Here is a 115343-nt window from a genome sequence, read left to right on the forward strand (position 1 = left end):
GCACCGCGAATAACTAAAAACTCAATACTTCCTGAGCTGTCATTATTGTTAGTTCCGCCATACACAAGACCACCCACTTCTGCAATGGCATCAACCCCTTCCGTGGTAATGCCTTCGCCACAAAGTAAAAGTCCGCCCCAATCTCCAGGGTTGCCTCCAGCAGATTTCATTACCACCGGATTTTCATTTGTACCATTTATTTCAATTTCTCCACCTTGTTCTACAGCTATGTACTTATCAGTACCGGTTTCAGAAATTATGATTGTTCCCGCAGGTATAATCAATTTTCCGCCAGACTTTACAAGTGTAGTACCTTGAAGAAGGTACACAAGGCTAGCGTTCAATTCAGTAGTTCCGGTAATTGTGCTTGGTAATACCGAGGTGTCAGAATTATTTTCCGTAGCCCAAGCAAACATAGACAGTGGTACAGTTGCAGGAGCATTGTAACCGTTAGATGGATCAGCAATTTCACCATCAATAATAACGTTTGATAGGGGTCCGTTATCTTTCATATCAATTCTGGTACTGTAACCTAAAAGCGATAAACCGGTAATGGTCGCACCAGATTGTTTCTTAAACTGTAAGGCGGTTCCACCCACAGCAGAAACTGCCGTAAAGTTTACCAATTTTGGATTTGCATTATCCCCATCTGCCTCTACAGCTGTAGAAAATGTTTTGGAGTGGCTCACGTAAGTATTGGTAATTGTACCATTCCATCCTTCCGTCCAGTCTACAGCATCATCTTCATTGTTTTCGAAATAAAGGTTGGAAGCAGAAACCGTTCCGCCGAAAAACTCGACACCATCGTCCGCACCGTCTATTACAGCTACATTTGAAATCTGTGTCCCGGAACCTACTGCATAAAGTGTAAGGCCGTTGTACTGCGATTCTGAATTAATTTGTGCTCCAGCTCCACGTATTATCAAATATTCAATCTTACCAGAGTTATCGGCATTGTCATTTCCGCCGTAAATAAGGCCACCTACTTCGGCTGTAACGCCCACACCTTCCGTTGTGGCAGCTTTTCCGCATAGCAATAATCCGCCCCAATCTCCAGCGCTGTTGTTTTCAGATCGCATTACAACTGGATTTGACGAAGTACCTTGAATATCAATTTTACCGCCTTGTTCTACGGCAATGTATTTGTCCGTACCAACTTGGGAAACGATTACCGTTCCTGCTGGAATGGTTAATTTAGCGCCTGATTTTACAAGGTAGGGGCCAGTAACGGTGTACTGTACAGTAGGATCTAAAATTCTATCAGATTCCAGAGAACCTGTAAGTTGTGTGTTTTCTACTGGCTCATCATCACCCGATGTAAAACCGTCATCACTGCTACAACCTATAAGGAATAGCGTGCTTATTGCTGCAATTGAAATTGCAAATTTTTTAAAGTTTTTCATTTTCATTTTTAATTGAAGTTAGACATTCTTTGTTTAAAAGGTATAGTTAAGATTTAAGCCAAAACGGGCCCCACGCGTGTATGAAAGAACTGTTTCTTCCGTTTCAATATTCGTGGTGCTGGGTTTTATTAATTGTGTTCTTTTTATTTTGGGGTTCAGTATGTTTTTTCCTGAAAGCCCTATTTTGAAATTCTTTGTTATTTCTTTACTAAGAATCAAATCCAGGGAAACGAACCCTTTTTCGACAATCGCATCGTTGTAGTTAACATCTCCAGATGATTGGAATTCTGGTGCTCCCAAAGCGTAAATCCGGTCAGAGGCATAATTTCCAGAAAGGGTGGCTTCAAAAGGATGTTCGGTATTGGTATTGAAGTTTAGCGATCCGTTTACAATCCAGTCTGATGCGCCTTGAAGGTCTGTCTCTGTCAAACCTTTATATCTAAAGGTTCTTACAAAATTTCCTTCAGCGTCGAATACTTCTTTCAAATCTTGCTTGTGCCACATTTTTGAAGCATTCATATTTAGCTTTAAGTTAGGTCTCTCATCACCCGAAATTAAATTTACACGGCCTTCTAATTCCAATCCATAGACTTCGGCCTCGTTACCAGCATTGAAGTAAGAGAACACACCGGCAGAACCTCTGTCTTGAACTTTATTGATCGGGTCTTCAATAAGCTTGTAAAATCCTGTAAGCGATAAAAGTTGATCTCTTGACGGAAAGAATTCCCACTTCAAATCAAAATTTCTATTTAAGGAAGCTTCAACATCTGGGTTACCGCGGGTAACCTGGCCCACTGGTGAAACATACTCAAAGGGAGCGATTTCCTTAAATTCTGGAAGGGTAGTGGTGTAACTATTTGCAAAACGGATGCTGTGCTTTTCGTTCAAGGCATATTTTATGTTGAAGGAAGGAAATACCCTGCGGTAGTCTTTGTTGGTACTTCCCTTTCTGCCGGGAAAATTGTTTACATCCCAGTTCACATCAATATTATCTCTTTGAAATCTTAAGCCCGCCTGTACGGTTATTTTTCCTTTCACTCCCGTCACGTTTGTATATCCTGCAGTAGACTGCATATCACCAGTATAGAAATCGGGCGAAAGTGTGTTTCGTTTTAAAAGCCCGTTGTTGAAATTTTGCTGTGTGAAAATAGTAGAGATTTCATCAATGGAGGAAGGATTTACGGCATTCGTTACCGTTTCTTCAACACCAAAAAACTGTGAGCCGAAGTCTCTTGTTTTGTTTCTATACGTACCGCCAATATTTATGTGGAAAAGATTTTCTTCCTCGTCAATAATTTTAATCAAATCGTTTAAGCGGCCATTGTATTCGGTATCTTCAATTTTTTGGATACTCTTTCTTTGTTGAAAACCACCTGTACGTCCTAATTGCACAAGGTTTTCATTAAAGTTTACTTCGTTGCGGATACGGTTGGGCTCATCGGCACTTAAAAAGTTATAGCCTCCTGCCCAATCCAGTTCGTTTTTTTCACCTATTTTATGTTCGCCGCTAAGCTGGGTAACCGAAAGCAAAGTCTTTTTAAGATTCTGATCGCGGATAAATTGCGACAGGCCTTCAGTGGGGTCGGTTTCTTCAAAAATTACCCCTTCACCCGAACGGCCACCTTCAAAAACTTCGTCTTCAATTTTGTTGATTAAAAGGGTGTTGAATTTAATGTCATTGTTATCATCCGCCCGGAACCTGATATTGAAAAGACCGGAGGTGGCTACTTCTTTGTTCCACGTGATGGCATCAGGAATTACATCATCCAAAAAGTTGGAGCGGTATTGTTTAAATGAGCCTTCTCTGTATTCAAATTCTTCAGACTGGCCTGCTGTAAAAAGAAGGCTGAGCTTATCGCCAATTTTTGTTCCGGCACTTAAGGAATAAGATCTGTTGATTGGAAAATCAACTACTTCGGGACTCCAGCTTTGGTCTGTAATGGCTTGGTTTGTAGGAACGCTTTTTTGATAAAAACCGAAGGACACATCATTATAATTAGGCGAAACCTTAAAATTGTTAAAAACACCATCATTTATTACATTCGTGTTTACAGATGCACTTGCACTTATTGACAATAGATTGCTGCCCGTAAGTTGTTTCGTATTGATATCAATATTTCCCGAAGCTTGATCTGCAGATAGATTGGGCGATGTGGTTTTGCTAACATCTACACTCTCGATCATCCTTGTGGGGAAAAGGTTCAGGTTTATATTTTTTCTTTCAATGTTATCAGAAGGAATAGGAAGGCCGTTCAAAGTTGTGTATAAATATCTGTCGCCCAGACCGCGCACAAAAACATCGCCGCTGCCGTCAGTTTTTGATACTCCCGAAATTTTTGTGGTTGCTCCTGCGGCATCAGAAACACCAAGCTTTGATAATTGTTCAGCGCCGATACTTTCTTTAATCGCAATCGCCTTTTTCTGCTCCAGCAATAGGGCCACTTCACTTTCCCTGCGGGTGGTTGTTTTGATTACTACCTCGTCCAGTGCTGCCGCACTGGCGCCCATGGGCACATCTACATTTGTAACTTTATTTGCGGTAACGGTTACATTTTCAATCTCAACGGTTTCATATCCCACATAGCTGAAAACCACTGTGTAAGTGCCAGGCTTTACATTTTCAATAGCATACAGGCCATCCATATCTGAGGTTACCCCTATTGTTGTGCCTTTTATAAAAACATTGGCAAAAGGCAATGGTTCATTATTGTAATCCGTATCAGTCAATTTACCTACTATAGAACCATTTTGCTGTGCAAAGGTCATTGCAGTAAAAAAGAATAAAAAAAGTTTTAAAAAAGTTTTCATTTTTGTCGTTTGATTTATTTGTGCAAAGAAACCGGACTTATGTAAAGGCGATGTTAATTGGCTATTACCAATTCGTCATTTTAGGGTTACCTAAAGGTTAAGCGCTAAGACGAAAAAAATTCCTTGGATTGCTTTCTGAAAATAGTATCTTGCCCATAAATTTTGAATACTCATGATGCATTGGGAACAATTGCTCTCGTTGCGCAAGCAAGGAGATAAAAACAAAAGGTTGCGTATTGAAGAAAACGAAACCCGCTTAGGTTTTGAGGTGGACTATGATCGTGTAATTTTTTCTTCAGCTTTCCGAAGTTTGCAGGATAAAACACAGGTTATTCCACTTTCAAAAACCTCTTTTGTACATACCCGATTGACACATAGTTTGGAAGTGTCGGTCGTGGGCCGTTCGTTGGGACGAATAGTAGGAAAGGAAATACTGAAAAAACATCCACAATTGCAGAATACCCACGGCTATCAATTCAACGATTTTGGAGCTATAGTAGCTGCGGCTTCCTTGGCGCACGATATTGGCAACCCACCTTTTGGGCACAGTGGCGAAAAGGCAATTGGCGATTATTTTTTGAACGGCATAGGCAAGCGTTTTAAAGAGCAACTCACCGAAAAGGAATATCAGGACTTCGTCGCATTTGAAGGGAATGCAAACGGTTTTAAAATCCTGACGGAATCCAAAAACGGCGTGGAAGGCGGCCTGCGATTAACGTTTGCCACCTTGGGAGCTTTTATGAAATACCCCAAACAATCGCTTCCCCATAAACCTACCGCGCATGTTGCTGATAAAAAATTTGGCGTTTTTCAAAGCGAAACAAGTTTTTTTAATGAAGTGGTTACAGAACTTGGCCTTTTAGAGAGGGGTAATAATGGATATTCCCGCCATCCGCTAACATTTCTGGTGGAGGCTGCCGACGATATTTGCTACACTATTATTGACTTTGAGGACGGTATAAATTTAGGATTGATTGAAGAAGATATCGCGCTGGAATATTTAATCAATCTGGTTCGGGACAGTTTAAAAAAGGACATCTATTCACGATTAAAAACCGTGCAGGACAGATTGGCTTATTTGCGTTCCCTTGCTATAAATACGTTGATTGCAGAGGCGGCAGCTATATTTATTGAAAACGAGGAAGAAATTTTAAAAGGAACCTTCTCTGAAGCACTTTTGGCCAGGAGCCAATACAAAGCCCAGATTGCCGATATCATAAAAATAAGTGTAGAAAAAGTATACCAAAGCACAGAGGTAATGGAAAAGGAGATAGCCGGCTATGCTATATTATCAACCTTACTGGATGTTTTTACAACAGCATTTGAAAACCATCAAAAGGGTAGGCCCCGTCATTATGACAAGCTTTTATTGGCGCTTGTGGATTGTGACCCCACTAAAAGTGAGTCAACATATGGATATTTAATGGAGTGTTGCAATTATATCTCTAGCATGACAGATGGGAATGCACTTCAGATATTTCAGAAAGTTAAAGGGAGTTTATAGCTAAATTCATTTTGTAAATGTTAAAAATTGAATTTTAAGAGGTTATATCCTCAATTTTATGATATTTTTATAAATTCTATTTTTGGAAATTTTAAATCAACATTTTTGATCAATTTTTCTGATCATAATTCACTTTTTTAAATATTTAATTTTAACCCTATGAAAAAAATTCTTTACTTAATTATCATTTTGGCTGTAAACTTATCTTTTGGGCAGGATTATAGTAATGTGGTAAAAACGTATCTTCAGCAGAACCGAACGCAGTATTCTTTGCAGCAGCAAGATGTTTCTGATATTTCGGTTGCTTCCCAAAGCTTTTCAAAAAGCATGCAAGCCTATAATGTTTATGTTCAGCAGCAGCATCAGGGCATAAAATTGTACAATTCAAACTCACCTTTTTTAATTAAGGATGGTGTGGTAGTAAGTGCAAAGTTATCTTTTACACCAAATGCAGCGGCGAAAGTTAATAGCGTTAGCCCCTCTCTTTCGGCTGTAAATGCTATATCAAAAGCAGCCAGTTGGCTTGGGCTCCCAAACCCTTCAAATTTAAGTTTGTTGGAAACTTTGGGTGACCGCAGCTATGTATTTTCTAATGGAAATATTTCACAATACAATATTCCGGTTGAGCTTGTTTATCAAAAAATGGACGACACAGACTCTTTAAAACTGGCTTGGGATTTAAGTATTTATTTGATGGACTCCACACATTATTATAGTGTGCGTATTGATGCTCTTACAGGAGATTTATTGGATACAGATGATTGGGTGGTAAGTTGTAACTTTGGTGAAGGTTCACATTCACATAATTCTACGGAAAGTATCCTTTTCGGAAATAAAACAAACAATTCTGCCCGTACCATTGCAGGGGGAGCAGCCTATAGAGTATTCCCATTGCCTTTAATAGGGCCAAATGATGGGGAAGATCAATTGCTTACCGATCCAGCAGATCCCATGGCCTCTCCTTTTGGGTGGCATGATATTGATGGTGTTATAGGTAGCGAGTTTACTACAACCCGTGGGAATAACGTTCTTGCCCAAGAAGATGCTAATGGTAACAATGGTAATGGTATGCTAGCTGATGGTGGTTCCGGACTCTTGTTTGATTTTGATTATGATCTTCCCAGAGCTCCTTTTGCATTCCGCGAAGCGGCGATAACCAATCTTTTTTATATGAATAACATGATGCATGACATTATGTTTCATTATGGATTTGATGAGGAGTCTGGAAATTTTCAATTGAAAAATTATACCAACCTGGGAGCCCAAGGTGATTTTGTATTTGCTGATGCCCAAGATGGAAGTGGATTAAACAACGCAAATTTTGCAACACCGCCTGATGGAGGTGCCCCTAGAATGCAAATGTATCTTTGGACGGCTCCTGGAGATGTGTTAGGAACTTTTATGAACGTAAACTCAGGGCCGTTAGCAGGAGAATATTTGGCAATGGATTCTAATTTTATTAACGGAACTCCACTTCCCACTACAGCTATTACAGAAGATCTAGTTCTTGTAGAAGATGATAATGGCGGTTCATCTACAGACCCACACGATGGTTGTGATACTATTTTGAATAGTGCTGAAATTAATGGTAAAATAGCTGTGGCCAGATGGGGCGGTTGTAATGGTCCTTTTAAAATGACACAAATTGAGGCAGCAGGAGCAATAGCAGTAGTGGTAGTAAATAACACTCCTGCAGACCCAATTGCGATGCTTGGAGGTGGCTCCAACTTAAGTATTCCATGTATAATGATATATCAGTCAGACGGTGAAGCAATTATATCTGCACTGCAGAACGGCGATACAGTTAATGCTACATTGCGTGACGATGGCTCAGGAACCGACCCATTTCAAAGAGATGGCGATCTTGACAACGTAATTATTGCCCACGAATATGGTCACGGTATTTCTAACCGTTTAACCGGCGGCCCGTCTGCAGCTGGTTGTCTTCAAAATCAAGAACAAATGGGAGAAGGATGGAGTGATTATTTTGGTATGATTCTTACTATGAAAGATGGTGATTTAAGCACTAATGTAAGAGGAACAGGAACCTATGCACTTGGTGAAGGAATTGCCGGAAGAGGACTTAGAGCAAAGCCTTATACTACAGATTTTGCACTTAATGATTTTACCTATGATTCTATAAAAACACAAGTGGCTCCTCACGGAGTAGGTTCAGTATGGACTACCATGCTTTGGGATTTAACGTGGGATCTTATTGATGAATACGGATTTGATCCAGATATTTACAATGGAACTGGAGGTAACAATATTGCTCTTCAACTTGTTATGGATGGTATGAAATTACAACCATGTAGTCCAGGGTTTGTGGACGGTCGTGATGCCATCCTTGAAGCAGACGATATTGCCAATGGTGGTGCAAACAGATGTTTAATTTGGAGAGCATTTGCTAAGCGTGGTCTTGGTGTGAGTGCAACACAAGGCAGTACTGACAGTAAAGCAGATGGTACAGAAGCTTTTGACGTGCCCCCAGGGTGTGAACTTGGAATCTCTGACAATGGTGCTGACCAAATCAATTTTGTTGTGTTCCCAAATCCTTCTAACGGAGAGATTAACATCAAATCTAGATTTGATGTGGGAGCGGCTACCATCTCAATTTTTGATATGAACGGAAGAAAAGTCTTTGGTCAAGAAATAGAACTTCATCAGAACGCAAGAGTAGATGCCAATGGTCTTCATGCTGGTATTTACTTGATTCAGATTGAAGGAGGTAATCGTTCTCAGACTTCTAAACTGATAATTAATTAAGAATAAAAAATAAATAAAGATTGAAAAGAGGCTCGTTCGAGCCTCTTTTTTTTACAGATATATTTTAATTGTTTTATAGATTGCTTCAGAAGAAATTCCAAACTTTGACTGCAATTCTTCCACAGTTCCATGTTCTGGAAAAACATCGGGGATGCCTAACATCTTAATAGTTGTCTTATAATGAGGGCTGGCAAATGAAACAATAGCAGAGCCCATTCCGCCTACAGCAGTTCCATCCTCCACGGTAATTACAGTTTCATATTTCTGAAAAAGCTCATGCAATAAAGTTTCGTCTAGCGGTTTTAAAAAACGAAGATCAACGCAGCCCACTCGCTTCCTTTGGGAAGGGGAGAGTAAATTTATGGCTTTCAGTGCATTATGGCATACAGGGCCAAGGGTTAATAAGAGAATTTTATTGCCTTCTTTTAAAATTTCGGCCGTTCCAATATTAATTAAATTGAAAGGCTTCTTCCAATCCAAAATACTGCCTCTACCTCGTGGATAACGGATGAAAATGGGCAAATCCAGTCCAAGTTGAGCCGTAAACATTATATTTCGCAATTCAGTCTCATTACGGGGAACAAAAATAATCAGGTTCGGAATACAATTTAAATACGCCAAATCGAAGATTCCATGGTGTGTTGCGCCATCTTCACCTACAATCCCGGCACGGTCCAAACAAAAAATCACAGGTATTTTTTGAAGGCAAACATCGTGGATTACCTGATCGTAAGCCCGTTGCAAAAAAGTAGAGTAAATATTACAGAAAACGGTAAAACCTTGTGTAGCCATTCCCGCTGAAAAAGTTACTGCGTGTTGCTCTGCAATCCCAACGTCAAAAGCACGTTGGGGGAAAATATCCATCATAAATTTTAAGGAACTTCCCGTTGGCATTGCGGGGGTGATGCCAATAATTTTTTCATTTTCTGAAGCTAACTCAACCAATGTTTTTCCAAATACATCTTGAAATTTGGGAGGTTGCAATTGGTTATTTTTCGGCGGAAGATTTCCCGTAAGGGCATCAAATTTTCCTGGGGCATGATATACTACTTGGTTTTCTTCGGCTTGCCGAAGCCCTTTTCCTTTGGTTGTTATTATGTGAAGTACTTTTGGTCCCGAAACATTTTTAAGTCTTTCCAATTCTGCAATTACCAAATCTATATTATGCCCATCGATTGGTCCGGAATAATTAAAGTTTAATGCTTCAAAAATAGTATCTGCCTCTTTTGCGCCATTCAATTTTACTTTGGTGAAATAATTTTTCAGCGCCCCTACGCTTGGATCAATGCCAATAGCATTATCATTCAGAATAATCAATAAGTTAGTGTCAGTAACTCCTGCGTGGTTCAAGGCTTCAAACGCCATCCCGCTGGCAATGGAGGCGTCGCCTACAACGGCTATGTGCTGCCTATCCTTTTCGCCTTTTAATTTTGATGCAATTGCCATTCCCAGAGCTGCTGAAATTGCGGTACTGCTATGCCCAACCCCAAAAGTATCATAAATACTCTCGGCCCGTTTAGGAAAACCACTGATGCCCCCCAACTGTCGATTGGTATGAAAAATTTCCTTCCTACCCGTTAATATTTTATGACCGTATGCTTGGTGGCCAACATCCCACACCAAAATATCATCGGGGGTATTAAAAACGTAATGTAAGGCGATGGTAAGCTCAACTACGCCCAGGCTCGCCCCCAAGTGACCTTCTTTGGTCGCCACTATATTTATAATAAATTCACGGAGCTCTTTTGCCAGTTGCGGCAATTTTTTCTGTGGAATTTTCCGGAGGTCATCAGGAAATGTGATGGTATCTAATATATTGTTTGGCACGGTGTAAAGATACAGTTATTGCGAATTTGTTAATTGTTGAATTCGTTAATTTGTTAATTCGTAATTTCGTTTTTCAATTTCACTATAAAATCTAAGAAAATTGAGCATAATAAAGCCTTACGACGATACCTATTTTATGAAAAGAGCACTGCAGGAAGCAGAAGCAGCTTATAAAAATGGAGAAATGCCCATTGGGGCCGTTATTGTTATAAACAATCAGATTATTGCCCGTTCGCACAACCTTACAGAAACCTTGAACGATGTTACTGCTCATGCGGAAATGCAGGCTATTACTGCTGCAGCTAATTATTTGGGAGGAAAATATTTAATTGATTGTACGCTGTATGTAACGATAGAGCCCTGCCAAATGTGTGCAGGGGCTTTGTATTGGAGCCAAATCTCCAGGATTGTGTATGGGGCAAGAGACGAACAGCGCGGATGTATTAACTTAAGTACAAAGCTGCATCCAAAGACAAAAATGTTTGGTGGAGTTATGGCCGAAGATGCTTCACAGCTGCTAAAACGGTTCTTTATCGAGAAAAGAAATTTAAACTGAAATAAAAAAAGCCTTTCAATTTTGAAAGGCTTTAGGAGTTAACGTATATTTTTTTAGTCGTGGATTACGCGAACCTGAGCCGCAACACGTCCTTTTCTTCCTTCTTCTTCAACATATTCTACTTTGTCACCTTCGTTAAGGGCTTCACCGTTTAAGCCCGTTACGTGTACAAAAATGTCTTTTCCGGTATCGTCGTTTGTGATAAAACCGTAACCTTTAGATTCATTAAAAAATTTTACTGTTCCTTCCATTTTAAATAAAAAAATAAATTAATAATAAGTTACAAATGTAAAATAATTATGATTTCATTTGTTAACAAATTGAAAATTTTTTGGTAAATGCCAATTTTTCATATTTTTTTATCCTTCTGGTAATCCCTCATCTTATTAATGTTTTCTTTGGTAAGCATATATTCCTTAACGTTTCTGTTTCTCCATCTATGGTAAATAAAAAGGGGCATCAATATAAAAAACCCGACCATTAAGGTAAGGCCAATGATTAAATTTCCAGTTGCTTCATCTTCTGTCTTTAGATAGAAGCCTGCTGCCAAACCTATAAGTACGGTTATGAATAATATGCTAATAATGTATTTCATCTAATACGTTTTAAATTTGATTATCTGTTGCCTTACTTCCCTGAAAAGTCAATCAACTTTCGGCGATAGGCAGTAAGGAGTTTTGATTTTGAAACGAAACCATAGTATTTTCCGTTGCTTATTACAGGAAGGTTCCACGCCCCGGTGTCTTGGAATTTTTTCATGACATCGGTCATTTTATCTTCATCCATATTAATGATATCTGGAGGATGGTGCATAAGTTCCTTCGCTTTTAACTCTTCGTATAAATTTTGATCAAACATAACCGGGCGCAAATCATCCAATAATATAATACCCTCCAGTGAATCCGTCTCTTTGTTAAGTACCGGGAAAAGATTTCTTTTGGATTTAACAATAGCCTGATGTACAATTTCACCCAGGTTCATTTCTGGGTTTATGCTAATAAAGTCCCGTTCTATCACGGTTTGTATATCCATTAAAGTGAGTACCGCATGGTCCTTGTTGTGCGTTATTAAATCTCCTTTTCGTCCCAGCTCCATAGCATAAACAGAGTGTGGAATAAAATATTTAGTGATAGAAAAAGAAATAGCAGCGGTAATCATCAATGGAATAAAAAGTTCATAGCCGCCAGTAACTTCGGCAATAAGGAATATGGCTGTAAGGGGGGCGTAGAGCACGCCGGCCATTAAACCGGTCATTCCCACAAGAGTGAAATTGCTTTCAGAAACTCCATTTGGGAAGAGCCCACAATTGTTCAGGATTTTTGCGGCAACGTTGCCCATAATACTTCCCATAAAAAGTACTGGAGCGAAAATACCACCCACGCCTCCTGCACCAAAAGTGAGGGCGCTAGCTATAATCTTAAAGAAGACCAGTCCTGCCAATAGGGCAATTACCACCCAAATACTACTTAGTTCTAGGTTAAATATATTGTTCTGTAATGCTATTTCGGGGTTTCCTTTTACTAGGTTGTTGATTACATCAAAACCTTCACCGTAAAGCGGGGGGATGAAATACACCAATATTCCCAAACCCACACCCCCAACAAGTAGGCGCTTGCCGGGAGAATTTATTTTTTCAAAAACCGATTGTATATAGGCGTATACTTTCGTAAAGTACACTGAGGTAAACCCCGCCGCAATTCCCAAGATCATATAAAATGGCACATCGCTCAAATAAAATGCATCGGTATTTTTAAAGGGAAGCAAAATATCATTTCCGAAGAAAAAATAAGAAGTAAGTATCCCAGAAATTGATGCCAACAAAAGTGGAAGCATGGATGCTAGTGTAAGATCCAAACTAAATACCTCAATCGCAAAAATCAACGCCGCTATGGGCGCCTTAAAAATAGAAGCCATTGCTCCGGCCGCAGCACAACCAATCAATAAAGTTCTATTGGCTTGGTTTAAATGAAGTACCCTAGAGAGATTTGAACTTAAAGCCGCGCCAGTTGCAACCGTGGGGCCTTCAAGACCCACAGATCCTCCAAAACCAACGGTTATGGGGGCCGTTAAAATACTGCCAAACATTTGGTAGCGCTTTATAAACCCTTTCTTTTTTGAAATTGCAAATAATGTGGAAGGAATACCATGGCTTACTTTTTTCCGTATTACATACTTAATGATAAAATAGACAAGGGTGAGCCCAAGTATGGGGAACACGAAATAAAAAGCGGTATGGTAATATTGAATCAGGTTTCCTTCTAGCAAATGCTGGATAAAGTGCGTAAGGTTTTTAAGGATAACCGCGCCAACACCCGACAAAAAGCCCACAATAATCGCTATTAAATACACAAACTGCGTTTGCGAGATGTATTTAATACGCCAAATAAGAAAGCGGGTTAATAAATTTCGTTTTTGTTTTGGCATCCTTAAAGCTATCAAAAAATCCCGCGTTAGCAGGATTTTTTTCTTAAGATTTTATTTCAACTTTTAAATGAAGTTCTTCCAATTGCTTTTCATCGATTGGCGCAGGTGCATCAATCATTACGTCGCGACCTGCATTGTTTTTAGGGAAAGCAATAAAATCGCGGATGGTTTCCTGTCCGCCCAAAATGGCAACCAGTCTGTCCAACCCAAAAGCAATACCGCCGTGTGGAGGAGCGCCATATTGGAAAGCGTCCATTAAAAAGCCGAACTGTGCTTTTGCTTCTTCGGGTGTGAAGCCCAAATAATCAAACATCAGCGCCTGTGTTTTTTTATCGTGAATTCTTATTGAACCACCGCCAATTTCATTTCCATTTAAAACCAAATCGTAGGCATTTGCTTTTACATCACCTGGGTTGGTGGCCAAAAGCTCCAACTGCCCGGGTTTTGGGGAAGTAAAGGGGTGGTGCATGGCGTGGTAACGCTCGGTTTCCTCATCCCATTCCAAAAGCGGGAAATCCACAACCCAAAGTGGGGCGAATTCATTGTTTTTGCGTAATCCAAGTTGTTCTGCCAAGTGCATTCGCAGCGCACTCAACTGGGTTCTCGCTTTGTTTTTTGCGCCTGAAAGCACGCAGATTAAGTCGCCGGATTTTGCCCCGGTTGCTTCTGCCCATTTTGCCAAATCTTCTTCAGAATAAAATTTATCTACGGAAGATTTATAGGTTCCGTCTTCGTTGCAGCGAACATAAACCATTCCCATAGCACCGATTTGTGGACGCTTCAGCCAATCTATTAAATTGTCTATTTCTTTTCTTGTGAAATTATTTCCGCCGGGAACTGCTATTCCCACAACCAATTCTGCTTGATTGAAAACGTTGAAATCTTTGTGCTGTGCAACAGCATTCAACTCGCCAAACTCCATCCCGAAACGAATATCCGGTTTGTCGTTTCCGTATTTTGCCATCGCTTCGTCGTAAGTCATTCTTGGAAATTCGGAAATTTCTACTCCATTAATTTCCTTCAGCAAATGTTTGGTCAATCCTTCAAAAGCGTTTAAGATATCTTCTTGCTCCACAAAGGCCATTTCGCAGTCTATTTGTGTGAATTCCGGCTGGCGGTCTGCACGCAAATCCTCATCGCGGAAGCATTTTACTATTTGGAAATACTTATCCAAACCGCCCACCATAAGCAGTTGCTTAAAGGTTTGGGGTGATTGCGGAAGGGCGTAAAACTGTCCTTCATTCATACGGGAAGGCACTACAAAATCGCGCGCCCCTTCAGGAGTTGATTTTATTAAATAAGGCGTTTCTACTTCAACGAAACCTTCATTTGATAAATAATTGCGAACGGCAATGGCCACTTTGTGGCGGAAAATAAGATTCTCACGAACGGGTTTTCTGCGGATGTCGAGGTAACGGTATTTCATCCGTAAATCCTCCCCACCGTCGGTTTCATCTTCTATGGTGAAGGGAGGGGTGAGGGATTCATTCAGTATAGTCAGTTCAGAAACCAAAATCTCAACATCGCCGGTTGGCATGTTTGGATTTTTGCTTTCACGCTCAATTACGGTACCCGTTACTTGTATGACAAACTCGCGCCCCAGTTTTGTGGCTTTTTCCATTACTTCTTTTGAAGTTCTTTCCTCATCAAAAATAAGTTGGGTAATGCCGTAGCGATCCCGAAGGTCTACCCAGACCATAAAGCCTTTGTCACGGGTTTTATGTACCCAGCCTGCCAGAGTTACCGTTTTATTTATGTCTGCCGCGCGAAGCTGGCCGTTGTTGTGCGTTCTGTACATTTTATTCTAAAAAAAATTGAGACGGCAAATTTAATAAGTATTAAATGAATTGTTATGGTTTTGAAGGGATTATTATTTAGGACAAGCGGGTTTACAAATACACAAATTTTTAAAATAAGAAAAGACCTGCCTATTTTTTAAAATCCGACAGGTCTTTGTGCAATACAACTTTAACTTTTGCCATATTTTTATGGCATTTTATATGTCATATGATGTGACAGAATCTCTATTGATTCTCGCTTATCAATAGTTCTTTCGCCTTCTGTTTTTTCAGCTCCTTCATCCTACGTTTTTTTCTGAATTTAATTTTGGCACGGTTTACCAAATAGAACATTACCGGTACCACAATCAGAGTCAAGAAAGTTGCGAATATCAATCCGAAGATTACCGTCCACGCCAGAGGTCCCCAGAATATTACGTTATCACCACCTATGTAGATATTTGGGCTGTAATCTGTAAAAAAGCCAAAGAAATCTATGTTAAGACCAATGGCTAACGGAACAAGCCCAAGCACAGTGGTAATTGCGGTAAGCAATACGGGACGCAAACGTGATTTTCCCCCTGCCACGATCAAGTCAAAATACTGGCGCTTGGTAAGCATATCGTCATCGTCCATTTCCAGTTCTTGCATCTTTCGGTCTATAAGAATCTGGGTGTAGTCTATCAATACAATGGCGTTGTTAACCACAATTCCCGCCAGCGATATAATACCCATCATGGTCATAATAATTACGAAATCCATCTGGAAAACCACCAGACCAATAAACACGCCCGCCAAACTTAATACAATGGCGGTCAAAATAATGATAGGCTTGCTTATGGAGTTAAACTGGGCTACAAGAATGAGCATAATACCGCCCATAGCATAAAACAGCGCCAAGAGCAGGAAGCCCATATTGTCTGCTTGTTCTTCTTGCTCGCCCGTAAAGGCCAGGTTAATGTCTTTTGGCAGCTCGTAGTTTTGCAGTTCAACCTTTAGGTCGTTTACAATTTCTGTTGCGTTATACCCTCCAAGCACGTTGGAATATACGGTTATGGTCCGCTTTAAATCTTTCCTTTTAATAGAACTAAAGGAAGCGGTGTTATTTTTTGAGACCATAGCCGAAATAGGCACCTGCACAATTTTTCCTTGGTTATTACGGAAAGTAATGGGCTGGTTGAACAAGGCGCTTTCGTCATAACGGGATTTTTCGGAAAGACGGACGTTTATTTCATAATCGTCATCGCCTTCTTTATAGGTGGAAGCTTCCTCTCCAAAAATAGCACGGCGCAAGGTTTGCCCAATCTGTCCTGTAGAGATTCCCAATTGGCCCGCCTTTTCACGATCCACGGTCACGTCCATTTCGGGTTTACTTTTGTTAACGTCTATTTTCAATTCCTCAATACCGCTAATGCCTAAACCTTCAATATAGGAACGTAGCGCTTCTGCCTCGCGTAGCATTTCCTCATAATCCTCACCACTCAACTCCATGTTGATTGGATATCCTACTGGTGGGCCGGCGGCATCTTTTTCAACAATAATGGAAGCTCCTGGAAATCCTTTTACCGATTCGCGCACTTCTTCCAAAACCTTACTACTCTTAACGCCGCGACGCAATTGGAAGTCGCGCATGGAAAGGGTTATTTTTCCTTTTTGTGGCATCTCGTTGCTCTGGCCCCCATCTGTCTGAGGATTTCCTGCTCCTTGCCCCACCTGCGAAATGGCAGATTCTACCATATAATTATAGCCGTTGTCATTGTATTTTTCAATGGCATCAAACACGCGTTGCTCTACTTTTTTTGTAAGCTCATTGGTTTTTTCAATGTCGGTGCCTTGCGGATATTCTATGTAGGTAATAATTTGGTTTGGCTCATTCTCTGGGAAGAAAAGCACGTTGGGTTGCGCAACTCTTACCAAAATAAACGACATAATTAAAAGCGCAATCGTTCCGAAGAAAAATACGTAGGCCTTTTTTCCGCGCAAGGCATATTTTAAGGTCTTTTCGTAAAAATTCTCTAATTTCTTTAACGATTTATACTGAAAATAATCTACTGCACCTGCCAATACATATTTATACAGCCAAAGTAAAAGCGCAGCCAGTATTGCCAAATTTCCGAAACCTCGGAAAGCGGCTACATCCATTGCAAAACCAGCAATAAGGAGTAGGGCGCCAACACCTAATAAAATAAGACTCCAGCGAAAAATTTTCTTCTTTGAAAGGGGTTCTTCTTCAGTTTTCATAAATTCTGAAGTAAGCATTGAGTTTATTATCAAGGCCACAAATAGTGATGATGAGAGTACCACCGAAAGCGTTATAGGGAAATAAATCATAAACTTACCAATCATTCCCGGCCATAGGCCAAGCGGGAAAAATGCCGCAAGTGTGGTTGCCGTAGAGGCAATAATGGGCCAGGCAATCTCGCCCATCCCCTGTTTTGCAGCTTTTCGGGGCGGCATTCCCTCACTCATTAAAGTATATACGTTCTCAACTACCACGATACCATTGTCCACGAGCATCCCCAGTCCCATAACGAGGCCGAAAAGCACCATAGTATTTAATGTAAAGCCAAGTGATGAAAGGATAAACAGGGACATTAACATGGACAGCGGAATGGCGAAACCTACAAAAAGTGCGTTTCTAAAACCAAGGAAAAACATCAATACGATTACCACCAACAAAACCCCGAAAATGATATTGTTTACCAAATCGTTCACTTGGTTTTCGGTCTTGATGGATTGGTCGTTGGAGAGGCTTATGTGAAGACTTTTTGGCAAGTAGTTTTCCTGTTCCTCGGCAACTATTTTTTTAATCTGCTCAACTGCTTCGATCATATTTTTACCAGCACGTTTTTTTACATCGAGCATCACCACAGGTTCGCCGTATTCGCGGGCATAGGTTGTTGGGTCTTTTTCCTTAAATTTTATATCGGCAATGTCTTTTAAGAAGATAATACCATCGTCCTTTTTTACTACTACATTTTCAAGTTCTTTAGGGTCTTCAATCTCACCAGTAATACGAATGTTTTTCTGGACACCATTTGTGATAATATTTCCACCGGAAATGGTACTGTTCTCACCTTTTACTGCATTAATTATATTATCGAAACTTACCTGTGAAGCGGTCATTTTATAAATGTCAACCGCTATTTCAACTTCTTTTTCCTCGGCTCCGCGAATGGTTGCTTCCTTTATTTGCGGAAGCAGTTCTATTTTATCCTGAAGATATTCGCCGTATTCCTTCAACTTCTGGACGGGATAATCGCCCGTTAAGTTGATATTGAGGATGGGCATTTCTTCAGAAAAATTAAGATCAAAAACATTGGGTTCCACCTTGGCCCCATTTGTGAGCGTGGGCCAAGTGGTTTCAGACTTTACTTGATCTACTTTGTCCTTTACTAATTGTTTGGCTACAGGAATTTCTACATTTTCCTCAAATTCAACAATGATGATGGAATAATCCTGAAGTGTGGTAGAAGTAATTTCCTTTACGCCTCCCACGTCTTTAAATTCCTCCTCCAAAGGTTCGGTGATGAATTTTTCCACATCTTCTGCAGAGTTACCGGGGTTTACGGAACTTACATAAATTTTAGTTTCAATAATTTCGGGGAAAGCCTCACGGGGCATACTATAGTATGCAAAAGCACCCAAAAACAAAATGATGGCCATTACTACATAGACCGTCATTTTATTTTCAATGGCCCAAGACGAAATACTAAATTCTTTATACGGGTTCTTGCTCATAACGCAATTGGTTTCTTAGTTTTTGATTGTTACTTTTTGGCCGTCGCGAAGCGTTTTCGCACCTTCCTTAATAATGGTGTCCCCTTTTTTAAGACCCGATTTTACTTCGGTGTGGTTTTCATAGGATAGTCCAGTTTCAAGAAGCACACGTTTGGCAACTCCCACAGAATCGTTAACTGGTTGGTAGAGGTAAGCGATTGTTTCGCCTGCCGCATTTTCCTGCAAAATATTTTCAGGAACGGTAATTACATTTTCTGCGCTGTAATCATTCACTTTTACTGTTGCAATTAAATTAGGTTTCACCAAGCCATCTTTATTAGGAATTTCTATTTGGATATCAAAACTTCGGTTATTTGGATTAATATAGTTGCTCACTTGGCGCACCGTTCCGGTGAATTCCTCATTGATGGAAGCTAGGTTTACCTTTACCTGTGTCCCTTTTTTGATGTTTGTAAGATAAGTTTCAGGGATGGAGGCCTTTACGTACATATTACTTAAATTCACCAAACGGATGATAGGTGTTTGCCCCGGAACAACTACTTGTCCTGGGTCTGAAATAATCTCATCCACCACACCGCTAAATGGAGCGGTAATAACGGTTTTTGATAATTGCGATCGCAATTGCTGGGTAACGTTTTTAGCTGATTCATAATTTGTTTTGGCTTGTAAAAACTGAATTTCAGAACCTATTTTTTGTTCCCAAAGTCTTTGTTGGCGTTCGAAAGTGGTTTGTGCCAAAGCCATTTGGGCTTCTTGTTGCGCCACCTGGCTTGAAAGGCCGCCATCGTCAATTTTTGCAAGGCGTTGTCCTTTGGAGACGCGTTGGCCTTCCTTTACATAAACATTGGTTAGCACACCTGAGTATTCGGCATTCAGCACAACATTTTGGTCGGTTTCTACATTTCCCTGTACTTCTACGTAATGTTTAAATAGTGTGTCTTTTATAACCTCTGCGGTTACCAATGCTGGGCGCTCCTTTTTTTCATGTGTATCAATATATTGATTGAGCTTGTCGATTTCGGCTTTTAATTCGCGTTGTTGTTTGTTCATTTCTGCGCGTTTCGCTTTTATGGCAGTCATATCGCCAGAATCAATTACGGCATCGACAGATTGGTTGTCGCCCCCGCAGGAAACCAAGGTAATTAGGGTTATGAGGAATAGGATTGCTTTTTTCATTTGTTGATTTTTTTAAGTCGATTAGTTTATGAGTTGATGAGGTTTTAATATTTTCCCTTAATTTCTTCTGAAGTGATTCGCAGTTGCGGAATATTCAAAACAGTTTCAAGGTTTGCTTTTTCGTTAATGACTTCCACCATCGCTTGAAAATATTGTTGTTGGGCAGTATATAACTGCGTTTGTGCCTGCCGAAGATCAAAACTGGTAGATAGTCCTTCCATAAACTTTATCTGGTTTTTGTTTTCAATACGTTCAGACAACGCAAGGTTTTTCTTTGAATTTTCATAATTTTCTATGGCAAATTGATAATTGCTTTGCGCCGTAGTCAGGTCTAATTTTATCTGTTGCTGTGTCTGTTCAAATTCCGTCTTTGCTTGATCCAGTGCTATTTTGGTTCGCTGGTTGGCGGCACTTCGCATCCCGCTGCTGAATATGGGAATGTTAAGGCTTACACCCAGCACCGAAGACTGAAACCACCTTTGGTCACCGTTGAAAAATGTAAAATCATCACTGTTTGCCGAAGTTCCGTAATTAACAAAAGCAGATAGACTGGGCAAAAACTTGCTTTTTTCCAAACGGTTTTCGAAGTAACGTTGTTCAATTAGGTTTTGAGCAATTTTATAATCTACGTTATCTTCTATATTTAGGGAAGCATCCAAAAGCGCCAGACTTATGTTTTGGTTAGCAAGCTCATCAAGGTCATCTGTTAAGGTTACGGGTGCTTCCACAGCTATTCCCAAGGCTAGGTTGAACATTTGTTTGGCAATAGCCTGACTTCTTCGAGCGTTGTTTAGTTGTGTTTCTATATCCAAAAGGGTTAATTCCAATTGCTCAACGCTTTCTTCCTCTGCCAGCCCATTCTCAAAGATTTTACGGGTTTCATTGAGGTTGTCCTCAAGATTGGTTTTATTCTTTTCAAAAATATCCACGAGTTCCTGCGCCAGTAAAACACTTCCGTAGGCATTTATAACTCCTTTGCGAACTTCCAATCTCGTTTTTTCATTGATGTTCTCGGAATATCTCAAAAAAGATTTGGCAGCTTTAAGCCCTACCAGGTAACTTCCGTCAAAAATGAGTTGGTTCAATGTGGCTACAGCGTTTGCGTTTTGTTTGGTTCCAAAGGTTACCGGAACGAAAGTACCTGGTTCACCTCCGGTAATTTCCGCCGGTAAAAGCGTAACAGGCTGTTTTAGATTGTTGTTATAAGATACTTTTGTATCAACTTGCGGCAATCCGCTTGCGGTGGTTTCCCACTTTTGTTTGATGGCCTTCGCAATATCACGGCGTGCGTTAATGGACGTGTAATTGCTATCCAGCGCAAAGGTAACGGCTTCTTGTAGGCTAAAACTGTATTCCTTTTGTTGTTGCGAAAAACCTAAGGTTACAGACAGTAATAAACTGAAAATTAAAAGTTTTTTAGTCATTGGTTTGGTGCTCTTTGATGAATTTTTTTAGTGTTAGAAAACCTTCCGGGGTTACAATTCCACGAATATGATATTCAAGATATTCCTCGGTTAGGAATTGGGTTGAAAATTTTTCAATCGGGAACAGGTTTTGGTCTTTTATTCCGTGGATGCCCAAAAAATAAAGCCTTGCGATAAAATCTATGTTCAGGTTGCTTCGGTATAAGCCTTGCTCAATGCCCCTGCGAAGATTTTTTCGGGTACACTCCATCATTTTTTCAAAATGGCTTTCCTTTATGCCCTCAAAAATTTCGGGATAGTATTTTTGAAGCTGATATTGCGGTGATGACTGTTCTGCTTCAATAGTTCCCATTACAAATTTTTTAATTTCGAAAAGTTCTTCAATGGGGTTTTGTTCCAGAGAACAAATCTCGTCAATACCTGTTGTAATATTATGCAGAACATTACACGTACATTCCTTGACAAGAGCTGTCTTGTTCTTAAAGTGCGTATAAATGGTTTTTTTCGAAATGGCCATTTCATTGGCAATATCGTCCATAGTTACACTCTTAAAGCCAAGCTTAAGGAATAAATCTGTCGATTTTTGAATTATTTTATCTTTCATAGCGAGCGCAAAGATATGTCGGGAAACTTTTAAAACAAAAATAGTTTCCAAAGTTTTATTTTATTTAACAGAAGCTTAACACTAGGGTATTTTGCAGCTATAAATTGTGTGCTTTGAAATGCTTGTTTTACTTTAGCCGAAATTTTCTTCAACCATGGAAATTCTGAAAAAATACAACGACGACCTTCAAGAATATCTTGCCAAAGCTGTTTCACATAAAAAGCCACGACAGCTCTATGATCCCATAAAATACATACTCTCGTTAGGAGGCAAGCGTATTCGTCCCGCATTGACATTAATGGTGTGCGATTTTTTTGGAACCGATTATAAAAAAGCGATGAGCGCGGCGCTTGCAGTGGAGCTGTTTCATAATTTTTCGCTAATTCACGATGATATTATGGATAATGCCCCACTACGAAGGGGGAAAAGGACAGTCCATGAAAAATGGGACGTGAATACGGCGATTCTTTCTGGAGACGCTATGTTGATTTTGGCCTACCGTTTTTTTGAAAATTATGAGCCACAAATGTTCCAAGAGCTTGCAAGACTATTTAGTGAAACGGCTTTGCAGGTCTGCGAAGGCCAACAACACGACATGGATTTTGAAACCCGAGACGATGTGACCCTCGTGGAATATATCCAGATGATAGACCACAAAACTGCAGTATTATTGGGATCAGCGATGAAAATGGGCGCAATCGTAGCTGCGGCTTTTGAAACTGATAAAGATAAAATCTATCAATTTGGAAGAAATTTAGGCATCGCCTTTCAGTTGCAGGATGATTATTTGGATGTTTTCGGCAATCCGGAAACCTTTGGAAAACAAGTGGGCGGTGATATTATTTCAAATAAAAAAACCTTTCTTTATATTATGGCCGTTGGCCAGGGAACTTCGACACAAGCGGAAGAACTTGACCATCTTTTTAGCATAAACCCCAAAGATCCAACTGATAAAATTCTGACTGTAAGGGAAATCTTTTTAAACTCCGGTGCGGCAGAAGCCACGCAAAAGGAAATTGAAAAATACAGTAATTATGCATACTCATTGCTGGATGACATTAACATTTCGGATGAAAAGAAAGCAATGCTTCGTAGTTTTGGAAACGATTTGATGAAAAGGAATGTCTAAAAAAATTACGGGTAAAAATCTATTTTATCGAGAAATCCATTTGGGAATATTTTAAGATTTTAAACCGTATAAATCTGAATAATACAGTCAACTAGTTGCTATAATTATTGTATTTTTGTACCGTTTTATCAAAAAGACCCATTTGTATATTTATCATGGATAAATTTTCCTTCTTAAACGCGGTTCACCCATCCCATATCGCGGAACTTTACGAAAAATATTTACAATACCCAGACAGCGTGGAACCTAGTTGGAGAGCCTTTTTTCAAGGCTTTGATTTTGGTTCTGAAAACACTGCACACGAGTTTTTCGGCATAAGCGAAGGGGCACAAGCACCCCAACTTGCCGAGGGAGATAATTGCGAGGATGTTGTAAAGGAGTTTCAAGTTGTAAAGCTTATTGATGGTTACAGAACCCGAGGGCATCTTTTTACCAAGACAAACCCCGTTCGTGAACGCAGAAAATATACACCCACGCTTGCTTTGGAAAATTTCGGGCTTTCCCAACACGATCTAAAAGCTACTTTTAAGGCGGGAGAAATTTTGGGCATAGGTGAAACTACGCTGGAGGAAATTATAAAGCACCTTGAAAGCATTTATTGCGATTCTATCGGGATTGAATATATGTACATTCGTAAGCCTGATGAAATTCAATGGATTCAGCAGAAGTTGAATATAAACGATAATCAGCCCAATTTTTCTAAAGAACATAAAAAGCACATTTTAAAGAAACTTAACGAGGCTGTAGCTTTTGAGAGTTTTCTTCACACAAAATACGTAGGGCAGAAAAGGTTTTCTTTGGAAGGAGGCGAAAGCTTGATTCCTGCTTTGGACACCTTGATAGAAAACGCCGCAGAAAAAGGCGTTGAAGAATTTGTAATGGGTATGGCCCACCGTGGTCGTTTGAGTACACTTACGAATATCTTCGGCAAAAGCGCAAAAGATATTTTTAGCGAATTTGACGGAAAAGACTACGCACAGGATATTTTTGACGGCGACGTAAAATATCACTTAGGTTGGACTTCCAAAAGAAAAACAGAATCCGGAAAAGAAATTAATCTAAACATTGCCCCAAACCCTTCACATTTGGAAACAGTGGGTGCAGTGGTTGAAGGAATAACTAGGGCCAAGCAAGATGACCATCACAAAGACAATCCAAACAAGGTCCTGCCAATAATCGTTCACGGCGATGCGGCAATTGCAGGACAAGGTATTGTTTATGAAATTGTACAAATGGCGCAGTTGGATGGCTACAAAACCCAAGGAACAATTCATATTGTAGTTAATAATCAGATTGGTTTCACCACAAATTATTTGGATGCCCGCTCTTCCATATACTGTACCGATGTGGGAAAGGTGACCCTTTCACCTATACTTCACGTAAATGCTGATGATGTAGAAGCAGTGGTACATGCCATGAACTTTGCATTGGATTTCAGAATGGAATTTTCTCGCGATGTTTTCATCGATTTGTTAGGTTACAGAAAATATGGCCACAACGAGGGAGATGAGCCTAGATTTACGCAGCCAAAACTTTATAAAGCTATTGCAAAGCACAATAACCCACGCGATATTTATGCTGAAAAACTCATTGCAGAAGGTGTTATTGAGAAAGGTTATACGGACAAACTAGAGCAAGAATACAAAGATAAGCTGGAAGAAAACCTTGAGGATTCCAGAAAAGAAGATAAAACCACCATCACCCCCTTTATGCAAGATGAATGGGACGGTTATGATTATGCCGAGGAAGATAAAATGATGGAAGCTGTTGACACCACTTTTGATTTAAAAAAGCTGGATGAAATTGCAGAAGTGATTACCAAATTGCCCGAGGATAAAAAATTCCTGAGAAAAATAGCCAAACTTGTTGAAGCAAGGCACCAAATGTATTTTGAAGATAACAAACTGGATTGGGCGATGGGAGAATTGCTTGCGTACGGTACTCTTTTAAAAGAAGGCCACGATGTACGTATGAGCGGACAGGATGTGGAACGCGGAACATTTTCGCACCGCCATGCCGTTATAAAAGTTGAAGACAGTGAAGAAGAAGTAGTGCTTTTAAACCATCTGAAAGGCGACCAAGGGGATTTTTATATATACAATTCCCTGCTTTCGGAATACGGCGTAGTGGGATTTGATTATGGTTATGCAATGGCTAGCCCGAAAACCTTAACGCTTTGGGAGGCACAGTTTGGAGATTTCAGTAATGGAGCTCAGATAATGATAGATCAATATATATCTGCGGCCGAAGACAAATGGAAACTACAGAACGGTTTGGTAATGCTTTTGCCACACGGCTATGAAGGTCAAGGTGCAGAGCACTCTTCGGCACGAATGGAGCGCTACCTTCAACTATGTGCCACCGACAATATGTTTGTGGCAGACGTAACAACACCTGCGAACCTTTTTCATCTATTCAGAAGACAGATGAAAGTGAATTATCGCAAGCCTTTGATTGTATTTACTCCAAAAAGTTTATTGCGTCATCCAAAAGTGGTTTCAACTAAGGAAGAAATGGCAAATGGAAGTTTCCAAATGGTAATTGATGATGCAGAGGCTAAAATATCAAAAGTGAAAACTTTAGTTTTTGTTACAGGAAAATTTTATTACGATCTGCTTGAAAAGCGAGAGGAATTGAATAGAGACGATGTTGCGTTGGTTCGTGTGGAGCAATTATTCCCATTGCCAACAGATGAAATGAAGAAAATTCTCAAAAAGTACAAAAATGCAGATGATGTAGTTTGGGCTCAGGAAGAACCTAAAAACATGGGCGCCTATTCACACATTTTAATGCATTTTGAAGAAGCGAGAAATTTTAGGGTTTGCAGCAGAAAAATGTATGCTGCTCCTGCAGCTGGTAGTACTGTGAGATCAAAAGCGCGTCACGCCAAAGTGATTGAAAACGTGTTTGATAAAAATATGGATTAGTTTTTCTGAAAATTTTTACAGAAAGAAAAAAGAAATTAAATTTAAAGAATTGTAAACCTAGGGTTTATATAAATTAAAGAACGTATGGCATTAGAAATGAAAGTCCCCTCACCGGGAGAATCCATCACCGAAGTTGAAATAGCATCTTGGCTAGTAGCAGATGGCGATTATGTGGAAAAAGACCAAGCAATCGCTGAAGTGGATAGCGACAAAGCAACACTTGAACTTCCTGCCGAGGCAAGCGGTATTATCACATTAAAAGCGGAAGAGGGCGACACAGTTGCTGTCGGCGATGTAGTTTGCTTAATCGATACCGATGCTAAAAAGCCCGGTGGTGATGCTGAAAAGAAATCTGATAAAAAAGAGGAGGCCCCAAAAAAGGCAGAAGTCAAAAAAGAGACTCCTTCAAAACCATCAACTCCTAATCAAGAGCAGGATAATAAAACTTATGCTACGGGGTCACCTTCCCCTGCAGCCAAGAAAATCCTTGATGAGAAAGGAGTCGCTTCAAAAGATGTAAAGGGTACAGGGCGTGATGGGCGCATAACTAAAGACGATGCAACAAACGCTACACCTTCTATGGGAACTCCCGGCACAGGTAGTCGTGGCAGTGAGCGTAAAAAACTCTCTATGCTACGTAGAAAAGTTGCCGAGCGTTTGGTTTCAGCAAAAAATGAAACTGCAATGCTTACTACTTTTAACGAAGTAGACATGACTGCTATTTTTGAATTGCGAAACCAATACAAAGAGCAGTTTAAAGAAAAACATGGAGTAGGTCTTGGTTTTATGTCCTTTTTCACACTGGCAGTAGTTCGCGCGTTGGAACTTTATCCAGACGTAAACTCCATGATTGATGGCGATTATATGATAACATACGATTTCAAAGACATATCTATTGCTGTTTCTGGGCCAAAAGGATTAATGGTTCCGGTGATTAGAAATGCTGAAAATCTAAGCTTCAGAGGTGTGGAAGATGAAGTGAAAAGACTTGCGATTAGAGCTCGCGATGGACAAATTACCGTGGATGAAATGACTGGCGGAACGTTTACCATCTCAAATGGTGGGGTTTTTGGAAGCATGCTTTCCACCCCAATTATAAACCCACCGCAGTCTGCAATTTTGGGTATGCACAATATCGTGGAACGTCCTATAGTTCGTGACGGCGGTATTGTTGTTGCACCTGTAATGTATGTGGCACTTTCTTATGATCACAGAATTATTGATGGCCGTGAGTCTGTAGGATTTTTGGTAGCTGTAAAAGAAGCTTTGGAAAGCCCCGAAGAACTTTTGATGAACAATGATGTTAAGCGCGCCCTAGAATTATAAATTACAAAAATGATAGAAAATAAAAATCCGGCCTGTAGAGCCGGATTTTTTTGGTTAGTTAGGAAACATCTTCTAGTAAAAAATAATTGTACTGATCAGGTTTAATAAAAGAATCAGTACTATCGAAATAGTTAGTACCAACACTAAGGGTTTTTTGGTAGTTTCAGAACGATGGATGTCCTTCTCTTTTTCTTCTATATAAACCGTATCTTTCATAGTGTAAATATCAGATATTATCCAGAAAAATAAAATACGTGGAAACACGTAAATTTTCAAAATTCTTGTCTAAGGGTTTCTATAACAATTTGTCATGGTGCTCTTTTGCCCAAATCAGGAGGCTGTTTGTTTTGGGTTCAATGTTTAGCTTTGTAATAATGTTGCTGCGGTGTTTTTCTACAGTTCTGTAAGAAATAAATAACTGTGATGCAATTTCTTTATTGGTTTTGTCCTGAGCTATTAATTTCAAAATTTTTTTTTCAGAAGGGGTGAGGGTAGCAAGCTCACTATCTTCCACTAGCACCACACCAATAAGTTCTTTTATCTTTTCGCTAAAAAAAGGAACCCCTTCCTTAACGGTCTTAATACAATTTTCAATTTCTTCAAGTGCGAATTCTTTTAATATATATCCAAAGATGTTAAGCTCTTGAGCCTTTTGGTATAGGTCCTTTTCTTTATGAAGCGTAATCAGTACAATTTTGGTCTGAATATCGGTTCTTTTACATTGTTGGGCAATTTCCAATCCAGACATATACGGCATCTGAATATCCAAGATGGCAATGTCTGGCTTTTTCTGGGTGATTAAATTGTAGGCTTCTCTTCCATCTTTTCCGCTTCCCAATAAATTATAGCCTTTTTCAATCAAAAAGTCGCTTAGCCCTTTTAATAAAAGGGGATGATCGTCTGCAATAATGATGGATGGTGTAGTTTCGCTCATAATGGAAATTGAAATTCCAGCACAGTGCCGGTGTCCTTTTTGGAAGTTACCTTCATTTGACCTTTCAAGAATTTTGTACGTTCCAAAAGTGTTTTTAAGCCCAACGATTTTACATCTTGATATTTTTCGGCAAAATCAAAACCTACGCCATTGTCACGAATGGATATCAAGATATTGTTGGCAAACTTTTTTATGGAAACCTTTCCGGCCTCTGCGTCTGCATGTTTTAAAATATTGCTCAGGCTTTCTTGAATGATTCTATAAATATTTACTTCGTCTTCTTTTGAGAAGATATCATCGATATTATCAATCTCTGCAGAAATGAAAAGCGTTGTGTTTTCATCTATTTGATTTATGGTATATTCAATTGCCTTTGTGATACCGAGTTCCTGTAACTGAAATGGGTGCAGGTCGCGTGAGATAGCACGAACTTCCTCAATGGTATGGTCCACCATTTTTTTGGCGTCTGTATCACCGCTACTCATTAACTTGTTTTTTATCACCAATAATTGCTGGCCAATGCCATCATGGAGGTCCTTTGAAATTCTCCTTCTTTCGCCCTCCTGTGAAATTAGAAGCTCTTGGCTAAATTTTTCCTGAAGAACTTTATTGCTTTTTAAATGTCTTTGATTTCTGTACAAAAGGATGAGTCCAAAACCTAGGAGAATGGCGATACCTCCAAAAAGCATCGCTTTTTTGAAACTTTCATTATCTTTTTCCAAAAGGCTTATGCTGGTGGTTTTTTCTACCAGTTCTTTTTCTTTTTTTTCGGTTTCGTAGAGCGTTTGGTAGTATGCGAGTGCATTTGCGGTACTTCGGTTGTAAATGGAATCTTTTATGGCAGTGGAGGCTTGACTGTTCTCAATGCTTTTTTTGTATTCTCCCATATCATAATAGATTTCAGATAAAAAGGAATACGTCCCCATAATTTCATCTTCAACTCCCAAACTTTTGGCAATTTCTAGCTTTTTCTTTGCAAGTTCTAGTGCCTCTTCATAGTTGCCGATGGTCTGTAGATATTTGGCTTTTCCGCCCAAAAAGTTCAGTTCGGCGGCGGGATTTCCTGAAAGGTCAAAATCTAACGCTTCCAATAAATCCAAATGTTTTTTGGCTTCAATAATTTTATTTTGCTCGCAATAATATTCTATAAGCCGGGAGTGAATTCCTATATAGGTAGATTTGTTTGAATTGTCATGGTCAAAACTCTTTTCGGCCATCAGCAATGCCTTATATTCCAAATCACGATTGCCCATTTTTTTATAGTCTAGGGCTTGGTTGTAATATTCATAAGATAAAAATTGATTGAGCCCCAAGCTCTTCATTTTCTCAATTAAAGCATCGCGCTCAACCTTGGCCTTTTGATGAAAACCATTCATGCTGAACATGCTTATAATGCCCTGTTGGGCATACACCATATAATCATATTCCTCTGAATCTTCATACATGGTATAGGCGCGGGTGAAGTCCTCACCGGCCAGTACAAATTTCCCCATTTGTGAATATGCTTGCCCTCTAAAAAGATAGGTGTCTGCAATATTCATAGTGTCTTTTGAAGAAAAATTTTCTAATGCAACGTTATAGTCTTCAATGGCTCTTTTAAGGTCTACCTTAGTATTGGCGCTACCGCGTTTCATATATAATCCACCTAATAAAAGGCTGTCCTCTATTTTATATTTTCGGGCCAAAACGCTGTTTATAACGGTAATTGCGTTTAGTGGATCATTCGCATAATTGGTAAGCGGATACTGAAGGTTCATTGCTTTTTTTGCCGCCAGTTCTATGCTGTCCAATTCTTGGGCAAGATCTATATATTGCAGACTGTATTTAATGAAGGCTCCTGGGTCTTTTGAATAAGTCCGCTTTAATAGACTGTCGAGTGCCGTTAGTTTCTCCAGTTTGTTAGGGGTCGTGTTTACAATCTTTTCATAATATGAAATATTCTGTCCATATCCTGAAATGGAGTAAAGCGTAAGAATGAAAAGGAATGCAAATATTTTTTTCAGCACAAAAAAGATTATTTCAGAAGAAAGATAAAAGTACTTAAATTATTGGAAATAAACATATCAGCAACCCATTCTATTTCACGTAAAAACAATTTCTTCCATAATCAATAACTGCCCTGTGCTGTTTTAAAAAATCTGCGCCTATTATTCCGTGTATGGCCTCTTCATTGGCCTGTAAAAGTGCTTCATTTACATGTGAAAGATCAAAAAGCACAAAATCCATGTTTTTTATTTCCCAATCCGCTATACTAAATTTATTTTTCCTAGAAAGCATGGTTTCCATATTTACAGCGCCGGCGCCAGCAGCTTTAATGATACTTTCTTCACTAATCAATAAAAAATGGGCGCTGTCCGTAAAGCCAACGCAGCTTGTGGAAGCACCCGTGTCTAAAATAAAATTGCCTGAAACACCATTGATTTTGGCCGAAAATAGATAATGGCCTGTGGCAAGCTTTTTTAATGGAATACGGTAAAAACCCTCGGCTTCAATAAATTTGCGTAACTGCATCAATTTTTTTGTGTAAAGATAGCAAACAAAATAAGTAGCTTTGCAACTATGCTTACAGATACCCATACCCATTTATACAGCGAGGCGTTTGCCGAGGATCGTGCTGAAATGATGCAACGTGCCTTTGATAAAAATATAAAACGCTTTTTCGTCCCGGCAATTGATTCTGGTTATACGGAAGCCATGTATGCCCTGGAAAAACAATATCCGGCAAATGTCTTTTTAATGATGGGGCTGCATCCAACGTCGGTGAAAGAGAATTTTGAGGAAGAGTTAGCGCACGTTGAGGAACAATTCAATAAAAGAAATTTTTACGCAGTGGGCGAAATAGGAATTGATCTATATTGGGACAAATCTACTTTGGAAATTCAAAAGATTGCTTTTAAAAGACAAATTCAATTGGCAAAAAAACACAAATTGCCCATCGTGATCCACTGCCGTGATGCTTTTGATGAAATATTTGAAGTTTTGGAAACAGAGAAAAGTGATGGTCTCTTCGGAATATTTCACTGCTTCACAGGTACTTTTGAACAGGCCGCAAGAGCAATTTCCTTCAATATGAAATTGGGCATTGGGGGAGTGGTTACTTTCAAAAATGGAAAGATTGATACATTTTTGGACCAAATTCCGTTAAAACACGTCGTTTTGGAAACCGATTCGCCCTATCTTGCCCCAGCGCCTTTCCGAGGAAAAAGAAACGAAAGTAGTTACGTGGCTGTGGTCTGTAAAAAACTTTCGGAGATTTATAATGTTTCGGAGGAAGAAATAGCGAGGATTACTACTGAAAATTCAAAAGATATTTTTGGAATATAAATAATATGACAAAAAAACCAAACATACTCCTTATATATACCGGCGGAACCATCGGGATGATCAAGGATTTCGAAACTGGTGCGTTGCGCAATTTCAATTTTGATGAACTGCTGAACCACATTCCCGAACTAAAACTTTTGGACTGTAGCATTACAACTACATCTTTTAAAAAACCAATAGACAGTTCCAATATGAACCCGCAATATTGGGTTGCTATTGCAACCATAATTGAAGAGAACTATGACAAAATGGATGGGTTTGTGGTGCTACATGGTAGTGATACCATGAGCTACACAGCTTCAGCTTTAAGTTTTATGTTGGAAAACCTTGGCAAACCTGTAATCTTTACCGGTTCCCAACTCCCCATCGGCGATTTGCGTACCGATGCAAAAGAAAACCTTATTACTTCCATTCAGATTGCCGCACTTCAGGAAAAAGGAGTGTCAAAAATTGCTGAGGTCTGTCTTTATTTTGAATACAAATTGTACCGGGCAAACAGGACCACAAAAATTAATGCGGAACATTTTGAGGCATTCGCCTCACTAAATTATCCCGAACTCGTGCAGAGTGGCGTACATTTGGTTGTAAACAATGAAGCCCTTTACAGACCCAATAGAAGAAAAAAACTGAAGGTCCATAAAACATTGGAGAGTAATATTCTTTTAGTAAAAATGTTCCCCGGAATTAATGAGGCCACAATAAAATATCTTTTTGATTATCCAGATATGAAAGGATTGGTGCTGGAAACTTATGGTGCTGGCAACGTTACCAATGCCGATTGGTTTTTAAAATCGTTAAAAGCTGTTATAAAAAAAGGAATTCCGGTAATCAATGTAACGCAATGTTCTGGCGGAAGCGTTAATATGGGGCTTTATGAAACCAGCACAGAGTTAAAAAAAATGGGTGTAATAAGTGCAAAAGATTGCACTACAGAAGCATCCTTGGCAAAATTGATGTATTTGCTGGGTCAGAAAATTTCGGCTAACAGCTTCAAAACCATATTCGAAACCTCTTTACGCGGAGAAATGCAATAAATAAACCGCCCAAATTATTTTATAGCGTTATTTTTTTTGTGATATTTGGCACTCCATTTTAAAAATGGCTTAAATTTATAGAGAGGTGGCCGAGTGGTCGAAGGCGCACGCCTGGAAAGTGTGTATACGCCACAAGCGTATCGAGGGTTCGAATCCCTTCCTCTCTGCAACAAACTTATGGTCTATTAAAAAACTCATGTAGAGTGTACATTAATATTCTTGCAGATTAACTAAATTATTTTATATCTTTAAACCTTTAACTAAAAACAAACTTTAAGTCGATAGCAATGAAAAAATTATTTTCTATTATGGCGGTGGCCGCAATGGTATTTGTAGGCACATTAAACGCGAACGCTGCAACAGCGCAAACAATGCCAACTAGTTCTCAAGCTTTGGTTACAGCAGCCACGGTTTCTTTTATTCAAGATGAAACTGCTCCTGCAGTAGAGGAAGAAAAAGGCTTCCACCAAGAATTAAAAGAACGTTTTGTGGAAGGTGGTCCTGGATTTATGGGAATCGTACTACTGTGTTTAATTCTTGGATTGGCAATTGCTATTGAGAGAATTATCTACCTTAACCTTTCTACCACCAATACCCAAAAATTGGCTCAGGATGTGGAAGATGCACTTAACAGTGGCGGAATTGAAGCTGCAAAAGAAGTGTGCAGAAACACAAAAGGTCCTGTTGCATCCATTTATTACCAAGGTCTAGACCGCGCCCACGAAGGTATTGACATTGCGGAAAAAGCTGTGGTTGCCTACGGAGGTGTTCAAATGGGTCAGCTTGAAAAGAACGTATCTTGGATTTCTCTTTTCATCGCGTTGGCGCCGATGCTTGGTTTCATGGGTACGGTAATCGGGATGATTATAGCATTCGATAAAATTCAGGCAGCGGGCGATATGAACCCTTCATTGGTTGCAGGAGGTATTAAAGTAGCGCTTTTAACAACCGTATTTGGTTTGATCGTTGCTATTATACTTCAAATTTTCTACAATTATATTATCGCTAAAATTGATAGTATCGTTAACAGTATGGAAGATGCTTCTATCACTTTGATCGATATGTTGTTCGACTACAAAACAAAAAACAAAATCTAAACAAACCACAAGATGGCATTACATAAAATATTAAAAATAGTAGCGTTGCTTCTAGGCGTTGCGGGAGTTATTTTTCTTGCAATGATCATCGCCAAAGGTGATGAGGCTGTATCGGCAACCGGTGAAGGGGTTGATGGTTTCTTGTATGTTGCTTATATTACATTTGCTATTACAATTGTTTTTGTTTTATTCTTTGTGTTAAAAGGAATATTTGCAGGGAATCTTAAAAACACACTAATATCTGTTGGAGCTTTTCTACTTATCGTAGTTATCGCTTACGTTTTGGCCGATGGAAACCCAATGCCAATGCAAGAAGGCGAAATGCTTTCTGCTAGTGGATCTAAATGGGTTGGAACTGGGCTATATGCTTTTTATATATTAGCAATACTAGCTGTAGGCTCAATGGTTTTCAGCGGAATTAAAAAAGTAACAAAATAATGGCAAGAAGAGCAACACCCGAAGTAAACGCAGGGTCGATGGCTGACATCGCTTTCCTATTGCTTATCTTTTTCTTGGTAACTACCACCATTGAAAAGGATAAAGGAATTGCGCGGCAGCTACCACCCAAGGAAGATGTTGTAGACCCGCCAAAAATTAAAGAAAAGAACCTTTTTATTGTAAACGTAAACAGGAGCGATCAATTATTAGTTGAAGAAAAATTGATGGAGCTAAAAGACCTTCGCCAGGCCGCAATCGCTTTTCTTGATAACGGTGGAGCACCTTCCGGAAGCCCAGAATATTGCAGTTATTGCAAAGGAAAACGTGACCCAGAATCTTCAGATAACCCAGACAAGGCAGTAATATCTGTTCAAAATGACAGGCTTACTTCCTATAAAATGTACATTGCTGTTCAAAATGAATTAGTAGCAGCATACAACTTTTTAAGAGACAGGGAATCAGAAAGATTGTACGGATGGAAATTTACCGAAAAGAGTAAAGATCTTGATGAAGGAAAGATAAAGGGTGAAGCTGCCAAGGATGCATTGCAGGAAAAACTGGAGACTATTCAGCAATTATTTCCTCTAAAACTTTCTGAAGCGGAACCAAAAAAATCTGGACAATAACACAAATAGTATGTCAAAATTTAAAAAGAAAAAAGACGGCGGATTGCCAGCCATTTCTACAGCATCCCTTCCGGATATTGTATTTATGTTACTGTTCTTCTTTATGGTTGTAACGGTACTGCGGGATGACAATTTGCTTGTTCAGAATAAGTTGCCAAAGGCAGATCAGGTTGAGAAATTGAAAAAAGACCGATCGGTTTATATTTATGCCGGAAAACCAAGCTCTAGATATCAAGACAAATATGGTTCAGAGGCTAAGATACAAATAGGCGATAAGTACACAGATATATCCAATATTAAGTTTGCATTGACAGAGGCCCGTCAAAAGCTGCTTCCTGAACTTCAGGATAAAGTTATGGTTGCCCTTAAAGTTGATGAGAAAACTAATACTGGAATGGTAACTGACATAAAACAGGAATTGCGTGATCTTAATATGCTAAAGATTATTTACATCACCACTCCTGGGAATGAAGTAAGCCAATAGAAATAATTAATTTATTTTAAAAAAGCCTTGGGTCTAAATTTTTGCCCCAAGGCTTTTTTTATTCACCATATTCTCAAAATACATTTATCTTTGAGGTGGTATGCAAAAACGTTTTAATTTTTTTCTAACTTTCCTCTTCGCCCTAGTTTCAATACAAGCTATTGCACAGGACACCATCTCTCCTATTGCCGTAGATTCCTTATATCGAGAAGATCAATTTTATATAGGGATTACTTATAACTTACCTTTGAACCTTCCATCCGGTGGAAATATTCGTGGACTTTCCGGTGGTATACAGTTTGGTTTCCTGAGAGATATGCCAATCAATAAACAACGAAACCTCGCAGTTGCACTTGGCGTTGGACTAACCATTGATCAATTGGGACAAAATATTTTTATAGGTGAAACAGCAAATGATGAAACTATTTTTAGGGTTCTTGACGGTAATGTAGACTATACCCGAAATCGCTTTAACATGGCGATAATTGAAGCCCCTTTGGAGTTTAGGTGGAGAACTTCTACCCCATCCACGTATCGATTCTGGAGGTTATATACCGGTTTTAGGGTTGGATATACATATTGGTACAAAGCTACTTTCAAGCAACCTGGAAACACGGTAAATCAAACAAAAATCTCTGAATTTGAACCCTTGCGGCTTTCGGCAACGCTTAGTTTCGGGTACAATACATTTAATTTCTTTGCTTCCTATAGTATAAATCCTTTTTTTAAAGATGCTGTAACTGTAGAGGGTAAAAGTGTAGACATAAGAACCTTAAAGGTTGGACTTATGTTTTACATATTATAACCAAAGATTGAATAGAATTAATTGAGGAATAGCCCCCAATAATAGTCCAATGCCCAGTTCTGTATAAGTATGTGAATCGCTATTTAATCGTGATGAAGCTACCCAGCCATTTACAAATAAGAAAAAGCTAATAGTTACCAGAAGGTTAATCTTGAAATGGGCACTCAGCCCCACAAGAAACATTAAAATGCCCGCTACGCCTATTTGGTGTAAACTAACCTTAAATTTAAAAAGCACCATCACAAGCGCGCTAAATGCTGAAAACAGTATTCCTACAAAGAAGTAGTACAACTCTGGGTCTTCATAAGGATCAAATATCATCTTGATGATAAGTAATAATAATATACACTGTATCATCAATGGAAACTTGCGTTCCTTTACATCCTTTAGATAAATAGTTTCTACCACTGCTAAGTTTTTCAGAAGAAAGAAAACAACAATTGGTATAAAAATAGTAATAATGGCTATTGCAAAAAGATTGGCACGCATTAGCTCAGGTTCAAGGTATCTGGGGGTAACACTGAAATAAAGAACAGTACCCAGCGCCGGCATCAACAGGGGGTGAAAAATATATGAAGCTGCCTTAAGAAATATCTTCATTAAATTTCTTTTCTAAGCCGGGCAACGGGCAAATCCAATTGTTCTCTGTATTTAGCGATAGTACGTCTTGCAATGGGGTACCCTTTTTCCAATAAAATCTTTGCAAGTTTATCATCCGTAAGCGGCTTTCTTTTATTCTCCTCCGAAATGGTAATTTCAAGAATTTTCTTTATTTCTTTTGTAGAAACATCTTCCCCTTGATCATTTTTCATAGACTCACTGAAAAATTCTTTTATGAGTTTTGTTCCATAAGGGGTATCAACATATTTGCTGTTTGCCACCCTTGAAACCGTGGAAACGTCCATATTAATTTTATCGGCAATGTCTTTCAAAATCATCGGTTTCAGCTTGCGCTCGTCTCCAGTCAAAAAATATTCCTCTTGATGGTGCATAATGGCATTCATAGTTACAAAAAGCGTTTGTTGCCTTTGTTTTATGGCATCAATAAACCATTTGGCTGCATCCAGCTTTTGTTTTATGAACATTACGGCATCTTTCTGCGCCTTTGACTTTTCTTTGGACTCTTTATACCCCTTCAACATATTTGTGTAGTCATGGCTCACGTGAAGTTCTGGGGCGTTTCTTCCATTTAATGTTAAATCAAGCTCTCCATCAACAATCTTTATTGCAAAATCAGGTACCACGTGCTCTATAATTCTATTGTTCCCAGAATAGGTTCCGCCTGGTTTGGGATTTAAAGTTTCAATTTCGTGAATTGCTTCCCGAAGTTGATCTTCGGTAATATCAAACTTCTGAATAAGTTTTTTATAATGCTTTTTACTGAAATGATCGAAAGTCTCATCTAAAATATCAATCGCCAAGGCTACCGAAGGCGTCTGTTCTTTTCGTTCCAACTGAAGCAATAAACATTCCTGAAGATCGCGTGCCGCAACCCCAGCTGGGTCTAGCTCTTGAACCACCTTTAAAACTTTTTCAACCTTATCTGCCGTGGTATAAACATTCTGAGTAAAAGCCAAATCATCAACAATATCTTGAATTTCTCTACGTATGTAACCGCTTTCGTCCACACTGCCTACCAAAAATCGAGCAATTTCTTCTTCTTCTTCGTCCAAACGATAGGTGTTTAACTGCTGCATTAAATGCTGTGTAAAGGATGTTCCAGCCGCATAGGGCATTTGCCGTTCCTCGTCATCTGCGCTGTAATTGTTTGCGGAAAGTTTATAACTTGGTACCTCGTCATCGCTTAGGTAATCATCGACGTTTATATCGGTTTCAATTACTTCGTTGCCTTCGTCATAATTGTCGTCAAATTCATCATTGCTAAATTCGTCATCAAATTCGTTACTTTCCTCTTTTCCGCCTTCCAAAGCAGGATTTTCTTCAAGCTCTTGGGCAATACGTTGCTCAAAAGCTTGCGTGGGCAGTTGGATCATCTTCATCAACTGTATCTGTTGAGGCGATAATTTTTGGGAAAGTTTAAAATTTAATTGCTGCTTTAACATACGTCTATTACTACTTCATAAAGTTAAAAAAAACCAGCTACTAAAATAATTAAGTAGCCAGTTTTAATACAATCTTATGCTTTTATTGCTTAGAACTCTGCGTTGCCCGGAGTTCGTGGGTAAGGAATTACATCCCGAATGTTACCCATGCCGGTGGTAAACTGTACCAAACGCTCAAAGCCAAGACCAAAACCACTGTGAACGGCAGTTCCAAACTTACGTAGGTCCAGATACCAGTACAATTCTTTTTCATCAATATTCATGGCCTTCATTTTTTCCAGTAAAACATCGTAACGCTCCTCACGTTGCGATCCGCCCACAATTTCGCCAATGCCGGGGAAAAGCACGTCCATTGCACGAACGGTTTTTCCATCATCATTTAATCGCATGTAGAACGACTTAATATTTGCTGGATAATCAAACAATATTACAGGGCTTTTAAAATGTTTTTCAACCAAAAAGCGCTCGTGCTCGCTTTGCAGATCGGCACCCCATTCGTCAATTATATATTTGAATTTTTTCTTCTGGTTGGGTTTGGAACGTTTTAGAATATCTATCGCTTCTGTATAGCTTACTCTTTTGAAATTATTTTCCAAAATAAAACGAAGCTTCTCGCGAAGTTTCATCTCACTGCGCTCGTCCTGTGGTTTGTTCTTTTCTTCCTCCAGCAGACGATTTTCAAGAAACTCAAGATCATCGGCACAGTTTTCCAAAGCATAATTTATTACATACTTTATAAAATCTTCTGCCAAATCCATATTAGCGTCAAGGTCATTAAATGCTACCTCTGGCTCAATCATCCAAAACTCAGCCAAGTGGCGGCTGGTGTTTGAGTTTTCAGCTCTAAACGTTGGGCCGAAGGTATAAACCTTTCCGAGCGCCATTGCGTAGGTTTCAGCTTCCAACTGGCCACTTACGGTTAGGTTGGCTTCTTTTTCAAAGAAATCTTCTTTATAATTTACGTTGCCGTTTTCATCAAGGGGCGGATTTTTGGCATCCAAAGTAGAAACACGGAACATTTCACCCGCACCTTCGGCATCGCTTCCAGTGATTACTGGAGAGTGCATATAATAAAAACTGTTTTTCTGAAAATATTCGTGCACTGCAAATGCTAGTTTGGAGCGCATACGCATCACTGCGCCAAATGTGTTGGTCCTAATTCGCAAATGGGCCTGTTCACGCAAAGTCTCCAGGGAGTGTCGTTTTGGTGAAAGTATGGTCAGTTTTACATCTTCAGGATTGGCCTCACCCAAAACCGTCAATTTTGAAACTTGGATTTCCACAGTTTGCCCTTGCCCTTGGCTTTCTACTAGCGCACCCTTTACTTCAATGGCGGCGCCCACGGTTACTTTTTTGAGAAGTTCTTCGTCAAAATTTTCAAAATCCACCACACATTGCAGTGTTTTTATGGTAGAACCATCGTTTAGTGCGATGAACCGGTTACTTCGGAAAGAGCGCACCCATCCGCGTACCATAACTTCGTGGTGGGTCGGGTCGCTGTTCAATAACTCAACTATTGTTTTGTATTGCATAGTCTTATTTTAAGAGGAGCAAATATACTTCAAAAAAAACGCAAATAAGAAAATACCAAATTCCAAAATGTAGCTTTTTAGATAGCTTAGGTACGCTTTGCTATTTAAAATAGTTTATTCTTCTTCGTCTGTTAAAATCTCGATGGCTGGTTTTTTCATCGTTTCTTTGTTTGCAATGCTTCTTTCCAAAGAAAGTAGGAGCGTGGGCAATAACAAAAGATTGGAAAGCATTGCGAAAAGTAAGGTTATGGAAACCAAGGCGCCCAAGGCCACTGTTCCTCCAAAACTGGATATGGTAAACACCGAAAACCCAAAGAAAAGCACGATGGAAGTATAAAACATGCTTACCGCTGTTTCCCGCAAGGCTGCAAACACAGATTTTTTGATCTTCCAATTGTTTGCTATTAGTTCTTGCCTGTACTTGGCGAGAAAGTGAATGGTATCGTCCACCGATATTCCAAACGCAATGCTGAACACCAAAATAGTGGAGGGTTTAATGGGTACGCCCACAAAGCCCATAACCCCAGCCGTTATTATTAACGGGAGCAGGTTTGGGATCAAGGAGATTAAAATCATTTTAAAGCTGCGGAACATCCAGGCCATGAAAATCGCAATCAGCAAAATTGCCAAGGAAAGTGAAAGAATCAAATTGTTAACCAAATAGCGTGTTCCTTTTTGGAATACCAACGCTTTTCCGGTAACCGAAACATTATAACGTTCAGATGGAAATACCTTGTCTATTTCTTTATGTAGGTCTTCCTCTATACGCCCAAACCTATCTGGCTCGGTATCTTTCATAAATGTGGTAATACGGGCAAATTGGCCTGTGCTATCCACGTAGCTGTTCAGCAAATTGGTATCTGTATTGCTACTTTTGGCATAGCTGAGTATAAAAGTCTTCTCTTGGCTATTGGGCAATTGGTAGTATTCAGGATTGCCATTGTAATAGGCTTGTTTGGAGTATTTTACCAATTCAACTACCGAAAGCGGTTTCGCAAACTCAGGAATCTCCTTAATATGCTCCTGTAGCTCGTCAATTCGCTTTAAGGTAGAAAGACTCATAACGCCTTTTTTCTTCTTTGTATCCACCATTATTTCCAAAGGCATGATACCTTCGTATTCTTTTTCAAAAAAGCGGATGTCATCAAAAAAGCCCGTATTTTTAGGCATATCCTCAATAAGGCTACCCGAAATTTTAATATTGTAAATTCCAATGATACTTCCGCAGAGTAACAATACCGCCAATATATAAATAGTGATTCGGCGTTCCTTCACCATTCGCTCAATCCAGTTCACAAAACCATTTATCCACGTTTTGTTCAAATGTTTCAAGTGCTTGTCTTTTGGCACAGACATATAGCTGTAGATAATGGGTATAATTAGCAGGCTCAGTAAAAAGATGGCCACAATATTGATGGAGGCCACAATACCAAACTCACTCAACAATTCGCTCTTCACTAATATAAAAGTAGCAAATCCCGAAGCCGTTGTAAGGTTGGTCATGAGGGTTGCGTTCCCCACTTTTGCAATTACCCGTTGTAATGATTTTGCTTGGTTTCCATGTAATTTTATCTCCTGCTGGTATTTGTTTATAAGAAAAATACAGTTCGGTATCCCAATTACAATAATCAAAGGAGGTATAAGTGCCGTAAGTACTGTAATTTCATAATGCATCAGCCCTAAGAAGCCAAAAGCCCACATCACCCCAATAATTACCGTACACATAGATATAAACGTAGCACGCCAAGAACGGAAAAAGAAGAAAAAGATAAGCGAAGTAACAAAAAGCGCTGCGCCAATAAACAGCCCAATCTCGTCAATAATGCTTTGTGAGTTCAGCGTGCGTATATAGGGCATCCCCGAAGTATAAACGGTTACCCCAGTTTCCTTTTCAAACTTTTTAATGAGCGGTATTAAATCATGAATCACAAAATCCTTCCGCGCAGGCGTATTTACAATGTCTTTCTTCATGTAAATAGCAGAACGGATGCTTTGTTTATCGGGGCTATAAATTAGGCCGTCGTAAAATGGAAGTTTATTAAACAGTTCATCTTTATATTCCGCAAGATTTTCATCGGTAAATATCGAATCCTTTATAAACGGAACCAATTCAAAGCCCGTGGTGTCGGTTTTCTTTTCAAGTTTTTGAAGATTGCCTATAGATAGGGTAAGCTCCACCTCATTGTACTTGCCAATATCCTTTGAAAGTTGGTTCCACGCCTTAAACTTTTTAGGCGTAAAGATGGTAGAATCCTTCACACCCATAACAATCAAGTTGCCTTCCTCGCCAAAATGCGAAAGAAACTGATCGTATTCAAGGTTAATGGGGTGGTCATCCGGAAGTAAATTTGCCTCCGTATAGGTAAAGCGCATGTTCTTCCACTGTAGTGCCAGTAGCACTGTAATTCCTGCAATAACAATTAATATCCCGGTACGGTTTCTTAAAATAAAGCGGGCCACCCAGCTCCAAAAACCAATGCTAAAAAGTTTGTTCAAAGCAATTTTTTATAGACCTGGCAAAGGTACGTATTTGCAATAAGTAAGAAATTTATTTTCAGGGTATTTTAGGAAGATGAGGGAGTTCCATTTTTTTACTAACTTCTGCCACGAATGAAAACAACTGTGGACCTCCTACGGCACGGTGTACAATATAAAAGGAAACAAAGGCCTCGCCATTCAGCTTTTGGATGGAAAGAAATTTCTTATAGGTACCCAAAAACCCGAAGAACTTATAGAGGTGCTTCAGAATATTAAAAAATAAAATATACATTGTATGACATTTACCTATTCCATCTGCCACCCTCAAAGGGAAGAATTAGAATATAAAAACGAACCCTTAATGAGACATCAAGTTCTTGAGATAGCCAAAAACTATCCATGGCAATCACAAATGAAAATCGTAGAAGCTTTGCCACCGGAAAAACTTTGCTATAATCCCTCTTTAGATTTTACCTGTACTGATAATAAAAAGAGTTTCTGCCTTACAGCCAATTATGATAAGGATAAAAATATAGAGTTCTCACTGTGGTATAATAGACCTAAGAAAGTCAAAATCCTTTTTGGTTTACTGGGAGAAAAAGAAAAAATGAGCGTGGATGATGTTTGGTCTGTAAGTTTTAATAAATCAATGGAATATTTGGAGCATTTTGTAAACGGAAATTATAAGCTGATTGAGTCTTTGTACACAAAGTAAGTTTGCCATTCAGTATTATTGTATGTGATAGGGAAAGATTCTCAATCTTTTTTCGTTGCCATACCCTAACCATTTCCCATTCCCCTTGCAATAGCTTGTTTTTCTTATGATGCTCCTGTCCGTATCGGAGAAAACTGCGTCCGTATCGGAGAAAACTATCATAACTTTAAAATGATTTCGTACCCTGAGCGGAGTCGAAGGGTAGGACAATCAAAAGAAATTGATGTTTCCACATAAAATCCGCACCGTATCGGTTAGAACACCTGTCGTATAGGTTAGAGTTGGCGTCGTATAGGTTAGAGTTGGTGTCGTATCGGTTAGAACTAGCGTCGTATAGGTTAGAGTAAGCGTCGTATCGGTTAGAACTGCCGTCGTATCGGTTAGAATAAGCGTCGTATAGGACAGGGTGAATAATTTTACGAATAGAGTATTCATCTGCACGCATAGACTTGGCGTCTCCACGGATGGAGTTAGCGTCTGCACAGATAGAATTGCCGTCTGCACTCATAGAGTTAGCGTCTGCGCATATAGAATTGCCGTCTGCACGCATAGAACTGCCGTCTGCACGCATAGAGTTAGCGTCTGCACGCATAGAACTGCCGTCTGCACGCATAGAATTGCCGTCTGCACGCATAGAACTGCCGTCTGCACTCATAGAGTTAGCGTCTGCACGCATAGAATTGCCGTCTGCACGCATAGGGTGAATAAATAAATTTAGGGTAAAACGAAGCGAACGGCCAAAGGCCAAGGGCTAAAAGCAAAAACCGCCCTACACCTTAAGGTAGAAGGTAAACTTGAACGAAATATTATCTGAGAATTTTGGAAGGTTGTAGTAACCGTAGCGGTAAGCCGCACTAAGCCCAAACCCAAAGAGAATTTTATTTATTTCAAAACCAGTTTCGTTATAAAGCTGGTCCAGCGTATCAAAAGGGATTCCAAAATGTTGGTCCCTATTGCTCATATCGCCCAGGGCATGGCGCGTAATCAGCACCAGCTCCGGCTTCCATTTTTCCGTAAGCTTGAATCTGCGCAAACTGTGCTTTACCTGTAGCGTAGTAAGCCTATCCGAAAAGAATTCACCAAAATACATCGTCTCAAAGCTCTGCACACCCGCCACCGAAAAACGCTGCAACACCTCATCTTTAGTAGGTTGGTTAGGGTAGGAGTGAAACAAATGCGTAAGTGGAACATCGCCCGTTGCCAAAGACCCTTCCAAAAGTATGTTGGTAGAAGAGAGGTCTGTGCGTTTTATATAATAATCCAACTTTAGCCCAAATTTTGTATAGTTAAAATCGCTTTCCACCACACCTTTAACCCCTTGGGTAATCTGCGCACTTATCTTTGGAAAACCATCAAAATATTCCTTGGTGCCATCTTCATTAGTAAAGAAATTTGTTTTCGGACTTATCCTGACAGAAACCGTAGCTTCGGCTAACTGGTAATCTCTATAGGGCACGCCGTCGTTTATGTAGTAATAATTTTCAATATTTTCCACATTGCTGAGTTCCAAGCGAACTTCTGCCAAAATTTTCGGCGAAAGCTCACTTGCAATGCTCGTAAACCATTTTCGGTATTTATAAAATTGGGTGATATTGACTAGTCGCGGTTCAAAAATGGAATAGACACGGGCATCGGTCAAATAATCAAAAGTTCCAATTTCTTTTACATCATCGGCATAATATACACTCACCCAAGCTTTCTTTTCTTTATTTACACGCGCACTTACGCCTACCCCGTATTTTGAGGTTTTATCCTTAAAGCCATACGCATAATAACCGCCAAGTTTGTAGTTTTTAAAAAGCTTATCATTGGTAAGTCCCCCAATACCCAAACGCAATCCTTCGTAATTGTTCAGTTTAATTAAGGTTTTCAGGTCAATGTCAAAAAACCCCACGGGATAATACCCTGAAGAAAGTGGATGGTCTTTTTTGTCTTCAACCCCTGCGATGGTATCCTTGTCTGTTTTTATAGCCGGTTCCTGCGCAAAGGCAAAGATGGCAATACTGAAAAAGACAGGAAAAAGAAGTTTTCGCATTCGGAAGGGTTAGTTTTTAACCATTTAAAAGTAAAGAGAAAGCGGCTATTATGCCGCTTTATTATATTTAGTTTAACGAAAATGTGGGTTACACCGTCATTATTTCCTTTTCTTTCTTGGCCAGGATTTCATCAATCTTTTTAATGTGCGCATCAGTCATTTCTTGTATGTCGTCTTCAAGGCTTTTTTTCAAATCTTCTGAAATATCCAACCCTTTTATGTCTTGGTTAGCAACCTTTCTATCGTTACGTACACCAATTTTTGCTTCTTCTGCAGCAGCTTTGGCTTGTTTTGCCAACTCCCTTCTGCGTTCTTCGGTTAGGGGCGGCACGTTAATAATTACACTTTCACCATTGTTCATAGGGTTAAAACCAATATTGGCAAGATGGATTCCACGCTCTATTTCAGGGATCATTTGCTTTTCCCAAGGCTGTATGCTAATGGTCATTCCGTCAGGAGTGCTCACGTTTGCCACTTGGCTCAATGGCGTAGGGCTGCCATAATAATCTACCATTACGCTACCCACCATAGATGGTGAAGCCTTTCCGGCACGAATGTTTACCAATTCCTTTTCAAGATGCTTTAGCGCCTTGCCCATAGCTTCTTTGGTGCCTTCAATTATAATATCTATTTCGTCTTCCATAACATGCCCGCGAAAACGGGTATCTTTTGATTAAACTTAAATTATTTTTCTACAAATTCACTTTAGTGCCAATCTTTTCACCGGAAACAACTTTTAAAAGATTCCCTTTTGTATTCATATCAAAAACAATGATTGGCAATTCATTTTCTTGGCTTAAAGTGAAAGCCGTTGTATCCATTACTTTTAACCCTTTTTGCAGCACATCCTCAAAACTGATAAAATCAAATTTTGTTGCCTGCTTGTCCTTTTCAGGGTCGCTGGTGTAAATACCATCCACGCGGGTCCCCTTCAAAATCACATCTGCGCCAATCTCAATAGCTCTTAAAACCGCTGCGGAATCTGTTGTAAAATAAGGATTCCCTGTACCGCCCCCAAAAATAACTACGCGGCCTTTCTCCAAATGTCTAATTGCTTTTCTGCGAATAAATGGCTCTGCAACCTCATTAATGTTAATCGCGCTCTGTAAGCGTGTGGGCACATCTTCATTTTCCAAAGCACTCTGCAGCGCAAGCCCGTTGATTACGGTAGCGAGCATCCCCATATGGTCACCCTGCACGCGATCCATACCGCTGCTGGCTCCCGCCAAACCTCTAAAGATATTTCCGCCGCCAATAACAATGGCCACTTCCACGCCTTTATCGGTTATTTGTTTTATTTCGTGGGCGTATTCCTTAAGTCGAACGGCATCTATTCCGTATTGCTGTTCGCCCATCAAGGCCTCGCCGGAAAGTTTTAAAAGAATTCTTTTGTACTGCATAGTTTGGGTTTGCTGTGGCAAAAATAAAGAAAATTATTGATGCTATGGAAGGAATTAAAAAAGTAGTTTTTCTATTTATAAGTACGCAACTGCAAAAAAAGTTTGGGTTTATTGATGACATTCGGCTTCGGTATACGATGTAAGCATGTTCAGAAAGATATAATCCTTAAAATTTCAAAATTATGAAAGCAATCTTACTTTATTTTTTTCTTGGGGCTACTACATTGATGATTTCCCAAAATACAGGAAAACTATTACCTCCATCAAGCCCTTCATTTCATCCTGCAAATATTCAAAAAACAGAGTGTATTACCGATTCGCAACGGCAAGAGTTGCGGGAGAAAATAGCGATGAATAAGCAATTAATACTTCAGAAAAACCCAAACGCATTTCATCGTAGCAGTGCATCACCTTTGTTTATTTTGCCAATTCGTCCCAAAGCGGGCTTTGATGATTACGGGTATCACATTGTAAACAATCAAGTGGACCACGACCCAACTCCCAACGGAAACCTTTTGGATTATGAATGTGGTGAACGAACTTATGATTGGAGCAATGGCAACCATGAAGGTACAGATTATGTACTTTGGCCTTACCCCTGGAAACGCATGCAGGAAGAAATCATGGAAGTTATTGCCGCAGCGCCAGGAATTATTATCGATAAACGCGATGGCAACTTTGACTTAAATTGTGAAAACAACGGAAATCCAAATTGGAACGGTATCATCATAGAGCATTCAGACGGTTCGCAGGCATGGTATTGGCATTTTAAGGATGGAGCCATCACTTCAAAAAACATTGGCGATACCGTTGCAGAAGGCGAATATTTGGGCGCTGCGGGCAGCTCTGGTAGTAGCACAATTCCTCATTTGCATTTTGAAATCTATGATGCAAACAATAACTTGATAGATCCATATGAAGGGCCTTGCAATAACATGAATGCGGAGAGTTGGTTTGTGAATCAGCCAGATTATTACGTTCCCGAGATTAATCGACTTTCTACCCACAATTCAAACAATTTTGATGATGAATGTGGCGTGGTGGAGAATACCTATGAAGAACTTAATTTTGAACCTGGAGAATCGGTTTATTTTAGAATCTTTTATAGAGATATTCAAACTGACAGTGATACCCATATAGTCGTTAAAAAACCCGATAATTCTGTGTTGTATGATTATGTGTTTACATCGCCTTGGCCTTTTTACACAGGTGCCTATGCCCAATGGGAATACCCAGTGGATGGCAGCTGGCCAGATGGAGTCTATACAATTACTGCTGAATTTGGAGGAAAAACCTATGAAACTATCTTTGGCGTAAATACAAATTTAGGTGTTGAAGAATTGGAACCTTCAAATATTTCAATTTATCCAAACCCTACAACTAATAAGTTGAATATTAAAGCCGATTCAAAAATTGAAAGTATTATTCTTTATGATCTCTTGGGAAGAAAAGTAGTGGAAAGCATTCCTTTAGCTGAAAATACCGAACTGAATATAACTTCTTTAAAAACCGGAATGTACGTAGCCGTAATTACTACTGAAGGGAAAAGAACTATAAGAAAAATTGTAAAGGAATAATTTTTTAATAAAATGACAAAAATATTCATATAGCTTGAAAGCAAAAAAGAGGCTGATTGATTTCAGCCTCTTTTCATTTAAAATATGCGTATAGCTTACGCCAAAGAAACTCTCTTAAAGCCTACAATTTCTACATCGCCATACGTTTTTACGTACTCTGCAACGCTCTTTTTGTCGTCTTTAATAAAGTTTTGGTCAAGCAACGCTTTTTCGTGGTCAAGCGTAGTATTGTCGCTAATAAAACGCTCAATTTTACCCGGAAGGATTTTGTCCCAGATTTGCTCTGGCTTGCCTTCGGCTTTCAATTCAGCTTTTGCATCAGCTTCAGCTTGCGCCAAAACCTCTGGCGTCAATTGTGCTCTTGAAATATACTTAGGTACGTTTTTAAGGGTTTTTCCCAAACGGCCCAATTCAATATTTTCTTTTTCGATTACTGCAATTCTTGCCTCGGTTTCAGAAGCCACAAATTCCGGATCAAAATCTTTGTAAGAAAGGGTAGTGGCGCCCATAGATGCAACTTGCATAGAAACGTCCTTTGCCAATTCATCAGCATTATCAACTTTCTTGGAAAGACCTGTTAAAGCAGCAATCTTGTTGCCGTGAACGTAAGAACCTACGAATGGAGCTTCCAAAATTTCGTAACCACCAATCTCGATTTTTTCACCGATCACACCAGTTTGCTCAGTAAGTTTTTCAGCAACGGTCATTCCCCCAAAATCTGCAGCCAAAAACTCATCTTTTGAAGAAGTGTTTAAAGCAATTTCTGCCATTTTGTTTGCCATTTCAACGTAAGAATCGTTTTTCGCAACAAAATCAGTTTCACAGTTCAATGAAATAGCCACACCTTTTGTGTTGTCGCTGTTTACTTTTGCGGTTGCAACACCTTCACTGGAATCGCGATCTGCTCTTTTTTCAGCAATTTTCTGTCCTTTTTTTCTAAGGATAGCAATTGCTTCTTCCATATTTCCATCTGCCTCAACCAATGCCTTTTTACAGTCCATCATTCCGGCGCCGGTGGCTTGTCTTAGTTTATTTACTTCTGCGGCTGTTATGTTTGCCATTTTTATAAATTTTTAAAAGTTTTTAATTAAAAAAGTCGTCCAATTAATTTTCAACACAGAAAAGAACCAAACGACTTTTAGATTTTAAGATATCGTTATTATTCTTCTTCGTTAAGAATTTGCTTTTTCGATTTTTGACGTACAGGCTGTTTTGCCTCTTTCATATCTTCTACGTCCTCTTCGTCAGTTGAAGGAACTTCAGCCTTTACTTTTTTGGCTGGTTTGGCTTCCTTGTCCTTTTTAGGCGCTTTTGCCTTTTTTGCCATTCCTTCTTCATCGTCGTTATCGTCATCACTGCCAGCTTTTCTTTCAGAAAGCCCTTCAATAATAGCTTCCGAAACAAAATTCATAATGCTTTCGATAGATTTTGAAGCATCATCGTTAGATGGGATTACGTAATCAATAACGCGTGGGTCACTGTTGGTATCGACCATTGCGAAGATTGGAATGTTCAATTTCATAGCCTCTGCAACTGCAATGTGCTCGCGGGTTGTGTCAACTACAAAAAGTGCTGCGGGAAGACGGCTCATATCAGAAATGGAACCTAAGTTCTTTTCCAATTTAGCACGAAGACGGTCAACTGCCAAACGCTCTTTCTTAGAAAGGGTGTTGAAGGTTCCATCTTGCTTCATTCTATCAATAGAAGCCATTTTCTTAACGGCTTTACGGATAGTTACAAAGTTGGTAAGCATACCACCGGGCCATCTTTCAGTGATGTAGGGCATGTTTGCATTCTTTGCTTTTTCAGCAACAATGTCTTTTGCTTGTTTTTTGGTAGCTACAAAAAGAATTTTGCGCCCACTGGCTGCAATTTTTTTAAGGGCTTCATTGGCCTCTTGGATTTTTGCAGCGGTCTTGTAAAGGTTGATAATGTGGATCCCGTTGCGCTCCATATAGATATACGGCGCCATGTTTGGGTTCCATTTGCGGGTTAGGTGGCCAAAGTGCACACCAGCTTCAAGTAAGTCTTTTACTTCTACTTTTTTTGCCATTTTGTTTTAGTTTACGTTCTGTGAAAGGATAGCAACCGCTTCTATAAGAATTTGGTTTAGATGCTAAACTAACTCCGCCAAAGACGGATAACAGCTTTTTTTAATTAATAATGAATATGAACTTAAAATTGTGCGGTGCCTCACTTCGACTTCGCTCAGTGAACGACACCACACAAGTATTTTTATAAATCGGTTGCTGAGCGCAGCCGAAGCATTAACGTTTAGAGAACTGGAATTTCTTACGCGCTTTCTTCTGTCCGAATTTCTTGCGCTCTACCATTCTTGGGTCTCTTGTCAGCAAACCTTCTGGTTTAAGGATGCCACGATTTTCATCGTTAAGCTCGCACATAGCGCGGGAAATTGCAAGACGAATGGCTTCTGCCTGCCCTGTGATTCCACCTCCAAATACATTTACTGAAATATCGAAAGACTTTTCGTTATCGGTAAGTGTTAAAGGTTGTTTTACTTTATACTGAAGTGTTCCCGTTGGAAAGTAGTTTTCCAACTCACGCTTGTTGATGGTAATGTTTCCTTTGCCTTCTTTAAGGTACACACGTGCAACAGCGGTCTTTCTTCTGCCTATTTTGTGAATTGTCTCCATTACTTGTTGTCGTTAAGGTTAATAGTTCTAGGTTTCTGTGCTTCCTGTCCGTGGTTTGCGTCTGCATACACTTTTAGGTTTCTGAACATTTCTGCGCCCAATTTGTTTTTTGGAAGCATACCTTTCACAGCTTTTTCAACAAGCCTTGCAGGGTCTTTCTTGTACATTTCTGTAGCGGTAAGGCTACGTTGCCCACCAGGATAACCTGTGTGGCGAATGTACGTTTTGTCATTCCATTTGTTGCCTGTAAGTTTTACGTTACTGGCGTTAATAATAATTACGTTATCACCACAATCTACGTGAGGGGTGAAACTTGGCTTGTGCTTTCCACGAAGCAATTTTGCAACTTCGCTGGCAAGACGACCCAATGCCTGGCCGTCCGCATCTACTACCAACCATTCTTTTACAACGGTATTCTTGTTAGCAGATACTGTTTTGTAACTTAATGTATCCATTAGTTTTTTGTCAATAGGTTAATAAATCATTGTTTCTCACCCTTTAAACAAAAAAGATTTTGTCTAAGAGGGGTGCAAATGTAGTGTTATTTATTTGAAAAGCAAGGGGTGTGGAAAATATTTTGTTGTGAAAAAGACATAAGACCGCTACGCTAAAAGAAGTAAGACAAAAGACCAGAATAATTTTGAATTCTGAATTCTGAATTAAATTTATTCTTTCACAAACTTTTTCAAGGCCACATTTTTACCGGAATACAACTGCACATAATAAACGCCCGTAGCCAAGCTGGAAACATCTATGGTTGGGGAAACGGTGCCAACCTCCAATTGCAAGACTTTGCTGCCCGTCATGGTGTAAATGTTTATTTGGTCTATGGTTTGGTCTTGGGTGTTTATTTGTAATGTGTTTTTTGTTGGGTTGGGGTAGAGAGTTATATCCTTTGAAAACGAGGTTTCTTCGAGGCCTAATATTTGGGCGTGTTTTACAATCCAGAAATCATAACTGCCTCTTGAGTTTTCAGTTTTGTCGCCTGAGATATTAGATTCAGACTGCCCACCAACAATGTAACTGCCATCATTTAATTGAGTTCCAAAAGGAATTCTCTCAGAATCTGCACCTCCAATAGTATTCTGCCATTCAATAATTCCCTGTTCATTTAATTTAATAATCCAGTAATCTGACTCGCCAATTGGGTCTTCTGTTTTGTCTCCTGAAGCAGGGGAGTCTGAATAGCCTGTAACAAAATAACCTCCTTCAGAAGAAGGTAATGTGGTATAGCAGCCATCTCCAAAAGCTCCGCCAATAGTGTTTTCCCATTCTACTTCCCCATCTTGGTCAACTTTTATTATCCAATAATCAAAACTTTGCGAATCTTCAGATTTAATACCTCCAGCATCCGAATCAGAAAATCCTGTCAATATATAGCCAGAATCATTTGTTTGTTTAACATTCGTCATGAATGTTATTGATCCACATCCGTAAATTTTTTCCCACAATTGAGTTCCATTAGAAGATATCTTTATAGTGCCATATAGGTCTTGAGTGCTTGGAAAATATCCAATTATATATCCTCCGTCAGCTGTGAAATCTAATCCCGCGCAATATGTGTTGTCAATAAATGAATATGCTTTTTGCCATTCAATGTTTCCATTCAAGTCCAGTTTAAGAATCCATATATCCTGTATGCCCGGATTAAATATAGTTCTGTCGCCCGATATGCTGGAGGTTGAATTTCCTGTAACAATATATCCTCCGTCGACTGTTTGCAAAATATTGGTAACACTATCGTTGTTGTTTCCTCCCAAAGTTTTTTGCCATTCGATATTTCCTGTAGGACTTAGCTTTATTATCCAATAGTCACTTCCTCCTTTTGATGCCTCAGTCTTATCGCCTGAAATTCCTGAAGCAGATGTTCCAGCTAAAACATATCCTCCATCGGATGTTTGAAAAATGGAATTCAATCTATCATCAATATCGCCTCCCAAGGTTCTTTGCCACTCTATAATTCCACTATTATTTACTTTTAAAATCCAATAATCCTCGCCTCCTCTAGAGTTTTCAAGCTTTTCTCCAGAAATATTTGAGTCTGAGCGTCCGCCAACTATAAACCCGCCATCAGTTGTATTTATAATTGAACTCAAAAATTCCTCCCCACTCCCCCCAATAGTCCGCTGCCAAAGAATGTTTGGGTCTTGGGCTTGGATGGTAAATACAAAAAAGAAAAGTGATAAAAGTGTAAAGGAGTTTTTCATAGTAAGTGCTTCAATATTTTGGCAGCAAAATACTGATTTCCCATAATCCATAACATTAAAAAGTTAAGAAATTCTTAATACGCAATCTACTTTACGGCATAAAGCCTTGAAAACTGTAGCAAAATTAATGCGCCTCCAACCAATTTTCACCCACACCCAAATCAACATCCAATGGAACGCTCAGCGTATAGGCATTTTCCATTTCGTGTTTAACCATGGTTTTTAGCTTTTCGAGCTCAGGCTTATAGGCATCAAAGACCAATTCATCATGGACTTGAAGCAGCATCTTACTTTTATAGTTTTCTTTCTCTAATTTTTTGTGGATGTTGATCATAGCAATTTTAATAATGTCTGCGGCACTTCCCTGTATTGGAGCATTTACGGCATTTCGCTCCGCCGCGCCACGAACCACTTGGTTGCTTCCGTTAATGTCTTTTAAATAGCGTCTTCTTCCCAAAACCGTTTGTACATACCCATGTTCACGTGCAAATTGAATTTGTTCGCTTATGTAATTTCGAAGTTTTGGATAGGTTTTGTAATAAGTGTCTATCAAATCTTTAGCCTCAGAACGGGAAAGGTCAGTCTGATTGCTGAGACCAAAAGCGGAAACCCCATAAATAATCCCAAAATTCACGGTTTTGGCGTTGCTTCGTTGTTCGCGGGTCACTTCACTTAAAGGAATATTGAAGACCCTTGCTGCGGTAGAAGCGTGGATATCTTCGCCATTTTTGAAAGCTTCAATCATATTGTCTTCTTCGCTCAATGCGGCAATAATACGAAGTTCTATTTGCGAATAATCCGCAGCCATCAAAACATAATCGTCATTTCTTGGAATAAATGCTTTTCGAACTTCGCGCCCACGCTCAGTTCTAATTGGGATATTTTGCAAGTTTGGATTGTTACTGCTCAAACGGCCCGTGGCTGCAACGGTTTGCATATAATCTGTGTGCACGCGACCTGTAGTTTTTTCAACTTGGTCTGGAAGCGCGTCCACATAAGTGCTTTTCAATTTTGTAAGCCCGCGATATTCCAAAACATCACGGATTATTTTATGGTCTTTCGCCAAATAGGAAAGCACATCTTCTGAGGTTGAATACTGTCCCGTTTTGGTTTTTTTCGGTTTTTCAATCAACTTCATTTTTCCGAAAAGAATATCGCCCAATTGCTTTGGTGATGCAATGTTAAATTCTTCTCCAGCTTCTTCATAAATACTTTTTTCAAGTTGAAGAATGTCTTTGTCCAATTCGTTGGAAAGTTTTTTCAGAAATTCCTCGTCCAGATTGATGCCTTCCAATTCCATGGCTGCCAAAACCCGCAGAAGCGGGACTTCAATCTCATCAAAAAGTTTTTGGGTGTTGGCTTCACCCAGTTCTTTTTCGAAATGTTCCTTTAGTTGAAATGTTACATCGGCATCCTCAACGGCATATTCAGTCTGTTTTTCAATGGCAACGTCCCGCATATTCAATTGGTTTTTGCCTTTTTTGCCAATCAATTCCGTAATGGAAACGGGTGTATAATTCAAATACGTTTCGCTCAAAACATCCATATTGTGCCGCATATCTGGGTTTATAAGATAATGCGCGAGCATGGTATCAAACAATTTTCCTTTTACCGAAATATTATATTTCGCCAAAACTTTGATGTCATACTTCAGATTTTGTCCAATTTTCTCAATGGTTTCGTTTTCAAAAAAAGGTTGAAGCTCCTCCAAAATTTGCTGTGTTTCCTCTTTGTTTTCAGGAAAAGGAACGTAAAATCCTTTTCCCTTTTCCCAAGAAAAAGCAATTCCAACCAGTTCTGCCTCCAACGGATTCAAACTTGTGGTTTCGGTATCAAAACATACACTTTGCTGCTTCATCAAATTCTGAAGAAACAATTTAGTTCCCATTCCCGGCTGAACGGTTTGGTAAAAATGTTCTGTGTTTTCAATGGTGGCACGTGAGTTGTAATTTTTTATTTCTTCGGAAGTGTCTCCATCACTGCCAAAAAGGGAAAATTGCCCACTTCCTGCGGAAGCAGAAGTTGCTTTTTTTGCACTTTCGGAATTTGAAATCTGTGTCACTTTTTCCGAAGCGCCTTCTTCTGAAAACAGTTTTAAAAACTGCTCTTTTAGTCTTCGGAATTCCAGTTCTTCAAAAATCTGCTGCACTTTTTCGCCATCGGGCATCGACAGCTCGTAATCTTTTTCATTAAACGTTACATCACATGTAGTACAGATTGTAGCGAGCTTTTTTGAAAGCAGACCGAGTTCGGCATTCTCTTCAACTTTTTCTTTCATTTTACCTTTTAGCTTATCGGTATTTGCCAAAAGATTTTCCATAGAGCCAAATTCCGCAATAAACTTCTTTGCTGTTTTTTCACCCACACCAGGCAGTCCGGGAATGTTATCGCTGGCATCGCCCATCATTCCTAAATAATCAATCACCTGTTCGGGACGCTCTACACCAAAACGTTTCTGCACTTCGGGGATTCCCCAAATCTCGATGGCATTACCCATACGCGCAGGGCGGTACATAAAAATATTTTCGGTTACCAATTGGCCGAAATCCTTATCGGGCGTAACCATAAAAACCTGATAACCTTGTTTTTCTGCCTGTTGCGCAAGCGTTCCAATAATATCATCAGCCTCCAAACCTGAAAGCTCCACACAAGGAATGTGCATAGCTTTGATTATTTCTTGAATTATCGGGATAGATTGACGGATAACATCGGGCGTTTCGTCACGATTTGCTTTATAATCTGCAAACATTTCGGTGCGTTCGGCACTTCCATCCTTATCAAAACAAACGGCCAAATGATCGGGACGCTCGCGGCGGATAACATCAAAAAGGGAATTCAGAAAACCCATAATGGCAGAGGTGTCTTGCCCTTTGCTATTAATGGTTGGATTTTTTATAAGTGCGTAATACCCGCGAAAAATAAGGGCGTATGCATCAAGAAGGAAAAGGCGTTTTTGGGTGGACATTTTGGATTTTTTAGACGAATTCCAAAACTACAAAACTTCTTCAATGGTGCGAAATTAATTGAATTGCAATTCGTATTTTTCGCCCATAAATTATTTCAGATGAAAAAATATTCATTGGTAATCCATGGCGGAGCAGGAACATTGGTAAAAGGTTTGATGACGCAAGAAAAGGAGGAACAATATAAATCAGCTTTAAACGAAGCTTTGGAAAAAGGATATGCAATACTTGAAAATAGCGGAAGCGCTATGGACGCGGTGGAAGTTGCGGTAAACCATTTAGAGGATTCGCCACTTTTCAACGCAGGAAAAGGTAGTGTTTTTACCAACGATGGCACCCACGAAATGGATGCTGCCATTATGGATGGTAAAACGCTTGATGCAGGGGCGGTCTCCCTTATTACTGGTATTAAAAACCCAATATCCTTGGCTCGGGATGTTATGGAAAAAACGGAACATGTTTTTTTGGCAGGTGAAGGAGCGATGCGTTTTGCGAAAAGTCTGGACTACACTTTGGAAGCTCCCGAATATTTCTATGATGAACATCGTTACCAGCAATGGCAAAACATAAAAGATAGCGACAAATTTCAGTTGGATCACAGTATGAAAAAGGAAGGTAAGTTTGGAACTGTTGGCGCTGTGGCCTGCGACCAAAATGGAAACGTTGCCGCTGCCACATCCACTGGGGGAATGACCAACAAGCGGTGGGGCCGAGTGGGCGACAGTCCGATGATTGGGTCTGGAACATATGCCAATAACAAAACCTGCGCGGTAAGTTGCACGGGCAGTGGCGAATATTTTATTCGTGGCGTGGTGGCTTATGATGTTTCCTGCTTAATGGAATACAAAGGAATGGCTTTAGCTGAAGCTGCTTCCGAAGTAATCAACAAAAGAGTTTTGGAAATTGGTGGCGATGGCGGCTTGATTGCCGTTGATGCCGAAGGGAATATAGCAATGCCTTTCAATACTGAAGGGATGTACCGCGCTTTTAAAACTTCCAAAGGGGAAAAAGAGATTGGTATATATAGGAAATGATACTATGGATACTGCACATTCTATAGGTTCTATGGACACTATTGTATTTTACCCTAATCCCTAATCCCTAATCACAAAGTTTGAGATTCAATCACACGAATGTGATGAGGCGAAATTTTAAGTTTCTTTTTCTTGATATCGAAACGATCGCCGTTTGCTAAAATGTGTGTTTTCAAATTATTTAGGGACATTGGCGTACCGTCGGCAACCACTGCTTGATTGTTGTGTTTTAGCTTCCTTGGGTCAAAAAGAATGACCATTCCCGAGCCAATCACTTCCACGATATTGCAGTTTTTTATTACTAAGCCAGTATCTTCCGCCAAGCCAATACCGATAAGTTTGGGAAATCGTGCCACTGCTTCGGCAAGTCTTCCAAACCGTCCGCGGCGTATAAAGTGTGAATCGATTATCAAGTTTGGAATGAAGCCCATGCCTTCACCCATTAAAACAGCACCTTTTGTAAAGGCTTCTTTTATTCCGCCACCTTTTATCATTTCCTGGCTCATGCACATTGCTCCAGCGCTGGTTCCGGCAATTACAAAGTTATCTTTTTCGTACCGTTCTTGAATTATTTTGTGCAGAAGGGTTCCGCCAATATATTGTACTATTTTGGATTGGTCACCTCCAGAAAACATAACGCAATCGGCTTTTTTCATCAAGGTTAAATGCAGCGGATCTTCTGCTTCCTCACGATTGCGGATATCCATAATGCGAACGTTGGTACACCCTAATTTTCCAAAAGCGTGCAGATAGTTTTCGCTCACTTCATTCGGAATACTTGAAGCAGTTGGGATAACAACTATTAGGGCTTCTTTCCCCCCACTTTCACGAACCACACGGGATAAGATCCCTTCCTGAATATATTCTAGTGTATATATTTCGCTCTGTTCAATGCCCTTATCTTCATTTCCACCTATGGGGATCAGTGTGCCTTTTACGCTCATGAATTTATTTGATTTGCGGGCAAAAATACGCTAATTGTTATAAAAATTAATCATATATTTATCAAATTCGAACCAAACTAACAAATCCGTCAACATATGCGTATAAGGGAAATCAACGCCATGCGAGGGCCGAATTACTGGTCCATACGTCGTCATAAATTAATTGTAATGGTCCTTGACCTTGAGGAAATGGAAGAACTCCCTTCCAATAAAATTGACGGCTTCAGTGATCGGCTAAAAAGCATGTTCCCGAGCATGTATAGCCATCGTTGTAGCGTGGGCGAACCGGGCGGATTTTTTCAACGTGTGGAAGAAGGCACTTGGATGGGTCACGTAATTGAACATATCGCATTGGAAATTCAAACCTTGGCCGATATGGATACGGGCTTTGGAAGAACCCGCGGTTATGGCGAAAAAGGCGTTTACAATGTGGTCTTTAGTTATATTGAAGAAAATGTGGGGCGGTATGCTGCGAAAGCAGCGGTTGATATTTGCAAAGCACTTATCTCGGGTGATAGCTATGATTTGGAGGCCGATATACAACGGATGCGTGAAATACGCGAGGATGAACGCCTAGGGCCAAGTACAGGTTCCATTGTTGAAGAAGCTGAAGCCCGTGGCATTCCGTGGATTCGTTTGAATAAATATTCACTTTGCCAATTGGGTTACGGCGCCAACCAAAAAAGAATACAGGCGACGGTAACTTCAGAAACTAGTAGTATTGGGGTTGAAATAGCCTGCGATAAGGAAGACACCAAATACCTTTTGGAGCAGGCAGAAGTGGAAGTTCCAAGGGGCGACATTATTGGTCGCGAAAGCAGCCTTGCGGAAGCCTGTAGATATGTAGGATTTCCGTTGGTTGTAAAACCCGTGGGCGGAAACCATGGTCGCGGGATTACCGTCAACATTAAAAACTACGAAGATGCTTTGGTGGCTTTTCATGCTGCAAAAAATGTTTCACCCAAAGTTATAATAGAAAAATACATTACGGGTGAAGATTACCGTTTGCTGGTAATCAATAATGTTTTGGTAGCAGCCGCGAAGCGCAGTCCTGCACACATCATGGGCGACGGAAAATCCACCATAAAAGAATTGGTTGATGAAGTAAATAAAGATCCACGTCGCGGTTATGGACACGAAAATGTGCTCACAAAAATCACTATTAATGATTTGACCAAAACTATCATCGCCGCAAAAGGTTATACCGAAGATTCTGTACCAAAAGAAGGTGAAAAAGTTATTTTAAAAGACACTGCAAACTTAAGCACAGGCGGCACAGCGGAAGATGTTACCGATATCGTACATCCATCAAACGTTTCCATGGCAGAACGCATTTCAAAGATAATAGACCTTGATATCTGCGGAATTGATATCATGACAACCGATATAAGCCAACCCTTAAATGAAACTGGCGGTGCAGTTTTGGAAGTAAATGCCGGACCCGGATTTAGGATGCATTTGGCTCCAACTACCGGACTTCCTCGAAATGTTGCTGCTCCCGTTGTAGATAAACTTTTTCCAAAACAGGGCGATACGGGCAGGATTCCAATAATAGCTACCACCGGTACCAATGGAAAAACCACAACTACGCGCCTTATTGCGCACATGGCAAAAATGAAAGGCTATCGAGTAGGTTATACCACAAGTGATGGCGTTTATATCCAAAATAGATTGTTGATGAAAGGCGATTGCACCGGTCCGGCAAGTGCCGAATTTGTATTGAAAGATCCAACGGTAAACTTCGCCGTTTTAGAATGTGCCCGGGGCGGCTTGCTTCGTGCAGGATTAGGTTTTAAAAAATGTGATGTCGGCATTGTAACTAATGTGGCTGCAGACCATTTGGGCTTAAAGGGAATCCACACCATTGAACAGTTGGCAAAAGTGAAAGGCGTTATCCCCGAAACCGTTTTGCCAGATGGTTATGCAATTTTAAACGCCGATGATGATTTGGTTTATGAAATGCGAAGAAGTATCAACTGCAACCTCGCTTTATTTTCAATGGACGAAGAAAACCCACGGATAAAAGCGCTTCAAAAACTTGGCGGAATCACTGCAATTTATGAAAACGGCTACGTCACCCTTTGTCGCGGAACTTGGAAAATGCGAATAATGAAAGCTGAAAACATTCCATTGACCTTCGGTGGAAAGGCAAGTTTTATGATACAAAATATCCTTCCAGCTGTTATTGCGGCAAACGTGCGCGGAATAGGCATTGAGGATATGAAAGTAGCTTTGGAAACCTTTATTCCTTCGGCAACCCAAACCCCAGGGAGATTGAATCTATTTAAATTTGAAAATTTCAGCATTTTGCTGGATTATGCGCACAATCCCGCGGGAATGCGTGCTTTGCAACAATTTACCGATTCCTTTGATGCCACCGAAAAAATTGGAATTATTGCAGGAGTGGGCGATAGAAGGGAAGAAGACACCAACGAATTGGGAAGTATTGCCGCAGAAATGTTTGATGAAATAATTATCCGGCAAGATAAAAACCTACGCGGAAAAAGTGAAGAGGAATTGATTAAAATGCTGAACGTTGGAATAAAAATGAAGAATCCAAACAAGAAAACCACTATTATTCCTTCAGAAAAAGAAGCCATTACACATGCCATAAAAAATGCAAAAAAAGGTTCACTCATTATCTGTTGTAGCGATGTAATCCCCGATGCATTGGACCTTGTGATGAAGTTTAAGGAACAGGAAACGCGGGGTGAAAAGATTTCCTTATATTAAAAAGCAAAAGCCGCTCCTCCTCAAAAGCGGCTTTATTTTTCCCATGGCTAATCAAAGTATATACTAATTACCGTTTCAAAAATAAGTGCTTTTTCTGGCTTTGGTTTTATGGAATTGTTAACTTAAGGAAATGATTTTCACAGGGTCACCATTTTAGTTGGTATACGCTGTTTCTCCTTTTAAAAATCTTAAAAATGAGATACTATAACCGTTAAAATAAAGTGAAGTAGCTTATCATTTTTTTGAAACTCACTACCTTTAAAACTTGTTTCTACTCTATGCGTTGGGCCATTTTTATTGTCATTTACATTCTGGTTGATATTTATGCCTTTCAGGCGGTAAAAACCCTTACTAAAAGCCCGTGGTTACATGGGCTGTATGTTTTTATTTCGTTGGCTGTTTTGGCGGGACTGATTTATGAACTTTCTTTTTTGGGTTCTGCCAAAATGATGGAACCTCCAAAAATGTATTTCTTCGGAATTTTCCTGGCAGTATTTGTGCCAAAATTGATCATAATCGTGTTTATGTTCGGTGAAGACATTGCCCGTTTTTTTGTTGGGATATTCATGAAAGTGGCCGGAAGTGACCAGGCACAATTTATGGCTTCCCGCAGAAAATTTGTAAGTACCATTGCTTTGGGCATTGCCGCTATTCCTTTCGCATCCCTACTTTATGGGATGATTCAAGGGAAATAGAATTACAAAGTATTGAAATATGCTTTGGAATTTGAAGATCTGCCAGATGCATTTGAAGGTTTTACACTTACACAAATAAGCGATATACACAGCGGCAGTTTTGATAACCGAAATAAAGTGGAATATGCTGTAGATCTCATTAATAAACAGCAAAGTGATGTAATCCTTTTTACCGGGGATTTGGTAAACAATATTGCCGAAGAAATGGACGATTGGAAACAACTTTTTTCAACTTTAAATGCGAAGCTGGGAGTCTTTTCAGTTTTGGGAAATCATGATTATGGTGATTATGTAGGATGGAAAAGTACAGCCGATAAAGCTGAAAATCTTCAGAAATTAAAATCTCTTCAAAAGGAAATGGGTTGGGATTTGCTACTGAATGAAAATAGATATCTGGAGCGAAACGGTCAAAAAATAGCTTTGGTTGGCGTTGAAAATTGGGGTGAAAACGGTTTTAAACAGGCTGGCGATCTGGATAAAGCTTGCGACGGCATTTCAGACAGCGACTTTAAAATCTTGATGAGTCATGACCCATCTCACTGGCAATCTAAGATAAAACATGATCCGCGACATTTTCATTTAACACTTAGCGGCCATACCCACGGAATGCAGTTTGGCATTGAGATTCCGGGGATCATAAAATGGAGCCCCATCAAATACAGATATAAAAATTGGGCGGGAATTTATGAGGAATTTGGAATGTATATAAATGTGAATCGAGGTTTCGGGTTTTTGGGCTATCCGGGCAGGGCAGGCATCTGGCCAGAAATTACTGTTATTCAACTTAAAAAAAGACAGAATACCGTATAATAATCGGGAAATGCTATATTTGTAATACAATTGTTCAACTAACACTTTAGGCAAATGTCAAAATTTGGAGAATTAATTGAAACAAAAGTCCCAGTGCTGTTGGACTTTTTTGCAGAATGGGACGAGGCGTGCAAAGAAATGCACCCTGTACTAAGAGATGTTGCCGCCGCACTTGGCGATAAAGCACGTGTTATCAAAATAGACGTTGACAAAAATAAGGAGCTTGCCGAAGCGCTTAGGGTTAAAGGTCTTCCCACCCTAATGATTTACAAAAATGGCGAAATGAAATGGCGCCAAAGCGGAGAACAAGACGCCAATACACTTATTGGGCTTGTAAACGAATATGTTTAGCTACATTAAACCGTATATTTTCAAAAATTAATTCTTTTCTTCATAAAACTGTATTCAAAAAGGAATATTTTGGTAAAAATATTCTTGTTCTGCTATTCTTCTTATTATTTTATTGAATTTCCTACAATAAAAGTTAAATTTTTTAAATTTTATCGTTAAAGTGATTGAAAATTCGGATTAAGTCTTTTAATTTGTCGGAAAAATTTTACTTTATCCCCAGAATGCTATGAAAAAGTCTTACAAGTTTTCTTCCTTTATAGGAGGATTATTCCTTTTGTTTCTATTAATAACCTCAGTGTCCCTTCGAGCACAAGTGGGTATTGGGAATACCAATCCAGCAACATCTTCAATGCTCGATATTACTTCTACCGACAAAGGAATTTTGCTGCCGCGAATGACAACCGTTCAAAGAAATGCTATTACTACTCCAGCAAATAGTTTAATGGTGTATGATACCACGGTGAAGGCATATTATTATTATGATTCTGTAACAGCTACATGGTTAAAGATAAATTCTTCACTGAACCAGCGAAATAATTATGTGTTGGTTAAAACCGCGGCTGATTTTCCTGCCCCGTCAGGAGGTAAAATTACCTTGGCCTCCAATACCTATTATGAAATAAATGGCACCATTAATTTAACAGATCCCATAGATTTAAACAATGCTTACGTATCAGGTTTAGATGCAAATGAAGATATTCTATCATTTCCGGGTGGTACCATTTTTAAAGGTAGTACAGGAGGAAGTGTTCGCAATGTAACCTTAAAAGGCGCAAAAGCTTTTGAAATAACTGGACCCGGTATCTCTACAACCTCCTCGCTACTTGTGCAGAATACGGTTGTGGATGGAATGACCACCAGTGTAGGCAGCATCTCGGGACTTGGTATTTATTTTGGAAATATTATTCAATTTATAAATAATGTCAATGGAATCACGTATAGTAATATCGGCAATCTACTTTTAAATAATCAGGCCTGGTTTGGCACCAATAGCGGAACATTTGAAACTTTTAATAATTCTTTTGGACTAATTGAAAAAGTAAGTGGATTCAGTAATGTTCTTCCAGGAAAAACTGGAATGATTACCACGGGTATTACTTCTATCACGGGTGATGCTGTATTAAGTGAAGTAGTATTTTATGGAGGGGGGACATATGTGACTGGCTCTTCTCCATATACCGGATATAATTTTAATAAAGATTGGACAGTGAATTGTCCTGGAATTCCAAGAGAGGGAGATTCTCAAGCTACAGCAAATATTTATTACACTTCCTCTAGCGTTGTAACGTTGAATAATGCAACTCCTATCAAACTTCCAGTTACTACTTCACCCATAAGGATGTTTAGAACTTCAACAAGAAGTGGTGGCGATAGTAGCAATAGTGTTGTGTATGAAGGAAAAAAATCGAGATCTTTAAATGTTATTGGTTCAATTTCATTTACGGCTATTGCTGGTATGCGATTTACTTTTTCAATTTATAAAAATGGTGTTCAACAAACAGGTACGCAGGTAATTTATGATGTTGTGGATACCAATGCACGGCAGGGATTGTCAATAGTGGGAACTGTAGTGGCAAACCCAACAGATTATATTGAAATATATGTTGAAAGAACTACTGCATCTGGTTCTAATCAATTTTTAGTTACTAGCTATAATCTTTTGGTAAATTAATCAATAGCATTAAATAATCTTTTTTTCTCCTTAATAAACTCCAAGACCTTCGCCAACACATATCGAAGGTTTTTTTCTGCCCTTAAGCTATCGTGAAAAACCATATTACTTTCGAGTTGTGACTTATTCAATACAATGCGGAAGAATTTTTTTCTAAATCTTTTCTGATATTTCTCACAAACGACCTTATATAAGCCATATTTGCCTCCTAAATAGAGTATGAATAGAGTATGAATAGAGTATGAATAGAGTATGATATCCTCTATTCTGTCCGCCTACAAAAATACTTTATGAACGAGAATCAAACGCAACGGGAGATAAATTTTTTTCCTTTAAATATTCCAAAACCTTCGGCAAAACATACCGAAGGTTTTTTTCTGCCTTTAGGCTATCGTGGAATACAACAATACTTCCGGGTTTAATGTTTTTCAAAACGCTTTGAAGGCATTTTTTTTCAGAAATGGTCGCGTCAAAATCATAGCTCAGCACATCCCACATTATAATTTTAAAACCTTTTTGTTGTAATTGCTTTGCTTGTTTTGAAGTGATTTTTCCATAAGGGGGGCGAAACAATTTTGAGGTGATTAATTTTTCTGCAAGTAAAGTGTTTTCAATATATTCAGAAGTTTCTGTTTTCCAGCCATTCAAATGGTTGAAAGTATGGTTTCCAATAGCGTGGCTTTCAGCAATAATTCTTTGAAAAATTTCTGGATGCTTTTTTGCGTTTTCGCCTATACAGAAAAAGGTGGCTTTTGCATTGTGCTTTTTCAATTCGTCCAAAACCCAGGGTGTTACTTCGGGAATTGGGCCATCGTCAAAAGTGAGATAAACCGAATCTTTTTTATTGGAAAATGCCCAGACTCGCTCAGGGTATAACCGCTGTATGAATCTGGGCATTTTTACCAAATTGAATTTCAAAACGTTTTAATTTACGGGCACATCTTCGTTAACCTGATTGGTTGGCTCCAGTTCCATTTCTTCTAACAGTGTAGAATCCAGAGGCATTTCTATAGTGGAGTCTTTTTCAACATCTTTGTCTAAATCCATAGCTTCATCAGGAGAATAGAAGTGGCGGAACATTTTTAAATAGTCGTTAAATTCTTTCGCTTCGTCTCTACCATATTGTTCTTCATCATAAACAACCACAAGCTGTACAAGCCCGCGGTAGCGTTCCATATCGCTAATAATGTCTTCGGCGATGGCGCGTTGTTTATTAAATTTTAAACTATTGTAATAGGTTAAATTTTCTTGATACTTTTTAGTAACATCATCATAAACCCTGCGAGCTTTTTCAATTTTATCAAGTTCGTAATAGCCCACTACAAAAGGCTCCAAAAGCGAATAGTATTCAAAATACTTAATGGGCATTTTTTCCATGGCCAGATCCAGTACTTTCTCGGCTTTTTCATCTTTACCTTCGTTTATAAGCGCTTCAGCAAGACGGGCAAGGTTGCTTCTGTAGGTAATTCCGTTTCTTCTGGTTTCAGTATCGTGGTAAATATCTGGGCTGCCGCTATTGCCCCAATCCCAAGACATCACAATATCATACATTTTATCTGTATCAATTCTTCCCATATCAAAAGGACTTCTTCTGTTTAAAGGAGTTTTTATAGGAACCAGCTTATAGACCACTCCATCCAATTGTAAATAATCTTTCATCCACAAATAATCATCATCGCCAAAACTTCCGCCACTAAAATAGATAGGCCGTTCCCAGTTATTATTTGCGATAATGTCCAGCATCATCATTCTGTTTTTGTAGATAATGTCTCCCTTAAGATTAATATCTATGTATGGAACAATTTTATCGGCATCCTTTTCATCAACTATACCGTTTCGTAATACCGCTTCTTTATCTACGGGAATTCTGATAATTTTTGAAGGAAAAGTGTTGACCTGCTGTCCACTTGGAAGTTCTATTTGGGTGGCTTGACTGTCACTTGCCACAAAATTCATCCAAGTTTTAATATCAATGGTGTCTTGAGTGGTTTGTTGATATATTAAAAAATCACGGGTTCCCCAACGATACTTTTCGTGGGTTAATTGGGAGGGTATTGGATCACTGGTAAATGCTTTTTTCTTCATGTCGTCAATATACCAATCTGTTTGGAACAAACTAGTGTTTACGATACGTACATCCTGCCTATAACCTTCAATATTTTGGGCATACCAAAGTGCAAAGGTGTCATTATCGCCGATAGTGAAGAGAATCGCATTTTCATCACAGGAGTCTAAATACATTTTGGCCATACTCTGCGCAGTATAACGATTGCTACGGTCGTGATCGTCCCAGTTTTGGGTGGCGAGCAAAACTGGTGCGGCCAAAGTGGTAATGGCAAGCACGACAGGCAGTGCTATTTTCGGTTTTAAATAATCTTTGGCTAGGTCAAAAAGAGCATACACACCATAGCCTATCCAAATGGCAAAAACATAGAAGCTTCCCACAAGCGCATAATCACGCTCCCGTGGCTCAAAAGGTCTTTCGTTTAGATAAACTTTAAGTGCCAATCCTGTAAAAAGGAAGAATACGAGCAATACCCAAAAACTTTTTTGGTCATTTTTAAAGTGAAAAACCAAGCCTATAATTCCTAAAATAAGCGGAAGGAAAAAATAAGTGTTTCGCGCCTTGTTGTCTTTCATATCACTTGTAAGACTGTCTTGATTTCCCAAGCGCAGTTCGTCAAAAAATTTTATTCCGCTAATCCAATTGCCGTGCAAATCTGTGTACTGACCCTGTACATCGTCCTGTCTTCCGGTAAAATTCCACATAAAATAACGCCAGTACATATAACCAAACTGAAACTCGAACATAAATTTCATATTCTGGAAAAAAGAAGGCTTTTGGATGTCTAGATATTGTCCAAAATTTTTCAGGAACTTGTCATAATCGCTTTTATCAACCAAGCCTTGATTGTAAGCTTGTTTAAATTTATTTACCTCATCAACAAGGCGAGGCTCGCTCAAATATTCACTTTTCACCGAAAAATCCAATCCGCCGGTGAATTCCATATAATTGGCATTGTGCTCTGTGCTCCACATACGGGGCATAAATGCCTTTTGTGAATCATCGGTATTTTGGCCCGCATTTTTGTAATTGTTTACGATGATGTATTTTCCGGTAGCCTCATCCTTTTCATACTTTGGTTTTTCGTCTTTATAAGGGTTGTCCTCGTCAAGCCCAACATAGGTTTCGGTAAAGAGAGGGCCGTAAAAAAGATGTGTTTCTGGATACTGTTCACGGTTGTAATAAGCCAGAAGTTCACGGGCATTGTTTGGGTTGTTTTCATTAATTACCGTTCCCGCATTGGCGCGAATAGGCAGCATCAACCAACTTGAAAACCCAATGAATATAAAGAGTACGCACAATAAAAGCGTGTTTAGCTGTACAAATCCTTTTTTGCGTGTCAATCGAAGGCCGTAAATAAAAAGAACGATAAAAAGAAGCGCGGCGAAAATAGTCCCGGAGTTAAACGGAAGCCCAATACTGTTTACAAAAAATAATTCTGAAGCACTGAAAAATTTCATCGTCATCGGCAATAAAAGCTTGAAGATGAAAAGAAGAATTGCCACGGTAACAATATTTGCAATGATGAAATTTTTTACGGTAACGGTTTTATAATGTTTGAAAAAATATAAAAACCCAATTGCCGGAATGGTGAGAAGCGCCATAAAGTGAACCCCAAAGGAAAGCCCGATAATAAACGCAATGAGAATTACCCATCGATTACCCCGGGGCTCAAGCATTTCACGCTCCCAGCGCAATGCGGTGTAAAACAAAACCGACATTAAGAATGCTGCACTTGCATATACCTCCGCTTCCACGGCATTAAACCAAAAACTATCCGTGAACGCAAAGGCGATCGCTCCAACTGCGCCACTTCCTATAATTGCAATTGCTCCGGTTTTATCAATTTCTTGATGCTTAGAAACCAAATTTGAAAGTAAAATGGTTAGCGACCAGAACATAAACAAAATGGTAAATGCACTTGCAAAAACTGACATTAGATTTATGGTAAGCGCTATTTGCGAAGCCTCTGCTGCAAAAATAGAGAAAAAAGCGCCAAGCAATTGGTATAGTGGGGCTCCAGGCGGGTGACCTACTTCTAAATTACTAGCGGTTGTAATATACTCTCCTGCGTCCCAAAAACTGGCAGTAGGCTCAACGGTTAACCAATATGTAGTCAGTGCTATAGCAAAGACAAGCCAACCCGTAATTTTGTTCCATTTTGTAAAGTTGAAAGAACCCATAAGCGCTAAAAAATTTTATGGGACGAATTTACTAATAATATAGATAGCCCCAAGTATGTAATTGAGGTAACGTTTAATATGATGGGATATTTTTAGCGTATGCAGCCTGTGAAAAAATTGAACGCATTTTTTTGCTATAAAATGTTTGCACAACACAAACTTTGTATTAAATTTGCCACCTCATTGTGGAATTGGCCCATGGTGTAACTGGCAACACGTCTGGTTTTGGTCCAGAAGAGTCTAGGTTCGAGCCCTAGTGGGCCAACAAAAATTGAATCCCAATCTTGATAAAGGTTGGGATTTTTCTTTTCAAATTATTTTTATATGTTTACGAAACGCAAAAACCTAAACCAAATTCCATGAAAAAAAATATACTCCTTATTTATACTTTTCTTTCCGTATCACTCCTATGTTCACAAGACCAAGTTTTGGATTTGGGAGTAGATGGCAAGGATTTAACAGATATAAATTTTGAAGATTCTGTATTGGTCATAAAGGCCAGTGAAGGCGGTGGCGCCTATTCGAAGGAAAAAAATATTGAAATTAAATACATAAACCTCCCTGAACAGAAAATTTTATATACGCTGAATTCAGAAAAAGACAAAAGAATATTATACCATAATCAAGATGGCAAGATTGTAATATCAGCTACTGATGGTTTTGTGGGTTACGGGAGTAACAAAGACGAAATATTTATTGATAGCGATGGAAGTGAAATTGGAGCAGTAAAAGATTTTAACTATGATGATATTGAATGGCTTCCGGGTACTCGAAAGACTTTTTTTATTAAAAGCAACTTAATTAGCGTTGGCCCAAAAAAGAAAGGATATAAGATTACACAAAAAAATAAAGGTGACGAGCCTGCTGAATGGTTGCTATATAAACTAAACAATAGCTCGCTTCAAGAAAGTACGATACCTGTTAAATTGCCTCCAGTGACTGGTAAAGAGGAGGATGTAGGCTATATGCTGATGGATGTTACCGATACAGGTTTCTATGTGCAGTCAAAAACCTTTTCTCCAACCGAGGCAAAAGACGATGAATATGATTCACAAAACGTAATCCTCAAAAAATATGATTTTGAAGGGAAACTTGTAGATGAAATACCATTCAAAATACAAATTGATAAAAACAAATATCGGTTCGCAAAAGCAGATTTGCCACAGGGAACCTATCAAAAAAGTGGAAATAGGAGTTTTATTGCTATGCCCACTTCAGCTTCAACGGGTTCAGTTGCTATAGATGAAAAAAGCAAAAGCTATTATTTAATGTCCGTTTTATTCGGAAAGGAGGGTAATGAAGGCACTTTTCTACGCGTAGAAAAATATAATTTTTCGGGTGAAAAGCAATGGGAGCAGACTCATAAGTTTGTAGATAAGGTAGTTGGAAGGAGCGCATTGGAAACACGAATTTCACCGATAATCACAAATGATAAAATATACTTTTTCCCAAAGGACTATACTTTCAAAAGTTCCAAACAAAATGAAGTATTCGCCTTTGACGTTGCAACGAGTGCAGTAGAAGCCCAAAAAAAGTATAATGTGTTAAAAGGTTCTTTAAAAAGAACCGAGGTATGGCACAGCTTTGCCTACGGATCAATTGTAGAAGGCGAACTTTCAGACAACCTGTTACTTGACACTGAAACATTAATTGGTTTTAGAATCAACAATGGAGTGAAAGAATACCTAGAAAGTTTGAACCCTGAGGATGAAATTTACTTTAATTCGCATATTGGCAGGGATGGAACTATATATATGTTGGAAGCAGACTATAAATCCCAAAAGTATAAATTGCTTTCTTTTTAAATCAAGCGTAATTATTATCAATATAAATAATTATAACAACCGCCAATTCTGGGCGGTTGTTTGTTTTAAATGATATTTTTCTTCAAAATTAAGATTTAATCAAAATGAAATTTGCCGCTTTTTTTGCTCTATTTATCTTTTTTCATTTCAGTCTTTGTTCTCAGGAAATCACCATAGTTTCAGGAAATTTTAAAAATCTTAAAACTATTTCTGAATATAATCTTGTCTTTGATTATTCAGATATACAGTAACAGATTTTGAAAGTGAAGAAGCATATCTTCAAAAAACAATGCTTGAAAAAGAACAAGCAAAGCCAGGTAATGCACGTGTTTTTAGAGAAGAATGGTTTGGTGACAGAGTATATAGATATGAGCCTCCATACATAAAAGCATTTAATGAATATTTTAAAAAAGGAGAAGTAAAGGTGGTAAAAGGCCGACCAGACTTACCTTTTACTATGAAGGTTCATACAACCGAAATCTACCCAGGATATAATAATGGGTTTACTAGAAAAAGTGGAAATTTGGAAGTAATTATTTCCATTTATAAAACTGAGAGTGCAGACAACATCTTGTTTTCTGCAAAAATCATGGATGTAGAATGTACTTACGCAGGAGATAAAGCTACCCTTGAGGGTTTTGATTTTCACCAAGGCGAAAGAATAGCTTATGGCTATTGGAATCTTGCTAAGTTTTTCGCAAAGCAATTGCTGAGAGGTATTAAGTATAATTAGTTGGCCATTTCATTCTCCATATCAATAACCTTTGCTACCGTCTTTACAAGTCGGTTGTGGTTTTTTACAAAAGGATTAGTTTCATCCCAAACATAACCTGCAAGCACTGCGCAAATCTGCTCTTTAATAATAGGATTTTCGGGGCGGTGGAAAAATATTTTCTGAAGATTGCCCGTATACCATTCGCTAACATAGGTTCTGAAAACATCTACACCTTTCATTATGTAACCAGTATAATCATTTTCCCAATCCACCTTTTCGCCATTCAATTCCTTCGTGATTAATTTAGCTGCTTTCAGTCCAGATTCAGTGGCAAAGGTCACGCCCGATGAAAAAACTGGGTCTAAAAATTCGGCGCTATTTCCCGTTAGGGCATAGCCTTTTCCGTAAAGCTGTTTTACCGCTTTTGAGTAGTTTTTTATGATATGTGGTTCAAAAAGAAAATCCTCATCTTTCAGCCGGTCGTAATAATATTCTGAAATTTTAAGCATTTCGCGCATTCTTTCAGAATTTGTTCCTTCAAAAGATTCTATAAATTCTGTTGGCCCCACGAAACCAATACTGGTATTTCCATTTGAAAACGGAATTACCCACAGCCAAACTTCATCCATTACAACATCAAAAGTAATGAGTGTTCCTTCTAACCCTTCGGGGCGCTTGGTTTCCTTTACGTGGGTATAAATTGCGGAATTCGGATTTAAGGTTGAAGGTTTTTCCAAATCCAGCAAGCGCGGCAAAACCCTACCATAGCCACTGCTGTCTATAATGAATTTTGCGTATATTCTATATTCATTACCGTCATCGCTTTTTACGGTTGTAGTGGAGTGGCCCTGCTCATCAAAATCAACTGCAGTTACTTCGTGCCCAAAGGACACATCTACTCCCTTTTTTACAACCTCCTTTACTAGCGTGTGGTCAAAATCGGCTCGGGGCACTTGCCATGTATAGTCCCAGCCTGGGGTATGTTTTTTGGAAAAATCAAAATTACATACTATATCGTCCTTTAAAAAACGAGCGCCTGCCTTTATTTCGTACTTTCGTTCCATCAAGCAATCTAAAAGTCCTGTTTCCTCAAAATGGTCCATACAGCGAGGCAAAAGACTTTCGCCAATAACGAAACGGGGAAACGTGCTTTTTTCAACAACTTTACAGCTTATTCCGTTGTTTTTTAAGTAAGAAGCAGCAACGCAACCCGAAGGTCCTGCGCCAATAATTAACACATCAACAGCAATATCATTCATATTATTAAGATATAGATTGTTAAAAAATTCTAAATTTGCATTCTAAAGTTACCAAATTATTTTAGACAAAAACGTTAATAAATCAATTGATTCAACTATAAATGCCAACATTACAAGGAAAACTGGAAATAGCCGATTTTGATAAAACCATTTTTAAAAACGAGCATGTCCAACTTCACAAAGATATAATAGAAAGAGTTCAAAATAGTTTTGACTTTCTAAAAGAATTTTCTGAAAATAAAATTATTTACGGTGTCAACACAGGTTTCGGCCCGATGGCACAATATAAAATAAAGGATGATGAACGCATCCAGTTACAATACAATCTTATTCGTAGCCATGCATCCGGTACCGGTAACGCTATTCCGGCGGCATACGTTCGTGCTGCAATGCTTGCCCGATTAAACACTCTCAGCTTAGGAAACAGCGGCGTGCACCCTTCTGTTATAAAATTGATGGGAGAATTATTGAATAAGGATATTATTCCACTTATATATGAGCACGGTGGCGTGGGCGCTAGTGGCGATTTGGTACAATTAGCACATCTGGCTTTGGTTTTGATTGGTGAGGGTGAAGTTTTCTACAAAGGCGAACGCAGAAAGACTGAAGAAATTTTCAAACTTGAAAATCTTCAACCTATAAAAGTAGAACTCCGCGAAGGATTGGCCTTGATGAATGGAACCTCAGTAATGACGGGGATAGGCGTGCTAAACGTGCTTTATACAAAACAAATTATGCAGTGGATGATTAAAGCATCATCCGCAATAAATGAAATTGTAAAGGCTTACGATGACCACCTTTCCTTAGAATTGAATGAAACCAAGATGCATGTGGGTCAACGTAAAATTGCGGAAATGATGCGCACCCATTTAAAAGACAGCAATCTAACCCGAAAGCGCGAACACCATTTGTATAACAATTCAAGCAAAGAAGAGGTTTTTGTTGAAAAAGTACAGGAATATTACTCGCTGCGTTGTGTGCCCCAAATTTTGGGCCCTGTACTGGACACGCTCAATTCCGTTGAAAAAATATTGATTGAAGAAGTAAACTCAGCCAACGACAACCCAATTGTGGATGTTGAAAAACGTCACGTGTATCACGGTGGAAACTTCCACGGCGATTATGTTTCCTTGGAAATGGACAAACTGAAAATAGTGGTTGCAAAAATGACGATGCTGGCCGAACGTCAATTAAACTATTTATTGAATTCAAAATTGAACGACATACTTCCGCCGTTCGTGAATTTGGGCAAACTTGGATTGAATTTCGGAATGCAGGGCGTACAGTTTACTGCTACATCCACAACGGCCGAAAGCCAAATGCTAAGCAACCCCATGTACGTGCACAGCATTCCGAACAACAATGATAATCAAGACATTGTAAGTATGGGAACGAACGCCGCACTTATCACCAAAAAAGTAATCGAAAATGCTTTTGAAGTGGTTGCAATTGAACTAATAACCATCGTTCAGGCTATTGAGTATCTGAAAGTTCAGGATAGCGTTTCTTCCGAAACCAAAAAAATGTATGATGAAATTCGAAGAATTGTACCTGTTTTTAAGGAAGACGTAGTGATGTATCCTTATGTAAATGGCGTAAAAGAATTTTTGATGGACTCTGTAAAATAAGAAAAGAATAATTTTGTAAATTGTTCGTCTCTCCTCACTAACTTAAAACCAAGATAATTATGAAAACAATTTTTTCCTTTGCACTTATTTTAATTTTGGGGACAACTGCGGTTTCTGCACAGGAACTAGCTTTAGTTCGCGACAATGATCTTTTTGGCTACATAAACAAAAGTGGTGAATATGTTATCCAGCCGCAATTTGAAAAAGCAGATAGTTTTTCCGGAAAGCTCGCGGCCGCTATGAAAGATAAAAAATGGGGTTTTATCAACACTTCTGGCGAATGGGTAATCCAACCCCAGTACGACCGGGTAAAAGCCTTTAATAGTGGTTACGCTGTAGTATTGGAAAATGATCAGTGGAAATATATCAATGCCCAAAACGAAACTTTAAATACGCCTGCCACCGACAAAGTCTATGATTTTGACAATGGCGTGGCTGTAATAAGGAATGGGGAAAAAATAGGTTTGATAAATACAGACGGAAAAACCATTTTGGAGCCAAAATACGATGAAATAAAAGGTTTCAACAACGGGCATGCAAAATTCAAGAATGGAGAAACCTGGGGATTGTTGAATACGAAAGGTGAAGTTGTTGTGCCAGCCGATTATGAGGAGGTTGGAGATTTCAGCAAAAATGGTATTTGGGCAAGAAAAGGTGAAAGTTTTGGTGTTTTGATTAACGGAACATTTACCCCAATAAGCGGGGTCGACAAAATTTGGGATTTCACAAATGATTCTCCATTAACTTACGCACGAAGCAATAAAAAAATGGGCTTCATAAATGGAAAAGGCGAATGGGTGATCCAGCCTGCTTACGATAAAGTGCGTGCCTTTAACGCAGGTCTAGCGCCTGTAAATGAAGGAAAGGAGTGGGGCTTTATTAATGAAAAAGGTGAAAAAGTAATAGAGACTAAATATAGGGATGCCGAAATTTTCTCTGACAATGGATTGGCCCCAGTAAAAGAAAAAAAACTTTGGGGCTTCGTTGATAAAAACGGAAAACTCGTAATCCCGATGGAGTATGATATTTCTGTAGGAATGTTTGGATTTTTACAGAGCGGATCAGAAAAAGGGTTTATTGATGGACTTGCACGAGTTAAAAAAAACAAGCAGTGGGGCTTTATTAATGAAAGCGGCCAAGTAGTTGGCAAATGGTACCAGAATGCCGAAGCTTTTGTAGACACTTCAAAATAGAATATAAAAGAGTATTCAGTGAGCAATAGCAGTTAGCAGTAAAAAGTTGAGAGAAAAAATTAAATGAAAGATAAAAAAACGAAACAGAAATACGCATTGGTCACAGGAGGTTCCCGCGGTATTGGGCGGGCAGTCTGTATTCAACTTGCGAAAGATTTGGAGTATAATTTATTGATAAATTACAACGGTAATAAAGAAGCCGCACAGCAAACTTTGAAAGAAGTTGAGACTCTTGGGCGAAAAGGAGAAATAATCCAATTTGACGTAACGGATGCTGAATCTGTTAATAAGGCACTTGACGTATGGCACGAAGCAAACAAAGATGCTATTATTGAAGTGATAATAAATAATGCAGGAATCACTAAGGACGGCCTGTTTATGTGGATGAAACCTGAAGATTGGTACAGTGTAATCAATACTAGTTTGAACGGTTTCTACAACGTAACCAATGCATTGATTCAAAAATTATTGGTAAACAAATATGGAAGAATCGTCAATATGGTTTCAGTTTCTGGATTAAAAGGAACACCTGGACAGGTAAACTATTCCGCAGCAAAAGGAGCCGTTGTTGGCGCCACAAAGGCTTTAGCACAAGAAGTAGCTAAAAGAAATATAACTGTAAACGCAGTGGCTCCTGGATTTATAAAAAGTGATATGACTGCTGAACTTGACGAAAAGGAACTCAAAACAATGATTCCAGCCAACCGTTTTGGAGAAGCAGAGGAAGTAGCACATGTGGTTAGTTTTTTGGCATCTCCAAAAGCTTCGTATATTACAGGCGAAGTAATTAATATTAACGGGGGAATTTATTCATAAAACGAAGGAGAATTGAGAAGAGTAGTTATTACCGGAATGGGCATTTATTCCTGCATCGGCAAAAATCTGCAGGAAGTGAAAGAATCCTTGTATGCTGGAAAGTCGGGCATAATCTGTGATGAAAAGCGAAAGGAATTTGGCTATAGATCTTGTTTAACGGGATGGGTAGAGGAACCCAACCTGAAAAATCAGCTCTCTCGCAGAGAGCGTGTAAGTTTGGGAGAAGAGGGCGCCTATGCCTATGCAGCAACCATTGAAGCATTAAATAATGCAAAGATAGATCAGCAATTTCTGGATAAAAATGAAGTGGGGATTCTCTACGGCAATGATAGCACTGCAAAATCGGTCATTGAATCCGTAGATAAAATCCGCGAGAAGAAAGATACCACCCTGGTAGGTTCAGGTGCAATCTTTAAGGCCATGAACTCTTCGGTTACGATGAACCTTTCAACCATTTTCAAATTACGGGGAATCAATTTTACAATCAGTGCGGCTTGTGCCAGTGGCTCACATTCCATCGGGATGGCCTATTTTCTTATAAAAAATGGCTTGCAGGATTGTATTATTTCGGGCGGAGCCCAAGAAATAAACGAGCTCGCCATGGGAAGTTTTGATGGTCTGGGTGTTTTTTCAACACAAGCAGATCCATCAAAAGCCTGCCGTCCGTTTGATAAAGATCGCGACGGGTTGGTGCCTAGTGGGGGCGCGGCGACTTTAATTATTGAAAGTTATGAGAGTGCCATAAAACGTGGTGCACCAATTTTGGGTGAAATTATAGGTTACGGTTTTTCTTCAAATGGAGACCATATTTCAACTCCCAATGTTGATGGTCCGGCCAGAGCAATGAAAATGGCTTTGGACCAAGCAAATATTAAAGCTTCAGAAATCGATTATGTAAATGCCCATGCCACCTCTACACCGGTAGGCGATGCAAATGAGGCTCTTGCCATAACTGAGGTTTTTGGTGAAAATGGCCCCAGTATTAGTTCCACAAAATCTATGACTGGTCATGAATGCTGGATGGCTGGGGCCAGTGAAGTAATTTATTCCATGTTAATGATGGAACATTCCTTTGTGGCTCCCAATATAAATCTTGAAAACCCCGATGAGGCCGCTTCAAAATTAAACCTTGTTAACAAAACGTTAAATAGAAAAATTGATGTATTTTTGTCGAATTCTTTCGGGTTTGGGGGGACCAATTCCGCATTAATTATTAAAAAGTGCAAACATTAGCAATGAATAAAGAAGTTATAGTTGAGAAGATAAACTACTTTTTGGTAGATGAGTTTGAGGTAGAAACCGACGATATTGAGCCAAAAGCCAATCTAAAGGAAACTTTAGAGTTGGACAGTTTGGATTTTGTAGATTTAGTAGTTGCCATTGAGGCCAACTTTGGCGTGAAATTAACTGGTGAAGACTTCATAAATGTTATAACACTTCAAGATTTTTACGATCTTATAGAAAAGAAAGTCGCCTGAAATTGCAATAACTAGTTATGGCAGGTGAATGGGAAGGCAATAGCAAAGGAACCGTTTTAGGGTATAAAATATTTATATTTTTTATCAGAAAATTAGGGGTTCCTGCAGCATATAGGCTCCTTGTTTTTGTTGCTTTTTATTATGTTTTTTTTGCAGGAAAAAGTACCCGGTCCATTTACTATTATTTTAAAAAAAGACTTAAATACTCCTCTTTTAAAAGCCTTTTCAATATTTATAAAAGTTATTTCACCTTTGGCAAGACCATAATAGATAAGGCTGCAATCTCCTCAGGCCTTAAAAGCAGATTTACGTATGAATGTGACGGTGTAGAAAACATTCTTAACCTTCTTGACAAGCAACAGGGGGGAATAATGATCAGCGCCCATGTAGGCAATTTTGAAATAGCCGAATTCTTTTTTGAGGAAATCGATACACGTTCTCAGATAAGTCTGGTGACCACTGATGCTGAACACAGAAATATTAAGGAATACATGGAGAAAGTAACCATGCGATCCAACGTAAAGTTTATTTTGGTAAAGGAAGATATGTCCCATATTTTTGAAATAAACAACGCGCTCAGCAATGGCGAACTGGTATGTTTTACCGGCGATAGATACATGAAGGGGCAAAAGGTAATGGCCGAATCACTATTGGGAAAAGAGGCAAATTTTCCCGCAGGGCCATTCTTGTTAGCAAGTAGGCTAAATGTACCGGTTCTGTTTGTGTATGTCATGAAAGAGACAAACAAGCACTATCATTTGTACGCTCGCAGCGCTGAAGTAAAAAACCGCGACGCCCAAGGGCTGTTGAAAAAATATACCGAAAGTGTGGAATGGATGCTCAAAAAATATCCGTTGCAGTGGTTCAACTATTTTGATTTTTGGGAAACGGACGATTAAAGAATGAAGGAAGTATTAATAATTTATTATTCCCAAACCGGACAGCTTTTTGATATTCTGCAGAATGTTGCCTCAACAATTTCAGATGAAAAAGTAAACATTTCCTATTGCGAAATCATTCCGAAGAAAAAATTCCCCTTTCCGTGGAAACAGGAAGAATTTTATGGTGCTTTTCCAGAAACTTTCCTTCAAATTCCTACACCTTTGGAAGCCATTTCAGCTGAAATTCTTCAAAAAAAATACGATTTGGTTATTTTGGGTTACACTACTTGGTATTTAACGCCTTCTATCCCTATCAATTCATTTTTGAAATCTGAAGAGGCAAAATTATTGCTCGCAAATACGCCCGTGATAACCGTTTCCGCAAGCCGAAATATGTGGATAATGGCGCAGGAAAAAGTAAAGAAATTATTGGTCGTGAACAATGCGAAATTAGTTGGGAACATCGCTTTGGTTGATAGAAACATGAATCATATAAGTGTAATCACAATTGTACATTGGTTGATAGGTGGCAAAAAAACTAAAATGCTCGGTATTTTTCCTAAACCGGGAGTTTCGGACAAAGACATTGCTGCAGCCTCCCGTTTTGGAGTTCCCATTAAAGAAGCTTTGCTTCAAAATGAATATTCAAATTTGCAACAAAATCTTTTGGAAGTTGGGGCCGTAAAAATTGACCCATCACTAATAGCCACCGATATTCGCGGAAATGTTGTTTTCACAAAATGGGCGAACCATTTGATCAAAAAAGAGGGCGAAGAAAGAAAGAAATGGCTCGTTTATTTTAAATATTATTTGTTATTTGCAATATGGCTTATAGCCCCAATAGTATTTATTGTATTTTTGCTCACTTATATCCCAATGTACCGTAAAATACAAAGGGACAAAGCATATTATTTATCAGTTGCATTAAAGCAGGATTAATGAAGAACGTATACATTACAAGGATTGCGAAGTTTTTGCCCAACGAGCCTGTTGATAACGAGGCAATGGAAGAAAAACTAGGGGTTATCAACGGAAAAACCTCAAAGGCACGCCGTATCATCCTTCGGAACAACCAAATAAAAACGCGGTATTACGCCATCGACAAAGGTGGAAACGTAACCCATAACAACGCACAGCTTGCCGCAAAGGCGGTTGAGGCTTTGTGTGATGAAACTTTTAACAAAAACGATATTGAATTGCTGTCCTGCGGCACCTCCAGCCCAGACCAGATTTTGCCAAGCCACGCCGCAATGGTTCACGGCTTTTTAAAGAACGGAAACCTTGAAGTAAATTCCCCTTCCGGTGCTTGCTGTAGCGGAATGAACGCTTTGAAATATGGCTACATGGCCATAAAATCTGAACAAGTAAAAAATGCTGTTTGTACAGGTTCTGAAAGAACTTCCTCTTGGATGAAAGCTGATATTTTTGAGGATGAGGTAGCACATTTGCAACAAATTGACGAAAACCCAATTTTAGCATTTAACAAAGAATTTTTACGATGGATGCTTTCAGACGGAGCTGGCGCAATGCTTTTGGAGAGTGAGCCCAAAGGTGAAACTCCTTTGAAAATTGAATGGATGGAAGGTTACAGTTACGCCTTTGAGCTGGAAACCTGTATGTATGCCGGTGGCGACAAACTGGAAGATGGAAGTCTTAAGCCGTGGAGCGAATACCCTGCAGATGTCTGGGGAAAAATGTCACTTTTCGCAATGAAACAGGACGTTAAATTGTTGGGTGAAAATATTCTTCAAAAAGGAGTGGAAAGCATGAAAGATGCCATGGCAAAGCACAACATTACCGAAGATGATATTGATTATTATCTGCCACATATCTCCTCCTATTATTTTAAGGAAAATCTTTATAACGAAATTGAACGCCAAGGCTTGCATATGCCTTGGGAAAAATGGTTTTTAAACCTTCAAAAAGTAGGCAACGTTGGGGCAGGTTCCATATATCTTATGTTAGAAGAATTAGTACATTCCGGAAAATTAAAAAAAGGAGATAAAATATTTTTGCAAGTACCCGAAAGTGCACGATTCGCTTATTCCTACGCCTATTTAACAGTTGTTTAAATGAACGATTTCACTGAAACAATAACGGACAAAAATTTTATCGGAAAGTTGATTCCGCAAAAATCGCCGTTTGTGATGGTGGATAAATTGCTTCATTTTGAAGAAAAAAAAGTCGTTGCAGGCTTGACCATTTCCGAAGATAACATATTTACGCAAAACAATAGATTTACAGCTCCAGGCTTGATTGAGCATATGGCGCAAACCGTTGCTCTTTACACGGGGTACCAATTTTTTTTGAAAGATGAAAGTGCTCCTACTGGCTACATTGGTGCCATAAAAAAAGCAGAAATTTTTGAGCTTCCTTCTGTGGGAAATGAATTGAAAACTACCGTAATAATTTTACACGATATTATGGGAGTTACGCTTGTAACCGCCGAAACTGAAAGTGATGGAAAAGTTATCGCTTCCAGTGAAATGAAAACCGTATTGGCCCATTGATGAAAAATCCAGACGTTTCAAATATTGACGTTTCCAACTATTTACCGCACCGAGCGCCGATGCTTATGGTAACATCCGTTTTGGAAATTGACGATATTTCGGTTGCCACAAAGTTTCATATTTCAGAAGACTGTATTTTTTTGAAAGAAGGAAAATTTTCTGAAACGGGGTTAATTGAAAATGCTGCTCAAGCAGCGTCTGGCGTTGTGGGACAAAGTTTTTTTGAAAAAGATGATTTGGACGGCACGGGCAATAAATTGGTTGGCTACATAAGCGCCATAAAAAAAGTTGAAATACTTCAACTTCCAAAAGCTGGAGATACCATAATTACCAAGGCAAAACTACTTTCAAGATTTGATACTGGCGAAGTAACCATGTGCAGTCTTGAGGCGCAAACATTTCTTGCTGAAAAATTAATTGTATCTTCTACCATGAATTTTTTAATCCATGAAGTCTGATTATGAAGAAAAAAGAAGTGCCCCAGGATAAAAGTAATCTGGAATCCGCAAATTTCCGCGAACTCTGCTACGCTGTTGATGACAACGGTGAATATACCACAGCCCATAGCACGGGCTGGGATCCTAAGAAAATTGCCTTAGACAATGCAATCGAAGAAATAAATGCTCGTATTGCAGATGCCAAAAACCGTGTAATCAAAGGCGAAACCAGTCCAATAGAATATTATATGGAACTTCACAAAATGGACGTAGGTATTTTGGCAAGTTATGTTGGTTTTTGGCAATGGAAAGTAAAACGACACTTCAAACCTTCGATTTTCAAAAAATTGAGTGACAAGACATTAAATAAATATGCTGAGGCCTTTGAGATTTCAATAGAAGAACTTCAGAACATTTCAAAATAATGGAAATAGATTTTACCCACCACCAATCTGCACATTGTGAAAACGGCGTAGTTTCAAACTTAATGAAGCACAACGGCTTTAGCGTTAGTGAACCCATGGTTTTTGGTATTGGTAGCGGTTTGTTGTTTTGCTACATTCCATTGTTGAAAGTAAACCATGCGCCCGTAATTACGTATCGAGCCCTGCCGGGGCATATTTTCAAGAAATTTGCAAAGCGCACCGGTGTAAAAATGAAGCGCGAAAAATTTAAAAATCCAAAAGATGCCAAAGCGCGTTTGGATGAAAATCTTGAAAAAAACAATCCCGTTGGGTTGCAAGTTGGAGTTTACAATTTGGTTTACTTTCCCGACGAATATCGTTTCCATTTCAACGCACACAATATGGTGGTTTATGGAAAAGAGGGCAACCGTTATTTAATAAGCGATCCTGTAATGGAAGACGTTACTTCCCTATCCGAAAAAGAACTGGAAAAAGTGCGTTTCGCCAAAGGAGCTTTTTCGCCGAAAGGACATATGTATTACCCGATTTCCTTTCCTGAAAAACTGGAACTTGAAACAGCCATCGTAAAAGGAATTAAAGATACTTGCAAAGCAATGCTTGCTCCAGTTTCATTTGTTGGCGTAAAAGGAATTCACAAAATAGCTGGATTAATCAGAAAATGGCCGAAGAAAAAAGGAGTTAAAACTGCAAACCATTATTTAGGGCAAGTAGTGCGGATGCAGGAAGAAATTGGTACTGGCGGTGGGGGCTTCCGTTATATTTACGCGGCATTTTTACAGGAAGCTGGAAAACTTTTAGGCAATGAAAAGTTAATTGAGCTTTCAAAAGAAATGACCGAGATTGGCGATTTGTGGCGCGATTTCGCTTTGGAAGCATCTCGAATCTACAAAAACCGTAGCGCCCAAACAGATAGTTACAACAAAGTGGCTGACCAGCTAGACCATATTGCCAATTTGGAAAAGGTGTTTTTTAAGAAGTTAAAAAAAGCGATATAAAACGTCCTTCAATAGAGAATTTGAGGCAATGATTGAAATAAACCAACTTTCAAAAAAATACACAGGCGCCGAATACTTTTCGGTAAAAGACCTTAATTTGAAAGTTGAAAAAGGCGAAATCTACGGGCTGCTGGGCCCAAATGGCGCGGGAAAAACCACGCTTATTTCCATGCTCACTTCTTTGTTGAAACCCACTTCGGGTTCCTTCACAATTAATGGATTGAGTTTTAAGGAACACAAAAACCAATTGAAACAATTAATTGGCATCGTTCCGCAGGAATATGCACTATATCCCACACTTACCGCTTTTGAGAATTTGGAATACTTCGGGAGTATGTACGGAATTAAAGGCGAAATTTTAAAAAACTCCATTAACGAACATCTGGAAATAATGGGCCTTTCAAAATTCGCAAATAAAAAATCCGATACGTTTTCCGGTGGAATGAAGCGTCGTGTAAACTTGATTGCTGGAATACTTCACCAACCCAAAGTTTTATTTTTAGATGAGCCAACAGTAGGGGTGGACGTACAATCCAAAAATGTGATTATCGACCATTTAAAACTGTTGAATAAACAAGGAACAACCATTGTTTACACCTCCCACCATTTAAACGAAGCCGAATTTTTTTGCACGCACGTTGCCATTATTGACCGCGGGGAGATTATTGTAAAAGGAGTTCCTTCACAATTGATAAAAATTCAACCCGAAGCCAAAAATCTTGAAGAAGTATTTTTGGCAAAAACCGGCAAAGCCCTTCGCGACCATGCATAAACTTTGGGCTTCCACATATAAGGAAATGCTTTTGCTAATCCGCGATTTGGGGGGAATAGCGATTCTTTTTATAATGCCATTGTTGCTTTTGATTGTCATCACTTTAGTGCAGGACAGCACTTTCAGAACCATTAGCGATATAAAAATTCCCGTGCTTTTGGTGGATAACGACAAAGGCGAAGTTTCAAAAAAAATCATTGATAACCTCTCCGAATCCAATTCGTTTGAAATTCTCCAGAAATCTTCCGAAGAAGATGCAAAGGAGGCTGTTTTCTCCGGAAAATATCAACTCGCCATTGTGATTCCCGAGAATCTTTCGGCATCGCTTCAAAAGAAAGTGAACCAAAATGTGGAAGGAATTTTGTCAAAATTTGGGTTGGAAGAAGATACTTTGGCGGTTGCAAAGGAAACGATACCGCAAAAGGAGGTCCGTTTGTATTTTGACCCCGCAACGCAGGTAAGCTTTAAATCTTCCGTGAAAAACGGCATCGATAAAATGATTTCGAAAATTGAAACGCAAAGCATCTACAAAGCGTTTCAAACGGAATTGGGCGAAGACGATGCCGAACCTATTTTTGAAACAGAAAGCTTTATCGCTTTTAAAGAAATTCTTCCCACAAAAAACAATGAGGAAATCATTCCGAACTCAGCACAGCACAACGTTCCGGCGTGGACGCTTTTTGCAATTTTCTTTATTATTGTGCCGCTTTCAATCAATCTTTTAAAAGAAAAAAATCAAGGCACTTTTGTCCGTTTGCGCACCCAGCCAGTTAATTACGCCACAGTTTTGGGCGGAAAAACAATCGTTTATCTCGCGGTCTGTCTTGTTCAATTTACGTTAATGCTGCTCGTGGGAATTTTTCTTTTTCCCGCCATCGGCCTGCCGGGAGTTGACGTTTCCGGAAAGTTGCCGATGTTATATTTAGTCGCGCTTTTTTCTGGGCTTGCCGCAATTGGGCTGGGATTGCTGATTGGCACCTTAGCAAAAACACAGGAACAGGCAGCACCGTTTGGCGCCACTTCGGTGGTTATTTTGGCGGCGCTCGGCGGCGTTTGGGTACCCGTTTTCGTAATGCCGAAATTTATGCAGTTTGTTTCCAAAATTTCCCCGATGAACTGGGGCTTGGAAGCGTTTTACGATGTATTTTTAAGAAATGTGGGTTTTGTTAAAATCCTTCCCGAAATTTCGTTATTATTGTTGTTCTTCCTCACAACAATCATAATAGCAATAATTTATAACCGAAGAAAAAATGCCCTCTGACACTAAAAAAGAAATAAGTTTTACATCTGAAATTCGGGTGCGCTTCACAGAAACAGACCCTTTGGGAATTGTATGGCACGGCAATTATATTCAGTATTTTGAAGATGGTCGCGAAGCTTTTGGGCGCGAGCACGGTATTTCGTATTTGGAACAAAAGGCAAACGGTTACACTTCGCCCATTGTGAAATCTTCCTGCGAGCATAAACTCCCGTTGCGTTATGGCGATGTGGCAACTATAAAAACGACTTTCGTTCCCTCTGCTGCGGCAAAAATGATTTTTCAATATCGAATTTTTGACCCCAAGGGAAGATTGGTCTGTTTGGGTGAAACCATTCAGGTTTTTTTGAATGAAAAGGGAGAGCTTTCACTTACAACGCCCGATTTTTTTGCAAAATGGAAGGAAAAAATGGGATTATAAAAAATGGGAAAAACCTTCGTTTCATATAACAATATTTTTGGCAGTCTAGGTTTTGACAGCGAAACGGTAGTTGAAAAAATTTCAAAAGGAAAATCAGGCCTTGCAAAATTTGAGGATGCTTCCCTTTTGCCCGAACCGTTTTGCGCTTCAATGATTTCTTCTGAAAAAGTTGAAGAGGAATTCAGTAAAATTAGTAACGCTTCAAAATTTACAAAGTTGGAGCAAATGATGATTCTTTCGTTGAAAGAGGTTATTGATGCTTCAAATATTCTGTTGAATGAAAAAGTTGGATTAATCATTTCGACAACAAAAGGAAACATTGACGTACTTGAAAGTGAAAGCAATTTTCCCGAAAGTCGCGCATATTTAAGTGAATTGGGAAAAACAATCCAAAACTTTTTCGGTTTTAAAAATGAAGCGATTGTACTTTCAAACGCTTGTGTTTCGGGCGTTTTGGCAATTTCGGTTGCAAAAAGTTTTATTTCCGAAGGAAAATACAACCATGTTTTTATAACCAGTGGCGATTTGGTTACGAAATTTATCCTTTCGGGCTTTCATTCGTTTCAGGCATTATCAGCAGAACCTTGCAAGCCCTATGATAAAAATAGGGTTGGAATTAATTTAGGCGAAGTTGCCGCAAGTGCTTTGGTTACTTCTTCCGAAGAAGATCTTCCAATGGAAGCCGTTGAAATTTTAGGCGACGCAACCTGCAACGACGCAAACCATATTTCGGGTCCGTCGCGAACCGGTGAAGGGCTTTTCCGAAGTGTGAAATCTGCTTTAAAAGAAGCAAATATTACAGCTGCGGAAATAGATTACGTTTCCGCACACGGCACTGCCACGCCATTCAATGACGAAATGGAGGCCATCGCCTTCAGCCGTTTGGAAATGGAAAACGTACCGTTGAACAGTTTAAAAGGATTTTTTGGACACACTTTAGGTGCTTCAGGGTTATTGGAAACCATTGTGGGAATGCATTCCCTAAAAAATGATACACTTTTCATTTCCAAGGGGTTTGACGAACTTGGAGTTTCAAAAAATATCAATATCATCAAAGCTAATACGCCAAAAGTGATGAAAACTTTCCTAAAAACTGCATCGGGTTTTGGGGGGTGCAACACCGCGGTGATATATAAAAAAGCAAACAACTAACCAACTATACATGCAAACGACCACAAAAAAAATAAATGCACTGGAAGCTTTGGAGGAAGCGCACAAAATTGCCTTTGCCCCTTTTGTTTTCCAAGCTTCCGTATCACTTCGAAAACTCGGGATTTTGGATTATATTTTTGAAAATAGGGAAAATGGTGGTCCCACGGCCCAGAAGATTTCAGAAGAGCTTTCACTAAGCCCCTATGGCGTTGGGGTGCTTTTGGAAATTGCGCTTACATCAAACATTTTGAGCAAAAATGAAGCTGAAAAATATGAGCTCACCAAAATTGGTTATTTTTTGAATTTTGACACTACGGCTAGCGTCAACCTTAATTTTGCGCACGACGTTTGTTACAAAGGGCTGTTTCATTTAAATGATTCCATAAAAACAGGCAAGCCCGAAGGACTCAAAGAATTAGGACATTGGCCAACAATCTATGAAGGACTTTCCCAGTTAAAACCTTCCGAACAAAAGGCGTGGTTTGATTTTGACCATCATTATTCAGACAATATTTTTGGTGAAGCACTCGAAAAGATTTTTCAGAAAAACCCAAAAGTGCTATTTGATGTAGGTGGAAATACTGGCAAGTTCTCCATTAAATGTTGCAATTTTAATGATGATGTAAAAGTGAAAATTGTTGATTTGCCCGGACAACTGAATATGGCTATGGCAAATGCCGAAAGCAACGGTTTTAAGGATAGAATTTCTGGATATGCCATTGATTGGCTTTCTGAAAACCCACAAATTCCAAGCGGGGCAGACCTTATTTGGATGTGCCAATTTCTGGATTGTTTTTCCGAAGCAGAAATTTTACAAATTTTGAAAACATGCGCAAAATCCATGGATGCCGATACCGAGTTGGTGATTGTAGAAACCTTTACAGACCGGCAGGCTTTTAAGGCTTCGCAATTTATTCTTGAAGCAACATCCCTTTATTTTACAGTACTTGCAAACGGAAATAGCAAAATGTACCCAGCAAGCGTTTTTATAAAATTAATTGAAAAAGCAGGCTTGCAATTGCAGGAAGACATCCAAATTGGTGACTATCACACAATGTTAGTTTGCAAAAAGAAATAATATAGTGGCTGAAAATTTTCACATAAAAAAATATTGCCATATTAAAAAACAAACGATTTCAGTAAATGGGCGTATTCTTTTTGAAGATGGGCACCAAGATTTTTCGGTATTTATAAAAAATGCCTACAAAATTTTGAAAACTACTTATCCTAAGTTTTTTAAAATGGACAATCTCAGCAAGCTTGCCTTTTTGGCGGCAGATGTTCTGTTGAAAAACGAAAATTTAAACGAAGAAGAAAATAATATTGCCTTAATTTTTTCAAACAGAGCATCCAGTTTGGATACCGACCGAAAACACCAAGCAGCCATTGAAAATAGTGATGAATACTTCCCCAGTCCGGCTGTTTTTGTTTACACCCTGCCAAATATTTGTTTGGGCGAGATAAGTATCAAACACAGGCTGTATTCTGAAAATAGTTTTTTTATCTTTGACCGCTTTAATGCGGAATACTTGCAACTGTACGCCAACAGTTTATTGCGAAGCGGAAAAGCAGAAAAAGTACTTTGTGGTTGGGTAGATTTAGACGAAAACAGCTACGATGCTTTTTTATATTTAGTTGAAAAAGAAGGCGAAATTGAACATAAAACTGAAGAAATAACCAGATTATACAACATATTATGAGCGAATTAAAAGAAGAATTAAAAGGAAAAATCATAGAGCAATTAAATCTTGAAGATGTATCAGTAGCAGACATTGCAGATGATGACGCCCTTTTTGGCGACGGACTTGGATTGGATTCCATAGATGCACTGGAACTTATCGTGATGCTAGATAAAGATTACGGCATCCGTTTGAGCGACCCAAAAGAAGGCAGAAAGATTTTTGAATCTGTGCAGGTAATGGCTGATTATATTGAGGAACACCGCACAAAGTAATATTTTGAATGTCATGCGGAGCGCAGTCGAAGCATATTGAATGTTCACAAAATTCTTAATTTTTAAATGAGCAAAGGCGTAGCCATAACCGGAATGGGTATTATTTCTGCAATTGGCAACAATGTGGCAGAAAACTACGATGCGCTCATAAACGAAAGAAAAGGCATCACGCGCGTTGATAATATTGAGACCATTCAGCGCGATGAAATTATGGTGGGCGAAGTGAAATTCACCAATAACGAATTGATTGCCCAACTCAATCTTCCGCCAGAAAATAATTATTCGCGTACTGCAATGCTGGGTGTAATTGCGGCAAAAGAAGCAATTGCCAGCGCAGGAATCACCAATATAAAAAAATACAAAACGGGCATCGTTTCCAGCACCAGCGTGGGCGGGATGGATATGACCGAAAAATATTATTACGAATACCTTACCGAAAAGGAACCGCAAAAATATATTGAAAGCCACCACGCGGGCGATTCTACCCAAAAAATTGCTGAGCAATTGGGGATTGAGGAAAGTTTGGTAACAACAATCAGTACCGCTTGTTCTTCCGCGGCCAATGCTATCATGTTGGGCGCACGCTTGATTAAATCGGGAAAATTGGATCGCGTTGTGGTCGGCGGCGCAGATTGCCTTTCAAAATTTACCATCAACGGTTTTAAGACCTTGATGATTTTAAGCGATACTTTTAATACGCCTTTCGATGAAAATCGAAAAGGTTTGAACTTGGGTGAAGCCGCAGCTTTTTTGGTTTTGGAAAGTGATGCAGTGGTAAAAGCCGAAAACAAAAAAGTGTTAGCCTATGTAAAAGGCTACGGCAATGCCAACGATGCTTTTCATCAAACCGCATCTTCAGATAATGGCGACGGCGCGACTTTAGCGATGGAAAAGGCACTGAAAGTAGCTAATTTGAAACCTTCGGAAATAGATTACATCAACGCCCACGGCACAGCAACAGGAAATAACGACCTTTCGGAAGGAAGGGCAATACTTCGAATTTTTGGCGATGAAATGCCGGAATTTAGTTCCACAAAAGCTTATACGGGTCACACATTGGCTGCAGCTGGTGCAATTGAGGCGGTTTATTCTGTTTTGGCGCTTCAAAATAATATCATCTTCCCAAACCTGAATTTTAAAACCCCGATGAAGGAATTTTCAATGATTCCACAAACGGAACTAAAGAAAAAGGAATTGAACACGGTACTTTCAAACTCGCTTGGTTTTGGTGGGAATTGTTCCACGGTAATATTTTCAAAAGAAGCGTAATGAAGAAAGTTTACATAAATAGCATCGCTTCCATTTCACCTCAAAAAACGTATGATAACGGTATTTTTTTGGATGAAATTACCGAATATAACGATACCGTAATTTTTGCGCAAGACCCAGATTACAAACAATACATTCCGCCCGCAGCCGCCAGAAGAATGGCAAAAGGCATAAAAATGGGCGTTGTTGCTTCAAAAATCGCGATGGACGAAGGGGGAATTGAAACCGTGGATGCCATAATCACCGGAACGGGAATGGGCTGTATGATTGATTCCGAAAAATTTGTGAGTGCCATAATTGATAATAACGAGCAATATTTAACGCCAACCTCTTTCATTCAAAGCACACACAACACCGTTGCGGGGCAGATTGCTTTGGGGATGGAGTGCAAAGCTTATAATTTCACTTACGTACATTCCGCGATTTCTTTTGAGTCAGCTTTGCTCGATGCAAAAATGCAGCTTGAAAATGATGAAGCCGAACATATTTTAGTCGGCGGCGTTGAGGAATTGGGAGAGCACACTACTAAAGTGCATCGCGTAATCAATCACATAAAACCTGAAGCTGTAACAATTTCGGAAGTTTTAGATTCAAAAACCGAAGGCGCTGTTTTCAGTGAAGGCGCCAATTTTTTTGTGGTTTCAAATGAAAAGACAAAAAGCTGTTACGCCGAATTGGTTGCAGTGGAAACTTTTAACACGCTTAAAAAAGAGAAGGTTTCAGAAGTAATTGAAACTTTTTTAAAGGAAAATAATTTGAAGATCGACGACATTGATTTGGTTGTTTTTGGGAACAACGGCGATGTAGATTTTGATGGATATTACAACCAACTTTTCGAAGGAATTTTCAGCAAAACCCAACAAGTTTTTTACAAACATTTGGTGGGCGAAAACAACACTGTCTCGGCGTTTGGGGTTTGGTTGGCATCAAAAATTTTGAAAACCCAGACTGTTCCCGAAATCGTGAAAATCAACAAAATTAATTCTTCCGAAATTAAAACGGTTTTGTGCTACAACCAATACCGCGGCCAAAACCACAGCCTTGTTTTATTGAGAAAATGTTGAGGTTTTACACCATAAACGCGCTGGCTTTGGTAGTTTTTTTTGGACTACTACTGGCAGGTTTTTTTGGTGAAGTTCCAGCTTGGCTTTATGTACTTTTTGTATTTATTTGGTTTTTGATTACCGCAATTGGTTCGTTTCAGATTAAACTGAACTATCATTTGCAATCTCTAAATCACAATTACAAAACTTCGGAAAACCATATTTCCATCACTTTTGACGATGGGCCAAACCTAGAATTCACGCCAAAAGTTTTAGCGCTTCTGAAAAAATACAACGCAAAAGCCACCTTTTTTTTAATAGGAAAAAATGCCGAAAAGCATCCGGAAATTGTTCGTCAAATTATTGAAGAAGGCCATACTGTTGGCAATCATTCGTATTCGCATTCCAAAAACTTTGGGTTTTTTTCTTCCGAAAAGGTAGCTGCTGAATTGATCCAAACCAATTTAATTTTAAAGGAAATCACAGGAAAGGAACTGAAACTTTTTCGTCCGCCTTTTGGGGTAACCAATCCGAACATTAAAAAAGCGCTACAAAAAACGGAACATTTGTCTATTGGCTGGAGCAAACGCAGCTTTGACACTACAAATATTTCTGAGGAAAAAATTTTAAAACGTATCACTTCCAACTTAAAAAAGGGCGATATTATTCTACTTCACGACAGCAGCGCAAAAACCGTTGCCGTATTGGAACGGTTATTGTTAACTTTGCCATCTTACAAACTGCAGTCGGTTCCGGTGGATCGCTTGCTTGAAATTGAGGCTTATGCGTAATTACTTTATTTTATTATTTTTTATTGTTTTTGGCAGCTCTTTTCAAGCGCAGGAGACTGTGATGACTGCTTCGGAAATCACTACTTTTAAGGAAAAAGTGATCTCTTCGGCAAAAACTACCAAAACGATCAAAACCGATTTTGTGCAACACAAGCACCTCGATTTTTTGGCCGATGACGTAAAAACATCTGGGAAAATGGTTTTTAAAGCGCCCGGATTGGTTAAGTGGGAATATACAAATCCGTACCAATACAGCGTGATTTTTAAGGAAGACCAATTGCTCATCAACGACGGCGGCACCAAAAGCAAGGTAGATATTGGCAACAGCAAACTCTTCAAAAAGTTGAACCAATTAATTGTGAATAGCGTTAAAGGCAATATGTTCAATGATGCCGATTTTACGGTTTCTTTCTATAAATCTTCAAAATACAACAAAGCTGTGTTTGTTCCGAAAGATAAAAAAATTGCGGGCTATATTGCTTCGTTTGAACTACTTTTCAACAAAGATGATGCCCAGGTTTTTGAAGTGAAAATGGTAGAACCTTCGCAGGATTTTACACGTATTGTTTTCAGCAACCGTATCTTAAACAGCACGATAAATGATTCGGTTTTTAGCAATTAGCCTTTTGGCTGCGGTAGTTTTAACTTCCTGTTCGCTAAAAACCACGGAGGGGCTTCGGCCGGTTCCGTTCACCCAAAATGAAGTTGAAAATCCGTATTTTTCCAATGCTGAAATAGATTATGTTTACAAAGCAAAAATTGAAGTTTACGGAAAGAATTTCGGTGGAATTTTAATCATTAAAAAAATTGCGGCTGGAAGTCATCGCGTGGTTTTTACAACTGAATTTGGAAGCAAATTGTTTGATTTTCAGTTTGAAGGCGATACTTTTACGAAGAATTTTGTTGTAGAAGATTTAGACAAAAAATTCATCGTCAATATTTTAAAAGATGATTTTAAATTGCTTGTAAATGAAAGCGCAAAAGTTTTGGCGGTTTTTGAATCAACCGGAAATAGAATTTACAAAACACAAAGTGAGGACCGTTTTAATTTTTACTTTTTCGGAAGTGTGAACAAATCGCTTCAGAAAATTGTAAATACTTCAAAAACAAAAGAAAAAATAGTGATTGATTTTACCGTTTCCGGGAAAAATATTGCGGAAACAATTGCAATAAAACACAAGAATATCAAGCTTACCATAGCCTTGGAAAAATTCAAAAAGGAATAATATGCTCATTGAAGATTTATATAAAGTTACTGCCACCGAAAAATCTGCCGAAGGTATTTTGGCACAGATTCATTTAAACAAAGACCACGCTATTTTTAAAGGTCACTTTCCCGGAAACCCAGTGATGCCAGGCGTTTGTATGATTCAGATTATAAAGGAACTGACCGAGGAAGCAACTGGAAAAAATTTATTTTTGGCTGTTTCTTCAAACATAAAATTTATGGCAATCATCAACCCTGAAAACAATCCAGACTTGCAAATAGCGATTGATATTGCTGAGGAAGATGATGAAGTGAAAGTAAAGAATACCACTTCTTTTGAAGACACAGTTGCTTTGAAACTCAGCGCGACTTTTAAAATTGTAGAATAATGAAGTATCTTTTTTTTATAGCCCTTTGTTTTACATTTGCTGCAAATTCACAGGATTTGAAGGAAATCCGTCTCTTATATCCACAAGCGGTTGAAAGTGCTGAAATTACTTCAAAACTTGACGGAATGCTTACCGGGGTAAATGCTTCAGACAAAACAGTTTCAAAAGCATACAAAGGCGCGGTGTTAACGCTGAAGGCAAAATTCTCAAAAAAGAAAAGCGAAAAAAAAGATTTTTTTAAAGAAGGAGTTTCCTTGATTGAAGATGCTGTAAAAGCAGACCCTTCAAATATTGAAATTCGTTACATTCGTATGAGTGTCCAGGAAAATTCGCCGAAATTCTTAGGTTATCATAAAAATATCGAAGAAGATAAAATGTTTATTTCAAAGAATTTTGCCACAATTAATTCAAAGGAATTAAAGAAAATTGTGAAAGATTTTGTGATGGAGTCTGAAAATTTCTCTGAAAAAGAAATAGCAGAATTCAGATAGACTTAAATTTTAGTTTAATTCCTAAAACTTATATTTGCTCTATACCCTTTGCAATTTTCGCTTTAAATTGGCGGCGAAAACATTGGAACGAAAATTACCATGAACCAAAATCTACTTTCAGAAAAATTCAATACCCTTAAATGTTGCGTAATTATTCCTACCTTCAATAATTACAAAACATTGCAAAAGGTTATTGAAGGCGTTTTGGTTTATACCGAAAATGTGATTGTAGTAAATGATGGTTCTACCGATTCCACTTCGGGAATATTGGCAAATTTTCCACTAATCCAGCAGATTTTCATTGAAAAAAACCAGGGAAAAGGAATTGCTTTACGCCAAGGGTTTAAGCACGCTGTTAATCTGGGCTACCGCTACGCAATAACCATTGATAGCGATGGGCAACATTTTCCAGAGGACATTCCTGCAATTATTGAAGCATTGGAAAATGAACCACGCAAAGAAGTATTACTCATTGGCGCTAGAAATATGACCCAGCTAGGCGTTCCCAAAAAAAGCAGTTTTGGAAACAAATTTTCTAACTTTTGGTTTTGGGTAGAAACTGGCATTCGCTTGCAGGACACACAATCGGGTTTCCGGTTGTACCCGCTTTTTGCAATGGAAAATATGAAGTTTTATACCAAAAAGTTTGAATTTGAAATTGAAGCTATTGTGAAGGCAGCCTGGAGCGGCATTGATGTTAAAAACGTTCCAGTCCAGATTCACTACGAAATGAAAAATCGGGTATCTCACTTCCGTCCATTTAAGGATTTTACGCGTATCAGTATTTTGAACACCTGGTTTGTACTCGTTACATTTTTGTATATAAAACCTCGAAATTTTTTCAGAAAACTTAAAAAAAAAGGCTTCAAGCGATTCATAATTGAAGATTTTTTGGGCAGTGACGACTCTGCCGAAAAGAAAGCTTTTTCCATTTCTTTGGGCGTTTTTATAGGGCTATCGCCCATATGGGGCTTTCATACCATCGTCGTTATTTTTTTGGCGTTGCTCTTAAATCTAAACAAAGTAATTGCATTTGCCTTTTCAAATATAAGTATACCGCCCTTTATACCTTTAATCCTTTACTTCAGCCTTAAGCTGGGCAGCTGGCTGTTGGGTGAAAATTTTGTGCTTGCTATGAGCGAAATTGATCCAAGTTTGGAATTAATGAAATATTTAAAATCCTATATTGTTGGCAGTTTGGCACTTTCACTTTCAGCAGCGGTATTCTGTGGATTGATGGGGTATTTATTTTTATCCTTGTTTGAAAGAAAAAAGATTCTCGACAATGGGTAAATGGTTTTTCAATGCGTATCAATTTCTTCAGAATAATAAAATTAGCAGTGCTTTTCTGCTGCTTTTGATATTTTTTGGACTTTTTTTCTTGGTTTCCAAAATTCGTTTTGAAGAAGATATTACAAAGTTGATTCCCATACACAAAGATGCGCATGATCTCCAAAAGGTTCTTAAAACTGTCAATTTCACCGATAAAATTATTATTAACATCAAGCAAGGAGATTCTGCCCAGCTAGAAGATATAACCAGGTATGCTTCAGAAATTATTGACAGCCTAGAGGCTAATTCGGGACAATATATTAAAAACATTCGCGGCAAAGTAAATGACGACGATTTACAGCGCACTATGGCTTTTATTTATGAAAACCTACCGTTGTTTCTGGAAAAAGAAGATTATGCCGTGATTGCCTCAAAGCTTCAAAAGGATAGTATCTCCGCAATAACCGAAGCAAATTACCGAACGCTCATTTCTCCTTCGGGCATCGTTTCAAAAGATATAATTTTAAAAGATCCATTGGGGCTTTCCTTTATTGCCTTAAAAAAATTGCGCCAACTCGGCGTTACCGACGACTTTGTTTTGAAAGATGGTTTTTTGGTTAGCAAGGACGAAAAAAATATTCTGCTTTTTATCACCCCAAAATTTGGCAGCAGCGAAACAGCAGAGAACTCCAAGTTTGCCGAGCAGTTGTATGCACTTCAGAATGCCTTGAATAAAAAATATTCAGGACGCGTGTCTAGCGAATATTTTGGCGCGGCACTTATAGCGGTTGCAAATGCACAACAAATAAAGAGCGATATCCAGTTTACCGTGGGAATTGCAATGACTTTGCTGATTGTGGTTTTCATCTTTTTTTATCGAAAAATCTACGTACCCATCATTTTGTTCATCCCCACAATCTTTGGCGGATTGTTGGCTGTATCATTTTTATATTTGCTTCGCGAGGAAATTTCCGCAATATCTTTGGGTATCGGATCGGTTTTATTGGGCGTAACCCTGGATTATTCCCTTCATATTTTAACCCACATCCGCAATAACGAAACGCTGGATAGTCTTTATAAAGATGTAACCGAACCCATTTTAATGAGCAGTTTAACCACTGCTATGGCTTTTTTGTGTTTGCTATTTTTAGATTCGCAGGCTTTGCAGGATTTGGGCATTTTTGCTGCAGTAAGCGTTTTGGGAGCTTCGGTTTTTGCACTTTTCTTTATTCCGTTGTTCTATAAAAATCCGCTTTCACGGAAACAGCAAGTCAATGTTTTGGATAAAGTTGCTGACTATCCTTTTCATAAAAACAAATGGCTTTTAATTGGATTAGGATTGGTTTTAATTGTTAGCATTTTTACGTATCACAAAGTAGAATTCAGCAAAGATATTTCCAAACTGAATTACGAACCTGCGGAAATAAAAGCCGCGATGCAGCATTTGGATGAACTGACTGATATTTCTTCAAAATCGGTTTATCTGGCAACCTACGGAAAATCTGTAGAAGGTACTTTACAATTGAACGATTCCATCCACGAAACTTTGGAATTGTTGAAAGAGGAAGGGAAAATAAGCAGCTTTAGTTCCATTGGAGCCTTGGTTCACTCCCAAAGAGACCAACGTAAAAAAATAGCGGAGTGGCAACACTTTTGGAACGTAACTCGAAAAGATAGTTTGGAAAATAACTTGATTGAAAGTGGCAAAGTATTAGGCTTCAAACCAACAACGTTCAATAGGTTTTACGATTTTTTGGATGAAAATTTTGAAACATTGAAACCCGAGGATTACCAGCAAATCCCATCTGTTCTTTTAGAAGATTACATCACCACCGAAGCAGATTTCACAACAATTACAACGCTTATAAAACTTGATGATGAAAATGCTTCCGAAATTAAAAGTGCTTTCAAAGAGATTCCGAACACCATCGTCATTGACCGCCAAGAAATGAATGAGACCTTTTTGGGGAATTTGAAAAATGATTTCAACAGTCTTATTGGGTATTGTTTGCTCGCTGTGCTTTTTATACTTTTTCTTTTCTTCCGAAGTTTTTCGCTCACTGTAGTTACAGCTGTTCCCATATTTATCACCTGGTTTTTAACCTTAGGGATTATGGGACTTTTCCATATTCAGTTCAACATTTTCAACATCATTATTTCCACGTTTATCTTTGGTTTGGGTATTGATTACAGCATTTTTATGACCAAAGGTTTGCTAAAGGAATTACGAACCGGTGAAAAGGTAATGGCCACGCACAAAACCTCCATTATGCTGTCGGTTTTGACAACTATTTTGGGTGTTGGGGTTTTGATTTTTGCGAAACATCCAGCGCTTTATTCCATCTCCATCGTTTCAATCATTGGAATTTTTTCGGCAATGTTTACCGCTTTTACGGTCCAGCCTCTGCTTTTTAAACTTTTTATCGGAAGCTCAAAAAAACGGCCAATCACGCCGCGAATGTTTGTGCATTCCCTATTTTCCTTTGGGTATTTCGGACTGGGCGGAATTTGTTTATCACTTTACAGCGTCACTTTGATGCCGCTGCTTCCCATTAGCAAAAAAATAAAAATGGGCTGGTTTCACAAAGTGATTTCAAAATTTATGAAATCTGTGCTTTACACCAATCCGTTTGTAAAGAAAAAAGTGATCAATGAAACGGGTGAAGATTTTTCAAAACCCGCCGTAATTATCGCAAACCACACTTCATTTCTCGATATCTTGGCCGTGGGAATGTTGCATCCAAAAATCTGTTTTTTAGTAAACGATTGGGTCTATAATTCTCCTGTATTTGGAAAAGCTGTGCAGAAAGCTGATTTTTATCCCGTTTCCAGCGGTATTGAAAACAGTTTGGAACCACTTAAAAAGAAAATAAAACAAGGCTATTCACTGATGGCTTTTCCCGAGGGAACCCGAAGCGAAAGCAATAAAATTAAACGTTTTCACAAAGGCGCATTTTATTTGGCGAACGAATTCAATCTGGATATTCTTCCCGTTTTGATCCACGGAAATAGTGAAGTTAATCCGAAAGGAAGTTTCATCATCAAAGACGGAAGTATTACGGTTGAAATTTTGCCGCGCATAAAAGCCGAAGACACTACTTTTGGGTTAAATCACACCCAACAAGCTAAGAAAATTGGCGCATATTTTAAAAACGAATTTTTAAAATTGCGCAAAAAGATGGAAGGCCCAAAATATTTCCACAGAATTGTTTTGGAAGAATACCGCTATAAAGGAGATGCGCTTTACCAAAACGTGAAAAAGGATTTAAAGGAAAATGCAGAGAGCTATTTTGAAACTATCCGTCAAGTAAATAAAACAGGAAGTATTGCCCACATTTCGGAAGATTCCGGTCAGCTCGATTTTCTATTGGCACTCGATGGTCCTGACCGTCAGATTTTCAGTTTTATTGAAGATTCGGAAACGCGAACGATACTTCAAAATAGTTACATAACCCAAAAATACGGAAGGCTTCATTTTACTGATTCTGTTTCGGAAATTTTGCTTTCAAACGTTGAAACTTTGATTATTTCTTCAGAAAAAATGGCTACTGAAGTTATTTCACAATTGACAAACCTTTCAGTTAAAACAATTGTTTTATTAAAAGAATGTGTTTCTTCGCAAACTGAAAATATTAGTACCTTAGGCTATCAAAAGGTGTACGGAACTGCGAATATTAGTATCTTTAAACCATCGGGAAACACAGCGAAATGACGGAAAAATATGATGTAGTTATCATAGGTAGCGGCCTAGGCGGGCTGGTTTCGGCGATTATTCTTGCTAGGGAAGGTTACAGCGTTTGTGTGCTCGAAAAAAACCAGCAGTTTGGCGGAAACCTTCAAACGTTTGTTCGCGACAAAACTATTTTTGATACTGGCGTCCACTATATTGGTGGTCTTTCCGAAGGTCAAAACCTGTACAGATATTTCAAGTATTTGGATATTTTGGACGACATCACCCTCAAAAAAATGGACGAGGATGGTTTTGATGTCATCACTTTTGATAACGATCCCAAAGAATATCACCACGCTCAAGGTTATGACAACTTTAAAAAGGTTTTGCTCAAAGAATTTCCCGAAGAGGAAAGTGCAATAGACGCCTATTGTAAAAAAATGCAGGATACCTGTAGTTTTTTCCCACTTTACGGCTTAAAACTTGGAAAACCTTATTACGAAAACACATCGCTTTTTGAAGTTAGGGCAAAGGAATTTATAGATTCCATTACAAAAAACGAAAAACTCCGTGCCGTGTTGGGGGGCAGCAACCTGCTCTATGCAGGAGAAGGTGAGCGAACGCCCTTTTATATGCATGCGCTTTCGGTAAATTCATACATTGAAAGTTCATACCGCTGCATCAACGGTGGAAGCCAAATTACAAAAGCCCTGTTGGCACGCTTACGTGAAAAGGGAGGAAAAGCATATAAACGCCATGAGGTTACAAAATTTGAAACTGAAAATGGTGTGGTAACTGCCGTACAGACTGCAAACGGGAAAACCATATATGGCGATATATTTATATCAAATGTAGATCCAAAGATGACGCTGGAAATGATAGGGTCTGAAAATTTCAGAAAATCATATACCAGCCGCATTGAAAATATAGAGAGTACCATTGCTGCTTTTAGTCTTTACTTAGTGTTGAAGCCAAATTGTTTTAAATACTTAAACCATAATTATTACCATTTTAAGGATTACAAATCTATTTGGGATGTTCACAATTATACACAGGAAAGCTGGCCCGAGGCATATATGATATCTATGGGCATTAAAAAGGACATGAAAGAATATGGCGATAATATTACGATAATGACCTATATGCGTTTTGAGGAAATGGTACCGTGGATAGATACATTTAATACTGCAGCACAAAAAAATGATAGGGGCCAAACCTATGAAGAGTTCAAGGCGTACAAAGCTGAAATTATTATCAAGGAACTCGAGAAAAAATTCCCAAATCTGCGCGAATGTATTGAGAGTGTTTACACTTCTACACCCTTGTCTTATCGCGATTATATAGGTTGCAACAACGGCTCCATGTATGGTTATGTTAAAGACGCCAGCAACCCTTTAAAATCCTTTGTTTCGCCGCGGACCAAAATTAAAAACCTATATTTTACGGGGCAGAGTTTAAATATGCACGGCATTTTGGGCGTTACCATTAGTGGCGTGGTTACGTGTTCGGAAATTTTGGGAGGGGAATATTTGCTGAATAAAATATTGGAAACCACAGAAAAGGAAGAAATTACTTAACATTTTTCGGAAATGGGACATATCAAAACAACACCGATTGAAAGAGTCCGGAATATTTCAAAAGAGGATTTCATCAAAAATTATTACAAACCCCAAAAACCTGTTTTGATTGAGGGCTTGACTGAAAACTGGGCAGCTTTTCAGAAATGGAATTTGGATTACATCCAGCAACACGCGGGCGACCAAATCGTGCCGCTTTACAATAACGAGCCCACCAAAGGCAAACAAAATTCCGCAGAACCGGCCACGGAAATGAAAATGGCGGACTATATTGAATTGATAAAAACCAAACCCACCGACCTGCGCATTTTCTTTTATGATTTAAAAGTGAAGCTCCCCGAACTGCTGAAAGATTTTGAATATCCTGATATTGGCTTAAAGTTCTTCAAACGTCTTCCCGTACTTTTCTTTGGGGGCGAGGGTTCTAAAGTACTGCCACACTACGATATGGATTTGGCAGATTTGGTGCATTTTCACTTTCAGGGCACGAAAAGTGTGACGTTATTTTCGCCCAAACAGACTAAATATTTATATAAAATTCCGTTCGCCGTGCACAATTTGGAAACCATAGATTTGGACAATCCCGACTTTGAAAAATATCCCGCCCTGCAATATTTGGAGGGCCTACACGCAACCATGAAACACGGCGATGCGCTCTATATGCCCAGCGGGTATTGGCATTACATAAAATATCTGGACGGCGGTTTCTCGATGACGCTCCGGGCGTTTCCACGGCATTTGGGGCGTTTTGGAAATATGCTTTACAACGTTTTCATAATGCGACATTTTGAAAACATAATGCGAAAATCCTTTGGGCAAAAATGGATTGATTATAAAGAAAATCAAACACTTTCAAAAACCAATAGTCGCGCAGCAAAACTGAAAAAACAAGCCAGTTAAGATGAAATATTTGGAAAAATTATTCGCGCTTGCGTTTTTAATTATTTTTCTGAATTCATGCGGGGTTTCAAAATCCATCCACAATCGGCCCGATGTAAGTGGTTACGATGCAACAATCCCCGAAAAGATAAAAATCAACGATTCCACTTTTGTTGCGGGAGACAATTTTCTTTTAAAGAATAAACAAGGCCAATGGGAACTTTATGTGGAAGGAAATCCTTTGCAAATAGGTGAAATTACAGGAAGTCTTACACAAGATTTAATGCAGAAACAAGAAGCTATTTTTTTCAATAAAGTGGAAGATTTGGTGCCTTCAAAAACGCAGCAATATTTGCTTCGGAAATTTTTGGCGTGGTACAATCGCAAAATGTATCTGCACATTCCCGAGGAATACAAAGCTGAAATTTATGGGCTTTCGCAGTTTTCCTCTTCCAATTTCAGTGAGATTGGCGAGCCGTATTTGCGGTTGCTCTATCTGCACGGCGCCCACGATATTGGCCACGCCATGCAGGATTTGATGCTCGTGGGCTGTTCCTCATTTGCCGTTTGGGGCGATAAAACCGTGGATGGCGAATTGCTCATTGGCAGAAATTTCGACTTTTACGCAGGCGACGATTTTGCGAAGGAAAAAATAATTGCTTTCGTAAACCCTTCCGAAGGCCACAAATTTATGTCGGTTACTTGGGGCGGAATGATTGGCGTGGTTTCCGGGATGAACGACCAAGGGTTGACGGTAACGATAAACGCCGGAAAATCTGAAATTCCGTTGGTTGCTAAAACCCCCATTTCCGTAGTTACGCGCGAGATTTTGCAATATGCCTCAACCATAGACGAAGCGATAGAAATTGCGAAAAAGCGAGAAGTTTTTGTTTCCGAAGCTATTTTTGTGGGCAGTGCAAAAGATAAGAAAGCCGCGATAATTGAAGTGGCGCCGGATAATTTCGGCGTTTATGAAGTTGAAAATACAGATGAACTTATTTGCAGTAACCACTTTCAAAGTGAGGCGTATAAAAACGATGAACGAAATTTGAAATGGATTGAAGAAAGCCATTCAATGTATCGTTTTGAAAGGATGGAAGAATTGATTTCAGAAGACGAGAAACTGAATGTTGCAGATGCCGTTGCAATTCTTCGAAATAAAAAAGGGTTGGATGACAAAGAAATTGGTTACGGAAATGAAAAGGCTTTAAATCAGCTTTTGGCGCATCATGGCATTGTTTTTAAACCTGAAAGCAGAAAGGTTTGGGTTTCCTCAAATCCATATCAGTTGGGAGAGTTTGTGGAATATGATTTAAATGAAATTTTTAAGAATAGAGAAGGAAATCCTGCCACGAAAAGCATTTCAAATGCAATGGAAAATATTTCAGAAGATCCATTTGTTTATTCAAAAGCGTATAAAGATTACGAAGAATATCGAATTTTGGAGCGGGAAGTGGAAGCGGCAATTGAAAACAAGAAAACTATTTCAGCAGAAAAACTTACCGCATTGCAACAAAAAAACCCTGAATATTGGAAAGCCTATTATTTAACTGGAAAATATTACTTTGAAAAAAAATATGATGCCGCCGCGAAAATTGCTTTTGAAAAAGCTTTGAATAAAGAAATTACAACGGTTCCGGATAAAGAAAAGATAGAAGATTATTTAAAGAAATTAGGACAATGATTCCAGAAATAGAGAAAGCTTCAACAGCAGAAATTAAAACATTTCAAGAAGAAAAATTGAAAGAGACTCTTCAATATTTGGATGAAAATTCTCCTTTCTATAAACGCTTTTTCAAAGAGAATAACATTCAGATTTCAGAAATAAAAACGTTGGAAGATATTCAAAAGATTCCAGTTACAACAAAAGATCATCTTCAGCAATTCAACAATGATTTTATATGTGTCCCAAAATCTGAAATCATAGATTATGTAACTACTTCGGGAACTTTGGGCGATCCCGTAACCTTTGCCTTGACCGATGCAGATTTGGAGCGTTTGGCATATAACGAAGCGATTTCCTTTGCGTGTTGCGGGGTAGGAAAAGAAGATACGCTACAATTAATGACCACGATGGACCGCCGTTTTATGGCCGGATTGGCCTATTTTTTGGGCGCGCGAAAGCTTGGCTCGGGCATTATCCGCGTGGGTTCGGGAATTCCGGAGTTGCAGTGGGATTCTATATTAAAGTTTAAGCCAACCTATTTAATTACGGTTCCGTCTTTTCTTTTGAAGTTAATTGAATATGCGCAACAGCACGAAATAGATTTGAAAAATACGGGCGTAAAAGCGGCAATCTGCATAGGCGAACCCATTCGCGAGCAGGATTTTTCACTGAATATTTTGGCAAAAAAAATAAAAAAGGATTGGGATATTGAACTGTTTTCAACCTATGCTTCCACGGAAATGAGTACGGCTTTCAACGAATGTGAAATGCACAACGGCGGCCACCACCATCCAGAACTTATAATCGCTGAAATTCTTGATGATAATAATTTCCCAGTTTCCGAAGGTGAAGTGGGCGAATTGACAATAACCACTTTGGGTGTTGAGGCTATGCCCTTGCTGCGTTTTAAAACGGGCGATATGGTTCAAGCATATAATGAACCATGTGAATGTGGCAGAAAAACGCTGCGGTTGGGCCCCGTTGTTGGCCGCAAAAAGCAGATGATAAAATATAAGGGAACAACGCTTTATCCGCCTGCGATGTATAATATTCTAAATGATTTTTCGGGAATAGAAAGCTATGTGATTGAAATTTTCCACAACGAATTGGGCACGGATGAAATTTTAATAAAAATAGCTTCACAAAATATTTCAGAGGAATTATTGCTGGAAATAAAAGATCATTTCCGCGCAAAACTTCGAGTGGCGCCAAAGATTGAATTTGCAACATTCGAAGAGATTGAAGCCCTTCGCTTTCCGCCCTTAAGTAGAAAACCAATGAATTTAATTGATAGAAGAGCTTAAAATTACTTGTCAATCGGAACACTTTCACTCATAAGCTTCCAAGTGAATTTTTTCTCGCTTTTCCGGTCCATATTAAAAACTGAATAGTAGCGCAGGAGCTGTGTGCTATCATTAGGGTTATTCATAATTGGAATAAGCGTATCTGTCATGTTACTTTTATGAACAGCAAAACGGTTTACGGGCTGTTTCCATACAGAATCGTTCCAGACGAATACATAATATTCGTTAAAGTTTGTGTCCTTTAGCTTTGCATTGACCAATAAAACATCATTCGGAAAATTTTTGAGTTTCAATAGATGCAGGGCTGCGCCAATGCTTTCGGGAATAACAATCTCTGGCAATTGCTCATTTTCGAATGCAATAAGCGTTGTTTCGGTTGAAAGATCAACTTTCTTAACAAAAGCATAGATGGAGTCTTGGCTTCCAATAAAGTGTGCTATCAAGGCGCCTTCCGGCAGTTCCGGTTTTTCATTTATAATAGGGGGAGATTCTTCTACAACCAGCTCTGCTGGTGGTTGGCTTTTGTCACTAATTTTTTTACAACCCAAAAATAGAAGCGGTATTGCGAAAAGCAGATGCTTCATCTAAATTTTAAAAGTAATAACCGGCATATTGGCGTGGTTTACCATATCTTCACTAATACTGCCATTGAAGAAGTGCGAAATGCCTTTGCGACCGTGGGTGCCCATTCCTATAAGTTGCGCGTTAATGTATTTGGCAAAATTGAGAATTCCCTTTTCTACGGAAGTGTCATTATAAATATTGAGTGTGTAATTTTCAACTCCCATTCCTCTCACAAAACTTTCCATGATACTTTGTGCCTGCACCGAAGTTTTAAAATCGCCAGGGGTATTCACAAACAGCAAATGCATTTTTGCGCCCACTTTCTTGGCAAATTTTTGTGCTTTGTCTAAAGCTCCGCGGCCTTCTTCTGAAAAATCGGTCGCGAAAACAAAATCTTTTACATTAAATTGCTGGTGATTGTTTTTTATTACTAGCACGGGGGTTTTAGAAGTCCTGACCACTTTTTCGGTATTGCTTCCCACAAACATTTCCTTAAAACCACTGGCTCCATTAGAGCCCATTACAATCAGGTCAATATCATTTTTTTTGCAAGCTTCCTCAATATCTTCATATATTTCATTGTGGCCAATGGTCTCATTTACCGCTACATCTTTTAAATATTCTTTTTCGCGCAATTCGGCAAAACGCTTTTCAGCTAATTTTATAAAAAACAACGACTCGGGCAAACTTCCAGAATCGCTTGAAGTAGCTAGGTGTAGCGGCATTTCCATAGAATGGAGTACGAATATTTCGCTCTTGTGCTTTTTCGCAAGGGTTATTGCTACTTTTAGTGCATTTTCAGCCTGCTCGGAGAAATCAGTTGGGACGAGGATACGTTTCATAATAAATTGGTTGGTTTCGTGTTTTTTGGAAGCATTAAAGTACAAAAATAAATCGTTTGCACTTGGTTTTTATAATATTAAAAAATGTAGTATATTTGCACCGAATTTGATACGAAACTATCTGAGGGGACTAAAGTCCCCTCTTTTTATAGCTTAAAATGATGCGTGAAAAAGTAGCAAAACTGCTGGAAAATGCGCTGGAAGAAAACAAATCACTGTTTTTGATCGACCTAAATATTTCTGAAGACAACCAAATAAGGGTCATCCTGGACGGCGATAAAGGCGTTACGGTAGAAGATTGTATTGCGGTTAGCCGTGCCATAGAGCACAATCTGGACCGTGAGGAATATGATTTTTCTTTGGAAGTAATGTCTGCTGGAGTTTCCGAGCCATTGACATTGCCCAGGCAGTACAAAAAGAATATAGGAAGAACCCTAAAGATTAAAACCAAAAACGACGAAAAGATTGAAGGCGAGTTAACCGCCGCAAACGATGATAGCTTTACCCTAAAATGGTCTGCGCGCGAGCCAAAGCCCGTTGGCAAAGGAAAAGTAACCGTTCAAAAAGAGGCAACCTTGCCCTACAAAGATATTATGGAAGCAAAAGTGATGATAACATTTTAATCGGATTGATATGGAAAATTTAGCACTGATCGATTCTTTTTCAGAATTTAAAGACGATAAACAAATAGACAGAGTAACGCTAATGGCGATACTTGAGGAAGTTTTCAGAAACGCACTGAAAAAGAAATATGGAAGTGATGACAACTTTGATATTATCGTAAACCCTGATAAGGGCGATCTTGAAATATGGAGAAACCGCGTAGTTGTAGCCGATGGAGAAGTGGAAGATCCAAACGAGGAAATTTCATTGAGCGCAGCCCAAAAAATAGAGCCCGATTTTGAAATTGGGGAAGATGTTTCGGAAGAAGTAAAACTTATAGACCTTGGCCGCCGTTCCATTTTGGCACTGCGCCAAAACCTTATTTCAAAAATTCACGAGCACGATAACACAATAATTTATAAGCAGTTTAAAGATCTTGAAGGGGAAATTTACACCGCCGAGGTACACCATATCCGTCACCGTGCCGTTATTCTTTTAGATGATGAAGGCAACGAGATAATTCTTCCGAAGGAAAAACAAATACCTTCAGATTTTTTCAGAAAAGGAGACAATGTACGTGGAATCATTGAAAGTGTTGACCTAAAAGGAAACAAGCCAACTATCATTATGAGTCGTGCAAATCCAGTTTTTCTTGAAAAATTATTTGAGCAGGAAATTCCAGAAGTTTTTGACGGTTTGATCACTGTTAAAAAAGTAGTTCGTATTCCTGGTGAAAAAGCAAAAGTAGCCGTAGATTCTTACGACGATCGTATTGACCCCGTAGGTGCCTGTGTAGGTATGAAGGGTTCCCGAATCCACGGGATAGTTCGTGAGTTAGGCAATGAAAATATAGACGTTATCAATTATACGTCAAACCTTAACCTTTATATAACACGTGCGTTGAGCCCGGCTAAAGTAACTTCCATTAAAATTGATGAAGAGAAAAAACGTGCTGAGGTTATTCTTCGCCCAGAAGAAGTAAGCAAGGCAATTGGCCGCGGCGGGCACAACATTCGTCTTGCCGGTCAGTTGACAGGGTATGAGATAGACGTGCTTCGCGAAGGAGCCGAAGAAGATGTGGAATTGAGCGAATTCTCTGATGAAATAGAAGGCTGGATTATCGAGGAATTCCACAAAATAGGTTTGGATACCGCCAAAAGCGTATTGGAGCACGACATCAATGATTTGGTAAAACGTACCGATCTAGAAGAAGAAACAATACGTGACGTTATAAATATATTAAAAGAAGAATTTGAAGAGTAGTTAAAACTTTAACTACTTTTATACAAATTTTTTAAAAAGACAAAACAGGAAAAAGCATTTATGGCTGAAGTAAAAACGAAAAGACTAAGTCAGGTATTACGTGAGTTCAACATCTCGTTGGATCGAGCCGTGGAATTTTTAAGTTCCAAGGGATTCGATGTGGACGCAAGCCCCAATACCAAAATAACGGGAGAAGAATACGAAGTCCTTTTTGAAGAGTTTGAAACCGACAAGAGTAAAAAAGTAGCTTCCAAAGAAGTAGGCGAAGAAAAGCGCAAGGAAAAAGAAGAACTTCGTTTGGAGCGCGAGCGTGAACTGGAAGAAAAACAGAAAAAAGAAGAATCTTCACGCGTAATAAAAGCCGAAGCAAAACTTGATGGCCCAAAGCAGGTAGGTAAAATCGACCTCGACGCAAAAAAAACCAAAAAGGAAGAGCCTAAAGCAGAGGAGAAACCTGTTGAAGCCAAAAAAGAAGACAAGCCAGAACCTGTAGTTGAAAAGCCGAAGGTAGAGAAGAAAGAAACGGAAGAAACAAAGCCAGTTGCTCCCGTGAACGAAGAAAAGGAGAAAAAAGAGGAAATACCTACAGCAACAAAAACCCCAACTGCCAAAGAAGAACCCAAAGAGCAACCTGCAAAAGAGTCAGATACTGTTACCACCCAATATCGTAAACTTGATGGGCCTAATTTTACGGGTCAAAAGATAGATCTTACCCAGTTCAAAAAACCCGAAAAGAAAAAAGAGACCAAGTCTGACGATAAAAAAGATAAAAAAGGCAAAAGACGCCGTATAAGTAAAGAAACCAACAAAGGTGGCGGTACTAACTTTAAAGACAATCGCGGAGCTGGCAGAAAGGGCCGAAGCAGCACTCCAAAAGAAGAGCCGAGCGAGGAAGAAGTACAAAAACAAGTACGTGAAACCTTAGAAAAACTTCAAGGAAAATCTTCTAAAGGAAAAGGAGCAAAATACCGTCGCGAAAAAAGGGATACACACCGTCAAAAATCTGAGGACGAGCTTGCACAGCAGGAAGCAGATAGCAAACTGATTAAAGTTACCGAGTTTGTAACAGCTAATGAAATGGCAACGATGATGGATGTTCCCGTTACCAAAATTATTTCAGCCTGTATGAGCTTGGGAATGATGGTGACCATGAATCAGCGCCTAGATGCTGAGACCCTTAGTATTGTTGCCGAAGAATTTGGTTATGAAGTAGAATTTGTAACAGCTGACATTGAAGAATCTATAGATCGAGAAGTTGATGCGCCAGAAGATCTAGAGCCACGTGCGCCGATTGTTACCGTAATGGGTCACGTTGACCATGGTAAAACTTCGCTTTTGGACTACATTCGTAAGGAAAATGTTATAGCTGGTGAGTCTGGTGGAATTACCCAGCACATTGGAGCCTACGGAGTTGAACTGGAAGGGGGGCAAAAAATAGCATTCCTTGATACTCCTGGTCACGAAGCGTTTACCGCGATGCGTGCCCGTGGGGCACAGGTTACTGACCTTGCAATAATTGTAGTTGCAGCAGATGATGATATTATGCCACAAACTAAGGAAGCCATTAGCCATGCACAAGCAGCTAGCGTTCCAATAGTTTTTGCAATCAATAAAATAGATAAGCCCAACGCAAATCCAGATAAGATAAAAGAAGGGCTTGCCAATATGAATCTTTTGGTGGAAGATTGGGGCGGAAAGATACAATCGCACGACATTTCAGCAAAAACTGGAGAGGGCGTAAAAGAATTACTTGAAAAAGTATTGCTTGAAGCTGAATTACTCGAGCTAACGGCAAATCCGAACCGTCAGGCAAATGGTACCGTAGTAGAAGCATTTCTTGACAAAGGTCGGGGTTATGTTTCTACAGTTTTGGTTCAAGGCGGAACACTTAAAGTTGGTGATTATGTACTTGCCGGCCAACACAGTGGTAAAGTTAAAGCTATGCAGGATGAGCGTGGCAATAATGTAAAGGAAGCAGGTCCCTCAACCCCGGTCTCGGTACTTGGTTTGGATGGAGCGCCTCAGGCGGGTGACAAGTTTAACGTTTTTGAGGATGAGCGTGAAGCAAAATCAATCGCTACAAAACGTACACAATTGCAACGTGAACAGTCTGTTAGAACACAACGACACATTACGCTCGATGAAATAGGAAGACGTATCGCTCTTGGTGATTTCAAGGAATTGAACATTATTCTTAAAGGTGATGTGGACGGTTCTGTGGAAGCGTTGACAGATTCGTTGTTGAAACTTTCTACTGAAGAAATTCAGGTTAATATAATCCACAAAGCAGTTGGGCCTATTACCGAAAGTGATGTGCTTCTCGCTTCAGCATCTGATGCTATCATTATAGGCTTCAACGTTCGCCCAATGGGTAATGCACGCCAAATTGCAGATAAAGAAGAAATAGACATCCGTACCTATTCCATCATTTACGATGCAATTAACGACGTAAAAGATGCTATGGAAGGAATGCTTTCACCAGAAATGAAGGAAGAAATTACCGGTACGGCTGAAATTCGTGAGACATTCAAGATCTCTAAAGTGGGAACCATTGCAGGCTGTATGGTTTTAACTGGGAAAATATTCCGAAACTCTGGCATCCGCCTTATCCGCGAAGGAGTAGTGGTTTACACAGGAGAACTTGCTTCCTTAAAACGCTTTAAGGATGATGTGAAGGAAGTTGCTAAAGGATATGATTGCGGTATCCAGATCAAAAATTATAATGACATTTATGAAAACGATATTATTGAGGCTTTCCAGGAAGTTGCTGTGAAGAAAAAGCTGAAATAATCCAATAAATAATAAATTTATAAAGCGCCTTGAAAATTGTATTTTCAGGGCGTTTTTATTTTCTTCTGTCAGGTTTTAAGATGAACGCCGAAGAAAAGCTTTTCTGAATTTCAAGAAGTGCTCTCTCTGCTTCAATTCTTGAGGCAAAATTTCCTGCCCACACTTTATAGTTGGGTGTTTCATATTCAATGGAAGCGGGCCAGTTGCCGTAACTGCCACGATATTTTCTTAAAATTTGGTTTGCTTTGTCCAATTCTCCATAATACAATTGTATTGTGTAGCCGTCAGAAAGCTTGTTTTCTTTTTCTAAATCTTTCTTTAGTTCCAATAATTGGGTTATTTTGGGATCTGTATTTATGGTTAACGATGCATTTTGGGCAAAGCTTTTGCCGGAAAGAAAAAGTGTTAAAATGCTGATAACAATAAGTTTGGAATACGATTGTGGGCTCATATGCTTGTTTCTTTATTACAAAGGTAAAACTTAATAACTTTGCGCACGCGCTAAATATTATTTAGAACAAATATAAATTAATAGTTAACACTTTGTTTGCATTTTCAAAATCGACTTTATAATGTACTTTTGTGCCTTTATTTGGGTACATAATTAGCATTATGATAATGTTGTTTTACGTAACTAATTCTGTGCCAAACCATCGACTAGAAAATAAATGAAATGAGCACGGCAAAGAGTTTTGACATTACCCGAAATAATTTGTAAGCGAATTCCACAGATCAATAAGAAACAATATAATCAACAGATGAAAAAGGTGAATTTTATACATCTACGCTCAAAATTGCCACTTCTTTTGTTAGTGTTTTTACTAACTTTTTCTACTACCATATATTCCCAAGATGCTCCTACAGAGGTTTCAGCCGAAGCTTCTGCAGAGGTTGCTGCTGGTTCTGGAGGTGATGTTGCCGCAGGTGAGGCTTTGTTTAAATCCAATTGTGCTGCTTGTCATAAATTGGATAAAAAGGCAGTTGGCCCGGCACTTAGAGGTGTTGGTGAAAAATATGACCGTGATTGGTTATACAAGTGGATCCATAATAGTCAAGCGCTTATTGCCGCTGGAGATGCTCAGGCGGTAAAACTTTTTGAAGAAAATAATAAAGCTGTGATGACAGCATTCCCTGCGCTATCTGAAACAGATATTGATAATATTCTTGCTTATACAGATCAGCCAAAAGCTGAGCCCGTGGCTGCCACAGGAGCCGAAGCTACAACTACAAATACCGGCAATGATGGGGGTTCTGTGTCTAATACCTTAGTCATCGCGGCTTTAGGTCTTATTTTCTTGCTGCTGGTTATCATGCTCTACTTGGTTACCAATACTTTAAAGCGAATTGCTGAGGCAAACGGAGTTGTTTATGAAGAAAAAGAAAAACGGTTGCCAATTTGGAAAGCATTTGTGCAAAACCAATTCTTGGTTTTGGTTTTTTCAATATTTCTAATGCTTTCAGCTGGATATTTCGCTTATGGTTATATGATGCAGGTGGGTGTTGACCAGGGTTATGCTCCTGTGCAGCCTATTCACTATTCACATAAAATCCACGCAGGCGATAATCAGATTGATTGTAATTTCTGCCACAGTTCTGCGAGAAAAAGTAAGCATTCGGGCATCCCTTCTTTAAATGTTTGTATGAATTGCCACAAAAATATTTCTGAAGTAGCTCCCGAAACTGCAACAGCAGAATATTCAAAAGAATTTTATGACGGCGAGATTGCTAAGCTATACAAAGCCGTAGGTTGGGATCCCGCTGAGCAAAAATATACAGGTAAGACTGAGCCTGTAAAGTGGGTGCGTATCCACAATTTGCCGGATTTTGCATATTTTAACCATTCACAGCACGTAACCGTTGCTGGCATTGCTTGTCAAACGTGCCACGGAGAGATCCAAGAAATGGAAATTGTTGAGCAATTTGCGCCCCTTACCATGGGTTGGTGTATCAATTGCCACAGAGAGACTAATGTAAATTTGGCTAACAATGAGTATTACGCCAAGATACACGAAGAACTTTCCAAGAAATATGGTATTGAAAAAGTCACAATTGCCGAATTGGGTGGGACTGAATGTGGAAAATGTCATTATTAATAATAATAAAGGAAAATTACAGATAGCAATATGGCATCAAACAAGAAATACTGGAAAAGTGTTGAAGAGCTGAAAGAAAACAGCACAATTGTGAAGGCGCTACAGGACAATGAGTTTGTAACCGAAATACCTACAGACGAGTTCCTAGGCGATAAAGAAGCATTGGAATCTTCTTCCACCACACGTCGTGATTTCCTAAAATATGTGGGCTTTACTACGGCAGCTGCAACTTTGGCGGCCTGTGAAGGACCTGTAATTAAGTCAATCCCATACGTTGTTCAGCCTGATCAGATTGTTCCGGGTATCGCGAACTATTATGCTTCCACAATGGCAGACGGGTTTGATTTTGCTAATGTTTTGGTTAAAACCCGTGAAGGACGCCCCATAAAAATTGAAAGAAACGATTTAGTAGTGAATGGCGGAAGCGCAAATGCACGCGTATATGCTTCAGTGCTTTCATTATATGATAAAAATAGATTAACAGGTCCAATGCTGGAGGGAGCCGAGGTTACTTGGCCGGAATTTGATACGGCTATCGCTCAAAAAATGAACGAAATGGCTGGAAAGGAAATTGTGTTGCTTACGCAAACTTTTGCTAGTCCCTCTACCTCAAAATTAATTTCTGAATTTACGACTAAATATCCAAACGTACGCCATGTGGTGTATGATGCCGTTTCCTGTTCGGGAGCTTTGGATGCTTTCCAAAATAAGTATGGCACCCGTGCATTGCCCGATTACGATTTCTCAAAAGCAGAAGTAATTGTTTCAGTAGGGGCAGACTTCTTAGGAGATTGGCAGGGTGGAAGCTATAGCAAGGGCTATGCGCAAGGAAGAATTCCCAAAAACGGAAAAATGTCGCGCCACATCCAGTTTGAGGCTAACTTAACGTTAACCGGTGGAAAAGCAGACAAGCGGGTGCCGGCCACACCTTCACAACAAGTAGAAATTTTAAAAGCTCTAACGGGTGGCAGTGCCTCCGGATTACCTGCAAATATTGCTGATGCCGTTGCTAAGGCAAAGGCACAGCTTCAAAAAGCTGGAAGCAAAGCATTGTTGGTGACCAACTTACCAGATGTAGCATCTCAAACCATGGCTTTAAATTTCAATGCCAACAGTGAGGCAATCGATGTGAGCAAGCCATTACTTACTAGACAAGCCAGTAATAGCGAAGTGATGAACGTGGTAAATGGTGTAATTTCCGGGAGCATTAAAGGTTTAATTACCGTTGGCGTAGATCCAGTTTATTCATTACCAAATGCAAAGGAATTTGCAGAAGGGTACCAAAAATTGGAAATGAGCCTTGCGTTTGCCATGAAGCAGGACGCAACTGCCTCCTTGGCAAAAATGGTTGCCGCTACACCCCACTATCTAGAGTCTTGGGGCGACGCACAGATTAAAAAGGGAACCTATAGTCTTACACAGCCTACTATCCGTCCCTTATTTAATACGCGTCAATTTCAAGACAGCATTTTACAGTGGACAGGCAATACAAAAAAATATTATGATTATTTAAAGGAAACATGGACCGCTTCAATTTTAGCTGGTGGTTCTTGGAGCCAAGCACTTCATGACGGCTTTGTGAATAGCGATACTGAAGTGACAATGGAAGAAGTAAATACTACTTCAGAAGGAGCAGGCGTAATGGAAGAAAGTTCTTCAAACGGCGCGCTTTCATTCCTTTCACAAGAAGGGGAGTATGATCTTACTTTATATACATCAATCGGTTTGGGTGATGGCCAACAGGCTAACAACCCTTGGTTGCAGGAGTTGCCAGATCCAATAACAAGAGCATCTTGGGATAACTATCTTACCGTTTCGGCTGCCGATGCTGAAGCCTTAGACCTTGTAAATGAACATGTTTCCAATGGAGCTTTAAATGGTAGCTATGTAAATGTAAAGTTAGGAAATGTAGTTATTGAAAATGTTCCCGTAATCATTCAACCTGGACAGGCCAAAAGGTCTGTTGGCTTGGCATTGGGTTACGGTAAAACTGCTGCAATCCAACAGGAGATGCAAACGGGTGTAAACGCATATCCGTTATATCAGAATTTTTCGAATATTCAGAAAGTATCTATTGAAAAAGCGAGCGGTATGCATGAGTTTGCCTGTGTGCAGTTGCAAAGCACCATGGCCGGCCGCAGCGAGGATATTATTAAGGAAACCACCCTTGAAATTTTCAACACAAAAGATAAATCACATTGGAATTCCATACCTGTTACCGATTATGACCACAGTCCAATTTCAGTACGTGATGAAAAGGCAGATATTTGGAGTCCTTTTGAAGACACTGTAGGCCATCACTTCAATCTTTCTATAGATTTGAACGCTTGTACTGGATGTGGGGCCTGCGTAATTGCTTGTCACGCCGAAAACAACGTTCCGGTAGTAGGAAAAGAAGAAGTGAGAAAATTCCGTGATATGCACTGGTTGCGTATTGACAGATATTACTCTGCAGGAGAAACCTTTAAGGAGGAAATTGAAACCCTTGAAAACCTTCCTGCTTTTGATACCTATAAAGTAGTAGAGGTACCTTCGTATGAAAATCCTCAGGTGGTATTCCAACCTGTAATGTGCCAGCACTGTAACCACGCACCTTGTGAAACTGTGTGTCCGGTTGCTGCAACCTCACACGGACGCCAAGGGCAAAACCAAATGGCATATAACCGCTGTGTAGGAACCCGTTATTGTGCAAACAACTGTCCATACAAGGTCCGTCGCTTTAACTGGTTCTTATATGCCCAAAATGATGAATTTGATTACAACATGAACAATGATCTAGGCAGAATGGTACTTAACCCAGATGTGGTTGTGCGTTCCCGAGGGGTTATGGAAAAATGTTCTATGTGTATTCAAATTACCCAAAAAACAATTCTCGATGCCAAACGCGAAGGAAGACCTATAAAGGATGGTGAGTTCCACACAGCTTGTTCACAAGCTTGTGAAACGGGTGCAATGGTATTCGGCGATGTAAACGATAAAGAATCCGAAGTACTAAAGTTGAAAAATAATGACCGTATGTATCACTTATTGGAAAATGTGGGAACCAAACCAAATGTGTTCTACCATGCCATTGTGAAAAACACCTCGGAAGCATAAAAATTAATAAAAAACCAATTATTTAAGAATTAAATATGTCGTCACACTACGAAGCACCTATAAGAGAGCCTTTGGTTCTGGGAGAGAAGTCCTATCATGACATCAGTGTAGATGTTGGGGCACCCGTTCTGGGAAAGGCCAATAAATCTTGGTGGATTGTTTTTACCATTGCCCTAGTAGCATTTTTATGGGGATTGGGCTGTATTATCTACACCATCTCAACAGGAATTGGGGTTTGGGGATTGAACAAGACCATAGGCTGGGCTTGGGATATCACAAACTTTGTTTGGTGGGTAGGTATTGGTCACGCCGGAACACTTATCTCTGCGGTACTATTGCTTTTCCGTCAAAAATGGAGAATGGCCGTTAACCGCTCTGCGGAAGCGATGACTATTTTTGCAGTTGTGCAGGCGGGACTGTTTCCAATTATCCACATGGGGCGTCCATGGCTGGCCTATTGGGTACTCCCAATTCCAAACCAGTTTGGGTCTCTTTGGGTAAACTTTAACTCACCACTGCTTTGGGACGTATTTGCAATTTCAACATACCTATCGGTATCATTAGTGTTCTGGTGGACGGGATTGCTTCC

Annotated in this window: 94 protein-coding genes, 2 tRNA genes and 1 pseudogene (2 of these 97 running past the window's edge); 62 read left to right on the forward strand and 35 right to left on the reverse strand. The window is 39.2% G+C overall.

The window, feature by feature from the left end:
- Window positions 1–1403, reverse strand: partial view of a hypothetical protein gene (locus JK629_RS05950; RefSeq protein WP_202337694.1) — the 5' portion only. It extends 532 nt beyond the left edge of the window; 1403 of the gene's 1935 nt are visible here — the first part of the coding sequence; the start codon lies at window positions 1401–1403; its stop codon lies off the left edge, out of view.
- A 33-nt stretch (window positions 1404–1436) separates the two neighbouring features.
- The gene (locus tag JK629_RS05955; protein WP_202337695.1) at window positions 1437–4211 is read right to left on the reverse strand and encodes a TonB-dependent receptor; all 2775 of its coding nucleotides are present in this window, start codon (window positions 4209–4211) and stop codon (window positions 1437–1439) included.
- A gap of 175 nt (window positions 4212–4386) precedes the next feature.
- Here JK629_RS05955 and JK629_RS05960 point away from each other — a divergent pair, with 175 nt between their 5' ends.
- Entirely contained in the window at window positions 4387–5715 is a 1329-nt protein-coding gene (locus tag JK629_RS05960) for a deoxyguanosinetriphosphate triphosphohydrolase (RefSeq protein WP_202338005.1), read from the forward strand.
- Between the two features lie 159 nt (window positions 5716–5874).
- Entirely contained in the window at window positions 5875–8481 is a 2607-nt protein-coding gene (locus tag JK629_RS05965) for a T9SS-dependent M36 family metallopeptidase (RefSeq protein WP_202337696.1), read from the forward strand.
- A 51-nt stretch (window positions 8482–8532) separates the two neighbouring features.
- On the opposite strand, the gene JK629_RS05970 is transcribed toward JK629_RS05965, so the two are convergent.
- The gene (locus tag JK629_RS05970; protein ID WP_202337697.1) at window positions 8533–10308 is read right to left on the reverse strand and encodes a 1-deoxy-D-xylulose-5-phosphate synthase; all 1776 of its coding nucleotides are present in this window, start codon (window positions 10306–10308) and stop codon (window positions 8533–8535) included.
- A 106-nt stretch (window positions 10309–10414) separates the two neighbouring features.
- On the opposite strand from JK629_RS05970, the gene JK629_RS05975 reads away from it, so the two are divergent.
- Window positions 10415–10864 carry a nucleoside deaminase gene (locus JK629_RS05975; protein WP_202338006.1) on the forward strand — a complete coding sequence of 150 codons (450 nt, stop codon included), beginning with the start codon at window positions 10415–10417 and terminating at the stop codon, window positions 10862–10864.
- A 53-nt stretch (window positions 10865–10917) separates the two neighbouring features.
- Here JK629_RS05975 and JK629_RS05980 read toward each other — a convergent pair whose 3' ends face one another.
- From JK629_RS05980 to JK629_RS06015, 8 genes are all read right to left on the reverse strand, one after another.
- Entirely contained in the window at window positions 10918–11115 is a 198-nt protein-coding gene (locus JK629_RS05980; protein ID WP_202337698.1) for a cold-shock protein, read from the reverse strand.
- A 98-nt stretch (window positions 11116–11213) separates the two neighbouring features.
- Window positions 11214–11459, reverse strand: coding sequence for a hypothetical protein (locus JK629_RS05985; RefSeq protein WP_202337699.1), 246 nt, complete (start codon window positions 11457–11459; stop codon window positions 11214–11216).
- A 32-nt stretch (window positions 11460–11491) separates the two neighbouring features.
- Window positions 11492–13288, reverse strand: a complete 1797-nt coding sequence (locus JK629_RS05990; protein ID WP_202337700.1) for a chloride channel protein — start codon at window positions 13286–13288, stop codon at window positions 11492–11494.
- Between the two features lie 43 nt (window positions 13289–13331).
- A complete protein-coding gene (gene aspS, locus JK629_RS05995) occupies window positions 13332–15086 on the reverse strand; it encodes an aspartate--tRNA ligase (protein ID WP_202337701.1) in 1755 nt (584 codons plus the stop codon).
- A 226-nt stretch (window positions 15087–15312) separates the two neighbouring features.
- Window positions 15313–18807: an efflux RND transporter permease subunit gene (locus JK629_RS06000; RefSeq protein WP_202337702.1), complete on the reverse strand. Its 3495-nt coding sequence runs from the start codon at window positions 18805–18807 to the stop codon at window positions 15313–15315.
- A gap of 15 nt (window positions 18808–18822) precedes the next feature.
- Window positions 18823–19983, reverse strand: coding sequence for an efflux RND transporter periplasmic adaptor subunit (locus JK629_RS06005; protein WP_202337703.1), 1161 nt, complete (start codon window positions 19981–19983; stop codon window positions 18823–18825).
- Between the two features lie 44 nt (window positions 19984–20027).
- A complete protein-coding gene (locus JK629_RS06010; protein WP_202337704.1) occupies window positions 20028–21407 on the reverse strand; it encodes a TolC family protein in 1380 nt (459 codons plus the stop codon).
- Complete coding sequence (locus JK629_RS06015) at window positions 21400–22062, reverse strand: TetR/AcrR family transcriptional regulator (protein WP_317193679.1); 663 nt, start codon at window positions 22060–22062, stop codon at window positions 21400–21402. The genes JK629_RS06010 and JK629_RS06015 overlap by 8 nt, the downstream gene beginning before the upstream one ends.
- A 103-nt stretch (window positions 22063–22165) precedes the next feature.
- Here JK629_RS06015 and JK629_RS06020 point away from each other — a divergent pair, with 103 nt between their 5' ends.
- From JK629_RS06020 to odhB, 3 genes are all read left to right on the forward strand, one after another.
- A complete protein-coding gene (locus tag JK629_RS06020; protein ID WP_202337705.1) occupies window positions 22166–23140 on the forward strand; it encodes a polyprenyl synthetase family protein in 975 nt (324 codons plus the stop codon).
- Window positions 23141–23295: 155 nt separating this feature from the next.
- The gene (locus JK629_RS06025; RefSeq protein WP_202337706.1) at window positions 23296–26067 is read left to right on the forward strand and encodes a 2-oxoglutarate dehydrogenase E1 component; all 2772 of its coding nucleotides are present in this window, start codon (window positions 23296–23298) and stop codon (window positions 26065–26067) included.
- Between the two features lie 84 nt (window positions 26068–26151).
- Complete coding sequence (gene odhB, locus JK629_RS06030; protein WP_202337707.1) at window positions 26152–27393, forward strand: 2-oxoglutarate dehydrogenase complex dihydrolipoyllysine-residue succinyltransferase; 1242 nt, start codon at window positions 26152–26154, stop codon at window positions 27391–27393.
- Between the two features lie 295 nt (window positions 27394–27688).
- Here the strand turns inward: odhB and JK629_RS06035 are convergent, their stop codons facing one another.
- The 3 genes from JK629_RS06035 to JK629_RS06045 all read right to left on the reverse strand — a co-directional run bounded on the left by JK629_RS06035 (window position 27689) and on the right by JK629_RS06045 (window position 30838).
- Window positions 27689–28327 (reverse strand): response regulator, encoded by a 639-nt coding sequence (locus JK629_RS06035; protein ID WP_202337708.1) that lies wholly within the window; start codon window positions 28325–28327, stop codon window positions 27689–27691.
- Window positions 28324–30333 (reverse strand): tetratricopeptide repeat-containing sensor histidine kinase, encoded by a 2010-nt coding sequence (locus JK629_RS06040; RefSeq protein WP_202337709.1) that lies wholly within the window; start codon window positions 30331–30333, stop codon window positions 28324–28326. The genes JK629_RS06035 and JK629_RS06040 overlap by 4 nt, the downstream gene beginning before the upstream one ends.
- Window positions 30334–30403: 70 nt before the next feature.
- On the reverse strand, window positions 30404–30838 hold the full coding sequence (locus tag JK629_RS06045; RefSeq protein ID WP_202337710.1) for a retropepsin-like aspartic protease family protein: 435 nt from the start codon (window positions 30836–30838) through the stop codon (window positions 30404–30406).
- Between the two features lie 48 nt (window positions 30839–30886).
- On the opposite strand from JK629_RS06045, the gene JK629_RS06050 reads away from it, so the two are divergent.
- The 8 genes from JK629_RS06050 to JK629_RS06085 all read left to right on the forward strand — a co-directional run bounded on the left by JK629_RS06050 (window position 30887) and on the right by JK629_RS06085 (window position 36135).
- Window positions 30887–31651 (forward strand): TatD family hydrolase, encoded by a 765-nt coding sequence (locus JK629_RS06050; protein WP_202337711.1) that lies wholly within the window; start codon window positions 30887–30889, stop codon window positions 31649–31651.
- Window positions 31652–31656: 5 nt separating this feature from the next.
- Window positions 31657–32685, forward strand: coding sequence for an asparaginase (locus JK629_RS06055; RefSeq protein ID WP_202337712.1), 1029 nt, complete (start codon window positions 31657–31659; stop codon window positions 32683–32685).
- 79 nt (window positions 32686–32764) lie between these two features.
- Window positions 32765–32852, forward strand: a tRNA-Ser gene (locus tag JK629_RS06060).
- A gap of 120 nt (window positions 32853–32972) precedes the next feature.
- A complete protein-coding gene (locus JK629_RS06065) occupies window positions 32973–33782 on the forward strand; it encodes a MotA/TolQ/ExbB proton channel family protein (protein WP_202337713.1) in 810 nt (269 codons plus the stop codon).
- A 12-nt stretch (window positions 33783–33794) separates the two neighbouring features.
- The gene (locus JK629_RS06070; protein ID WP_202337714.1) at window positions 33795–34220 is read left to right on the forward strand and encodes a hypothetical protein; all 426 of its coding nucleotides are present in this window, start codon (window positions 33795–33797) and stop codon (window positions 34218–34220) included.
- Window positions 34220–34846: an ExbD/TolR family protein gene (locus JK629_RS06075; protein WP_202337715.1), complete on the forward strand. Its 627-nt coding sequence runs from the start codon at window positions 34220–34222 to the stop codon at window positions 34844–34846. The genes JK629_RS06070 and JK629_RS06075 overlap by 1 nt, the downstream gene beginning before the upstream one ends.
- Window positions 34847–34856: 10 nt before the next feature.
- The gene (locus tag JK629_RS06080) at window positions 34857–35330 is read left to right on the forward strand and encodes an ExbD/TolR family protein (RefSeq protein ID WP_202337716.1); all 474 of its coding nucleotides are present in this window, start codon (window positions 34857–34859) and stop codon (window positions 35328–35330) included.
- A 100-nt stretch (window positions 35331–35430) separates the two neighbouring features.
- Window positions 35431–36135: an outer membrane beta-barrel protein gene (locus tag JK629_RS06085; RefSeq protein ID WP_202337717.1), complete on the forward strand. Its 705-nt coding sequence runs from the start codon at window positions 35431–35433 to the stop codon at window positions 36133–36135.
- Here JK629_RS06085 and JK629_RS06090 read toward each other — a convergent pair.
- From JK629_RS06090 to JK629_RS06110, 5 genes are all read right to left on the reverse strand, one after another.
- The gene (locus JK629_RS06090; protein ID WP_202337718.1) at window positions 36130–36735 is read right to left on the reverse strand and encodes a hypothetical protein; all 606 of its coding nucleotides are present in this window, start codon (window positions 36733–36735) and stop codon (window positions 36130–36132) included. The two genes, JK629_RS06085 and JK629_RS06090, sit on opposite strands and share 6 nt — an antisense overlap.
- Window positions 36735–38198, reverse strand: coding sequence for an RNA polymerase factor sigma-54 (gene rpoN / locus JK629_RS06095; RefSeq protein ID WP_202337719.1), 1464 nt, complete (start codon window positions 38196–38198; stop codon window positions 36735–36737). The genes JK629_RS06090 and rpoN overlap by 1 nt, the downstream gene beginning before the upstream one ends.
- An 89-nt stretch (window positions 38199–38287) precedes the next feature.
- Complete coding sequence (gene asnS, locus JK629_RS06100) at window positions 38288–39730, reverse strand: asparagine--tRNA ligase (RefSeq protein WP_202337720.1); 1443 nt, start codon at window positions 39728–39730, stop codon at window positions 38288–38290.
- A 114-nt stretch (window positions 39731–39844) separates the two neighbouring features.
- Window positions 39845–42226 (reverse strand): efflux RND transporter permease subunit, encoded by a 2382-nt coding sequence (locus tag JK629_RS06105; protein ID WP_202337721.1) that lies wholly within the window; start codon window positions 42224–42226, stop codon window positions 39845–39847.
- 58 nt (window positions 42227–42284) lie between these two features.
- The gene (locus JK629_RS06110; RefSeq protein ID WP_202337722.1) at window positions 42285–42500 is read right to left on the reverse strand and encodes a hypothetical protein; all 216 of its coding nucleotides are present in this window, start codon (window positions 42498–42500) and stop codon (window positions 42285–42287) included.
- A 3-nt stretch (window positions 42501–42503) separates the two neighbouring features.
- Between JK629_RS06110 and JK629_RS06115 the strand changes: the two genes are divergently transcribed.
- Window positions 42504–42923 (forward strand): hypothetical protein, encoded by a 420-nt coding sequence (locus JK629_RS06115; RefSeq protein ID WP_202337723.1) that lies wholly within the window; start codon window positions 42504–42506, stop codon window positions 42921–42923.
- 769 nt (window positions 42924–43692) lie between these two features.
- Here the strand turns inward: JK629_RS06115 and JK629_RS06120 are convergent.
- The 3 genes from JK629_RS06120 to pyrH form a co-directional block, all read right to left on the reverse strand.
- Entirely contained in the window at window positions 43693–44958 is a 1266-nt protein-coding gene (locus JK629_RS06120; protein WP_202337724.1) for a DUF5686 family protein, read from the reverse strand.
- Between the two features lie 88 nt (window positions 44959–45046).
- Complete coding sequence (gene frr, locus JK629_RS06125; RefSeq protein WP_202337725.1) at window positions 45047–45601, reverse strand: ribosome recycling factor; 555 nt, start codon at window positions 45599–45601, stop codon at window positions 45047–45049.
- Between the two features lie 49 nt (window positions 45602–45650).
- Window positions 45651–46358 carry a UMP kinase gene (gene pyrH, locus JK629_RS06130; protein WP_202337726.1) on the reverse strand — a complete coding sequence of 236 codons (708 nt, stop codon included), beginning with the start codon at window positions 46356–46358 and terminating at the stop codon, window positions 45651–45653.
- A gap of 182 nt (window positions 46359–46540) precedes the next feature.
- Here pyrH and JK629_RS06135 point away from each other — a divergent pair, with 182 nt between their 5' ends.
- Complete coding sequence (locus JK629_RS06135) at window positions 46541–47935, forward strand: T9SS type A sorting domain-containing protein (protein ID WP_202337727.1); 1395 nt, start codon at window positions 46541–46543, stop codon at window positions 47933–47935.
- A 95-nt stretch (window positions 47936–48030) separates the two neighbouring features.
- Here JK629_RS06135 and tsf read toward each other — a convergent pair whose 3' ends face one another.
- The 6 genes from tsf to polA all read right to left on the reverse strand — a co-directional run bounded on the left by tsf (window position 48031) and on the right by polA (window position 55761).
- Window positions 48031–48996, reverse strand: a complete 966-nt coding sequence (gene tsf, locus JK629_RS06140) for a translation elongation factor Ts (RefSeq protein WP_202337728.1) — start codon at window positions 48994–48996, stop codon at window positions 48031–48033.
- A 98-nt stretch (window positions 48997–49094) separates the two neighbouring features.
- Window positions 49095–49988 (reverse strand): 30S ribosomal protein S2, encoded by an 894-nt coding sequence (rpsB, locus tag JK629_RS06145; protein ID WP_202337729.1) that lies wholly within the window; start codon window positions 49986–49988, stop codon window positions 49095–49097.
- A 214-nt stretch (window positions 49989–50202) separates the two neighbouring features.
- Entirely contained in the window at window positions 50203–50589 is a 387-nt protein-coding gene (gene rpsI, locus JK629_RS06150) for a 30S ribosomal protein S9 (protein WP_202337730.1), read from the reverse strand.
- Entirely contained in the window at window positions 50589–51044 is a 456-nt protein-coding gene (gene rplM, locus JK629_RS06155; protein ID WP_202337731.1) for a 50S ribosomal protein L13, read from the reverse strand. Before rplM ends, rpsI begins: the two co-directional genes overlap by 1 nt.
- A 210-nt stretch (window positions 51045–51254) precedes the next feature.
- Window positions 51255–52796, reverse strand: a complete 1542-nt coding sequence (locus JK629_RS06160; protein WP_202337732.1) for a T9SS type A sorting domain-containing protein — start codon at window positions 52794–52796, stop codon at window positions 51255–51257.
- A gap of 124 nt (window positions 52797–52920) precedes the next feature.
- The gene (polA, locus tag JK629_RS06165) at window positions 52921–55761 is read right to left on the reverse strand and encodes a DNA polymerase I (RefSeq protein ID WP_202337733.1); all 2841 of its coding nucleotides are present in this window, start codon (window positions 55759–55761) and stop codon (window positions 52921–52923) included.
- Between the two features lie 99 nt (window positions 55762–55860).
- On the opposite strand from polA, the gene JK629_RS06170 reads away from it, so the two are divergent.
- On the forward strand, window positions 55861–56793 hold the full coding sequence (locus tag JK629_RS06170) for an isoaspartyl peptidase/L-asparaginase family protein (protein ID WP_202337734.1): 933 nt from the start codon (window positions 55861–55863) through the stop codon (window positions 56791–56793).
- Between the two features lie 71 nt (window positions 56794–56864).
- On the opposite strand, the gene JK629_RS06175 is transcribed toward JK629_RS06170, so the two are convergent.
- Window positions 56865–57737, reverse strand: coding sequence for a cyanophycinase (locus JK629_RS06175; RefSeq protein WP_202337735.1), 873 nt, complete (start codon window positions 57735–57737; stop codon window positions 56865–56867).
- A 96-nt stretch (window positions 57738–57833) separates the two neighbouring features.
- On the opposite strand from JK629_RS06175, the gene cphA reads away from it, so the two are divergent.
- The 4 genes and pseudogenes from cphA to JK629_RS06195 all read left to right on the forward strand — a co-directional run bounded on the left by cphA (window position 57834) and on the right by JK629_RS06195 (window position 63998).
- Complete coding sequence (gene cphA, locus JK629_RS06180) at window positions 57834–60470, forward strand: cyanophycin synthetase (RefSeq protein ID WP_202337736.1); 2637 nt, start codon at window positions 57834–57836, stop codon at window positions 60468–60470.
- A gap of 278 nt (window positions 60471–60748) precedes the next feature.
- Window positions 60749–61975, forward strand: a pseudogene (locus JK629_RS06185) (metallophosphoesterase).
- A gap of 54 nt (window positions 61976–62029) precedes the next feature.
- Window positions 62030–62326 (forward strand): thioredoxin family protein, encoded by a 297-nt coding sequence (locus tag JK629_RS06190; RefSeq protein WP_202337737.1) that lies wholly within the window; start codon window positions 62030–62032, stop codon window positions 62324–62326.
- A 226-nt stretch (window positions 62327–62552) separates the two neighbouring features.
- The gene (locus JK629_RS06195; RefSeq protein ID WP_202337738.1) at window positions 62553–63998 is read left to right on the forward strand and encodes a hypothetical protein; all 1446 of its coding nucleotides are present in this window, start codon (window positions 62553–62555) and stop codon (window positions 63996–63998) included.
- A gap of 288 nt (window positions 63999–64286) precedes the next feature.
- Here the strand turns inward: JK629_RS06195 and JK629_RS06200 are convergent, their stop codons facing one another.
- Window positions 64287–64895, reverse strand: a complete 609-nt coding sequence (locus JK629_RS06200; RefSeq protein WP_202337739.1) for a polysaccharide deacetylase family protein — start codon at window positions 64893–64895, stop codon at window positions 64287–64289.
- A 27-nt stretch (window positions 64896–64922) separates the two neighbouring features.
- On the reverse strand, window positions 64923–68246 hold the full coding sequence (locus tag JK629_RS06205; RefSeq protein ID WP_202337740.1) for a glycosyltransferase family 117 protein: 3324 nt from the start codon (window positions 68244–68246) through the stop codon (window positions 64923–64925).
- Window positions 68247–68438: 192 nt separating this feature from the next.
- Between JK629_RS06205 and JK629_RS06210 the strand changes: the two genes are divergently transcribed.
- The 3 genes from JK629_RS06210 (at window position 68439) to JK629_RS06220 (ending at window position 70784) form a co-directional block, all read left to right on the forward strand.
- Window positions 68439–68511, forward strand: a tRNA-Gln gene (locus tag JK629_RS06210).
- Window positions 68512–68605: 94 nt separating this feature from the next.
- Window positions 68606–70051 (forward strand): hypothetical protein, encoded by a 1446-nt coding sequence (locus JK629_RS06215; protein WP_202337741.1) that lies wholly within the window; start codon window positions 68606–68608, stop codon window positions 70049–70051.
- 289 nt (window positions 70052–70340) lie between these two features.
- A complete protein-coding gene (locus JK629_RS06220) occupies window positions 70341–70784 on the forward strand; it encodes a hypothetical protein (protein ID WP_202337742.1) in 444 nt (147 codons plus the stop codon).
- Here the strand turns inward: JK629_RS06220 and JK629_RS06225 are convergent.
- Window positions 70781–72025 carry an NAD(P)/FAD-dependent oxidoreductase gene (locus JK629_RS06225; protein WP_202337743.1) on the reverse strand — a complete coding sequence of 415 codons (1245 nt, stop codon included), beginning with the start codon at window positions 72023–72025 and terminating at the stop codon, window positions 70781–70783. The two genes, JK629_RS06220 and JK629_RS06225, sit on opposite strands and share 4 nt — an antisense overlap.
- Before the next feature lie 101 nt (window positions 72026–72126).
- Here JK629_RS06225 and JK629_RS06230 point away from each other — a divergent pair, with 101 nt between their 5' ends.
- The 32 genes from JK629_RS06230 to JK629_RS06385 all read left to right on the forward strand — a co-directional run bounded on the left by JK629_RS06230 (window position 72127) and on the right by JK629_RS06385 (window position 103503).
- A complete protein-coding gene (locus JK629_RS06230; protein WP_202337744.1) occupies window positions 72127–73653 on the forward strand; it encodes an HAL/PAL/TAL family ammonia-lyase in 1527 nt (508 codons plus the stop codon).
- A 59-nt stretch (window positions 73654–73712) separates the two neighbouring features.
- Entirely contained in the window at window positions 73713–74846 is a 1134-nt protein-coding gene (locus tag JK629_RS06235; RefSeq protein WP_202337745.1) for a WG repeat-containing protein, read from the forward strand.
- 63 nt (window positions 74847–74909) lie between these two features.
- Window positions 74910–75662 carry a 3-oxoacyl-ACP reductase FabG gene (gene fabG / locus JK629_RS06240; protein ID WP_202337746.1) on the forward strand — a complete coding sequence of 251 codons (753 nt, stop codon included), beginning with the start codon at window positions 74910–74912 and terminating at the stop codon, window positions 75660–75662.
- A gap of 12 nt (window positions 75663–75674) precedes the next feature.
- Window positions 75675–76895 (forward strand): beta-ketoacyl-[acyl-carrier-protein] synthase family protein, encoded by a 1221-nt coding sequence (locus JK629_RS06245; protein ID WP_202337747.1) that lies wholly within the window; start codon window positions 75675–75677, stop codon window positions 76893–76895.
- A 2-nt stretch (window positions 76896–76897) separates the two neighbouring features.
- Entirely contained in the window at window positions 76898–77140 is a 243-nt protein-coding gene (locus JK629_RS06250; RefSeq protein WP_202337748.1) for an acyl carrier protein, read from the forward strand.
- A 17-nt stretch (window positions 77141–77157) separates the two neighbouring features.
- On the forward strand, window positions 77158–78039 hold the full coding sequence (locus JK629_RS06255; RefSeq protein ID WP_202337749.1) for an LpxL/LpxP family acyltransferase: 882 nt from the start codon (window positions 77158–77160) through the stop codon (window positions 78037–78039).
- A 3-nt stretch (window positions 78040–78042) separates the two neighbouring features.
- A complete protein-coding gene (locus tag JK629_RS06260; RefSeq protein ID WP_202337750.1) occupies window positions 78043–78960 on the forward strand; it encodes a CBS domain-containing protein in 918 nt (305 codons plus the stop codon).
- Window positions 78960–80093 carry a beta-ketoacyl-ACP synthase III gene (locus JK629_RS06265; RefSeq protein ID WP_202337751.1) on the forward strand — a complete coding sequence of 378 codons (1134 nt, stop codon included), beginning with the start codon at window positions 78960–78962 and terminating at the stop codon, window positions 80091–80093. The genes JK629_RS06260 and JK629_RS06265 overlap by 1 nt, the downstream gene beginning before the upstream one ends.
- On the forward strand, window positions 80094–80531 hold the full coding sequence (locus JK629_RS06270; protein ID WP_202337752.1) for a hypothetical protein: 438 nt from the start codon (window positions 80094–80096) through the stop codon (window positions 80529–80531). It begins immediately after the preceding gene.
- Entirely contained in the window at window positions 80531–80989 is a 459-nt protein-coding gene (locus JK629_RS06275; protein WP_202337753.1) for an ABC transporter permease, read from the forward strand. The genes JK629_RS06270 and JK629_RS06275 overlap by 1 nt, the downstream gene beginning before the upstream one ends.
- Before the next feature lie 2 nt (window positions 80990–80991).
- Window positions 80992–81393 carry a hypothetical protein gene (locus JK629_RS06280; protein WP_202337754.1) on the forward strand — a complete coding sequence of 134 codons (402 nt, stop codon included), beginning with the start codon at window positions 80992–80994 and terminating at the stop codon, window positions 81391–81393.
- Window positions 81393–82388 (forward strand): BtrH N-terminal domain-containing protein, encoded by a 996-nt coding sequence (locus tag JK629_RS06285; RefSeq protein ID WP_202337755.1) that lies wholly within the window; start codon window positions 81393–81395, stop codon window positions 82386–82388. The genes JK629_RS06280 and JK629_RS06285 overlap by 1 nt, the downstream gene beginning before the upstream one ends.
- Before the next feature lie 28 nt (window positions 82389–82416).
- On the forward strand, window positions 82417–83160 hold the full coding sequence (locus JK629_RS06290) for an ABC transporter ATP-binding protein (protein WP_202337756.1): 744 nt from the start codon (window positions 82417–82419) through the stop codon (window positions 83158–83160).
- Window positions 83153–84421, forward strand: a complete 1269-nt coding sequence (locus JK629_RS06295) for an ABC transporter permease (protein WP_202337757.1) — start codon at window positions 83153–83155, stop codon at window positions 84419–84421. The genes JK629_RS06290 and JK629_RS06295 overlap by 8 nt, the downstream gene beginning before the upstream one ends.
- Window positions 84411–84839, forward strand: a complete 429-nt coding sequence (locus JK629_RS06300; RefSeq protein WP_202337758.1) for an acyl-CoA thioesterase — start codon at window positions 84411–84413, stop codon at window positions 84837–84839. Before JK629_RS06295 ends, JK629_RS06300 begins: the two co-directional genes overlap by 11 nt.
- 3 nt (window positions 84840–84842) lie before the next feature.
- A complete protein-coding gene (locus JK629_RS06305; protein WP_202337759.1) occupies window positions 84843–85991 on the forward strand; it encodes a beta-ketoacyl-[acyl-carrier-protein] synthase family protein in 1149 nt (382 codons plus the stop codon).
- 10 nt (window positions 85992–86001) lie between these two features.
- Window positions 86002–87069: a methyltransferase gene (locus JK629_RS06310; protein ID WP_202337760.1), complete on the forward strand. Its 1068-nt coding sequence runs from the start codon at window positions 86002–86004 to the stop codon at window positions 87067–87069.
- Between the two features lie 4 nt (window positions 87070–87073).
- Window positions 87074–87691, forward strand: coding sequence for a 3-oxoacyl-ACP synthase (locus JK629_RS06315; RefSeq protein WP_202337761.1), 618 nt, complete (start codon window positions 87074–87076; stop codon window positions 87689–87691).
- Window positions 87688–87945 carry a phosphopantetheine-binding protein gene (locus tag JK629_RS06320; RefSeq protein WP_062619903.1) on the forward strand — a complete coding sequence of 86 codons (258 nt, stop codon included), beginning with the start codon at window positions 87688–87690 and terminating at the stop codon, window positions 87943–87945. The genes JK629_RS06315 and JK629_RS06320 overlap by 4 nt, the downstream gene beginning before the upstream one ends.
- A gap of 66 nt (window positions 87946–88011) precedes the next feature.
- Window positions 88012–89214, forward strand: a complete 1203-nt coding sequence (locus JK629_RS06325) for a beta-ketoacyl-[acyl-carrier-protein] synthase family protein (protein ID WP_202337762.1) — start codon at window positions 88012–88014, stop codon at window positions 89212–89214.
- The gene (locus JK629_RS06330) at window positions 89214–90278 is read left to right on the forward strand and encodes a beta-ketoacyl synthase N-terminal-like domain-containing protein (protein ID WP_202337763.1); all 1065 of its coding nucleotides are present in this window, start codon (window positions 89214–89216) and stop codon (window positions 90276–90278) included. Before JK629_RS06325 ends, JK629_RS06330 begins: the two co-directional genes overlap by 1 nt.
- The gene (locus tag JK629_RS06335; RefSeq protein WP_202337764.1) at window positions 90272–91048 is read left to right on the forward strand and encodes a polysaccharide deacetylase family protein; all 777 of its coding nucleotides are present in this window, start codon (window positions 90272–90274) and stop codon (window positions 91046–91048) included. The genes JK629_RS06330 and JK629_RS06335 overlap by 7 nt, the downstream gene beginning before the upstream one ends.
- Window positions 91041–91670: an outer membrane lipoprotein carrier protein LolA gene (locus JK629_RS06340; RefSeq protein WP_202337765.1), complete on the forward strand. Its 630-nt coding sequence runs from the start codon at window positions 91041–91043 to the stop codon at window positions 91668–91670. The genes JK629_RS06335 and JK629_RS06340 overlap by 8 nt, the downstream gene beginning before the upstream one ends.
- Window positions 91648–92274 (forward strand): hypothetical protein, encoded by a 627-nt coding sequence (locus tag JK629_RS06345; RefSeq protein WP_202337766.1) that lies wholly within the window; start codon window positions 91648–91650, stop codon window positions 92272–92274. The genes JK629_RS06340 and JK629_RS06345 overlap by 23 nt, the downstream gene beginning before the upstream one ends.
- A gap of 1 nt (window position 92275) precedes the next feature.
- Window positions 92276–92644 (forward strand): hotdog family protein, encoded by a 369-nt coding sequence (locus JK629_RS06350; protein WP_202337767.1) that lies wholly within the window; start codon window positions 92276–92278, stop codon window positions 92642–92644.
- Window positions 92644–93135: a hypothetical protein gene (locus tag JK629_RS06355; protein ID WP_202337768.1), complete on the forward strand. Its 492-nt coding sequence runs from the start codon at window positions 92644–92646 to the stop codon at window positions 93133–93135. The genes JK629_RS06350 and JK629_RS06355 overlap by 1 nt, the downstream gene beginning before the upstream one ends.
- Before the next feature lie 99 nt (window positions 93136–93234).
- Window positions 93235–94428 (forward strand): DUF2062 domain-containing protein, encoded by a 1194-nt coding sequence (locus JK629_RS06360; protein WP_202337769.1) that lies wholly within the window; start codon window positions 93235–93237, stop codon window positions 94426–94428.
- Window positions 94421–98119 carry a 1-acyl-sn-glycerol-3-phosphate acyltransferase gene (locus JK629_RS06365; RefSeq protein ID WP_202337770.1) on the forward strand — a complete coding sequence of 1233 codons (3699 nt, stop codon included), beginning with the start codon at window positions 94421–94423 and terminating at the stop codon, window positions 98117–98119. The genes JK629_RS06360 and JK629_RS06365 overlap by 8 nt, the downstream gene beginning before the upstream one ends.
- Entirely contained in the window at window positions 98116–99654 is a 1539-nt protein-coding gene (locus JK629_RS06370) for a phytoene desaturase family protein (RefSeq protein ID WP_202337771.1), read from the forward strand. Before JK629_RS06365 ends, JK629_RS06370 begins: the two co-directional genes overlap by 4 nt.
- A 12-nt stretch (window positions 99655–99666) precedes the next feature.
- Complete coding sequence (locus tag JK629_RS06375) at window positions 99667–100554, forward strand: cupin-like domain-containing protein (protein ID WP_202337772.1); 888 nt, start codon at window positions 99667–99669, stop codon at window positions 100552–100554.
- Between the two features lies 1 nt (window position 100555).
- Window positions 100556–102217 (forward strand): C45 family autoproteolytic acyltransferase/hydolase, encoded by a 1662-nt coding sequence (locus tag JK629_RS06380; protein WP_202337773.1) that lies wholly within the window; start codon window positions 100556–100558, stop codon window positions 102215–102217.
- Entirely contained in the window at window positions 102214–103503 is a 1290-nt protein-coding gene (locus tag JK629_RS06385; RefSeq protein ID WP_202337774.1) for a phenylacetate--CoA ligase family protein, read from the forward strand. The genes JK629_RS06380 and JK629_RS06385 overlap by 4 nt, the downstream gene beginning before the upstream one ends.
- A gap of 2 nt (window positions 103504–103505) precedes the next feature.
- On the opposite strand, the gene JK629_RS06390 is transcribed toward JK629_RS06385, so the two are convergent.
- Window positions 103506–104087, reverse strand: a complete 582-nt coding sequence (locus tag JK629_RS06390) for a hypothetical protein (protein WP_202337775.1) — start codon at window positions 104085–104087, stop codon at window positions 103506–103508.
- On the reverse strand, window positions 104088–104909 hold the full coding sequence (locus tag JK629_RS06395) for a universal stress protein (protein WP_202337776.1): 822 nt from the start codon (window positions 104907–104909) through the stop codon (window positions 104088–104090). It abuts the gene before it with no gap.
- 158 nt (window positions 104910–105067) lie between these two features.
- Between JK629_RS06395 and rimP the strand changes: the two genes are divergently transcribed.
- The 3 genes from rimP to infB are packed head-to-tail and all read left to right on the forward strand — an operon-like array spanning window position 105068 to window position 109565.
- Entirely contained in the window at window positions 105068–105532 is a 465-nt protein-coding gene (gene rimP / locus JK629_RS06400) for a ribosome assembly cofactor RimP (RefSeq protein WP_202337777.1), read from the forward strand.
- 10 nt (window positions 105533–105542) lie between these two features.
- Window positions 105543–106775 carry a transcription termination factor NusA gene (gene nusA, locus JK629_RS06405; protein WP_202337778.1) on the forward strand — a complete coding sequence of 411 codons (1233 nt, stop codon included), beginning with the start codon at window positions 105543–105545 and terminating at the stop codon, window positions 106773–106775.
- Window positions 106776–106835: 60 nt separating this feature from the next.
- Entirely contained in the window at window positions 106836–109565 is a 2730-nt protein-coding gene (infB, locus tag JK629_RS06410) for a translation initiation factor IF-2 (RefSeq protein WP_202337779.1), read from the forward strand.
- A 55-nt stretch (window positions 109566–109620) separates the two neighbouring features.
- Here infB and JK629_RS06415 read toward each other — a convergent pair whose 3' ends face one another.
- Complete coding sequence (locus JK629_RS06415) at window positions 109621–110016, reverse strand: SPOR domain-containing protein (RefSeq protein WP_202337780.1); 396 nt, start codon at window positions 110014–110016, stop codon at window positions 109621–109623.
- Window positions 110017–110323: 307 nt separating this feature from the next.
- Here JK629_RS06415 and JK629_RS06420 point away from each other — a divergent pair, with 307 nt between their 5' ends.
- The 3 genes in view from JK629_RS06420 to nrfD are tightly spaced (at most 35 nt apart) and all read left to right on the forward strand, a layout consistent with a single transcriptional unit that may run on beyond the window.
- Window positions 110324–111658 (forward strand): c-type cytochrome, encoded by a 1335-nt coding sequence (locus JK629_RS06420; RefSeq protein ID WP_202337781.1) that lies wholly within the window; start codon window positions 110324–110326, stop codon window positions 111656–111658.
- 30 nt (window positions 111659–111688) lie between these two features.
- Window positions 111689–114754 carry a TAT-variant-translocated molybdopterin oxidoreductase gene (locus JK629_RS06425; protein WP_202337782.1) on the forward strand — a complete coding sequence of 1022 codons (3066 nt, stop codon included), beginning with the start codon at window positions 111689–111691 and terminating at the stop codon, window positions 114752–114754.
- Window positions 114755–114789: 35 nt separating this feature from the next.
- Window positions 114790–115343, forward strand: the 5' portion of a protein-coding gene (nrfD, locus tag JK629_RS06430) for an NrfD/PsrC family molybdoenzyme membrane anchor subunit (protein ID WP_202337783.1). 1246 nt of this gene lie beyond the right edge of the window; only the first 554 of its 1800 coding nucleotides appear in the window; it begins with the start codon at window positions 114790–114792; the stop codon falls past the right edge of the window.

Origin of the sequence: Aequorivita iocasae (genome assembly GCF_016757735.1) — a bacterium.
In the GTDB taxonomy this organism is placed as follows: Bacteria; Bacteroidota; Bacteroidia; order Flavobacteriales; family Flavobacteriaceae; genus Aequorivita; species Aequorivita iocasae.

Excerpts from the sequence above, each read along its gene's own strand:
- odhB (WP_202337707.1), top strand. The coding sequence starts at position 26,152 with ATGGCATTAGAAATGAAAGTCCCCTCACCGGGAGAATCCATCACCGAA.
- JK629_RS06415 (WP_202337780.1), bottom strand. The coding sequence starts at position 110,016 with ATGAGCCCACAATCGTATTCCAAACTTATTGTTATCAGCATTTTAACA.
- JK629_RS06000 (WP_202337702.1), bottom strand. The coding sequence starts at position 18,807 with ATGAGCAAGAACCCGTATAAAGAATTTAGTATTTCGTCTTGGGCCATT.
- JK629_RS06070 (WP_202337714.1), top strand. The coding sequence starts at position 33,795 with ATGGCATTACATAAAATATTAAAAATAGTAGCGTTGCTTCTAGGCGTT.
- JK629_RS06380 (WP_202337773.1), top strand. The coding sequence starts at position 100,556 with ATGAAATATTTGGAAAAATTATTCGCGCTTGCGTTTTTAATTATTTTT.
- fabG (WP_202337746.1), top strand. The coding sequence starts at position 74,910 with ATGAAAGATAAAAAAACGAAACAGAAATACGCATTGGTCACAGGAGGT.
- JK629_RS05955 (WP_202337695.1), bottom strand. The coding sequence starts at position 4,211 with ATGAAAACTTTTTTAAAACTTTTTTTATTCTTTTTTACTGCAATGACC.
- JK629_RS06120 (WP_202337724.1), bottom strand. The coding sequence starts at position 44,958 with ATGCGAAAACTTCTTTTTCCTGTCTTTTTCAGTATTGCCATCTTTGCC.
- JK629_RS06270 (WP_202337752.1), top strand. The coding sequence starts at position 80,094 with ATGAACGATTTCACTGAAACAATAACGGACAAAAATTTTATCGGAAAG.
- JK629_RS06280 (WP_202337754.1), top strand. The coding sequence starts at position 80,992 with ATGAAGAAAAAAGAAGTGCCCCAGGATAAAAGTAATCTGGAATCCGCA.
- JK629_RS06205 (WP_202337740.1), bottom strand. The coding sequence starts at position 68,246 with ATGGGTTCTTTCAACTTTACAAAATGGAACAAAATTACGGGTTGGCTT.
- JK629_RS06135 (WP_202337727.1), top strand. The coding sequence starts at position 46,541 with ATGAAAGCAATCTTACTTTATTTTTTTCTTGGGGCTACTACATTGATG.
- JK629_RS06045 (WP_202337710.1), bottom strand. The coding sequence starts at position 30,838 with ATGCAGTTACGCAAATTTATTGAAGCCGAGGGTTTTTACCGTATTCCA.
- JK629_RS06310 (WP_202337760.1), top strand. The coding sequence starts at position 86,002 with ATGCAAACGACCACAAAAAAAATAAATGCACTGGAAGCTTTGGAGGAA.
- JK629_RS06215 (WP_202337741.1), top strand. The coding sequence starts at position 68,606 with ATGAAAAAAAATATACTCCTTATTTATACTTTTCTTTCCGTATCACTC.
- JK629_RS06090 (WP_202337718.1), bottom strand. The coding sequence starts at position 36,735 with ATGAAGATATTTCTTAAGGCAGCTTCATATATTTTTCACCCCCTGTTG.
- JK629_RS06190 (WP_202337737.1), top strand. The coding sequence starts at position 62,030 with ATGTCAAAATTTGGAGAATTAATTGAAACAAAAGTCCCAGTGCTGTTG.
- JK629_RS06255 (WP_202337749.1), top strand. The coding sequence starts at position 77,158 with ATGGCAGGTGAATGGGAAGGCAATAGCAAAGGAACCGTTTTAGGGTAT.
- JK629_RS06055 (WP_202337712.1), top strand. The coding sequence starts at position 31,657 with ATGACAAAAAAACCAAACATACTCCTTATATATACCGGCGGAACCATC.
- JK629_RS06300 (WP_202337758.1), top strand. The coding sequence starts at position 84,411 with ATGCCCTCTGACACTAAAAAAGAAATAAGTTTTACATCTGAAATTCGG.
- JK629_RS06265 (WP_202337751.1), top strand. The coding sequence starts at position 78,960 with ATGAAGAACGTATACATTACAAGGATTGCGAAGTTTTTGCCCAACGAG.
- JK629_RS06225 (WP_202337743.1), bottom strand. The coding sequence starts at position 72,025 with ATGAATGATATTGCTGTTGATGTGTTAATTATTGGCGCAGGACCTTCG.
- JK629_RS06365 (WP_202337770.1), top strand. The coding sequence starts at position 94,421 with ATGGGTAAATGGTTTTTCAATGCGTATCAATTTCTTCAGAATAATAAA.
- JK629_RS06345 (WP_202337766.1), top strand. The coding sequence starts at position 91,648 with ATGATTCGGTTTTTAGCAATTAGCCTTTTGGCTGCGGTAGTTTTAACT.
- JK629_RS06370 (WP_202337771.1), top strand. The coding sequence starts at position 98,116 with ATGACGGAAAAATATGATGTAGTTATCATAGGTAGCGGCCTAGGCGGG.
- rpsB (WP_202337729.1), bottom strand. The coding sequence starts at position 49,988 with ATGGCAAAAAAAGTAGAAGTAAAAGACTTACTTGAAGCTGGTGTGCAC.
- JK629_RS06375 (WP_202337772.1), top strand. The coding sequence starts at position 99,667 with ATGGGACATATCAAAACAACACCGATTGAAAGAGTCCGGAATATTTCA.
- rimP (WP_202337777.1), top strand. The coding sequence starts at position 105,068 with ATGATGCGTGAAAAAGTAGCAAAACTGCTGGAAAATGCGCTGGAAGAA.
- JK629_RS06020 (WP_202337705.1), top strand. The coding sequence starts at position 22,166 with ATGGAAATTCTGAAAAAATACAACGACGACCTTCAAGAATATCTTGCC.
- pyrH (WP_202337726.1), bottom strand. The coding sequence starts at position 46,358 with ATGCAGTACAAAAGAATTCTTTTAAAACTTTCCGGCGAGGCCTTGATG.
- JK629_RS05990 (WP_202337700.1), bottom strand. The coding sequence starts at position 13,288 with ATGCCAAAACAAAAACGAAATTTATTAACCCGCTTTCTTATTTGGCGT.
- JK629_RS06075 (WP_202337715.1), top strand. The coding sequence starts at position 34,220 with ATGGCAAGAAGAGCAACACCCGAAGTAAACGCAGGGTCGATGGCTGAC.
- JK629_RS06285 (WP_202337755.1), top strand. The coding sequence starts at position 81,393 with ATGGAAATAGATTTTACCCACCACCAATCTGCACATTGTGAAAACGGC.
- JK629_RS06115 (WP_202337723.1), top strand. The coding sequence starts at position 42,504 with ATGACATTTACCTATTCCATCTGCCACCCTCAAAGGGAAGAATTAGAA.
- JK629_RS05960 (WP_202338005.1), top strand. The coding sequence starts at position 4,387 with ATGCATTGGGAACAATTGCTCTCGTTGCGCAAGCAAGGAGATAAAAAC.
- JK629_RS06290 (WP_202337756.1), top strand. The coding sequence starts at position 82,417 with ATGATTGAAATAAACCAACTTTCAAAAAAATACACAGGCGCCGAATAC.
- JK629_RS06175 (WP_202337735.1), bottom strand. The coding sequence starts at position 57,737 with ATGAGCGTAAAAGGCACACTGATCCCCATAGGTGGAAATGAAGATAAG.
- JK629_RS06295 (WP_202337757.1), top strand. The coding sequence starts at position 83,153 with ATGCATAAACTTTGGGCTTCCACATATAAGGAAATGCTTTTGCTAATC.
- JK629_RS06080 (WP_202337716.1), top strand. The coding sequence starts at position 34,857 with ATGTCAAAATTTAAAAAGAAAAAAGACGGCGGATTGCCAGCCATTTCT.
- JK629_RS06305 (WP_202337759.1), top strand. The coding sequence starts at position 84,843 with ATGGGAAAAACCTTCGTTTCATATAACAATATTTTTGGCAGTCTAGGT.
- JK629_RS05985 (WP_202337699.1), bottom strand. The coding sequence starts at position 11,459 with ATGAAATACATTATTAGCATATTATTCATAACCGTACTTATAGGTTTG.
- infB (WP_202337779.1), top strand. The coding sequence starts at position 106,836 with ATGGCTGAAGTAAAAACGAAAAGACTAAGTCAGGTATTACGTGAGTTC.
- cphA (WP_202337736.1), top strand. The coding sequence starts at position 57,834 with ATGCGTATAAGGGAAATCAACGCCATGCGAGGGCCGAATTACTGGTCC.
- nusA (WP_202337778.1), top strand. The coding sequence starts at position 105,543 with ATGGAAAATTTAGCACTGATCGATTCTTTTTCAGAATTTAAAGACGAT.
- JK629_RS06355 (WP_202337768.1), top strand. The coding sequence starts at position 92,644 with ATGAAGTATCTTTTTTTTATAGCCCTTTGTTTTACATTTGCTGCAAAT.
- JK629_RS06340 (WP_202337765.1), top strand. The coding sequence starts at position 91,041 with ATGCGTAATTACTTTATTTTATTATTTTTTATTGTTTTTGGCAGCTCT.
- JK629_RS06360 (WP_202337769.1), top strand. The coding sequence starts at position 93,235 with ATGAACCAAAATCTACTTTCAGAAAAATTCAATACCCTTAAATGTTGC.
- JK629_RS06350 (WP_202337767.1), top strand. The coding sequence starts at position 92,276 with ATGCTCATTGAAGATTTATATAAAGTTACTGCCACCGAAAAATCTGCC.
- JK629_RS06385 (WP_202337774.1), top strand. The coding sequence starts at position 102,214 with ATGATTCCAGAAATAGAGAAAGCTTCAACAGCAGAAATTAAAACATTT.
- rpoN (WP_202337719.1), bottom strand. The coding sequence starts at position 38,198 with ATGTTAAAGCAGCAATTAAATTTTAAACTTTCCCAAAAATTATCGCCT.
- rplM (WP_202337731.1), bottom strand. The coding sequence starts at position 51,044 with ATGGATACATTAAGTTACAAAACAGTATCTGCTAACAAGAATACCGTT.
- JK629_RS06260 (WP_202337750.1), top strand. The coding sequence starts at position 78,043 with ATGAAGGAAGTATTAATAATTTATTATTCCCAAACCGGACAGCTTTTT.
- JK629_RS06065 (WP_202337713.1), top strand. The coding sequence starts at position 32,973 with ATGAAAAAATTATTTTCTATTATGGCGGTGGCCGCAATGGTATTTGTA.
- JK629_RS05980 (WP_202337698.1), bottom strand. The coding sequence starts at position 11,115 with ATGGAAGGAACAGTAAAATTTTTTAATGAATCTAAAGGTTACGGTTTT.
- asnS (WP_202337720.1), bottom strand. The coding sequence starts at position 39,730 with ATGCAATACAAAACAATAGTTGAGTTATTGAACAGCGACCCGACCCAC.
- JK629_RS05965 (WP_202337696.1), top strand. The coding sequence starts at position 5,875 with ATGAAAAAAATTCTTTACTTAATTATCATTTTGGCTGTAAACTTATCT.
- JK629_RS06325 (WP_202337762.1), top strand. The coding sequence starts at position 88,012 with ATGAGCAAAGGCGTAGCCATAACCGGAATGGGTATTATTTCTGCAATT.
- JK629_RS06395 (WP_202337776.1), bottom strand. The coding sequence starts at position 104,909 with ATGAAACGTATCCTCGTCCCAACTGATTTCTCCGAGCAGGCTGAAAAT.
- JK629_RS06010 (WP_202337704.1), bottom strand. The coding sequence starts at position 21,407 with ATGACTAAAAAACTTTTAATTTTCAGTTTATTACTGTCTGTAACCTTA.
- JK629_RS06195 (WP_202337738.1), top strand. The coding sequence starts at position 62,553 with ATGAAAAAGTCTTACAAGTTTTCTTCCTTTATAGGAGGATTATTCCTT.
- JK629_RS06420 (WP_202337781.1), top strand. The coding sequence starts at position 110,324 with ATGAAAAAGGTGAATTTTATACATCTACGCTCAAAATTGCCACTTCTT.
- JK629_RS06320 (WP_062619903.1), top strand. The coding sequence starts at position 87,688 with ATGAGCGAATTAAAAGAAGAATTAAAAGGAAAAATCATAGAGCAATTA.
- JK629_RS06335 (WP_202337764.1), top strand. The coding sequence starts at position 90,272 with ATGTTGAGGTTTTACACCATAAACGCGCTGGCTTTGGTAGTTTTTTTT.
- polA (WP_202337733.1), bottom strand. The coding sequence starts at position 55,761 with ATGTCCACCCAAAAACGCCTTTTCCTTCTTGATGCATACGCCCTTATT.
- JK629_RS06220 (WP_202337742.1), top strand. The coding sequence starts at position 70,341 with ATGCTTGAAAAAGAACAAGCAAAGCCAGGTAATGCACGTGTTTTTAGA.
- tsf (WP_202337728.1), bottom strand. The coding sequence starts at position 48,996 with ATGGCAAACATAACAGCCGCAGAAGTAAATAAACTAAGACAAGCCACC.
- JK629_RS06160 (WP_202337732.1), bottom strand. The coding sequence starts at position 52,796 with ATGAAAAACTCCTTTACACTTTTATCACTTTTCTTTTTTGTATTTACC.
- aspS (WP_202337701.1), bottom strand. The coding sequence starts at position 15,086 with ATGTACAGAACGCACAACAACGGCCAGCTTCGCGCGGCAGACATAAAT.
- JK629_RS06085 (WP_202337717.1), top strand. The coding sequence starts at position 35,431 with ATGCAAAAACGTTTTAATTTTTTTCTAACTTTCCTCTTCGCCCTAGTT.
- JK629_RS06250 (WP_202337748.1), top strand. The coding sequence starts at position 76,898 with ATGAATAAAGAAGTTATAGTTGAGAAGATAAACTACTTTTTGGTAGAT.
- JK629_RS06200 (WP_202337739.1), bottom strand. The coding sequence starts at position 64,895 with ATGCCCAGATTCATACAGCGGTTATACCCTGAGCGAGTCTGGGCATTT.
- frr (WP_202337725.1), bottom strand. The coding sequence starts at position 45,601 with ATGGAAGACGAAATAGATATTATAATTGAAGGCACCAAAGAAGCTATG.
- JK629_RS06390 (WP_202337775.1), bottom strand. The coding sequence starts at position 104,087 with ATGAAGCATCTGCTTTTCGCAATACCGCTTCTATTTTTGGGTTGTAAA.
- JK629_RS06025 (WP_202337706.1), top strand. The coding sequence starts at position 23,296 with ATGGATAAATTTTCCTTCTTAAACGCGGTTCACCCATCCCATATCGCG.
- JK629_RS06050 (WP_202337711.1), top strand. The coding sequence starts at position 30,887 with ATGCTTACAGATACCCATACCCATTTATACAGCGAGGCGTTTGCCGAG.
- JK629_RS06170 (WP_202337734.1), top strand. The coding sequence starts at position 55,861 with ATGAAAAAATATTCATTGGTAATCCATGGCGGAGCAGGAACATTGGTA.
- JK629_RS06110 (WP_202337722.1), bottom strand. The coding sequence starts at position 42,500 with ATGTATATTTTATTTTTTAATATTCTGAAGCACCTCTATAAGTTCTTC.
- JK629_RS06235 (WP_202337745.1), top strand. The coding sequence starts at position 73,713 with ATGAAAACAATTTTTTCCTTTGCACTTATTTTAATTTTGGGGACAACT.
- JK629_RS06230 (WP_202337744.1), top strand. The coding sequence starts at position 72,127 with ATGCCAACATTACAAGGAAAACTGGAAATAGCCGATTTTGATAAAACC.
- JK629_RS06005 (WP_202337703.1), bottom strand. The coding sequence starts at position 19,983 with ATGAAAAAAGCAATCCTATTCCTCATAACCCTAATTACCTTGGTTTCC.
- JK629_RS06275 (WP_202337753.1), top strand. The coding sequence starts at position 80,531 with ATGAAAAATCCAGACGTTTCAAATATTGACGTTTCCAACTATTTACCG.
- JK629_RS06425 (WP_202337782.1), top strand. The coding sequence starts at position 111,689 with ATGGCATCAAACAAGAAATACTGGAAAAGTGTTGAAGAGCTGAAAGAA.
- JK629_RS06330 (WP_202337763.1), top strand. The coding sequence starts at position 89,214 with ATGAAGAAAGTTTACATAAATAGCATCGCTTCCATTTCACCTCAAAAA.
- rpsI (WP_202337730.1), bottom strand. The coding sequence starts at position 50,589 with ATGGAGACAATTCACAAAATAGGCAGAAGAAAGACCGCTGTTGCACGT.
- JK629_RS06035 (WP_202337708.1), bottom strand. The coding sequence starts at position 28,327 with ATGAGCGAAACTACACCATCCATCATTATTGCAGACGATCATCCCCTT.